This is a genomic window from Sporanaerobium hydrogeniformans, from assembly GCF_002735925.1.
In the GTDB taxonomy this organism is placed as follows: Bacteria; Bacillota; Clostridia; order Lachnospirales; family Cellulosilyticaceae; genus Sporanaerobium; species Sporanaerobium hydrogeniformans.
In genome coordinates this window covers 1-97674 of record NZ_PEDL01000015.1, presented here as the reverse complement: position 1 = coordinate 97674, position 97674 = coordinate 1, and the positions used below count along the sequence as shown (strand labels likewise).

Here is a 97674-nt window from a genome sequence, read left to right as displayed (position 1 = left end):
TCCTGTAGAATATAGGCTCAGTCTCTTGGCAGCATAAAATAATTGCGTAGCAGTTAAAAACTACTACGCAAAAAAGTCTAACTTATTGGGGTCACATCAAATTTTAATCTAGCTACTTTTTATACTTCTTCTAGTCCTCAACTAAGCATTTTGTTTGTTTAAAGCTGCACCTACAAAATCTTTAAACAGTGGATGTGGTCTATTAGGTCTTGATAAAAATTCTGGATGGAATTGAACACCAACAAACCATGGGTGCTCTTCAATCTCTACAATTTCTACCAAGCGATTATCAGGTGAAGTTCCTGCAATTTTAAGACCCTTTGAAGTTAAAAGTTCTCTATATTGATTATTATACTCATAACGATGCCTATGTCTTTCTTGAATTAGGTCTTCCTTATAGGCACTGTAAGCATTACTTGCTTTTTCAAGTTTACAGGGGTATGCACCAAGACGCATAGTTCCCCCCATATCTTCTATATCTTTTTGATCTGGCATAATATCTATAACCGGATATTTGGTTGTTGGTAAAAGTTCTGAACTATGAGCTCCTTCAAGACCTGCTACATGTCTTGCAAATTCAATAACAGCACACTGCATACCTAAGCAAATGCCAAAATAGGGGATTTTGTTTTCTCTTGCATAACGTACAGCTTCAATTTTACCTTCTACCCCTCTATCGCCAAATCCGCCTGGTACTAAGATACCATCTGCACCTTTTAATATTTCATCTACATTTTCATGAGTTACTGTTTCTGCATTAATCCAGTCAATATCAATTTCTGACCCATGATAAATGCCTGCATGATGAAGAGATTCTACAATCGATAGGTAGGCATCATGAAGTTCTACATATTTACCTACAAGAGCAATTTTCGTTACCTTATTCCTATTTCTTTCTTTTTCAATCATGGCTTTCCATTCTGTTAGCTCTGGTTCTGGCGCATCAATATGTAACTTTCTACATACGATTTTTGCAAGACCTTCCTCTTCTAACATAAGAGGCACTTGATAAAGTGTTTCTGCATCTAAATTTTGTACAACACAGTCTTTATCTACATTACAGAATAATGCAATTTTATATTTCATGTCATCAGAAATTGGCTGTTCTGTACGACACACGATAATATCTGGTTGAATCCCTATTGAACGGAGTTCTTTAACAGAATGCTGAGTAGGCTTTGTTTTCATTTCCCCACCTTTACTCAAGTAAGGTATAAGGGTTACATGGATATAAAGTACATTTTCTTTACCTACCTCTGTTGAAACTTGTCTGATTGCTTCTAAAAAAGGTAAACTTTCGATATCCCCTACCGTACCACCTATTTCGGTAATAACGATATCTGAGGTCTCGCCTGTATTTCCTACACGGTAGACACAATCCTTAATCATATTAGTAATATGGGGAATCACTTGTACGGTTGCTCCTAAGTAATCCCCTTTACGTTCTTTATTTAAAACAGACCAGTAAATTTTACCTGTCGTTACATTACTGTATTTATTTAATTTTTCGTCAATGAATCTTTCATAATGTCCTAAGTCTAAGTCAGTCTCTGAGCCATCATGAGTAACGAATACTTCCCCATGTTGGTAAGGACTCATCGTACCTGGGTCAATATTAATATAAGGGTCAAACTTTTGAATTGTAACTTTTTTCCCTCTTGCTTTTAGCAGTCTTCCTAAACAAGCAGCTGTAATGCCTTTACCTAAGCCTGAAACAACTCCTCCTGTAACAAAAATATATTTTGTCGCCATTTTTTTCACCTCAACCAATTTGTTTTATCGTTTCTCATTATCAACCTTTTTATTTTATTATTAAAAGAACCTACTGTCAAGTAAAGACGTTGGATATCCTTTTTTAATAGGTTTTGTCTTTGAAAATCTTTTTATGCCTTATTCTTTCATCTAACAATAAGTGGCAGCTTTATACCTTTTCCAATAAATAAGGAACTGTTACAAATCCCATAGCAATGTCCTTTTAGCTTGCCTTGGTCTGTTTTGAAACAGTCCCTTTTATTGTTCATACTGTTTTATTTTTAGCAATTTTCCTTTATCACTTGTAGCACCTTGTCAATACTCTTTACTTTTGTAGCTTGTTCCATGGCTGTAATATAGTTTTTACGTTCACTGTAAAGTTTTTCAATTTCCTGAACAAGCTTACTAGATGTTAGTTCTTCTTCTTCAAGACAAGCTGCATATCCTTTCTTTTTCATAGAATACGCATTAAGAATTTGGTCACCCCTGCTGGCTTTTTGCGATAAAGGAATAAGTAAGCTTGGGATGTGAAGAGCTACAATCTCTGCAAGGCTATTAGCCCCTGCCCTAGAAAGCATTACATCTGCTAAGGCAAAAAGATGAGGAAGTTCTTTATCTACATACTCAAATTGCTTATACCCCTCTCGACCTTCAAGCTTTGTATCATAGTTTCCCCTACCGCAAATATGCACAATATTATAGTGAGGAAGTAACTCTCCAAGTGCTTCTCTAAGCACTTTATTTAGCTTTCTCGCGCCTAAACTGCCTCCCATCATAAGTAGGGTAGGCTTCGACTCTTTAAAGCCACAAAGCTTCCTTGCTTCCTCTTTATTTCCTTTAAAAAGTTCTTCTCGAATAGGTGAACCTGTATAAACCCCCTTTCTCCCCACATATTGAAGGGTTTCTTCAAAGTTTACACAAACCTTTTTGGCACCTTTTATGGCAATTTTATTAGCAAGGCCTGGAGTTATATCTGATTCGTGAATAACAACTGGTATACGAAGAGTATTTGCTGCTAGTACAACTGGAACTGTAACATATCCCCCTTTAGAAAAAACAATTTGTGGTTTGAGTCTTTTTAAAATCTTGTACGCATCCAAGTAACCTTTTATTACTTTGAAGGGATCTTTAAAATTTTCTAAAGAAATATAACGTCTAAGTTTCCCTGAAGCTATCCCATAGTAAGGGATATTTTCTTTAGTAATAAGCTGTTTTTCTATTCCTGTGTGACTCCCTACATAACGTATATCCCAACCTTCTTCTTTTAGCTTAGGTAACAAAGCAATATTGGGGGTTACATGGCCTGCTGTGCCGCCTCCTGTTAGTACAATAGTCTTCAAGTTGAACTCCTCCTTTTATTTCATAGAATCTATAACAGCTTTTGCCACCTTATCTGCAATCCCTTTATCAAATGGTTTTGGGAGTATGTTTTCTGGACTTAAGTCCCCTTCTTCTATCATACTGGCAATACCTTCTGCTGCTGCTAATTTCATATTTTCTGTAATTTGTGTAGCTCTAGCCATAAGTGCTCCTTTAAAAATTCCTGGAAAAACAAGGACATTATTCACTTGATTAGGAAAATCTGAACGTCCCGTTCCTACGACTAAAGCCCCTCCCTCTTTTGCAAGTTCTGGCATAATTTCTGGTGTAGGATTTGCCATGGCAAAAACAATTGCTTTTTCATTCATGCTTGCTATCATTTCTTTGGAAACAATATTCGGTGCGGATACACCAATAAAAATATCTGCTTGAAGAAGTGCGTCCTTTAAAGTTCCCTTAAGATGTTCTCTATTGGTCCTTTTGCTGATGTCTTTTTGTGCCCAATTCATCCACTCTTCTGATTCTTCTAGAATACCTAGTTTATCCACTACAATAACTTTTTCAAAACCATAGCTTAATAGAAGCTTTGTAATTGCTAACCCTGCTGATCCTGCCCCATTCACAACAACTTTCACATCCTGTTTTTGTTTACCGACTACCTTAAGCGCATTAATAATCCCTGCAAGTACAACAATAGCCGTACCATGTTGGTCATCATGAAATACTGGGATATTGAGCTCTTCTTTTAGCCTTGCTTCAATTTCAAAGCATCTGGGTGCTGCAATATCTTCAAGATTGATTCCACCAAAGGTCGGTGCAATTTGTTTAACAAATGTAATAATCTCTTCTGTATCTTTTGTATCAATACAAATAGGTATAGCATTAATCCCTGCAAATTCTCTAAATAATACTGCTTTTCCTTCCATAACAGGCATGGCTGCTTCTGGTCCAATATCTCCTAAACCAAGTACAGCTGTTCCGTCAGATATAACTGCTACAGTATTACCTTTCATGGTATATTTATATACATTTTCCCTATTGGCTGCTATTTCTTTACAAGGTTCTGCTACACCAGGTGTATAGGCAATGGATAAATCTTTGCTATTATCTACTTTAGCTTTTGCAACAACTTCTAATTTCCCTTGCCACTCTTCATGTTTACTCAGTGCTTCTTCCCTTAAGTTCATCCTTAATATCTCCTTTGTTTACCAAATTCTATTACACTAATAATACTCTTCCTAACGTTTTTAAGCAATAATCATTGCAGCATCTCCTCCAAATATTTCATCCTATTAAGCTATCTAACTCTTTTTATTTGTATCTATAAGTCCCTTGCAACTAAACATCTTTTATTTAATAGAACCTGTTTATTATCCTTCCATAAGGCAATACTATGACTAGTGTGTATACCCCTATCATTGATTTTGAGACGTAAATGTGTTAAAGTTAGGGCGTATATTTTGAGAAAGGGGCTTACATAATGTGTGGATTTTGTGGCTTTGTAGATACAAGTTTAGATAATAAAGATTTTATTTTAAATAGTATGATGGATCGTATTGCCCATCGTGGTCCAGATAGCTCTGGAAAATACAGCGATACTACCATCAGTATGGGTTTTAGACGCCTTAGTTTTTTAGATTTAGCAGCTGGTGCTCAGCCTCTTTATAATGAGGATGGTCGCTATGTTCTCACCTATAATGGCGAAATTTATAATTTCCAGTCCATTCGAGAAAAACTTATTGCGGCTGGTCATATTTTTAAGACTCACACGGACTCAGAAGTCCTTATTCATGGCTACGAAGAATATGGTACAAAGCTTCTCGATCATTTAAGAGGAATGTTTGCCTTTGTCCTATGGGATAAGGAAACTAAAACTTTATTTGGAGCAAGAGATTTTTTTGGCATCAAACCTTTTTATTATACTCTAACAGATAATAATAACTTTGTTTATGCTTCTGAAATCAAAGCTATTTTAGAACATCCTGCTGTAAAAAGAGAATTAAACGAAGAAGCTCTAGAAACTTATCTCACCTTCCAATACTCTGCTTTACCGGAAACCTTCTTTAAAGGTATATTCAAACTTCCTCCCGCTCATTACTTCCTTTTCAAAGAAGGTAAGCTTACCATCACGCGTTATTGGGAACCTACCTTTAATGAAACAGAAGAGTCTCTCGAACATTATGTTGATGCTATTGATGCCCAAATGAAAGAATCTATTGAAGCACACAAAATCAGTGATGTTGAAGTAGGGAGCTTTTTATCTAGTGGCGTAGACTCAAGTTATGTAGCAAGTTGCTTTAACGGAGACCATACCTTTACTGTAGGCTTTGCCAATGAGCAGTATAATGAGATTAGCTATGCTGAAGAACTTTCAAAAGAAATTAATATCCCCAATAATAATAAAATCATTACTCCTGAAGAATACTGGAGGGTGCTCCCTAAGGTACAGTATTATATGGACGAGCCTTTAGCTGACCCTGCTGCAGTTGCCTTATACTTTGTTTGCGAGTTAGCAAGTAAAACCGTTAAAGGAGTACTTTCAGGTGAAGGTGCTGATGAATTCTTTGGAGGATATAATATTTATAAAGAACCTTTGGATTCAGCAGCTTATCGTAAATTGCCTAAAGGGCTTCGTAAATTTTTAGCTCAAATAGCGCTTTCTCTTCCCTTTAGCTTTAAAGGTAAGAACTTCCTTGTTCGTGCAAGTAAAGATTTAGAAGAACGTTTCGTAGGTAATGCCTATATGTTCTCAGAAGAAGAGCGTAAAAGGCTCCTCAAAGTGCAAACCTCTGCACCTAATCCTTTTGACTTAGTTAAACCCATCTACGATAAGGTTAAACACAAAGAAGATGTTACTAAAATGCAGTATTTAGACATGCATATGTGGCTCTCTGGTGATATTCTTCTTAAAGCAGATAAAATGAGTATGGCAAACTCTCTAGAAGTACGTGTCCCCTTCCTTGATAAAAAGGTATTTGAAGTAGCTTCTCGCATTCCTGTGAAATACAAGGTAAATAAAGAAAACACTAAATATGCTATGAGATTAGCTGCCAAACGCAATTTACCACCTGCAGTAGCCAACAAGAAAAAACTGGGTTTTCCTGTCCCTATTCGAGTTTGGCTTAAGGAAGATAAATATTATAATGTTGTTAAATCTGCCTTTAACAGCCCCTGTGCAAATAAATACTTCCACACTGAGAGTCTTATTGCTCTCCTTGATGAGCATCGTGCAGATAAAGCAGATAATAGCCGTAAAATTTGGACAGTATTTATGTTTCTGGTATGGTATAGCGAATACTTCAATGATTTAAATAGTTTAAGCGCTTAATCTTCTTATACAAAAAACTCGGCTCCTATTAAAGAGTCGAGTTTTTTTATATATCCCTATTTCAATTCATTTTTTACAAAGAAAGTGGCTGTTTGCTGCCTATTATCCCATATTGCTTCAATACCAAACAAAGAGCTGACTTCAGCAATTGGGATATAAGTTCTACCTTCTCTTAACACAGGTGCTGTAAGCATGGTAGACTTAAGTTTACCGTTTACTTTAAGTTCCTTACTCCCAATAGCTACTTCTAGCATCTCCTCTCCTTTATGAAGGATAATTGTACCTTTTTCATATTGAATAGCTTCATCTGAAATAGATAAACTATTAGCCAAATAGCGAAGTGGGATCATGGTACGCCCATCAACTAAATAAGGGGCTCCTTCCATAATTATTTCTTCACCAGCTACCGTATATTTATTAACCCCTATTGTAAAGCAAATCTCTTTTTTATTTGAAGTTTCTTCTTTATCTGACCTCATTTCTTCTTTAATAGGCAACTCTTGCCTTTGAGAAATATCTCTCTGTCCAAAAGCTGCTATTGTTGGATCATACACAATAGAACCGTTGCTGTCTATAAACACACTTGCTTCTCCACCTGTTGTTTTGACATAAAGTGGGATTTTAAATACATCCCCCCTTTGAGCTACTGCTTGGTCTGACTGCAAATCCCCTGAACCATAAAGATTTACTTGTACCTCTTTATTACTATTTTTTTTATAATTTCCTATCATTTTACCTTTACTAGGACCCTGCTCACATGTAATAGGTGTAGAAGTAGTAGGTACTTGCCATTCACTATTCGTAATATGAATAAAAAATATGGCTCCTGAAGTAGGCACTTGATCTTCTAATTCTATTTTTAACCAATTTGGGTTTTCTAAAATTGTATCTTTAGCTGTTGTTACTACTGCATTAGTTAAAGTAATCGTTGCCTTTGCCCATGTACTTGTACTTAAAAATAAAACAAATAAGATAACACTTAGTATTTGTCTCTTCTTCATTCTTTGTCCCCCTAATTACTTATATTTTATCCCCTACTTATCATTTTTTCACATACTCCCTTTAGTTCATCCATTGTTATTTCACTATGAGCTGTCTTATTTAGCGTTACTCCATCTTCTTTATAACGAGGTACTATATGAATATGAAAATGTCCTACACTTTGTCCTGCAGCTTCTCCATTATTTTGTACAATATTTATACCTTCTGCTCCTACAGCCTCTTTAATCTGTATTGCTAGCTTCTTCACTAATGGATAAAGCTTTTGTGCTTCTTCTTCAGGCAAGTCAAAAATATCTTGCGCATGTTTCTTAGGTAATATTAAAGTATGCCCCAAGTTAGCTGGTGCCCTATCTAAAATCGCTTTAAAATATATATCTTCATAAATAGTAAATGAAGGAATCTCTCCTTTAATAATCTTACAAAATATGCAGTTTTCTTCCATTTTTATTCTCCTTTTCTTTTGTTTACTTCACATATAACTTGGTATATGTCCTCCTACCTTCTCTTTACATAGTGGTAAAAATCTGATCAATTTTAGGCAATATTGCAAAATTACCCTTCACTTTTAATTTACCTAACATAAAGGCTTTTTGGTAGGTCATACGTTTTTTCATTAAATCTATTAAGGTCTGCTCTGACATTGTCAAATCCACCGTAGGTGTGAAGTCACCTTCTTCCATATATTGGCAATCTCCATTTTGTATCAGAATAAAACCTTTTTCATTAGAATCTGTAATAGTATAACGAACCACTAAACTAAGGTCTTTATCATATTGAGCAATAAAATAATGGGGAATTTGATGAAGGTATCTAGAAAATGTATTTTGTTGCTGATAGAGATTAGGTCTCTTATATATACCTGTTTGTATAGCTCTAAACTCTTCCTTATCTTCTTTTTCGTCCCTGTTAACTTGCTGCTTTAGTAACGTAGTAATCTCCTTAATAGTCTGTTCTTTCGTTGATAGATTAACTGTGTTACTTTCTCTTTTCAAAATATCTGTTAAGCTTTTTATCTCTTGTTTATCTTCCTTAACAACCTGCTGTTCTTGCTCATTAACGATTTCTTGTATACTTTGTCCACCTTTTAAACTATTTAAGCCTTGTCCATTTTTTAAATACATGTAGAGAAGCCTTTCACTAGAAAGCATGCTTCCTCTTTCTTGCTTCATAGCACGATAAAAATCTTCTCCTACTCTTTCAATACGCTCCTTAATTTCTTCAAAAGCTACACCCTTATTCATACAGAATTTTGTACCTTCATTCCCCCCTAGTACATTCCACATCTTTAAAATACGTTCTGCTGCCTCTACTTCTCCTAACCACTCACTATAGGTTATTGCTAAAATAGGGGCATTAAAATAGCTAGAATCATATAATGTAGCATTATCAAAGAAGGTTTGCATTGCCCCATGCAGCGATAGCATAGGTACACTTGTTAGAGCTATTATCCCTCTGCTCTCTTTAATTTGCTCCATTAACTCATTGGTTTCTTTTGTACGCTCCCCATTAAAATAAGCTAGTTTTGTAAGATCGACCGTATTAACTCGAACCTCTAATTCCCTAAGTACCTTACTAATAATTGTGAGACCTTGATTTAAATGAGCAGAGCCTAGTTGAGCGAGTAATATTGTAACTTGCATGGTCTTATTTCCTTTCTTACCTTATTCTTGAACTATATAATCTTCCACTTGTCCACTAAAAAAACGTGGTTCACTTTTATAATTTTTAATAATTTCCTCCATCAATCCATTGTTAGTAGAGGTTGTGAAAGCTGAGTTCTTATAGTACTGTCTTAGAAGGGTATACCAATCCTCTGTACCAATGGTTTCCTCTACATCAGCTAACATTTGCATTGGCCTTAATACCTCATCTAAATTTTGTTCATCCTCATAGCTTTTACCTGTACTCTCTTCAAGTCTTTTTATATCGTAGCTTACACTACGCTTAATCCCCACTATACTTGTACTAGCTCTATAAGCTAAATATTTTTCTAACCCTTTATTAATCCATCCATTACTTTTTGGATTATTACATAAAATATACGGAATCCACTGCTTACCTATCTGTATGTAGCTTTCATCATAACTTGTTTGGAACTTACTTAAATCACAAATCATAAATGTGGGATAAGAAAATATAGTTTTAAGTTCTGGGATATCTACAATTGTAAATTCTTCGTAAGGATATGTTCCTAAGATATCATTATAGTATCCAAAGATATTTCCTACTTTTGATGCTAAATTTTCTAAAGAAACTGTTGTATATGAATAAATAATTAGCCTTTTATCTCCTGGCAAAAAAAACTCTTGCATAGCTAATGGGTCAGTCATACAAATACCAAAATCCCTTACTTTTTTAGCCATATACGTATAGCTTTGCCCATTATCTTTAGTCTGTGTTGCTATCAGACTTCCTGTTGCAAACACTGACTTACTTGATGTAACCGTCACAGTATAATCTGCTGGCTCTGCATAGGCAAATTGCTCCTGTCCACTAACTGGTAAGCTTATCCATCCTCTTTGTTCTTCAAAAGGTACAAGTTGTGGCAAAAAGCTTTTACTTAAAATAACATCTGATTGTTCTATAGGGTCTTTTGCTACTCTATAAATTGTGCCTTGCAAAGTCAGAACAATCTCTACTTCACTCTTATAGTTAAGCGCATCTTCTAAGTAAAGGGTTACATTTGTTCCTCTTTGAGTAAATTTTACTTCTTTACCTTCTACCATAGCCGTTACAATATTTACTTCATCTATACTACTATAGCCTAATTTATCACGTTCTTCCTTGGAGATTGCTGCATTACTCGGTATCTGTAATACAAGTGTCGTAGTGGGTGTTTGAAACTCATGAACATATTTAATAATTTCCGAGCCCTCAAAGCTTCTTAAATTTTGACTAAACTTAATTTGTGCTTCATAAGTATTATACGTACGTGGTAACTTCACATTTTCCACAACGGCTTCTATCTTTGTATCCGTCTCTATCTCTATAGGAGTCACTTGCTTTTTTATACTAACTCCTCTTATAGCTACTATCAAAATAATGATACTCATAATTACCCATATTATCTGCTGTACTTTTTTCACATTAACAACTCCTAGGCTCATTATACTTGACAGAATATTTATAGAAACATTATACCTAAATCTGTGCATAAAAGAAAGCATATCTTAAAAATATGCTTGAGCTTGATGAGGATAATAGGATTTGATTTCTTCGATTTCCCAATAAACATAAAATAACTTTCTTTTAATAATACCTTGTATAAAGTCACCTTGTTTAAAATATTTGTAGGTTGGATATTCAAGGAGAAGCTTATACTGTTTAGCCTGTCCCCTCTTAGTCAATATGATTTGCCCGCCCTCTTTACACTCTTGTACTTCAAAGATAGCTTGCTCATAAGTTGTAGCTAAGTCAGCTAAAGAATCTTTTTTCTTTTTATACCGATAATTGCTTAAATCAATTACTAAGGGCTGGATAGAGATAATAGGATCTTTCGTAGATTTAAGTAAGTTATTCCTCACTTTATAAAGACGAATATATTCCTCACCATAAAGATTCAGTATGGCTGGCTCATTTGCACTTGTATTTGTATCACTTTCTGGATTATCCTGCTCTACTTCTTGTTTGTACTCCTTAAAATAATTATAAATATCATTAATTGTAAATACTAACTGATAGGCTTGTGTCTCAGTTAAATATCTCTTGTTCCGTGGCACCCAATAAAGTAAAAATTTATCAATAAGAGCTCTATTCAACAAGGAGCTGTCATCATTTAGATTATTAGTCAGGATAAACTGACTAAAGATGTCTATCCCCATTTTTTGCAGAGTATATACATAAGGTGTCTTTTTTATAGTTGCTGTGTAATTAGCAAGGCAATCTAATATGTTCATTCTCTCCTCCATCTATAGAATCATCCATCTACTGTTTGCACTTATATTCTATACAAAAGAATAAGACTTTATACCTATATATGGAAATTATACTTGAGAACATCACTGCATAAAAAAAGCTCTATATAATATAGAGCATAAAGGGATTGATATGTTATTTTATAACACAATTTAAAATATAAGTTAGATTTTATCCACACCTATATCCACATTTATAATAGCATATTTGTTCATAACTGTCAATACGTTTAAGTCTTTATTTACATAGCTTTATCTACCTTTATAAAAATTTTATCCACAAATCCACAGCATAGTCCACACCCTTTATTAACAATGTTATCCCCAATTCTATTTATCACACTAGACTATTTAAAATGTAAAGCAAGGTAACACCTGGAACACCTAATAACCCTCCACATGCTATACTAACAGCATTAATTCCTATGGCATATTGAGGAACAATCTGATTAATGCAATAAATAACTAAGCAACCAACAATAGCTTGCGCAACTACCTTAATACACTTTTCTTCAAATAAAATGAAGCAAAGCACAATAAGACAAATTCCCATACACAATGCAATAAAAGGATGTATTCCATCCATCCTATCTCCCTCCTCGTACTCATTGATTTCGTAAGGCTTGTACTTAATCTATTAGTATGCAGCGAAGAGGCTGTTCATAACCTATTTATTCTTTATGACGGTAATATATTTTCTTTAATTTCTTAAGTAAGTAGCTATGCCTGATTTCATTTGCTTTATAATAGTAAGTATAGTAGTCTACAAGTTCGGGTTCAGTTACATCTGAAAATTGATTTAAAGTAACAGCCATTTCTTCTTGAAGTTTACAAATTTCATATATAAGAGCTTGTTTCTCATGTTCTTGTTTTGATAATTCTTGTCCTTTCATCCTAAAGCCTCCTTTTATAGGAGTATGCCCTAAACCTTTATTTCTTTATACACTCTTTTAAAAAAAGTGCTACAAGATTGAACTTGTAACACTTTTTCTATACCCTATAATGATTTTTTATAGACCTACTGCTGTAATAAAGATAAAATTTGTTGAGGACGCTGATTAGCTTGTGCCAACATAGAAATACCCGCTTGTGAAATAATATTATACTTGGTATACTCTGTCATTTCTTGTGCCATGTCTGCATCTTGAATACGTGAAAGAGCCGCTGTCATGTTTTCTTCACTCACACTTAAATTACTTGTTGTATGTTCTAAGCGGTTTTGATAGGCACCAAGGGTACTTCTTATTTTGGAGTTTGCTTCAATAGCTACATCTAATCTTACAATCGTTGCATCAGATTCTTTTTGATTTCCAAATAGAATCAGGTTTTCATTATATTTACTTCCTTCATTTGTACCAGGAATAAGCATTACTGCATCTTGTTTTCCATCTGAATTAGGTTTCATAATAATCCCATTAGCTGTTAAAGTGATAGGTCCTTTACCTGCTTTATAAACAAGCTTTTCACCTTTTTCTAGCGTCACACTACGTGGTGTACCATCTTCTTCAGCTTGAAGTTTAATTGTGCAGCCTGGGTCTAGCTTGATACTTACTACACTCCCTTCTGATAAAGTGATAGGAAGTTTAGAAGGATCTATTTCTTTGCCATCTACAACAATCATATTATTTGTAAGACCTGTTTCTCCTAATTGTTGGATAACGGGTGCTTTAGGTAGCTCCTCTATGTCTGCATCTATTGGTGCTCCTATTGGAGTTGTCCCATCTGTCGGATCTATCTCTTGCATTTCCCATTTATCATCTGTCCCATTATAAGAAGTTACTGTTTTTTTACTTAATGTTCCAGTAGGTTGTTCTTCTGTATAGGTAATTGTACCTAATGTACGATTAACTGTCGTTGTCATCACTTTCTCTGGTGTGGTGGATGTATCTGTTATTGTTGTAATATCTTCAAATTCACCACTTGCATTCTCTTTATTCACTTCATATTTAGTCGTAACTTCTCCTGTTACATCTGTGGTTGTGTACTCTTTCGCACCTGGAAGCTTATTAGATGTAACCCCTGAAATATTCACAAGAACATTGCTAAGACTCATACCATCTCCACCAATAGATAAGCATTGTTTCTCATTAGCACCTACTTGAAGAGTGATCTTATCTTGACTTCCATTTAATAAGCTCTTCTTATTAAATTCAGTACGCTGTTGAATGGCTGCAATTTCTTCTAAAAGTGAATTTACTTCATCCGATATGGTTTGCCTATCTTTATCATCATTGGTTCCATTAGCTGCTTGTAAGGTCAGTTCACGCGCCCTTTGAAGCATAGCGTGTACTTCATTACAAGCTCCCTCAGCTGTTTGAATCATAGAAATACCATCCATTACGTTGCGATTAGCCTGTTGAAGCCCCTTTACTTGGGCATTCATTTTTTGACTAATAGCCATACCAGCTGCATCATCACCCGCTGAGTTAATCCGAAGTCCTGAGGACAACCTCTCCATCACTTTACTCGCTGAATCATTTGCTTTATTTAAAGAGTTGAGTGTCCTTAGAGCAGGGATATTATAATTAATTTTCATAATCTTTTCTTCCTCCTTTAAAAATTAAGCCTTAAAACCACGATTACTATCTGTTAAGACGATTTCATCTAATTCTGTCCTACCATAAGTTATGCCTGCATAAACTGTTTCTGTATTTTGCATACTTACTTGTGTTTCTGTTTGATGCTTACATACTTCCTGATAGCCTTCGAGCAAACTACGTATAATGAAATAAGCTTCCTCTAGTTCTTTATCTGTTACTTTATAAGTAAGCAATAAGCCCTGTACATAAATATAAAGTCTTAAAATTTCCCCCGCTAACGCATATTCTAAGTTAAGCCCTTCGGCTAACACATGTAATGTTTCTATTGCCTTTTTCAAATATATTTCTCGTGTTTCTTGTTGCTCTATTGCCAATTTAATATTTTCTAAAAGGATTTCGTAGGTAATACACAGTAGTTCTCCTCTTGTTGCATTAGCTACTCTTGACACTGTTACCACTTGCTTCCCCCCTATCCACTTCCTCAAAATAACAAACAAATTGTTTAGCTATATGAAGTATATCGTCTTGTTTTTTTGATTTGTTTAATGCTTTCTCTTCTTTAATGCTATTTTGCCATACTTCATCTAATGTTTTCATCACTCTTCCCCCTATACTATTTCTTCAAAAAGGGTATTTCCTGTTTTTATAATCTGTTTTACAAGATTAGATTCTTCATTTACTTCTTCACTCTTATAATCTGTTCGCCCTACCTTATACCCCACTTCTCCTAGAAGCTTCTCTAGGAAATAGGCATGATTTTGAAGTCTAGAAGTAATCTGTTCGTTCTCACCTTTCATACGATAACTTACAGTATCTTCTTTAAATTCAATATAGGTTGTAATGACACCTAAATTTTTAGTCTCGTAAGTCATAACAGCCTTAGTCGTTGTATCACTTTCCCTATTGGTTTGCTCTTTTTTATTAAAATACATGGTTACCATTTTTTGTTCACCATTTATGTAAAAAGGTATATGATAAAGGCCTTCTTTATCCGAAAACAAACGACTAAGCTCTGTCATCTCTTCAATTTGTTTGTAATTTTTATAACCCGTCATATCTCCATTTTGAAAGGCACCTTCTTTCTGATGAATTGCCTCCTCCTTTTGCTGTTGCAGATTACCTTCTAATTCATCAAAAGATTCCGGAAACTCTTCTTTAGTAATTTTACCTTCTTTGAGAAGTTCTTCATATAGACCTGGTTCTTTCATTAGCTTCTCTGTCCAATAAATATTCGATACTGTAAGGGGAATATCTTTTTCCATCATCTTTTCAATGATCTCTGGTTTTACCTTCTTAACTACCTCTAGTTTCTCCATAAAGCTATCTGGCAAAGTAGAAAGACCATCAAATTTACCCATTTCTTTTTTAAACTGCTCTTTAATAATTGGATAGAGAAGGGCACTTATTCGTTTCAGCTTTTCTGTGCTATCTTCTGTAATAGGAAGTTCCATACTTTCCAGTGTCTTAACAATGTCAATGGACTTTGCAATAACCTCTCTACTTCCTTCTATTTGTTCTTTAGCTGTTTCCCTTACCTTTTGAACTTTTTCTAACTCTCCAAATGTCTCATCAACAGTTACTTCAATTACGGATTTTTTTCCAATATAGTGAACAGCTTCTTGTAGTTTTTCAATAGTAAGAGGTAAATCATTTTTAAATAAATAGCCTACTATTTCTTCTCTATTTTTATTTACACCTTGTAAAATACGATAAAAGCCTAACATCGTTTCTTTTTGCTCTTTATTAATTTGCCCTTTTTCTTCTAAAGCTACAATAGCTTCTGCAATACTTCCTTTTAGGACTTCTACTTGTGAATGAGAAATCCCCTCCAAAATAGAGTCTACTGTCATATGATAAGGATTTAATCCCTCCTTAATAAAAGTAGCTGCCTTATAAGGTGTCATCTCTTCCATAAAGGTATTTACCTTTAAAATAGTGCCTTGTACCCTATTTATATTCTCCATGGTTACTTCTAAACCATTGGCAATAAGTGCCTTAGCTGCTTGTTTATTTACCTTCGTAACTTCTATACCAAGCGTAGTAAGAAGTGCTTCGATTTGTGGTTCTACTCTTTGAATATTTTCTCCAAACCTTTTCTCTACTGGTGTCTCATTTTCTAAATACTTATCCAGAGCAGCCTTAACCTCTCTTATTTCTGCCTGTTCATCAGTAGCAACTTGAAAATGGACTACTTCCTCAGGGTTTTCTAGCATTTGCTCCTTAGCAGTCATCATTTGACTCATAATCACTCTATTTCCATCAGTTGGTTCTATTTGTGCCTGTCTTAAAGCTTCAGTAATCATTTGATCTTCTATCGCTGTTAGCTCAAGGGCTACATCCGCTAATTGACTACTTTCAAGTGGCATTTTTTCACTTAATCTTTGGGCTGCTTCTGTGGTAAGCTTCATGCGAATGGTGTTGATTTGCTCCTTGATTTTTTCGATAGCTGCTTGCCTACCTGGTGAATAAGAAACTTCCTCATCTAGCTGAGTTTGCTCATTGATTGTAGGTGCTTCATGCTTTTTTAGAGCTAATTCTGTATTTTTAAATAAAGTCGCTCTAATATGATCGATAGTCACTTCCTTACCTGAATCAACTAGCTCACCAATTATCTCCTCATCTACCTGAGCTAAATCCTCTTTAATATCTTTCATGTTTTGAGGACTATACATTACCTTATTGTCTTGCATAAGAGGTCTGTTCCCTGCTTCTTTACCAGTTGCCACATCTTCTTTTGCCTTCTGCTCTTCTTCTTGTTTATCTAAAGCCTCTACAGCTGCATGCATATTTTGAAGCTGTAAGATATCTTGTTTATTTACTTCCATGCCATATTCCATAAGCATGCTAGCACTCCATCTATTAGCTTCTATATTTTTAATCCCATTCATTTGAAGTACTTTAGAAACATCCTGTCTAGAAGGTGTTGCATTTACTTTCTTAAAATTTCCTTTATAATTTGCCTCATAAAGACTATTTAAAGTAATGCTTTGATGGGATTGTAAGGCATAAAGGTACATATTAGCTCCAGCTGCCTTCACCGTATCTACCTTTTCACTTACCTTTCTAGCCGCCTGTTCTTGCTTTTTATTCTCTTCCTCTCCTTGTCCTTCATGGATACTCTTAAAAACCGATGTATTATTTTCAGCCATATAAAGTAAATTGAGGTCATATCCATTTTGTTGTAATTTATAAATATCTTCATTGCTAATAGTAAATTTATTTTTCAAACCTTCAACAAGCTTTTCCTCTACACCTTCAAGGCTTTTTTCTGAATAAGCATAGTCTTTCAAGGTACTTAACAAGTGCTGTATATCTATTTGATTCACTGGATTTGTTTTTGCTGTAACAGTTTCCGTATTGTTTTTTATCACTTGATAGGCTTCATAGCCTCCTGCTTTTACCCCTTCAATCATTTTTCCACCTCGTCTCATTTTCCTGTTATATCTATCGGCAGTTACTTTTAAAATCTTTATGTATCATAAAAAATAAGAAGGCCTACCCTTTTTCTATGTAGTGCCTTCTTATTTTTAAATATGCTTTTTTCATTTACTTATTGAGTTGTAAACTACCCACTATATCTAAACCAAAATCTTTAGAGGTAGATGCGCTATAATGAGGAATAGTTCCTAAACGCCAGAGTGAAATACTTTGCACATCCAATAGCTTAGCCAAATCTATTTTTGCCTGTACACTTTGGCTGTTTTCATACCAAATCACATTTTTAACTGCTCCCTCTACATAAGTCGCATATGGATTATGATAGAGTTCAGAGTAAAAGCTTTGAGTACCTTGCTTTTGAAGTCTATTAAAAATTTTATCATAGGTTGGATTATAGGCTTTTTGATTTAAAATCATAGCATCCTGAAGCTGCCACTGGCTGCTTCCAAAAGAAAGCTGTAATATAATCTTACTTTTATCTTCTACACCTGTCTGTTTATCCGTAATCGCTTTAAGTGTCTCGTATACACTACTCAAGGGTGTTACAGGTGTAATGGTAAATCCAGAAAGCATCTCTTCTTGTGTCAAACTCTTAGCTTCATAATCATGGGCCATCAAGATGATATGATCCGCCAATTCTCCTATGGTTTTATAATCATAACCTTTATAGTAGAGATTAGGTGGAACAGCGACATTCATTTTCTTTTGCTTTGCAGTAAGAGCCCCCTTTAATTCTAATAAAAATAGATTAAATCCCTTTTTTAAATCCGCACTTCTAAAATTTTCAAAATCAACGGTTATACCATCAAAAGCTTCTGCTTCTCTTACCATACTGTCTATAATATTCTTGCGCAGTACCGAATCTTCAAAAAGAACTGTACTTAATGTTTTCCCTTTTAAGCTTCCTTGAGAAATCACTTTATCTTCAAGATAAAACATTATGTAACTTTCTACACCATTAGCTTGAGTAAAGTAAAGAGGTTCTTCAAAACCTATAGGCTTGTTAAAACCACTAGGATTATTACTTGTAGCTACCACAATACTTCCTAAAGCAGCATCATAGCGTATCTCTCCCCAACCAAAGCTAACTTGTGTGCAGTTTTTAATAAGTTCCATCTGGCTACTAGACTGAATGGCATAATTGCTATGAATCTCTTTTGTAGGCGCTTCTAATCTTTTATGTAGCCTCTCTATAATGCTCCCTACTTCTTTTTTTGTCATCGCCACTTCAGGACGAAAAGTATTGTCCTCATAACCGGCCATAATCCCTAACTGTTTAACTAATTCAATCTCCCCTTTGTAGTGAATAACATCACTAAATGAACTTACCTTAGCTTGTAACTTGTTTGCTAAATCTTCATAGCGCAAGGCATTCACAATAAGGCGTGCAAAAGCTTCTCTGGTTAGTTCCGTATAGGATTCATTTAAAAGCTGCTCTTCATTAATGGTTTTCCCTAGGGTCGCTTCTATTATATTCTTTGCCTCTAGATAGCTCATCTTACTCTCTAAAGGCTCTTCACTCATCCACGCATTTAACACATTTTGATTGATTGTAATAGCTTTTATATTATTTGCCATCAACAACATGCAACCTAATGTTAAAGTTATATATTTTATTTTTGCCTTATTCATTTTTCACTCCCCATTTTATTATATTTCAATCTATCTCTTTAATTATAACCCTACTCGTTTTCCTATACAAATTAATTTAACATTACAAATATAATCTATTTATTTCTACTCTTCTATCCTAGTCTAACGTTTTTCAATGGGAGGCTCTACAAGTTTCAAGTGATCTAAGCCATGATATTCAAATTCCTCTTCGTATTCCTCTTCAAGCCTATCTTGCATATTACGAAGTTGCTCTTTAGTCATATCTGGTTCAATATCCCCTAAATAATTAAGAGCATCTCTTCTTGCTAGGCGCATCACAAGTTCTTCCCAAAAAACTTGGGTATCATAGGCATCTAAATAATCATTAATGCCACTTTCTTCATAGTCATGAGTTGGCATCCATTCTTTAAATTCTTCATCATATTCAACGACTTCCTCTAACCCAAACTCTTTCGCCATTGCAAAAATAGTTTGTTCCATCTCTGCATAATCTTTTATCTTTTCTTCTTGGCTTCTTAGCCCATTAATGAGAATATTACCTGCATAAACTAGGTCAAAAAGCTTTTGAAATTCTTCTTTTGTACACTCTATTTTCATCATTAACCTCCTATAGTATATCGCTTTTAGTATTATTACCTTATATACCTTTTTCTTAAATGTTTATTGAATGAAATCCTTATAAATCATTTTTTACCTCAAATACATTTTCTCTTTATTAGCATATCTTATTTTGCCTTTTTTTTTCTAGTCTCTTATACTTTTAGTCCTTACTTTACTTAGATGATTAAATTTGGATGTGAAATTCCTTAGAGGTTTCTTAAGTTTTTTAACTAAAACTTTACCTCTATTGATGAGATTTGTCTGATTGATGCTCTTGATGACTTAAGTTTCCTTATTTTATGCCTATTCTACTCATAAAATAAGGGCTATGTAGCTTTTGTAAGTAAAAACTTACAAAAGCTACATAGCCCTTTGCTTTACTCAATCATTATACGGTGCTTAGGTATCTCTGTAATAGTTTGTTTAGGGGCACTAATACGTAAAATACCTTCCTCTAATTTAGCCTCAATGGCCTTTTCATCTATATTTTTAAGGTAAATACTTCTTTGCATAGAAGTAATACGTCTTTCTCTATGGATATAATTATCTTTATCTTCGTTTACCTCTTGTTTACGTTGTACATAAATAATAAGACGTTCCTTATCATAATCAAGCTGGATCTCTTCTTTTTTTATACCAGGAACTTCTGCTTCAATAAGGTATTCTTTGTCTGTTTCTCTAATATCTACCTTAAAAGTATCATTTCTCAGATTTCTAAGCGGAAAAAAGCTGTCATTAAAAAAGTCATCGATAGCATTGTAAAAATCAGTCACATCATTAGTAGTCCTCTGAACTGTGTTACGATTAAAAGGTGTTAATCCAAACATATCAATTCCTCCTTTAAGCTCTTTTTTGTTAGCACTCACTTAAGTTGAGTGCTAACATTTATTACACTTATAATATAGTGCTTTCTTTAAAATTTGTCAAGTACTTTTTAATATTTTTTGTTTAATTCAAAAAAGAGTAACCTTATCAAACTCCTTTAGGCTACTCCTTTCATTTTTTATTAAAATGCTGTATAAACTCACGTAAATCAATAGGTAAAAGCGGCTTACTAAATATATAGCCTTGTACCATGTCACAGCCTTTTTCCTCAATAATAGCTAGCTGCTCTTTTGTCTCTACCCCTTCTGTTACTACTTGTATATTTAAAGAATGCGCCATACTAATAATACTATCTACAATTTCTGCTAGTGGTTGACTTTGTACAATTTCATCAATAAATGATTTATCAATTTTAAGTATATCAAACGGAATTATTCTCAAATAATTAAGGGAAGAATAACCTGTTCCAAAATCATCTAAAGCAATTTTCATTCCCATATCTTTAATTTTCTTAAAAACATTAATATTTTCATCTAAATTTTCAATCAAAACACTCTCTGTAATTTCTAATTTAATGCGATGTGTAGGAACTTGATGTCTATTTATAATCTCCTTAATACGTCCTAAGAAATCTGGCTGTTTAAGTTGAATAGAAGAAACATTAATGGATATCTCCATTTCCTCATAACCTAATTTTCTCATTTTTTCTAATTCTTCTATAGACCTTTCAAACACCCATTCGCCAATTGGAATAATCAAACCAGTTTCTTCAGCTATAGGTATAAACTCATCCGGCGAAACAAAACCTATATTTTCAGCTTTTACTCTTAAAAGAGCTTCTGCTGCTACAATACTTCCTGTCTTTAAATCGATAATAGGTTGATATTGCAGGTACAAATACCTTGCATCAATAGCTTCTCTTAATATACGTTCAATAATAAGCTTACGATCTAATATTTTAGACATATTCTCATCATAGAAATTATATTTGTTCTTACCTGTGGCCTTAGCGCGATGCATAGCTGTATCTGCATTTTTAAGTAATACTTCATAAGAAGAACCATCTGTTGGATAAAGAGCTATTCCCATACTGCAGCTAATATGTACTAGCATTTCATCCATTAAACTACCTTCTGAAATAACACGTAATAAATCACGTGCTAATTCTGTTATCTCTTCTAGATTTTTAAAATTAGTTTTAAATATAACAAATTCATCACCACCAAAGCGACAAATTAAGGTATCCGACGGTAAAAATTGTTTTAATTGTTGAGCTACTAAGGTTAAAAGTTTGTCTCCCTTCTCATGACCGAGAGTGTCATTGATGTTTTTAAAATTATCTAAATCTATAAATATTAAAGCTGCACTATTTGTATCGCTTCCTGGCTTTAACCATTCCTTTAATATTTCCATAAAAATTTGTTTATTGAGTAAGCCCGTTAACGTATCAAAGTAAACAAGATTTCTAACCTTCTCTTCATTATTTTTATGTGGGGTAATATCTGAAATAGCTCCAATAAACTTCTCTATTTTATTACCATTCCTTATAACTCGAGCTCTACAAAATACCCATCTTTTTTCATCTGTATGAGGAATTTTAAAAAGGAGTTCTTGCTCTAATCGATCTTCTATCCCCTTTAGGCAGTCATTAAAAGCTTTTTTAAAGCTTCTAGCATAATCTACTAACAACATATTATCTATAAAGTTCTTATCATCTATACTCTGGATAGTACATCCCATTATTTCACTAAATTTTTTAGAAGCTGTAAAACGCTTATCTTCAATTGAGTATTCCCATATAGCTTCATCAAGCGCATCAAGTGTTAACCTATATTGCTCTTCACTGGTTTTTAGAGCTTCTTGGCTTTGAGATAAAGCTTTAATCATGGCATTATAGCTATCCACCAACTTACCAAATTCATTCTTTGAAGAATAATTACAAAAAGAGTTTAAGTTCCCCTTCTCTACTTCTTCCATGGTTAGTATAAGTTGATCAATAGGTTCACAAATACTTGTTGTAAGGGACATGCTTGCTATGGCTATCATACTAATTAAAACAATCACTACAATTAACATTATAAAGAGTTGCCTATACACCTGAAAATAAATCTCCTCTGTATTTTGAGCAATGCAAAGAATCCAATTACGTTCAGGTATTACTTCAAAACCTAAATATTTATTTTTTCCATTATAGTGATACACCATAATATCATTGGTTACTTCCTTGTTATTCTTTATCTGTTCTATAAGACCTCTTACTTTTTCATTTTCAACTAGCTGACCTTCCTTTTGTGCTATAGGATGAGCAATTAGGTAGCCTTCTCCATCTACAAGATAACCATAACCACTCTCACCAATCTTAATCTTCTCTATAAAATCTCCAAAAACTTTATTACTAATTGTTATACACGCAACTCCTAAAATTTCACCCGTTCCACTTTTTATGGGAGCTGCAACAGCCATACTCTTTGAATTATCTATTTCAGAAACAAGAACATCTGAAAAAACAACCTCACCCTTTAAGGCCTGTTTAAAATAACGCCTTTCCCCAACATTGATACCTAAAACATCCGGCTTCGTACTTATAATAACTTCACCATTTTTATTAACAATCTTAGAAGCATATAGGTCCTTCGAAACCTCTATTGCCCTCTGAACAACTTGCTTTGCATCTTTATAATCTTTAGAATTATAAAAAATATCCTTTCCTAGGACATCTGCTTTTATAGCGGCACTTATAATCTGAGAATCTGTAGCTAGTAATTGCACTTCATATCTTTTCTCCTCTAGTAATGTACTAAAGGCTTTTGCTTCTACCCGCGCTAATTGCTTAATAGCTTGCTTACTATTATATAGTATTAATTTTGACGAATAATGATATATCCCTCCTGCTAAGAATAGTAGGGGAATGCAAATAAACATAACTAACAAAATGGGTATTTTTTTCTTTATCTGCATATACATTCTCCTCCTACTTCTAATCCCAATTATTATATCATACATTAAAAATTAACCAAAATATATTTATTTAATTTTGTCAAAATATAAAATAAAAACAGCTAAAAAGTCATTTCTAACTTTTAGCTGTTCTCACTTTATATTACATTTCTCTTCTTCCTTCGAGTGCTCTTGAAAGAGTAATTTCATCTACGTATTCTAAGTCTCCACCTACAGGCACACCATGGGCAATACGTGTTGTTTTTATTCCTAAAGGCTTTAAAAGCTTACTAATATACATCGCTGTTGCTTCACCTTCTATATTGGGATTGGTTGCAATAATTACTTCATCTACCTCTTCCTTCCCAATACGCTCAAGAAGCTCTTTAATTTTTATATCACTAGGTCCGACCCCCATCATTGGCGAAATAGCACCATGTAAAATATGATAAAGCCCTTTATATTCACGTGTCTTTTCATAAGCAGCCATATCTCTCGGGTCCTCTACCACCATAATCTGACGGTTAGCCCTTTTAGGATCCTTACAAATAGGACAAAATTCATCATCTGTAATTGTACAACACTTAGCACAGTAAGTAATAGTACGCTTAGCTTCTATAAGTGTACTAGCTAGTTTTTCCACTTTTTCTAAAGGTAGGCTAATAATATGAAAGGCTAAACGTTGTGCTGACTTTGAACCTATTCCAGGAAGACGTGATAACTCCTCAATAAGAGCTATCATCTTATCGCCATAATATCCACTCACTAGAATAACCCTCCAGCTCCAAGTCCACCTGTTACTCTACCCATTTCTTTTTGTGAAAGCTCATCTGCTTGGCGAATTGCTTCATTAACAGCAGCCATTACAAGATCTTCAAGTGTTTCAATGTCATCAGGGTCTACTACTTCTGGTTTAATTGTAATCGCTTTAATTTCTTTTTTACCAGTAATAGTTACCTCAATCATCCCTCCACCTGCTGTTGCTGTAAGCTCTTTTGCTTCAAGTGCTGCTTGAGTTTCCTCCATTTGTTTTTGCATCTTTTGTGCTTGTTTCATAAGTTGTTGCATATTAGGCATTCCACCAAAATTCTTCATCTTTATTCCTCCTAGTTTTTTATTTGTATGTTGAAATTAACCTTTGATTCCACGTTTCTCAAAATACTGGCTATATCACTTACAGCTTCTGATTGCTGTGGACTTGTGCCATATACATCAAAGCATTTAGAGGCATAATCCTCTGCAGCAATAGTTCGTATCTGCACTTCTTTACCAGCTATTTCATTAATAGTCTTTTTAAGTATATCAAGATGGGTATTCACCCCTACTTCCATTCCTTTTTTATAGACTACATAAAAAATGTCATCTTCAATAAACCCTGCTTCACAGCTTTCATAAATAGCCCATGCTGCCCGAGGAAGCTTTTCTTTAATAGCTCGCCACTTCTTAATGAGTTCTCTAATATCAGCTGATACAGCCTTTGGTAAGCGCTTAGGAACACTTTCTTTTTGGGGAGAAACTACCACTTGTGGCTGCACTATTGGTGCTACTTTAAGTCCTTCTTGTTCAAGACGTTGTAGCTTTTCTTCAAGAAAGTGCATCCTTGCGAGCATACTTTCTGGTGAGGTGTCCATCTGTACTTCAGTAAGCTTTAAAAGTGTCACTTCCAATACGATACGTGGAGATAGGGTACTTCTTAACTCATACTCTAATTGCCCAAAATTTTTGATATAGCGCATTAGCTCATCGGTACTAATAGTCTTAGCTTGCTCTTGCAAACTTTCAATATATTCACTGCTATAGTCTAACACACCTTGCATGCCGTTTGTAGTCTTTGCAACTAAAAGGTTACGACTATGTTCAAGTAAGTCACTTGCAAACTGTTTAATACTCCTACCTTGACTATTTATTGCTTCACAAAGAGCTAAAACCTTACTGGCATCCTGTGCTATTATAGCATAAATCATATCAAATAATATACTGCTATCAACTGCTCCCACCAAATAAAGGACTTTATCTAAGGTAATCGTCTCTTCATAATAAAAGGATATGCTTTGTTCAAGTAAACTCAGTGCATCACGCATCCCACCATCCGCAAGCCTTGCAATATAGGCCAGTGCATTTTCTTCAACAGCTACTCCTTCTTTTTGCATATAAGTAGCTAAACGCTCCTCCATCTCTTTAGCAGAAATGCGTTTAAAATCAAAACGTTGACATCTTGACAAAATAGTAACAGGAATTTTTTGAGGGTCTGTTGTCGCTAATATGAAAATAACATGAGCTGGTGGCTCCTCTAATGTTTTAAGGAGGGCATTAAACGCTCCTGTAGAAAGCATGTGCACCTCATCAATAATATATACTTTATATTTACCTACAGCAGGTGTATATTTTACCTCATCATTAATCTCCCTAATGTTATCAACACCATTATGAGAAGCTGCATCCATCTCAATAATATTAATCCCTGAACCGTCTTGCACCTTTCTACAGGCTCCACAACTACCACATGCTGAACCATTTATAGGTGTTTCACAATTTACAGCTCTAGCAAAAATTTTAGCAATAGAGGTCTTACCTGTTCCTCTACTTCCGCAAAACAAATAAGCATGAGCCACACGTCCTGAGTGAATTTGGTTTTTGAGTGTTCTTACAATATGCTCTTGTCCGATGACATCATCAAAAGTATGAGGTCTATATTTTCTATATAATGCCAAATAACTCATGCTCTTCTCCTTCCTTAAAATTCACTTCTTTTTTATTTCATTCTTTTTACTTAACCTTTATTATACCACAAAACTTCGTAAGTTAAGCAATCTTCTTCTTTTCATTTTCTATAATAACAGCAATGAGAATAAGTATAATAGAAATCCCTATAGCAATACCTACTCCTCCTAATAGCGCCAAAGGTTCAGCTCCTTCTAATACACCTCTATAAATAACCATTATCCAATGAATGGGTGAAATGTACCCTATTTGATTTAACTTCTCCGAAAGTAGCTCTGCTGGGAAAATACAGCCACTAATCATACATAAGGTTGTAATACAAATACTACAAAATAAACTATAGCTTTCTCTATTAGACGTACTTACTAAGAGCAAAAAACTGATGCTTATTCCTACCAAAATAAGTATCACCCCTACTCCCATAAAGGCTAAATAACTCATTGCAAAAGAAAATCCTAATCCCTTCATCACAAGCCCTTGTATTCCTAATTGCACTAACAAAATTAAAAAAGCCCCAGCTAAATGTCCTACTACATACTGTCCTTTTGTAAGACTTGTCGTCATCATTTTTTCATAAGCCCAAGTTTCTTTTTCTATTAAGATTACTTCTAAACTCTTACTGCAAGTAAACAAAAAGAGCATAACAAAAAGAGAAAAATTCTGCAAAATGACCTCTTTACTTTTTTCATTTTTCTTTACCCGGTCACTCTGCAGCTGTGCAAAAGGCTTGCTAAAGTCTTCTCCTTTGCGAGCAAGTTGTTGAATTCTTTCTAAGGCTATGTCTACTCTTTCTTTAAGTACCTGTGTCTTTTGATTAGGTGCTTTCATCACTAAACTTATTGCTTTTTCTCCACTAAGAATATTCTCGACAAACTGACTACTTTCGATATATAAGATACCATCTATCTCTCCTTTAATCAGCCGCTTTATCGCTACTTCTTCTGTATCAAAATAGGCTTCCTTCTCTAAATCCAGTTGATGAAGCAGAAAATCAATCCCTGATATGTGTCTCTCTCCTACTATACTGACCTTGTATTGGGGCTCATAAATAGTTTCTCTAAAAGCTATGGCAAAAATCAAAGTTACTACAATGGGCAAACAAAAAAATAGAAAAGCAAGTGGTCTATAAAAAAATAATTTAAGATGTTCTTTTGCAATAATCAAGCTAGTCTCCATGTCTATCCCCCCATTTTTTTATCCTCCATGCAACTACATATCCTATACTTATAAAAAATAATCCTATTCCTAAGGTTAGCATTATAAGCCTTCCCATATGTTGTACTTTACCCCATTGACAAATATCTAAAATGCTATCAGTAATTCCTGTATAAAAAGAAAATTTTTTTATTAATTTAAAATCAATAATACCTGGTGTGAGACCACCAGAAGTAAAGGCTCCCAATAAAATAAAAAAGGTAATCAAGCTAGAGCCCACTAGTTCATCTCTAATCATTAAACCTATACCTATTCCTACTGCAATAGCCATCATACTACAGCATAAGATAATGATGAATAATTCACCTTTGTTTCGACTTAAACCTACTTTAAAAAAGAGTTCCATGCAAATACTTATAGCAATTCCTTCAAATAATGCTATCAAAAGACTTGCTAAATACTCACCTATATAAATGCTCATTTTAGAAATAGGTGCTAAACATACCCTTTTCCCCACACATTGATTTAAATAATGGATCTGTTCCATACCATAGGTCGCTTGAAGTAAAATAGCAAAAACAAGCATAGTACTAGCTATTTGAATAGCTGGCTGTGGTAAGGACTCTGACTTATTTTTAGGCTCTAAGTAAGATACAGTGTAAAGCTGATTTTCAAAATGACCTAATTTTTCATATGTTGCCTGCTCTTTAAGGTTGTCCTCCTCTTTTAATGTAGTCATGTTGGAAAAAACTAAAATAAATAACAAACTAAGAAATAGAGGAAAAAAGAGCATAAAACTGATGTAGTTACTAACAGCAAATTTTCTCTTCAAACTATTTTTTACAATAATAAAAGTCTTCATATTTAACCTCTAATCCCTTAATTTACGCCCTGTTAATTCTAAAAATACATTTTCTAAGTTGGTTACTTGTGTATTTACGCCCATAATTACACACTCTCTTTGTGCAAGATAACTTAAGATAGGGTCAAGGCAGCTAATTTCTTTTTTTGAAACAATGTGAATACTATCCTCTTTAAATTGAATACTCTCTACGCCTTTGATATTTTTTAAAATAGCCTCTTCTACCTTCTCTATATAGGCTACTTGGATACAAAAACTATTTTTATCATTAATAATACTCTTCAAATTCTCTTGACTACCTTCAGCAATACATAACCCTTTATCCATAATAGCTATGCGATCACAAAGTGCTTCTGCTTCTTCCATATAATGAGTGGTGTAAATAATCGTTGCCCCTTCTTTATTTAAAAACTTAATGGCCTCTAAAATATGCTTACGAGACTGGGGATCTACTCCCACAGTAGGCTCATCCATGATAATTAATCTAGGCTCATGTGCAATCGCACAAGCTATGTTTAATCTTCGCTTCATTCCACCTGAAAAGCTCTTTACCTTATCCCTTCTTTTTCCCTCAAGCCCAACAAATTCAAGAGCCTTAAGCGTTTTTTCCTCAAGTTTTTTCCCTTTAATGCCATAAAGGCTAACAAAAAAACTTATATTTTCGTAAGCTGTTAGCTCTTCAAAAAGTCCTAATTCCTGAGGTACTAAACCTAAATGGGCTTTAATAGCCTTCATCTGTTTACATGTCTCTTTGCCAAAAACTCGAACATTTCCTCTATCTTGTCTTAAAAGTCCACATATAATATGAAGAGTTGTACTCTTACCCGCCCCATTAGGCCCTAAAAGTCCATAAATTTCTCCTTCCTCAACTTCTAAATTCAAATTAGTAAGAGCTACTTTTTCTCCAAAGTTTTTATAAAGCCCTTGTATCTGTACAATTTTCATCTTTTATCTCCTCTTTACCTTAGATAGGTAATAGCTATTTGTGTACGATGTGTCAGGTTCATCTTTGTCAAAATAGATGTAATGTAATTTTTAACAGTTCCCTCGGAAATATAAAGTTTAGTAGCTATTTCTTTATTTGAAAGCCCTTCTGCTATACTTTCAACAATTTCTAATTCTCTTGCTGTAAGCCCATAGGCTGTCATTTTATTCTGATAAGCTCTTAAATTACTATTTAACTTATGTACAACCTCTTTTTCAAACGCGCCATTCCCTGCAAAAACAGCTTTAATAGCTGCTATTATTTTATCAGGAGTACTATTTTTGAGTAGAAAACCTGCCGCCCCATTACCTATAGCTTCTCTTATTAATTCATCCTCATCAAAGGTTGTTAAAACAAGAACAGGTAATACCTTTTTTCTTTTTTGAAGATATTTTAAAACCTGTATCCCATCCATAATTGGCATCCTTAAATCAAGTAAGAGCACCTCCAAATTTTCCTTTTCAATAAGACTTATAGCTTCTTTACCATTTGAAGCGGTAGCTACCACCTCAATCTCTTCATCTGCCCCTATAATGATTTTTAAACTCTCCCTAATTAATATATCATCATCTACTATAGCTAGCTTCATTTTCCTCCCTCCTTTCAATAATCATAATAATTTCAAATCCATCTTCTGTATTAATAATCAACTTACCATGTAAGGCTTGTAAACGCTCCTCCATGCCTATAAGCCCCATTCCTTTTTTATAGTGCATTATATTTCTGCCATTATCTTTAAACTGGATACGAATAATCTGACTATGTACCTCTATCTTAACCTTAAAGCTATCTGCCTTTGAATATTTAATAAGATTAGTAATAGCTTCTTGCAAATTCTGGCCAATAACATACCAAACTTTTGGACTAATCCCTCCCATATCACCTGCAAATTCTAAACTTGTTTTTATCTTTTGAGTATACTTTAACTCTTCTAATAGTTTCTTAATATGACTTAACCCTAACTCTGCTTGTTCTGGCTTAATACTTCTTAGAGTAAGACGAATATCATCCATTCCCATACGTAAGTTGTGAATACTGCTTTCTAAAAGTTCCTTTCCCTTATTAGGCTCTTTCATCCATACTAATTTAACAGCTTCTAATTGCATAATATTAGCTGATAGTACATGTCCTAACTTGTCATGGAGTTTTTGAGCAAGTATATTACGTTCTTGCACCTTAGTAACTTCTCTAATATGTCCCGCCTCTTCATTTGCTATAATTAGCTTTTGTTGTAAGCAATAAAGCTTCTCTCTTATTTCTTCATTTACCTTTTTAGCCTCTTGTACTTTTCTTTCATAATAATAAACACTACTTAAGGCAAGGATAGTTAATACATAAAAAATAAATTGTTGCCCTAAGAGACTATCTTGTACCCATTCATAGCTTATAATAAACAATAAACAACTCCCTATTGGCCATTTCTTTTCTTTATATAAACTCATTTGAAGGCATGTAGTTACTAAAAGTAACCCAAATTGACTATGAACAAAGAGAACTGCTCCTAGTAAAAAAAGGCAATCTATACTATATAGCCATTGATGCATTTTTTCTCTTTTTATAATAGCATTGGTTAAATAAATAAGGAGGTGGACAATGACTGCTCCCATTACTCCTATACTCCCATAAGTTCCTGTGGCCTTTCCTGTATACAAGGTATATATACTCATTATAAGTTGCCATAAAATCGAGATACAAATCATAGGCTTCTCCTTATTTTTTTATTATTCACAATTTTATATTAACCTAGTTCTTCCCTCAATCCAAGCTAATTCATAATAAAAAATACTCTCTTTATAAACACATTTAAAGTATAGGACTTTTTAGCTTAATAAAAAAAGTCACTCTTATATGAGTGACTTTTAATTATTCATTATGATTTTTATTATAATCCGTGCACTTTGCTTCGACAGTCATCTATAAGCGTTACCTTAGTAGTTAGCTCTAACCAAGCACCCTCGCGGCACATAAGCGGGCTTACTTAGTGCTGCTTCCTTCCGGACCTGACACGGTTCATAAGTGCTTATTGCGCAAGACTCAGTCGTCATCACTACTTGCTAAGGGCAGACCAAACAAATGAAAGCCTCAGACAAAGCATCACCCCTGCTTTAGCGGATTGCAGGTACAAGGCACCGCTGACTCCCCGGCTAGCACGGAAATGTTTTGACACTAATGTGTCATGTAAATTAGTATACATGGTTTCATGCTCTATGTCAATGTCCCATATTTTCTTACCCCTAGCATTTTTTACTTCCTTCATACCAATAGGTTTTTTATACTGCTCTCTATAGTGCACCAATAATATAATTTAATAGGAATAATACAGATACAATATACATAATAGGATGTACTTCCTTGGCCTTACCTTTTACTATCTTAATTATACAATAGAAAATAAAACCTGCAGCAATACCATTAGTGATGCTATAAGCAAAAGCCATCATGGCTATTGTTAAAAATACAGGAATAGCTTCTTCTAGGTCTCCCCACTTAATTTTCCCCATTGATTCAGCCATTAAAATCCCCACAATAATAAGTGCTGGTGCCGTAGCTGCTTCTGGTACAATCCCAATGAAAGGTGCAAGGATAACAGATATTAAGAATAAGGCCCCTACAGTAATAGCTGTAAGCCCTGTCTTACCGCCTTGGCTAATACCTGCTGCGCTTTCTACATAAGTTGTTGTATTACTTGTTCCTAACAAAGCCCCAATAGATGTTGCTGTTGCATCTGCAAACAATGCTCTATCTAATTTAGATGAAAAAGAATTCCCCTCTGCAAAGCTTGCTTCGTCAGCTGCATCAAAAATACCTGATTTCCTACCTGTTCCTAAAAAAGTACCAATAGTGTCAAACGTATCTGAAAGAGAAAAAGCAAAAATAGTTGTAATTACTAAGAAGAGTTTACTAGGGTCTGCAAATAGTCCCACAAAATCTAATTGTAAGAAAGTAGGTGCTAAACTTGGTGGTGCAAAGCTTACTGTGCTCCAGTTTGGAAGTTGTGTCACACCCATAAAAATACCTATAATGGTTGTCACTACAATTCCTATTAAAATAGCACTGTTAATCTTCATAATCATCAGTACAATCGTAATGGCAAGCCCAATTAAAGCCAATATTGCTGCTGGTTCTTGGAAGTTTGCAAGACTTGGAATGATTTGCTTGTAAATATTACTTGCTTCTCCTACTACAAGAGCATCTTTTGCTTCTCCTGTGAATTGTAAAAAGTGTGCTTGCTTTACTCCAATGTAAGCAATAAATAAACCAATACCTGATGAAATGGCATATTGAAGTGAAACAGGGATGGCTTTAATAATCATTTTTCTAATTTTAGTTACAGTAATAATAATATTAATAATTCCACAAATAAACACCATAGCTAATGCCTGCTGCCAGGTAAAGCCTAATGCAAAAACAACGGTAAAAGTAAATAAAGCATTCAGTCCCATACCAGGTGCCTGAGCAAAAGGTACATTGGCTACAAATCCCATTACAAAGGTACCAATGGCTGCTGAGAGCAGGGTTGCCATAAATACTGCTCCTTGATCCATACCTGTAAGTGCTAAAATACTTGGGTTGACAAATAGTATGTAGGACATCGTAAGGAAAGTTGTAAGTCCTGCTAAAAGTTCGGTTTTTACTGTTGTACCGTTTTGTTTAAGTTTGAAAAATTTATCCATTTTTACACCCCTTTTATTTTATAGTGCTATATTATCAAATTTTTCAAATATTATCAATATTATAATTATATTTATCTAACATATTTTCTATTTTTAGAAATATTGTTCATGTTTTATTTGCTCCTATTCTTATTTCTCCTTCGTATCTGTAGAAGAAAGAATAGAAAGTTGCAAGCCTTCTATAAATGCTGTTGCTGCTGAAGATAAAGGTACACTTTTCAAATAACAAGCACCTATATATCTAGTTGGTATTTCCTCCTCTAATCTTAAATGATATAACTCTTTTTTCTCTAAGTATTCTTCTGAAAACTCCTTAATCACACAGGAAACACCTAATTCAATCTTAGCAAATTCAAGAAGCAAGTCATGAGCACCTAATTCAATATCCGGTTTCATCTTTACACCTTTCCTAAGCATAAATTGCTCTACATATCTTCTAGAAACAGAGTTTTGATCCAGCACAATAAGTGGTAAGGTACTTAACTCTTCAAAGCTAAGTGGTTCTTTAGAACGCTGCTTATAGCTCTTGCCACCTACAAAAATATCATGTACTTCCATGCAATTCCTCACTTCAATCTGATTGTCCTCAATAGGTAAGTTACATATGGCTAAGTCGATCGTTCCTGCCTTAATTTTATCACATAGCTTAGTCGTTGTACGATTAATAATTTTTAGCTTTATAGAAGGATATTCTTTATGAAAGCTCTCTAAATAAGGTAAAAGATAATATCTAGATATAGTATCTCCTACACCTATTTGTAATTCACCTGTTAAGAGATTTTGTGTTTCTAGCAACTTTTTTTCTCCTGCAGCTATCAATTGAATAGCCGAATGAGCATATTCGTAAAGTAACTCTCCCTCTCTCGTTAATCTTACCCCCTTAGCTGTTCTCGTAAAAAGCCTCACATTAAGCTGTTCCTCTAATTGCATAATAGCTTGACTTACTGCTGGCTGCGTAATATACAAATTTTTAGAGGCTTTGGAAAAGCTTTGGCACTTAGCTACTTCTATAAATATCTTATATAAACCTAATGGCACAGACATATAATTTCTCCTTATACCTTTTATCACTATCATTTATTTTACTTATATCACAGTTATGGTGTATAGTACAAGAGATGAGTTTTTTAAAATACAGACTTAAGGAGAGATTTCAAAATGGAAAGAATGGTAGGAACTGTTGTTAGAGGGCTTCGTGCACCCATTATTCGTGAAGGAGACGATATCGCTGACATCGTTGTAAAGAGTGTACTGGCCGCTTCTGAAGCTGAAGGCTTTAGTATTGAGGATCAAGATATCGTAACCGTTACAGAAGCAGTTGTAGCTCGTGCTCAAGGGAATTATGCTTCTGTTGACGCCATTGCAAAAGATGTTGCTAACAAATTTGGTGAGCATACAATTGGTGTTATCTTCCCTATCCTTAGTCGCAATCGTTTTGGGATTTGTCTTCGTGGTATTGCAAAAGGTACCCAAAAGGTTGTTCTTATGCTAAGCTATCCTTCTGATGAGGTAGGTAATCATCTTGTAGATCTTGATCTTTTAGATGAAAAAGGTATTAATCCCTGGACAGATGTCTTAACAGAAAAACAATTCCGTGATTTATTTGGTTATAATAAACATACCTTTACAGGTGTTGATTACATAGAATACTATAAAAGCTTAGTAGAATCTTGTGGTGCTGAATGTGAAGTTATTTTCTCTAATCATCCAAAAACCATTTTGGATTACACAAAACATGTCATTACCTGCGATATCCATACAAGAGTTCGTACGAAACGTATTTTAAAAGCAAATGGCGCAGAAACAGTTTGCGGCTTAGATGATATCTTATGTGAGTCTATTGACGGAAGTGGTTATAATGAAGCTTATGGTCTTCTTGGCTCTAATAAAGCTACTGAAGAAACTGTCAAGCTTTTCCCTCGTAACTGCCAAATAGTCGTAGACCGTATCCAAGCACTTCTTAAAGAAAAAACAGGTAAAACTGTAGAAGTCATGGTTTATGGAGATGGGGCTTTCAAAGATCCTGTGGGTAAAATATGGGAACTTGCTGACCCAGTTGTTTCTCCTGCTTATACCAAAGGACTTGATGGTCAACCTAATGAAGTTAAGCTTAAATACTTAGCTGACAACGACTTTGCTCATTTAAGTGGTGATGCTCTTAAAGAAGCTATTTCTGATTATATTCGTAATAAAGAAACTGATCTTGTAGGTAGTATGGCAGCTCAAGGCACTACTCCTAGAAGATTAACAGACCTTATTGGTTCACTTTCAGACTTAACAAGTGGAAGTGGTGATAAAGGTACTCCTATCATTTACATTCAAGGTTACTTTGATAATTATACAAAATAATAAAATCCCCCTAGACTACTCTCTCATTGTTCTAGGGGGATTTTTTAACTTTTCTCTCTTTGAATAGCCATATTAAATATGCCCCATTTTTCGTCCTTATAGTTAAAAACACCTTTGTTATAGGTTTCTGTAACGAATCCTACTTTTTTATAGCAAGCTTCTGCTGCTGGGTTGGTGTCAAATACACCTAAAGTTACTCTTCTTACCTTAAGTATTTCAAAAGCATAGTGAACCCCTAAGCTTACCATTTCTACACCATATCCTTTTCCTCTTAGACTAGGATCTACTATAATAAAACCAAAGTGCACACTCTCCTTCTTATAATCTGCCATTCGCATCAGAAAGTGTCCCACTGGTGTACCTTTCTCATTTAAAGCTGTAAAAATCCATCCAAACTCATCTATCTCATACATTTCTTTATAACCCTTTATCTGCTCTTCTGATAAAGGATACTTCAATTTATTTGCACTCCACATGTTAAAGCTTCTTTCATCTTGTATCCAATTTGCTAAATAAGTTGCATCACTCATCTTAAATGGCCTTAATCTTAACATTTTTATTCCCCTTTTCTTTTTTTATATCTTAACAAATCACTATGGGCTCTTCCCCAAAGAAAGCTTCTTTAGCTTAAGATACTCTATTTAAAACAAACATAAAAAGGAGCCTATGGCTCCTTTAAAGTCTTATACCTCTACTACTAATTTTTTAAGTAGACCATAATGTTCACTTGCAATTTTCTTCAGCATTTCTATCGTTGTCCCCAATACCATATTGGCATTAAACTGAGCTTCAAGTCCTGTAAAGAACATAGAGGCAATGATGCAGTGGTCTTGCGTTAAAACATATTTCATCGTTGGATATTTCAAATTAAACTGATTAAGCATTTCAAGGACAGCCTCCTTTTTCTCTGGGGCTACATCCTTAAAAAGCAAGCTTTGCACGCCTGCATAAGGTGTATCATCTATATTGATTACAACTTGTACACTATCCCCTTCCATAGGATATGCCGTTCTAAAAAAGATGGTGTTTTCTGCTTCATCTTCTTTAAACATGCCTACTACGTTGGTTTCAATCATAAAATCTCTTAACATTCTTGCTTTTTTATGTCTTGGATATGTTGCCATTTGTTTCCCTCCGCCTTTTAGTTTAGTGTCTTTTTCCTCATCTCTCTAAAATAGTTTTTTAGCATTTGGCTTGCTTTCTCTTCGCCTACCCCTTCAACCACTTCACATTGATGATTCAGCTCCTGGAGCTGCAAAATATTAAGGACAGAACCACCAAAGCCAGCCTTTGGGCTTTTTGCGCCGAAGACTACTCTTGGGATACGCGCTTGTACAATAGCACCTGCACACATGGGGCAAGGCTCTAATGTAATATATATTGTACAGCCTTCTAAACGCCAATCACCTATATACTGACATGCCTCATGAATAGCTAAAATTTCTGCATGAGCTAAAGCATTCTTATCTGTATTTCTCCTATTATATCCCCTGCCAATAATTTTCCCTTCATAAACGATAACTGCCCCAATAGGTGTTTCATCTAAAGTATAGGCTTTTTCTGCCTCTAGAAGTGCCTCCTCCATAAACAGTCTGTCCTCATTCATTTTGTCACCTTCATTAGTTAATTTTAACACGTTATCATCAGTATAACATACCCTTTAAGGAAACCCTAGAGGCTTTGTATATTTTTTCTAAATTCGTATACTCTACTAAGTAGTTACAAAAACGCTTAAAACTCTCTTAATTTAAACTCCTGGTGGTGAAAACATGAAAATTACACATGATTTTGAAGATAATCTTTTGAAAATCAAAACAAGTCTTAGAATAGGCGAAAGCTTTGACGTTTTAGAACGTATTATTAACGTTCATCATACAACCTTTTATCTTTACTATTTAGATGGTTTTGTAAAGGATAGCGTGCTCGAATACGTAAGACGTGATATGTATAACCTCAAAGATGAAGACTTTAGAACCATTAAAACGGCTAGGGACTTAGCTGAAAAAGCCATAAGCTCTATCGAGGTTTCTTATGAGACCGATATCGAGCTTATGATTACAGGTATTCTCTCAGGGCAAACCTTACTTCTTGGACCTGGTTTTAATGAAGCTCTTCTTTTAGACTTTCGTACCTATCCAGCTCGCGGCACAGAGGAACCTGCTAAGGAAAAAGTACTTCGTGGCTCTCATGATGGTTTTGTAGAGACGCTTGTTTGCAATACCGCACTTATTCGTAGACGTATTAGAGATCCCCGCCTTACTTTTGAAATGCATAGTGTAGGTGAAACCTCTCGAACGGACGTAGTCATTGGTTATATGCGTGATAAAGTAGATAAAAAAACGTTTAAACACGTAAAAAAGTTAATTACAGACTTACAAGTAGATGCTCTTACTATGGGAGACCAAAGCCTTGTTGAAGCTGTTCATTCCAAATCTTGGTTTAACCCCTTTCCAAAGGTGCGCTATACAGAAAGACCTGATGTGGCAGCTGCTCATCTTATGGAAGGTAAAGTCATTATATTAGTAGATAACACCCCTACCGCTCTTATCTTGCCTACTAATATTTTTGATTTTATGCAATCTGTAGATGATTACTATTTACCTGTTTTTACAGGAAATTATTTACGCTTGGTTCGCTATATTGTATTTCTTAGCAACTTACTTTTAACACCTTTATTTGTACTTTTTACAGATAATCCTCAGTGGTTTTCTAATCATTTTTCTTTTTTACTCCCTACAGACCCCTACCCTATTCCTATTTTTATCCAATTTATCATCTTGGAAATTGCTGTAGATGGTTTGAAATTAGCATCTCTTAATACACCAGATGCTTTAGGAGCTTCTCTTTCCATTATAGGTGGACTTATTTTAGGTGACTTTGCGGTAAAAACAGGGTGGTTTATCCCCCACACCATTCTCTATATGGCAGTGGTAGCTCTCTCAAGTTTTACTCAGCCTAGCCTAGAACTTAGCTATGCTTTTAAATTTGCACGTATAGTTATGATAATACTTACAGGTTTTTGGGGAACCCTTGGTTTTATTCTTTCTGTTATCCTTAACGTTTGCTGTCTTGCCTTTACTAAAACCTTTACAGATGAACCCTACCTCTATCCACTTATACCTTTTAATGCAAATGCCTTACACCATCTTCTCTTTAGAACCAAACTCAATACTAAGCAAAAAGTAAAATAATTTTATTCACAAAAAACCTCTAAAACAGTGAAGTTATTCACAAATTTAGAGGTTTTTACAATTATGTTGTTACCTGTTCAATGTATACTTGTCTCATCAGAAAATAAAATTCAAAAATATAAACCCTAATCGCCATACAAAACTCAAAACAAAGCCAAAGGCTACAAGGATAATGAAAATAATCGCTATAACCTTCATCACTTCACTTCTAGCTTCTACTAATAAAGGGAGTCCAATATAAATAAGATAAATACTATAGAGGCTTGCTAAAAGCCCTACTCCTTGACCTATAAAAGGTACACGATGGAATAAACTAGCAAGCACAGTAAATATGGCTAAATAAGCAGAAAAATTTACCATTCCTATATAATCTATCTTTCCTCCTGCTATAAGGGTAAATAAAAGCAAAATAGCCCCTCCTATAAAAATAGAAAGAGGAATACTTATTACATTCCCTAATCCACCTACACCCGAGGTAATAAGTCCAATAGCTATGCCTAAAATCGTTACAAGAGCAATTTGCACAAAGTCAATCTCACGAATCCTGCCAATCTCTTCTATTGCTTTAAGTGGATTTATTAATAGTATTCTATAAAGCTCACATTTCTTTTGAAATTCTTCACCTGATAACATTTTTTTCCTCCCTTACTACTCTGGTAGATGAATGGTCCCTATCCCAAATAAGTTTTTAATTTCTATTACTTTTTCATCTAATTTCTTAGCAAATTCCTGACGTCTTTGAACAAGCTCTACTAAATCCTTACGATTTTGTTCATAACCAAGTTCTGTTTTCATTGTTTCTACTTCTGTCTCTAATTGCTTAAGTTCTGTATTTAAAACATTTAGTTTATTAACTTTTTCTTGCCTCTCTCCCTGAAGAGCCTCCATATTCATTAATTCCTGATTGGATACTTCTACGTAATAAGGATACTCATTTCCTTTTTTATTACTCTTTGTTCCCTTTAAGTAGACATCTAAATAATAGACACCTTCTTTATAAAATTCTGTATTTGTTAATTTAACAATATACTTTTGACTAGAGGGTTTATAATTTCCAAAGATATTTTTTTTCGGAATAGACGCTTCATACTCTCCATTTCCAAGTCCTGCAGAAGTCTCAATATAGAGGGCCATATAGGCATAGTCAGCTAAACCCTCTAATTTGCTTTCGAGAGTACTTATTTCACCTTTAAGAGCTTCACAGCTTTTTTGCTGCTGTTCTAGTAGTTTAAATTTGTCTCCTAACTGAAGCTCAATAGCTTCCTTTTGATTATTAAGGTCAATTTCCTTTGTCTCTAAATCTTTCAAACCCTGACGTGCAAGTTGGAGTTCTGAATACTTGGTATTAAATTCTACATATTCTTGTGGTCTTAAAACTTGATTCTTATTTAAGAACTCTACCCATTGTTTCAAAGTATCTAATTCTACAGGATGGGTCTTAAGTTTTTTAAAAAATAATTCTCTTGCTTTCTCACTTTCAGACTTACTAAAAAGAATACTCTTCTTATCTGTTAATGTTTCACCTTCTAAAACTAATACCTCATATAAACTAAATTGAAACTTATTCAAAGGGATTTTATTGGGATAACTTCCTAGTAGTGTACTTAGTGTGTCAATGAAAGTAACATCTACCGCTGGCTTAGTGCCATAGTAATAAAAAAGTGCCTCATCCAATGCCTCTGGTGTCATTCGTTGCAGGTAAGTTTTACACGCTAAATGTCCCACATCTTGCATTAAAATATCCATAAATGCATTAGGGTTTTTAAAGCTTAACTGTTTTTTATTATAAAATGCAATAATATCATATTGTCTATCTAAAATAAAGTTTGCTAGGTTTTCTTCTAAAAAACTTAAACCTTCCTCACTTTCTTCTATTAATAAATAATTTACACCTTCTTTATAATACCAATCATCTTGTCTTCTTGTGTTTTTTATATCATCTTTTAAAAGTTCTATAATACGATCTGTGTCTCCTTGCGCCTTATAACTCATAAAGGCAAATACATGTAAGTTTGCACCTATTATGCCTAATATAATAGCCACAACTAAACCTATAATAAAAACCCACTTATAATGCATAAGCTCTTGTTTTAATTTTTCCATGTTCAGCTCCTTTATCAAATAGTTCATTTCACCTATTGCCCCTATTATACTACATGAATACCCAGGGTTTCAAACCATCCCTTATAAAAACTAAAAATATCCCATAACTTTAAAGAACTCTGTCTTATTTTTAGACTTTAAAGGCCCACCACCTTGCAAAGCCTTCTAAAAAATACTATGCTTATTGTGTTCTGTTTTTAATATCCTTTCCCTATATAGCTTAGTATAAATCATCTCATATGATTCGATGGATACTAAGCTTTTTTTAATTTAAGTGTTATTTTTAGTTTTTTTGTTTCACAAAACTTATGTACACTACTTTTATGAATAAATATACATTTTTTCTTGATTTTATTTACATCTATAGGTATAATATGTTTACATAATTTAAAACAAGAAAGGTTCTATTTATGCATACTTCTCATACTCCAACAAAAAATATTAAAAATGTTTTAAAGTTCATTATCCCTTCTTTAATAGGTGTTTTCCTATTTATATGTCCTCTCTCTATCAACGGAGAGGTTACAATACCTATAGCCATTATTTCTAGTAGTCTCCAAAACTTTTTAGAACCCGTTATGCTTTATATTATTGCATTACTAGCTACTATTTCATTTATGGGCTCTATCTATGTCAAGTGTTTTAAACCTCAGAAGCTTTCTACTTATCCTTTTATACAAACTTTATTTAATGTCTCGCCTCTTTGGTTTATTGTTCGATTACTTGCTTTTACCTTTGTGATGATTATTTTAGTTAATCGTTCAACTGATTTATCTCAAGTTCCAGTGGTAGGAGGTTTATTTGCAGCTATTACCTCTATGGATACAGGTGGTTTAGTCCTTTATAACTTACTTCCTATTTTATTTTCTATCTTTTTATTTGCAGGTCTCTTTCTGCCTTTGCTTCTTAACTTTGGGCTTTTAGAGTTTGTTGGCAATCTCCTTATAAAGGTAATGCGACCTGTTTTTAACCTTCCTGGCCGTTCAGCTATAGACTGTATTGCTTCTTGGTTAGGAGATGGAACAATAGGGGTACTCTTAACAAGTAAACAGTACGAAGAAGGCTTTTATACAGAACGTGAAGCTGCTGTTATTGGGACAACCTTCTCTCTTGTATCCATTACTTTTAGTTTAGTTGTGATTGATACAGTAGGCCTTAGCTCGATGTTCCTTCCTTTTTATTTAACCGTCACGGTTGCTAGTCTACTTGCAGCAGTTATTATTCCTAAACTTCCACCTCTTTCTCGCAAAAAAGATATTTTATTTGATGGAAGTAAACCTGCCCTTCAAAAGGATTCAAGCACAACTAGCCATCACTTTAAGCAAGGTTTAAATGAGGCTTTGATTAAAGCAGAAGAGCAGAGCTTCTTTCAAAACATTATTATTGATGGTTTTAAAAATGTACTCGATATGTGGTTAGCTGTTATTCCTGTTGTTATGGCCGTAGGAACTATTGCACTTTTGCTAGCTACCTTTACACCTCTGTTTAAAATACTGGGACTTCCATTTTTACCTCTTTTATCACTTTTAGGCGTACCTGAGGCAGCAGCAGCTTCTCAAACTCTAGTAGCTGGTTTTGCTGATATGCTCCTGCCTTCCATTATGGCAACATCTATTAAAAGTGATATGACACGTTTTATCATAGCAAGTGTCTCTGTATCTCAACTCATCTACCTATCTGAAGTAGGTGCACTTCTTTTAGGTTCTAAGATACCTGTTAAGCTTCATGAGCTTTTCATTATCTTTATCGAAAGAACACTTATTACTCTACCTGTTATTACACTTATCGCACATTTTCTCTTTTAAATCTAAACCAAAAAAAGCTATTGCGTATTCCTTAAGATAAACTTATGGAATATCACAATAGCTTTTTTATTTGTTAATTTGCCACAACTGTTCCTGCTACTGCATCTACTTCTACAATAGCACCGGATTTAAGGATTTGAGTTGCATTATGAGCACCTACAATAACAGGAATATCAAGTGCTAATCCTACAATCGCCGCATGTGAATTCAATCCACTTTGTTCTGTAATCACACCTGCTGCTCTTTTTAAAAGAGGAAGAATTTTATTGCTGGTATAAGGTACTACTAAAATATCACCATCATTGAACTTTTTTTCCACTTCCTCCTCTTCCTCACATACACAAAGAGGACCTGAAACAGTTTTATGTGTAATACCTGTTCCTGAGAGTAGAATATTACCAACTACTTCTACTTTAATCATATTAGTTGTTCCTGATACACCTAATGGTACACCACTTGTAATAACTACAAGATCACCACTTTCAACAAGCTCTGCCTTTTCTGCAGCTTCTACTGCATGTTCAAAGATTGCTTCTGTTTGAGTTTCTTCGTTAATAAGAAGTGGTGTTACACCCCACATAAGATTCATTTGACGATAAACACTTGGACTTGTTGTGCAGCCAAGAATAGGTGGTACTGGTCTAAACTTAGAAATCATACGTGCTGTTCTACCTGATTTTGTAACAGTAATGATTGCTCTTGCTCCTAAATCATGAGCTGTTGTACAAGTTGCATATGAAATAGCACTTGTTACATTAGCTGCTTCATGATCCATTCTATTTTTAAGACGCTTAATATAGTCAATGTCATTTTCTGTATGCAGTGCAATACGTGCCATAGTTTGAAGTGCTTCCACTGGATAAAGTCCTGCAGCTGTTTCACCAGAAAGCATAATAGCACTTGTACCATCATAAATGGCATTGGCTACGTCATTGGTTTCTGCACGAGTTGGACGTGGATTTTTCATCATAGAGTCAAGCATTTGTGTAGCTGTAATAACTTGTTTCCCTGCACTATATACTTTTTTAATAATCATTTTTTGAAGAGCTGGTACTTCTTCTGCTGGTATTTCAACACCCATGTCACCACGAGCCACCATAATCCCATCAGCTACACGAATAATTTCATCAATATTATCTACACCTTCTCTATTTTCAATCTTAGCAATAATTTTAAGTGTATGACAATTGTGTTCTTCAAGGATTGCACGAATATCTAATATATCCTGTGCCGACCTTACAAAAGAAGCCGCAATAAAATCATAGCCTGTTTGAATACCAAAGATAATATCTGATCTATCTTTTTCACTAAGATAAGGCATAGAAAGGCGAGTATTAGGTAAATTAACGCCTTTATTATTAGAAAGGATACCACTATTCATAACCTTACATACAACTTCTTCTTGTCTAATCTCTGAAACAGTAAGTTCAATAAGACCATCATCTAAAAGAATAACTGAATCCTCAGTAATATCTTTTACAAAATCTTTGTAATTAACACTGACACTATCCTTTGTTCCTTCTACTTGTCTTGTTGTTAGAGTAAAAATATCACCTTTTGTAAGTGTAATTTTCCCTTCAGTGAATTGACCAATGCGAATTTCAGGACCTTTTGTATCAAGTAAAGCAGCTATTGGTAAGTTAAGCTCTTCTCTTAATTTAACAAGTCGATCAAAATTTTTCTTATGACTTTCGTGAGTACCGTGTGAAAAGTTAAAACGTGCTACATTCATACCTGAAATCATTAATTGCTTTAATACTTCATCGTTATCGGTAGATGGACCAAGGGTACAGATAATTTTTGTTTTTCTCATGTTGTTCTCTCCAGTACATATATGTTAGATTGCTATTTCATCTATCATGTAAACTTTTGATAGGAATTCTTTTATAAGTATATACTCTTCATATTGAGCAACACTTATGCAATCATTTTAAATCTTAAATTGTAAGCCCTTATTATGTTCACTTACTCTATATTCTATTATATCAAGATTTTATGTAAATTCAATATCGATAGCTGCTTTTTTTCTGACAAATTAAACAAATATTTTAAATTTCAAATAAATATTACGCAATTATAGCAATATCTCAAATTAATGGAGCTATTTCTAATTTTTTTCAGTGGGTTCATTAGGTAAAAATTTAATGAGTGCCGTAATAATAATAAAGATAATTATAATTACTGTGAAAATAGCCAACATTCCTTTTCCCATTAAAATAAGCGCATTTATTTCATTTACTAAATTCATTTGTTTCCCTCCCTAAATAAATGTAGGTACTAGACTTAAGATCACACCACCAGCTATAACGGATGCAATTTGCCCAGATACATTTGCCCCTATGGCTTGCATTAATAAATAGTTTTGTTTGTCTTCTGCTGTAGCCATTTTCTGTACCACGCGTGCTGACATAGGAAATGCTGAAATTCCTGCTGCTCCAATCATAGGATTAATCTTTTCCTTGCTAAAAAGATTAAGTAGTTTAGCAAAAAGAACACCTGCCACTGTATCAAAAACAAAAGCCAGTAAACCAAGTGCCATAATCATTAATGTTTGAATGTTGACAATTTGTTCAGCTTTCATTGTTGCTGCAATAGTTATACCTAGAAGTAAGGTAATAATATTTGCAAATTCATTTTGAGCTGTTTCAGAAAGAGATTTAAGTACCCCTGATTCACGAATGAGATTTCCAAACATCAAGAAACCTACTAAAGCTACAGATGCTGGTGCTACTAAACCTGCAATCAGTGTAACAATAATAGGAAAAAGTATACGTGTCAGCTTAGAAATCTTCTTAGGATTATATGTCATCCTTATTTGCCTTTCCTTTTTTGTTGTTACAAGCTTAATCGCCATTGGTTGGACAATAGGAACAAGTGCCATATAAGAGTAGGCTACTACAGCAATCGTCCCCACGTAATTACTTTTTAAAACCTGAGAAACTAAGATGGAGGTTGGTCCATCTGCTGCTCCTATAATACCAATAGAGGCTGCATCTCTAAAACTAAAGCCTAATAAAGTTGCAAGTACTATAACCACAAAGATACCAAATTGAGCTGCTGCTCCAAATAAGATAAGCTTGGGATTAACAAGAAGTGGTCCAAAATCAATCATAGCTCCTATACCGATAAATAAAAGAAGAGGCATAGCTTCCGCAGCTTCTATACCAACTTCAAATAACCACTGAATAATACCATTCACATTTCCGATACTTGACAAATTCTGATTAAGTACACCAGAAAAAGGAATATTTACCAAGATCGCCCCAAAGCCTATAGGTAACAATAGTGCTGGCTCTAAATTCTTACCTATTGCTAAATAAATCAGTAAACCACCTATCACCCACATCAGTACTTGTTGCCATGTGACCGCCATCACTCCCTCTATTAAAAACCCCATCTTCTACTCCTCCTTATATGCCTTTATTCTAAGGCCTATTCTCCTGAATAGTAATATATATATTTATACTATTCAATACATTGATACATTTATGTTTTAAATCCTATTTATAAATAAAATAAATAACATCCAATCTCTATAATATAACCTTGTTTTTAATCAAATAAAATTTATAAAGTATGTTTTTCCTAGAATGGTTTATACTAACTATAATCGCTTATAAATAGAAAGGAGTTTACTTATGAAAGCAAAAGTTGATCAAGATACTTGCATTAGTTGTGGTCTTTGTCCTTCTCTTTGTCCTGAGGTTTTCCAATTCAATGATGATGGGAAAGCTCATGCAATTGTGCCAGAAGTTCCAACTGATTTAGAAGACACTGCACAGGAAGCTGCTGACTCTTGCCCTGTATCCGCTATTACCGTAGAATAACAAAAGTCCTAATAAATAAAATAAAGCTACATAAATAAAGCTCGTTTTAAAACGTTTGCTTAGTTATGTAGCTTTATTTTCTATTAAATACCCTCTCTCTTTTCATCCATACAACGTAGTAGCCGTCCCTCTATAAAATCCTTTATTGTCTCAAAAGTCCCTACTAAGCTCCCTTGACATAATTCTTGCTGTCCCCCACCTTTTCCACTAAATTCTTTATTTAATTCTCTACATAAAGAACGTACATCTTTTCCTTTTGCCCCTAAAGCATATCTGAGCATTTCCCCTTCCCCACTTAATACAAGACATACTTCATCTGTTTCTTCGCATAAAGCAAGACACATCTTACGAACCTCTTCCCCTACTAGCTCCTCCTCCAGTAAACAGATAGGACCACTCTTTACCTTTGCCACTTCTTTTGCTTTCATTTCTAAAGCTTGTTGCCTGTAGCTAGCTAATTTTTGTTTTGTAGCTCCTAATTCTTCTTGAAGCTTTTTTATATAAGTAGGCAATAAATCTTCTTTTGTTGAAAGAAGACCCATTAGTTCAGCTATGATTTCTTGTTTTTTAGTATACCCCTTAAGTGCCCGCTTCCCACAAAGTATAGTGAAACGCATTCCTCCACGATGGCGCTCTGCTGAGATAATCTTAATCATTCCCACCTCACCAGTGTAAGCTACATGTATCCCACAGCAGGCACAATTATCATAACCTTCTATAGTCACAAGACGAACTTCACCTGGCAATTCTATTTTAGAACGATAGGATAGCTGTTCTATATCTTCTTTTTGATAGAATTGAGTAAGTACTTTAATATTTTTATAGATCCCCTCATTAGCACGTCTTTCTATTTCACTTATTTGTTCCTTAGCTAATTCACCATCAAAGTCAGCGGTCATATACTCCTCACTTAAGTGAAAACCTACATTATTATAGCCATAAAGCTGATTTACAAGGCCTGAGATAATATGCTCTCCCGTGTGTTGTTGCATGTAATCAAAACGTCTATTAAAATCTATGTTACCCTTTATCTTTGTACCAACCTCTAAAGCTTTATCTACTATATGATAAATAATACCCTCTTTTACAAAAACATAATTTACTCTAGCTTCACCTAGTGTACCTGTATCAGAAGGCTGTCCACCTCCTTCTGGATAAAAAGCAGTTTTATCCAATACGACACTATAACCTTCTGAATGTGTCTCACAAGCTATAACCTGTGCTTCAAAAAGCGTTAAATAACCATCTTCATAAAATAACTTCTTTGTCATTTACTTCACCTCTTTATTTATAAGTTATATTATAGCACTTCTTCTTTAACAAAAACACACCACTCAAGAACTATACAAACAATGCTAAAAAGGTCTCCTACACAATTCTCTAAATAACTGTGTATGAGGCCTTTTTAAGATTTTAATAATTTAAAATTTTGTTTTACCTAAAAATACTGACTTTTTCTTAATAGCCCATAAGCTGTGGCAACCACATAGATACACCTGGTATAAATGCTACGAGCATTAATACAGCTATAATAATGGCATAAAAAGGTATAACCATTTTTATAACATTTTCAATCTTCGTCTTGGCAACCTTAACTCCAACAAATAGGATGTTTCCAACAGGTGGTGTAATGGTACCAATACATAAGTTGAAGGTAAGCATAATACCAAACTGAATAGCTGACATACCAAACTGTTGACAAATAGGCAAGAAAATAGGTGTAAAGATAAGTACAGCTGGAGTTGTATCCATGAATGTACCTATAAATAATAATACAATATTAATAATAAGAATAATCATATACTTATTGCTTGTGATATTTAATAGAATTGCAGAAATAGCTTCTGGAATTCTTGTAAAAGCCATAACCCATGACATGATACTAGATACTCCAATAAGAAGAACGATAATACCTGTCATTTTTGCACTTTCTCTAAAAATTTCTGGTAATTCTTTTAATTTTATTGTCTTATAAAAGAATAGAGAAAGAATTAGGCTGTAAACAACGGCTACAACAGAACCTTCTGTTGCTGTAAAAATACCTCCTACAATTCCACCAATAACAATAACAATAAGTAGTAAACTTGGTATGGCTTCCAAGAAAATACGAAATGCTTGATTCATTGTTACACGTGCAGTACTACGATACCCTCTTTTACGTGCCATAAAGTATACAATAACCATACATCCAAGTCCCCATAAGATACCTGGAATATAACCAGCCATGAATAGAGCCCCTACAGAAGTACCACCACTTACAAGAGAATAAGTAATAAGAACGTTACTAGGAGGAATAAGAAGACCTGTTGGTGCAGATGCAATGTTAACTGCTGCTGAAAAATCACGATCATAACCTTCTTTTTCTTGAACCGGTCCAATAATAGACCCCATGGCAGAAGCTGCCGCTACCCCTGAACCAGAAATAGCACCAAATAACATATTCGATACAACATTAGTATGAGCAAGAGCACCTGGAGCTCCACCGGTTAAAACTTTTGCAAAATTAATAAGTCTAATTGCAATCCCACCACGATTCATGATATTACCTGCTAGGATAAAAAATGGAATGGCAATTAATGTGAATACTGAAATACCTGAAAATATACGTTGTGCACCTGTTAACACAGAAGCATCAAAGTTTAAAGTAGGTAAAATGGCTAATAGTGAAGATACCCCTATTGAAATAGCAATAGGTACACCTAAAAGTAATAAAACAACTAATACTACCGCAATAATTAAGCCTGATACTAATGCAATACTCATTTATTTTCTCCCCTCATTTAATTGTCCAACAATATCCATCATATTAAGAACATTGTAAATTAGAATAATAATACCAGCAATTGGTACTACCATGTATACATATCCCATTGGAATACCTAAAGATGCAGTCACTTGTGTTAAGGTAAGGCGTGTAATGTTTATTCCACCATATACAAGCACTACTGCTGAGAAAATAAATACGAGTACTTCTGAAAAAAGAGATAAGTAAATAGCTTTTTTACCTGTAAACTTGTCAGCAAAGAAAGACATTCTCATATGGTCACGTATACCAAATACAAGAGCTGCTGCTAAAATAGCCATCCAAGTAAATGAGTAGGTTAAAAGCTCTTCTGAAACAGTGCTAGGTGAATTAAAAACATATCGTGTGACAATCTGATAAGTCCCTACAACTGTCATAAAGACAAATAAAATTGCGCAAATAGCTCCTAATCCTTTATCAAGAATATTTCTTATAGTTTGCATTGCCTATTTTGCCTCCTGTACTTGATTGTTAATCGCCTGAATGTGATCATAGATAGGTTGAAGTTTTGGATTTGCTGCTAAAAGTTCTTGGTGTAATGGAAGTACCTTTTCTCTAAAAGGTTCAATATCTGTTTCAAAGAATTGTACACCCATTTCTGTAGCTTGCTCTTTAGCAACTGCAACTTGCTCATCCCATTCTTCACGCTCTACTTGTGTTGCAATTTTAGCTGCTTCATCAAATATTTGTCTCTCTTCTGGAGATAAACCTTCTAAGAAACGGAGGTTACCAATCAGTAAGTCTGGTACCATCTGGTGTTGATTGTAAGTATAGTATTTACAAATTTCACCGTGTTTATTGTTTGTTAAGGCAAGCTCATTGTTTTCTGCACCATTAATAACACCTGATTGAATAGCAGTATAAACCTCACCAAAGCTCATAGGAGTTGCTGCTGCACCAAATAACTCCATCATACGTACATTAGCAGGGCTTTGCTGTACACGGATTTTTTTACCTTTTAAATCTTCTACTGTTTTAATAGGTGATGTTGCATAAAAATTTCTTGTTCCTGCTTCAAACCATGCAACTGCTTCAAAACCAGATTCAGCTGTAGAGCTAAAAATACCACTGATTAATTCCTCATTCTCCATTACGGCATGATACGCTTCTACACTGTTAAATAGGTAAGGCATGGTAAAAATTTGATAAATATCATCAAATGTTTCAAGGTTTGATGTACTCGCAATAGCAAAATCAATAGCACCTGTTTGTACAAGCTCAATAGCTTTTACTGATGAACCTAATAACTCGTTAGGGAAAATTTGAACATCATATTTATCTCCGAGTTTAGATTCTACATACTCTTCAAAAGCCAATAACCCTACATGATCTGGATGAGCTTCAGACTGTGAATGTGAAATACGAATAATACGTTTACCATTATTGGCAAGATTACATCCACTTAGGGCAAACACCATAGGTACTGTAAGCAGTAATGCCATTCCTTTTTTAATAAAACTGTTCATTATATACCCCCTAGAAAATGGTTTTCTAATCCTAGCTAATATACTAGTACGTTACAATGTTAACATACTATGTAATGTAAGTCAATTCATTTTTTTACATTTCGTGTCATTTTTAGCTCATTATTGCCATTAGTTTGAAAAATGTGTTGTAAAAAGTCAGTAACCCTTTTTATTTGTTAAACTATTTTTTGTTAACTTTGACCTTAAACGAAAGAATGAAACCTAATGAATTGACTAGTTAAATATTATACAAAGCTTATTTATAAGCTAAGTCTTAAATATAATATGCTTTGTAGATTAGTATTCCCATGTTTTTCAGTAATAAATTGTTAATATCTACCAAACTAATTTTAAACAATTTATTTTTAAAATTATCCTTTATTAAATTAAAAAAGAGATCTTCTTTAACAGAAAACCCCTTTTAACTATTGATTTAATTTTTAGATTTTAACTTTGTTTTTCTTATTATTTTTTCAATATAGTAAGTTGTAATTGTAAATAGTGACATAATTGACATAAAGGTTATTAACGTTTGTAATAAAGTTCCTATGCTTATATCCATACTTTCATTTGATTTTTTTCCTTCATGTTTATTTTGTTCTCCATCAACACTTTCCTTTCTTTGATTTTTTTCTTTTCTCTTTAATTCACTCTGTCCTCTTTCTCCTGATTTACTTTGCCCATTTTGAGTAAAATGCCTTTCTTCTGTTATAGACTGATCTCTATCTGTAAGTGATGTCCTTTCCCCTCTCATTTGGCTCGTGGTAAAGGGCATCATCAACCATCTTGTAAAGTTAGAAGTTACTATACTATAACTCCCTATAACTATACATACTATTACTGTAACCCCACATACTCCTTTTCTTAAAGGTATACTAAACGTATTTTTAAATCTCTTTCCCAATATACTTATAATAAATCTCCAATGCAAGCCAAGATGAATACCTACAAGCGCTAATCCTATCCCAGCTACAGATATATGAATTATTTTCCATGTGCTACCCTGTATAGTAAAATTAGGAAATAAGATTTTAGAAATAAATATGCCACTTAAAGCGATTGCACACATAACTATAAGAAGGAGTATATCTAATAAATAATTTATTTTCACTATTGAGGGTAAGTCTTTACTTGTTATTTTTTTAGTTACTGTTACAATCCATTTCCAATTTAAAAGCTGATGGGCTATAAACATAACACAAACCACTAAACCGCCTATTTCATGAAAAGACATGCCTAGTACTCTTTTATTAAACATAAGAATAAATAGTATAGCCATAATAAAATCTAATCCTATTTTTATAATTATCTTCTTTTTCATCTACATCCCCCTATGTATCTAATTTAAATGTTTAAAATTCTTCAGCTACTCACTAATAACTTTTTCTACTCCTATTTCTTTATTTAATTCACTACTCTTATTCATTTTTTCTTCTTAGATTGTATTTTAATAGCGCTATGTGATAAGTACATGATATTTAGTTGAAGTTTTTTTCACAAAAGTATTCAAATAAAAAAGGATTACTCCAAACTGGGAGTAATCCTTTTTTATTATTTATTAGTCAACAAGTCTTTTGTAGGAAGCAAGTCTTGCTTTTGCATTTTCTTCTGCTATTGTGAAAAGTTCTTCTGCTTGTTCTGGGAATTGTTTTGCAAGAGCAGAGTACCTTACTTGAGCCATGATGAAGTCTCTAAAACTTTCTGTTGGCTCTTTAGAGTCTAAGCTGAATGGGTTTTTACCTTCTTCAGCTAATGCTGGATTGAAACGATATAAGTGCCAGTAACCACATTTAACTGCTTGTTCTTCATTAGCAATTGTACGTCCCATACCTTCTCTTAAACCATGGTTGATACATGGTGCATAAGCAATGATGATAGATGGTCCTTGATGAGCCTCTGCCTCAAGAACAGCTTTCATTAATTGGTTTTTGTCTGCACCAAGGGCAACTTGTGCAACGTATACATTACCGTAAGACATCATCATCATACCAAGGTCTTTTTTACGAGATCTTTTACCAGATGCCGCAAATTTTGCAATAGCAGCTGTTGGTGTAGCTTTTGAAGATTGACCACCTGTATTAGAATATACCTCTGTATCAAATACTAATACGTTCACATCTTCTCCAGATGCCAATACGTGATCAAGACCACCATAACCAATATCGTAAGACCAACCATCTCCACCAAGCATCCATACAGAACGTTTAACGAGGTAGTCTTTCTTATCTTCAATTTCAGCTAATAATTCTTTAGCTTTCTCATCTGTAATTGTATTGTTTTCAAGAATAGCCATTACTTTTGCTGTAGCTACTTTTGAAGCTTCACCAAGATTCATTGTTTCTATCCATTCTGTGAAAGCTTCTTTAGCTGCTTCATCAATATCACAAGCAACTATTTCTGTCATTAATTCTTTTAATTTATTTCTCATTTGTCTAACAGCTACTGCCATACCAAAACCAAACTCTGCATTATCTTCAAATAATGAATTCGCCCATGATGGACCTTGTCCTTTACAGTTTGTAGTATATGGTGTGCTTGGTGCTGAACCACCCCAAATTGAAGAACAGCCTGTTGCATTAGCAATCATCATACGATCTCCAAAAAGTTGAGTAACAAGTTTAATATAAGGTGTTTCACCACAACCAGCACATGCACCTGAGAACTCAATAAGTGGTGTCTTGAATTGGCTACCTTTAACTGTAGTCGCTGGCATTAAATCCTCTTTTGGAGTTACTTTCTTTATCGCATATTCCCAGTTAGGAATTTGTACTTCTGTTTGTGAATCAAGTGGTTTCATAACAAGCGCTTTTGTTTTAGCTGGACAGATATCTGCACAGTTGCCACAACCTGTACAATCCATTGTACTTACTTGCATTCTATATGCTAGACCTTCTAAGCCTTTACCCACAGCTTTCTTTGTTACAAAAGCTTCTGGTGCAGTTTGAAGCTCTTCTTCTGTTAGAAGCATTGGTCTAATTGTTGCATGTGGACAGACATAAGCACATTGATTACATTGAATACAATTTTCTGGAATCCATTCTGGTACATTTACAGCAATACCACGTTTTTCATAAGCAGCTGTACCACATGGGAAGGTCCCATCTTCAATGCCATTAAAAGCACTTACAGGAAGGCTATCTCCTTCTTGAGCATTCATAGGTCTTAAGATGTTTGTAATGAATTCTGGTTCATCTACTGGTGCTTTAGGTGCATCTACTGCTGCTCCCCAACTAGCTGGAACTTCTATTTTTACTGCTGCTTCGATACCTTTATCGATGGCTGCATGGTTCATATTAACAACTTTTTCACCTTTTTTACCATAAGCTTTAACTACAGCATCTTTAAGATACTTAATAGCTTCTTCTTGTGGAATGATGTTAGCAAGATTAAAGAAAGCTGCTTGCATAACCATATTAATACGATTTCCAAGACCAATTTCACCAGCAATCTTAGTTGCATTTACTGTATAGAAGCGAATATCATTTTGAGCAATGTATTGTTTCATTGCAGCTGGAAGATTTGCCTCAAGTTCTGCTTGATCCCAGATACAGTTAAGAACAAATACTCCACCTTTTTTAAGGCCTTTTAATACGTCATACTGATGAACATAAGATTGGTTATGACAAGCAATATAATCTGCCTCATCAATAAGGTAGGTTGAACGAATAGGTGTATCACCAAATCTTAAGTGAGAGATAGTTACTCCACCAGATTTTTTAGAGTCATACGCAAAATAAGCTTGAGCATATTTGTCTGTGTGGTTACCAATGATTTTGATAGCTTGTTTATTAGCACCAACAGTACCATCTGAACCAAGTCCCCAGAATTTACATCTGATTGTACCTGCTGCAGCAATCTTAAGTGTATCTTTTATTTCAAGTGATGTATTCGTTACATCATCTTCAATACCTACTGTAAATTGATCCCTTGGATTTTCACTTGCAAGGTTATCAAATACTGCTTTAATAAGAGTAGGTGTCGTATCTTTTGAACCAAGACCATAACGTCCACCAATGATAAGTGGTGCATTTTCTTTGTTATAGAATGCAGAACGCACATCTAAGTATAATGGTTCACCAATTGAACCTGGCTCTTTTGTTCTATCTAATACACAAATTCTCTTAGTAGTTTTTGGAATAGCAGCCATGAAGTGATCCACTGAAAATGGTCTATATAAGTGTACCTTAACCATACCATATTTTGCACCTTGTGCATTAAGAGTATCAATGGTTTCTTCAATGGTTTCTGTCGCAGATCCCATTGCTATTACAATATTTTCTGCATCTTCAGCACCATAATAATTGAATAAACCATAGTTTCTACCTGTTAAAGCATTTATCTTATTGATATATTCTTCCACTATTGGCACAAGATTGTTATAAAATTTATTACTAGCTTCTCTTGTTTGGAAGTAAATATCTGGGTTTTGAGCTGTACCACGAGTTACTGGATGATTTGGAGAAAGGGCTCTATCTCTAAAGTCTTTGAGTGCTTCTTGATCTACAAGTGCTGCTAAATCTGAATACTCAAGAGCTTCTACTTTTTGAATTTCATGAGATGTTCTAAATCCATCAAAGAAATGTACGAATGGTACTCTACCTTTAATAGCTGCAAGGTGAGCAACAGGAGCAAGATCCATTACTTCTTGTACGGAGCCTGTAGCAAGCATTGCACAACCTGTTTGTCTTGTAGCCATAACGTCTTGGTGATCACCGAAAATACTAAGAGCTTGAGCTGCAAGAGCACGTGCACTTACGTGGAATACACCTGGTAATAATTCGCCAGCTACCTTATACATATTAGGAATCATAAGAAGTAAACCTTGAGAGGCAGTAAAAGTAGTAGTTAACGCACCTGCTTGAAGTGAACCATGGAAAGCACCAGCAGCACCCGCTTCTGATTGCATTTCTACAACATTTACAGTTTGTCCAAAAATATTTTTTCTACCTTGTGCAGCCCATTCATCAACATTTTCTGCCATATTTGAAGAGGGAGTGATTGGATAGATTGCTGCTACTTCTGTAAACGCATAAGCTACATAAGCCGCAGCAGCATTACCATCTACAGTCATCATTTGTTTTGCCATTTTCTTAATCTCCTTTGTATATTTTTTATGTAATTTTTAAAAAATTCAATTTAAAATTATAAATTTATTAGCATTGTTTAATAATTATCAATGTCTTGAAATAATATAATTTTAAATCTTTAATTAACTCTATGTTACACTATTTTATTAAAACTGTAAACTCATGTATACAATATTCACCAAATATTTTTTAACAAGAATTAGGATTTACAGTTTTATGCTTTTTTATCCTCTTTGGTTATGCAAATATTTTATAAAAATAAAATAAGCTCTCTAAAAATTTCTGAGAGCTTATATACTTTCTTAATTATTTTTATTTTTTCATTTTGTTTTAATTTTAACATACTTGTTCTTTTTTGCTATTTATTAGACACTTAGTACACTATAACCTTGCTGAAGGGCATCTGTTAATAAGTCACCTACTGATTTCACTTCCACTCCCAACCAAGTCAATTTATCCGTTACTTGAAGTTGTTGAGCTACACCTTTACAAGCCACTACCTTTACACCATGATGAAGAGCTGCTTCTATTTTATCTTGTATTAAAGGACTTGTAGCTGCTAACTGCGCAGACGCTCCCCATATGATAACAGTTACCTCATCCCACCTATTACCAATTGCACTGTTAATAGCATAAAGCATTACCATTTTTTCAGATGTAATAGGATTATCCGTTGTCCAAAGTATCACTAATTTTTTTCCTGTTTTCATCATAATTCCCCCTTCTCTTTTCTTCAAAGGTCCTTATTATGCAATGACTTAAAGTCCATACTTTGCTCCTCTTTATTATACCTTATTTTTATATACTTATATAGTATTTTTTAATTTTTAAAAATAAATCATTTTTTTAATTCTTATTAATCTTTATAGAAAAGAAATCTTAAGTTTAAAACATCTTTTCGCCTCATTCTAGTCAACAAACCCTAAAACCTTTAAAATATGTTGAGCAATATTTCTTTCTTCCCCTTTATAAGGAAAACAATGAATATGAATGGCTGGATTAAAGTTTAACTCAATAACTGAATAGGGTGTATTTTCATCCCTATAATCTTCTAACATCATATCTACACCACAAATTTTTGCACTTACTGCTTGTGCCGCTTGAACTGCAATTTGTTTAAAGCATTGAGGTATTTTGTCTGTATAGTCCATACTATCTCCACCCGTACTGATATTGGAATTCTCCCTCAAGTAAACTACTTCATCTTTCTGTGGTACACTCTCAAAGGTTAAACCAGCCTGTTTAAGAAATAAACTACTACTTTCATCTAATTGGATTTTCTCTAGTGGTGTCTTATACCCTTTCCCACGTAAGCTATCTTGATTTTTAAGCGCTACTAGCTCCCTAATACTATGAATACCATCTCCTTTTACATTAGCTGGTACACGGTGCAAAATACCTACTACCTGATCGTCTATAACAAGAAAGCGATACTCTTTTCCTTTTGCAAATTCTTCAATTAATACAGTATTGTCATGTTCAAATCCAATATGAAGTGCATCTATTAAATCTCCCTCGCTGGCTCCTTCTGGAAAAATACTAATCCCTGTTCCAAAATTAGTGGATTTAGGTTTTACAACTGCAGGTTTATTGACAAATTCTTTCGTAGCTAAGGATATTTGCACTTTAGAGGTAACTTCTACCCCTTTTGGTACACAGATATTTTGTCTTTCTAAAACTTTTTTAGTTACTACCTTGTTTTCCATCATTAACATAGTCATGTAACTATCTTTTGAAGTCTTGGTAGCTTGTTTTACATATTCGATATGATTTTTTTTAGAAAGAGTTATAAAGTTATCTGCACGGTCTAAAACTTCCACTTTAATCCCTCTTTTAATCGCTTCTTTCATTAGGATTTGAGTAGAAAGTTCCATATCTTCGTAACCTTGTAATTTATAGCGATTGGCATAAGCACTCTTTTTATACTCCTTAGCTAAAGCTAAATGAGTTTGTAAGTAACCTTCTTTTTCTACGCGTTTTAGTAGGCGATAGGCATAGGTTTTTTCTGGTTGCATGACTCTCTCTAGCATTTGCAACACTAAAGCTTCCTTACCTAGACCTAATATCTCATTGAGCACTTGTATTTCATTGAGAAGGGTTTTTGCCCATTCTACACTTTTAATGGTCTCACCCTCTCTTTTTAGTTTCACATTTTGAAGACCTTCTTTAGCAATCTGTCTTTGATTAAACAAGGCTTCTTCTTGCCATTTCTCATAAGCAGTTTCTTCTTTAGTAAGTAAATACAACATAAAAAGATGAAGAAACTCTAAATCTTCTAGTGCAATCCCTGTTTTATCAAAAGGATTAATATCAATGCTGCGAATTTCAATGTAGCGAATTCCTTCTTCCTCTAAGGACTCCAAAAGATTTTCATTATCTTTTGCTTTAGGACGAATTTGAGTATATAGCTCTTTATAGCTTTGAATGGTTTCTTGCTTCACAAAGTCTTCAATACTCTTAACATAAGTTGTAATGCTTGTGTAGTCAGGAAACAAATCCACTTGATTCTGATAACCACATTCTCCATTCCGATAAGAAATAGCTCCTAGATTGGTATAACTATCTTCACCAATTTTCTGAAGTTTCTTTTTACATTCTTTATTATAGGTATCATGAACAATGGGTGCCCCACCAATAAGGTAAATCATAAGCCATCTATAGCGTAAATAGTTACGCACTATTTTAAGATAAAGTTGATTCTTATAAAGCTTATAATCTTTTTCTTCACTTTGTGCATTATAGAGTCTTAAGATAAAACTTTCTTCAAAAGAAAAGTTAAAATGTATACCAGAAATAAGTTGTTTTTTACCTCCATATTTCTTAAATAGCTCTTCGCGGTAAAGACGTGCCTTTTCACACTCTCTACAGTTTTTATACTTTGCAATAGGAATATGCTCATCTTCTGGAATATCACAAGGCATGGATTGAGGCCATAAATATTCATCACCTATCTCAAGAGCAGTAATATCATACAATCCGTTTAAGAAGTCATAAACCTCCTTAGTTGTCTTAAAGGTAGGTGTAATAAGCTCTACCTGGCTTTCTGAAAAATCTGTAGTAATATAGGGATTGGTCAATTTATCACCAAAAACTTCCGGATGATTGGTAAGAGCAAGAGTTCCTTGTGCTGTTGTCCTTAAACTCTCTCTTTCTATTCCAAAATCACCACTTAATAATTCTTCTTTTATAAATAATGTTTTTAATTGTCGAAGCATAGATTCGCTTTCCTCCATTTCCTCCCAAATCAATTATTCTATCTTTTTTATTAGGGGTACTTCTCTTTAGTTATTTAATTGATTTAACTTATAGTATCATATCCTTTCTCCACAATAAACATGTAACTTCTAGTTATATGAAGATAATTGGAACTTTTTACTTATTAACTCCGTCTAATTGTTGAATAAAATCATTTTATGTAAAAGATAAGGAGATGTCCAATGAAAAAACATTTTATTATGTTATTTACAATCCTGAGTATAGGAGGTGTTCTACTAACAGGCTGTGGCTCTGAAAAAACTTCTGATCTCCCTGAGCAAACACCAGCTATTGAAACACCTGCACTTGAACAATCTACCTCCAAACCTCCAACAGAGGAAGTTCCCAATACAGCTCAACCTGAGGCTTCTACTAAACCTCAGACTTCTAAACCTAACACCAGTAAACCTGAAGCATCTAAGCCTATAACTAAACCTGAAAAAACTCAGCCAATCCCTACACCGGAAGCTACACCTGAAACCCCTCTGCCAGAAGTTTCTTCTTTAAGTGCATCAGAAATCTATGATAAAGTCTTATCTGATTTAGAAATACCTAGACAAAATACACTGGATGATACAATGCTTAAAGATTGGTATGGTATTGATGCCTCTATCCTTAAGAGTTATAAAGTAACAATGCCCCTTATGTCTTCTCAAATTAATGAATACGCTGTATTTGAAGTTAAAGATAGTAAAGATGTACAAACTGTTCTTGACGGCATTGAAAAACGTACAGAGGGTATGTTCCTCTATCCTTCTCTTCAAGAAGCCTTTGATGCACGTCAAACTGTAACTAAAGGGAATTACATATTATTTGTTATAGATGGAGAAGCTGTAGATACTATCGTTAAAAATTTTAATGCACTTATAAAGTAAGGTGAAAATATGGTCTTTAGTAGTTTACTTTTTTTATTTATTTTTTTGCCACTCTTTTTAGGTATTTATTTTATAGTACCTAAAAAATTAAGAAATCTTATACTCTTTTTAGCTAGTCTCTTTTTTTATGCATGGGGAGAACCTATTTACGTTCTCATTATGCTTTTTTCCACTGTACTAGACTACAGTTGTGGCTACTTCATTGCTCATTTTAGAGAGCATAAATGGCTTCCTAAGCTAGGTCTTATGGTTTCTATTTTCACCAATCTTTCTCTACTTGGCTTCTTTAAATATTCAGATTTCTTTATTACAACCCTAAATGGTGCTTTAGGTACAAACCTAGGGCTTTTAAAGTTAGCTCTTCCTATTGGAATATCCTTTTATACCTTTCAAACCATGTCCTACACCATTGACCTCTATCGCCAAAAAATTGAAGTTCAAAAAAATATCATTTCTTTTGGTGCTTACGTAGCCATGTTCCCACAGCTTATCGCAGGGCCCATTGTTACCTATGCTACTGTAGAAAAGCAGCTCAACCATCGCATTACAACTTGGGAAAAATTTGGCTTAGGAAGTATACGTTTTATTGAAGGACTTGGAAAAAAGGTACTCATTGCTAATAATATCGGTATGCTTTGGGAGACAATTAAAGCGGCAGCCTTTAGCGAATTGTCTTTAGTTGGGGCATGGCTTGGTATGATTGCCTTTGCCTTGCAGCTTTATTTTGATTTTAGTGGGTATTCAGATATGGCTGTAGGTCTTGGTTATATGATGGGCTTTAACTTCCCCGAAAACTTTAACTATCCCTATATCTCCAAAAGTGTTTCTGAATTTTGGAGAAGGTGGCATATCACCTTAGGAAGCTGGTTTAGAGAGTACGTTTACTTTCCAATGGGTGGAAGTCGTGTAAGTAAACCACGTTTCTACTTTAATCTCTTAGTTGTTTGGTTTTTAACAGGTTTCTGGCATGGAGCAGGTTGGAATTTTATCTTATGGGGGCTCTTTTTTGCCTTCCTTATGATTTTGGAACGTAGTTTCCTTTTAAAAGCTTTAGAAAAACTCCCTAGTTTTTTTTCACATTTTTATCTATTATTAGTGGTTTTAATAAGTTGGGTCTTTTTCTCTCTAGATACTTTAGAACAAGCTTTAGATTATCTCAAAGTGATGTTTGGTATAGGTGTAGATGTCTTTATTAATACCTCTACCCTTTATCAGATAAATAACTATGCTCTTATTCTCCTAGTGTCTATTTTGTTTGCAACACCACTTATGAGTCGTTTAAAGAAACGCTTAAATGCTAGTATTCTCTCTGTTTTTTATCTGGCTGTTTTAGTTTTAAGTACTGCATATCTCGTAGACTCTACCTTTAACCCTTTCTTATATTTTCGATTTTAAGGGAGATACCATCATGAAAAATAAATTATCTTACACAGTAGGCTTTTTATTTCTACTTTATATTTTTAGCTTTTTCGTTTTTCAACTTTTAGGGAAGGATAAAGCCTTCTCTGAATTAGAAAACCGTAACCTTAGTTTATTGCCTAGCTTCTCTCAAGAAAAGTTTTTTAGCGGTGACTTTAGTAAAGATTTCGAAAAATATATCGCTGACCAATTTCCTTTTAGAAATCACTTTATCTCAATGAAGGCCTATTCAGAACGTACTCTTCAAAAGAAAGACAATAATGGTGTTTATATTGGAAAGGATCATTATTTTATTCAGAACTTCATAAAACCAGATATGGAGCTTGCAAAGCGAAATGCAACCTATATTAACGATTTTGCCAAACACTTTAATGTGACTTTACTCCTTGCTCCTACTTCTACCAAAATACTCGAAGATAAGCTTCCTCCCTTTGCTACACCTTATGATGAAGGAAGGTATTTAGAAGACTTTATTACTCTCCTTTCAGGCGATATAAAAGTTATCCCTGTTCTTGAGACTCTTCTTGCTAAGAAAAATGAACCTATTTATTATAAAACAGACCATCACTGGACTACCTTAGGGGCCTATTACAGCTATCGTACCTTAGCCCATGAACTAGGTTTTACCCCTTTAGAATTAAATGATTTTGATATTATCAATGCCAGTAGTTCCTTTTATGGTTCACTCTTTAGTAAGGGAAACTTCACCTTTGCTCAGCCTGATAACCTTCAGCTTTTCCATTTCAAAAATCCCCCACAGCTTGAGGTAACTTATGTAGCAGAAAACAGAGTAACAGATACACTCTATGAATACTCCCATCTTAAATCTAAAGATAAATACAGTGTATTCTTAGATAACAATCATCCTATTATTACAATTAAAAGCTCTATAAATAATGGTAAAAAGCTTATGCTTATTAAAGATTCTTATGCTAACTGCTTGATCCCCTTTCTCACGCATCACTATGAAGAAATCCATGTGCTTGATTTGCGCTTTTTAAATATGCCCCTAAAAAGCTACGCTACTGAAAATGGTTTTGAAGATATTCTCTTCCTCTATAATATTCAAAACTTTAGTGGAGAAGGTAAACTCAGCTTACTTAGAAACTAATAGGTAAGGCGTCTGTCTAGTGATATGAAGGACGCCTTATTATCCTCTAAAATTTAAAGATAACAGTTGCAACCTTTTAGTATTTAGTATATAATGATTAGGCATTCAACTATCGGGGTGTGGCCTAGCTGGTAAGGCGCTAGACTGGGGGTCTAGAGATCGCGTGTTCAAGTCACGTCACTCCGATTATTAGAAGTAGACTGATAAAAGTAGACAAGCCCTTGTATATCAATGACTTGTCTACTTTTTATTTCTTCATTTTGGAAACGGATTGAAATATTTTTTACTGTAAATATCACTATAAAAAACTGCTCTATTATTAAACAAAAAAATAAGACCAGGCATAACCTGGCCCTCCTAAAACTATCTTTTTAATTGCTAGCTTAAGCAGCTATTTATTACAATAAACTGGAATTGATTAGTCAATTTTATTAAAAACGACTGTCTGTTCTTTCATAGATATTTTTCCTACTTGATAACCGTATTCTGCCAATTCTTTCTTATACTTCAAAAAGGAATGGTCTATTGGTATTCCGGCAATATCCTTAATTTCATTAAAAGTTAATTTGAATGACTGATTTCCGTTTTTCTGTACATATTCCCATAAAGAATTGTATTTACTCATTCTTTTTCACTCCTTGTTTAATTAAAATTTATAGACTATTTATACAGTATATCACTTTAGGAGTGTTGCATTTTGTAATTATGTGCGATAAAAATAAGACCAAATACTTGCACCTGGTCCTACTAAAACTATTCATTTATTTATTGTCCTATCTATTTTGCAGCTAAAATCTCTCTGTCTAAAAAGAAGAGCACAACAGGGATGATGAGTAGTAGTCACGTCACTCCGATTATCTAAAATTAAAAAACGTAAGTTTCCATTGGCATTCAAAGGATGCTTACGCTTTTTTATTTTATTAGCTGCTACGCTCACTCTTACTTATCTCCCTTTGGTTTTTGCAAGAATACTCTCTTGCCTATTGTTTGGTTAATAATAGATAGTCCATCAATAACTGATCCGTCATAAGTTATTTTTTCAACTGCAAATTTATCATTACATATTTTTTTGCCTTTATACTCTTTAATATTACAATCTACTGCACTAATCCATATAAAAGGTGCTGTATATAGCTCTCTTCCTATACCCCAGTTAAAACAAGCTCTCTTAAAACTATCACTTGCTTGCCCCTTTTCTTTCGCTGTATTGCTTTCGGAGCCTACATCTTGTTTCCAAACCCATTCTCCCAAACCATCCTTACGCTCAAAACGTATACCTACATTACAAAAAAGGTTTCCGTTTACTAGCTCATGGCGCCGTTGCCAATTATCTGCTCCTACCGTTTCATCAAGTATATTCATATCACATCTTGCATCTTTATAGAGTAATAAAACGAGTCCATTGTCTTTAACTAATTGCACCCTACACTCAATCTCTTTAGGTTCTAACTTTCTAAATTGCATCAAAATATCCCCTTTTTTAATTTATTTCTTAGTACATAAATCCATTTCTGATAGATATAATTCTCTTTACATTTACTATCTTTTCAAACCTTTTTGAACGCTTATCCTCAAAAAGTCAAAGTATGTGTTAGCATCTTTTTCTTTTAGTATGAGTATAGGTTAAACAATCTATGTACTTATAACTCCGCTTGTCAATATCTACCTTTAGATGGACACATTACCTTAGCTTGTCATTCTTATAGTACCCTTATCAATATTATGTTTTTTCTTCTTTATACTGCATTGCTTTTTGATTAAATAATATTGATAGATGGATTAAAACAGTATATTATTGTTGAGGGAAGATTAAAATCATCTATGAGGAGGAATAGCGAAATGTTAAAAGAATTCAAGAAATTTGCGTTAAAAGGAAATATGATTGATCTTGCAATAGGTATTATTATTGGAGGTGCTTTTAGCGGAATAGTTAATTCACTTGTAAAGGATATTATCATGCCGGTATTAAGTATCCTAACAAATAAAATTGATTTTACAAACTTGTTTATAGCACTTGATGGAAAAAAATATGCAACATTAGAAGCAGCTAAAAGTGCAGAAACTGCAACAATAAATTATGGCTTATTTATAACAGGTGTTATTGATTTTATTATTATGGCATTTGTTGTATTCTTATTAGTGCAATGGATGAATAAACTTAGAAAATCTGAAAATACAATAGTAGTTCCAACAACGAAAAAATGCCCTCATTGCATTTCAGATATTCATATTGATGCTACTAAGTGTCCTTATTGTACAGGTGATATAGTTTAATAGAGATAACTTTAATAGCGGTATGTAAAAAGACAGCCTTTACGATAAAAGGATGTCTTTTTTGCTACTCTCTAAAATACCTAAAGAGGTTAAAGATTTGCCCTATCAATAGGTTCATTTAAAAGAAGAGTTAGTGCCCTTTCATATATCTCAGTCATTTTAAATAAACTGTCGATGCTCAAATATTCATTCGCTTCATGTGCTAACTCCTCTTCATAGGGTTGTAAGGGACCAAAAGCTACGGCGTTTGGAATGGCTCTTGCATAGGTTGCACCCCCTATAGATAAAGGTTCACTGATTTCATCCCCTGTAATCATTCGATAAGCTTTTAAGAGGCAGGTCATAAGTGGTGCATCCTTTTCCATACAAATAGCAGCTAGATGATCTATTTGATTATACTCAAAGCCTGCTTTTAAGGATGTTTGCTCTACAGCTTCTTTAACTACTTCATAAGGGGTAGAAACAGGATAACGTAGATTAGCTTCCATAATAAGGCTATCTTTATCTAAATAAATCTTACCAATATTAAAAGTTAATTTACCTGATAAAGCATCTTCAAAACCACACCCATACGACTGCCCATTATATTCTTTGCCAATATAGTGCTTAAAGCTCTTTACCATTTCATGGTGAGAAAAAAGAGGACCTAGTTCATATAAAGCATGCATCAATAAAGCAATGGCATTACGCCCTTTTTCAGGTGTCATACAATGCGTACTTTTACCTGATGTCTCAATGGTTAGTAATCCTTGTTCATAGCTTATCTGAGTATGTTTCAATGCTTCTAAACGTTCTTCAATGCGTTCTTTTAAAAAAACTTCAGAACTTACTTTAAGCTGACACATACATTTACCTGGAACAACATTCCTACCATTGCCCCCCTCTATAGAAATGAGCTGAATAGGTAAACGAGCGTCACTTGGGTGTTTAGAGATTAAATTAAAATCAAGTAGTCCTTTTTCATAACAGATTGCTGGAAAATTACCATCTGGAACAATAGAGACATGAGGAAGAATAGGAGCATGGGCAACATAATATTGAATCCCCTCCCAATTCTCTTCTTCATTGGTACCGATAATCATTCGTAAAGAAGTTGAAGGTGGAATAAGTTGGTGGTCATTTAAATATTTCATGACATATAAACAACTGATAAGTGGCCCTTTATCATCTATAGCGCCTCGTCCATAAATTTTTTCATCCTTTATAGTTGCCTTAAAGGGAGGGGTTTCCCATCCTTCTCCAGCATCTACAACATCTATATGACAAAGGATACCCACCCTGTAGTCTCCTGTTCCTATAGTAATTTCGCCTGCATACCCCTCATAATTTTTAACCTGCATCCCCCATTTTTCTGCTAAACTTAGTATATAGTCTAATCCTTGTGCTATATTTCTTCCAAAGGGAGCCTTCTCTTCCTTTGCCCCCATAACAGTTGGAATATTAATAAGCTGCATTAAGTTTTCAATCATTTCTTGTGTATGGTTACCTATAAAATTGTTAAACATGCTATACCTCCTTATTTTATGCTTATTATAACTTGATAGCTCCTAGGTTTTGCTTATAAATATTATTAAAATAACTCCTAAAATTTGTTACTAATACAAAATATATCAGTTGTACCTCTGATATACTTAAAGCTAGTTAACTTAAAAAATAAGGAGAATAACGATATGTTACATTATGAATTACAACATGCAGCAGATAAATTAATTAAAGAGATGTTCGCAGTTAAATCAGGAGAAACTGTCATCATTACTGCTGATACTTGCTCTAACGAGCAAGTTGTTGAGGCAGTTGCTTCTAGTGCCTATGCAGCAGGGGCTATTCCCATGGTCATTACTATCCCAACACCTTCTGGAGTAGGAAAAGCTGCTGACCCTAACTTACCGATTGATGCATTAGCTGGAGCACTTGTTCATGCTGATGTATGGATAGAATTTAATCATCAGTGGTTATTATATTCAACGCCTTTTGAAAGGGCAGAGGCAGAAAATAAGAAATTACGCTATATGTGTTTAGTAGATTTCACTCCAGAGCTTCTTATTCGTACAGTAGGAAAAGTAGAAACCTCTCAATTAAAAATTTTTATGCAAAAAGTGACGGAAATGACTAAAGCAGCTCATACAATGCGTGTCACTACTCCAGCAGGCTGTGATGTAAGCTTTGAAATTGACCCCAATCATTTTGTAGCATGTGACTGTGGAGATGCATCTTATCCAGCTATTCATATGCTTACAGGGCAAATTAATGTTGTGCCCAAGTTTGGTAGTATCCAAGGAACGATCGTTTTTGATGGTTGTGTGACACCACCTTTTGGTCACGTACCTCATACACCTATTGCATTAAAGGTAGAAAACAGTATCATTACCCAGATTTCAGGAGGTACAGAAGCTACTGAGTTTGAACGTTTCTTAAAATCTTTTGATGATGAAGGTATGTTTAAAATGGCACATATTGCTTATGGTTTTAATCCAGGAGCTATTTTAACAGGAAATATTGTAGAAGATGAGCGTGTATGGGGATGTACAGAATGGGGAATTGGTTATGTAAGTCCTTTTGATGCACCTCCAATAGGTCAAGATGCAAAATCTCACTGTGATGGTATTTGTTTAAATTCTTCTGTTTGGCTAGACAATAAGCTGATCATGAAGGAAGGTAAAATCGTAGATGAAACATTATTAGCCCTTTCTCCTGTTAAATAGCTTAAGCTACTAAAAAGGCACCCTCCTAGGATGCCTTTTTATGTTTCTTACTTTTCTTTTCTCCGAATCATCGCACTCATTCCAGAAGATCCTTCACTATTTACGTTTTGATTTGCTTCCTCTAATGCCTTGAGTAATTGACCGTTTGCCATATCTTCCGAAGTTACATTATCTATCATCACTAATGCTTCTTGGGTGTCAGAAAACAATCCATAATTTTTAAATTCATACCCCTCTCTCTTTAAAAGAGAATGGGATTCTTTTAATATATTTTCTAGATTTCGAGGAGTTATATCCTTTAATTCTGCTCTAATACTAATAAGCATACTAGAAGTTACTTCTTTATTAAAGGGCATGTCTAATACAATATTTTTTTCTAATGCTTCCCTCTCACTCTCCTCTAATCTCTCAGGATCTACAAAGTTTACCATAGCCGTATTGTTCTCTAACTGAGGTATTTTTGATAAAAGTGAAATGACTTCTTTAGTACAAGCTTCTTCTAACCTACGTCTTGTATTAAACTTGCCTTGTACATAGCTTTCATACTCATCATATTTTATTCTTCCTTTTTTATACTCTATGGTAAAGTGAGTATCTATACTCGTTTTTGAACTTACACTCACCCCATAGGTCTTAAATTTAAAATTATAACTGGCCTTCCCAACCTCTAAATCCAGCTCTGGATATTTCTCAGCTACATACGCTTTAACTTTATGAGTAGCCAAAGTAGCTGTGATAGGATTACCCAGTAAATCATTGGCTCCCCATAAAACTACCCACATAAGTAAAATCCCCAATATCCCTGCAATACCTTTTTTTATCCATGACATTGTCTGCTTAGTCTCCCTTCCAAAAGCATATCCAAATAACGCACCAATAGCTGTACCTATTCCTACTAAAATCGTATAAATAATACTTAGAAATAGAGGCATAATAAGTACTTCTGGTATGCGTCCCAACCACTCTATATCCTCTAAGACGCTTTGAATGATAATACCTAAATAAGCCCCTCCTCTCTCTTTAATAAGTCACATTTTTTAAGATTTGTTATATACAGAATTATCACTTATTATAATAGCATTATATCCTAATAAAGACCATGTAAAACTAGAAAAATCCTTTCTAGTCCTACATGGCCTTTATTATCTGTGGTTATTTTATTAAAAATAAGAACAACTACTTATTTTGTAAGGGCTTCGTAGGTCTTTGTACCCACTGTCTTGCTCATAACAATGAAAACTATAAAAGCAACTGCAATCCCTTGAATAAAAGGAATACCTACAGGAATACACTTAATGGTTAATACCCCACAAATCCAAGCTACTAAACCATTTCCATTCCAATTCCAGTTTGTTCTAACATTATAGCTTGCAGCTTTTCCTTTTGCTAAAACCCAATAATCTGCTAAAAAAATCCCCATAATAGGTAAGAGAATATCTCCTAAAATATATAAAAACGCTTCAAAATGGGTAGCCATGCCAATAACGGCTGCCAATGTACCAATAACACCTGCTAACATAGTAGCCAGCGCCCTTTTATTTTCTTTTAAATTAAAAATAGAAACAGCATCTAAACCCGCTGAATAAGCATTGGTAGTGTTCGTAGTCCAAGTAGCAATAATAAGAACTAACATACCCATAATAGGAATACCTATTTGGCAGAAAACTAAAGTAATATCATACTCACTGGCAATACGTGTCATAACTGCTCCCATAATGAGCATAAGAATCCCTGCTGGCATCACACCAATAGAAGAAGAAAGAATAGTATCCTTACGTGTTTTTTGATACCTTGTAAAATCTGGCGCACAAAGTGCTCCTGCTGCCATAAAGCTAACAGTAAGAACAATACCATCTATAAAGCTCATTGTTTCCTCTGCTGGATTTACAAAAAGATTAGCTGTACCATAACTCTTAAGCGCCATAAAACAGCCAATAATCGTCACTACAAACAAAGCAGGAACGGCTAACTTATTTAATTTTTCCAAAGCATTAATACCATATACTGCCGTTATAAGCATAATAAGTCCCCAAATAAGCATTGAAAATTCCTGTGAAAAGTTGATGCCGGTAAACTCTTTTAGTAAGTTAGAAAAGGCACTTCCACAGACACTAGTCTGAACAGCAAACCACCCAATCATAGAAAGCATTAATAGCGTACTAACAATAAAACGTGCCCCCTTCTTCCCAAAGGCAGAACAAGCAACAATGCAAGTAGGAACTCCTAAATCACTTCCAATGATTCCAATTAAACAAAAAAGAATAGTGACAAGTGTATAACCCACTATACCTGCCCAAATCGCTTTACTTATAGACATCCCTTCTGCTAAAATCCCCCCCAACATCAGGCTTGGAACACAAATCATAATCCCAGCTTGAATATACGCTACATTAATCCAACTCTTCCTTTCAGATAAAGGAACCGCTTCTAATGTAGTCGTTTCAAATGTATTTTTATTTGCTTCACTCATTACTCAAAATCCTCCCTATTGTTTGATAAAAATAGTATATTACAGCTTTAGAAGGATATGTTTGTAGATTTTTTAAAAATTAGAGTGTATTTTTATACATTTTTCATCTTTGCTTTAACAATTTTTGAGCTTGTACTGCTAAAGCGATTATTTGATGAAATTCAATTGTATCATGCTCTAGATTAAGATAGGCCTTCACTTTATTTATCCGATAACGAATAGTATTTTCATGTTGTCGTATTTGTTCTGCCGCCCGTTTATAATCTCCTCCCCTATCCACATAGACTTCAACCGTATGTAATAGCTCCTCAAGATTATTGTCAGATGCCTGTATCCTAAGGGTTTCCACATAACTATTATAAAAAGCAAGTAGTTCATGGGAGTCTCTTAAGGTTACTAATAAAGGTAGAGTGGATAAAGGTGAATAACGAATAAATGGCTTCTCAAATAACTTACTTAACATAAGGGCATTTTGTGCTTCTTGCAAAGCATAGTTGATTTCCCGTTTATCATAAATTTGACTAATTCCTAAATGGATCTCTCTAAAGTTTTGAGTAATGGTTTCTGTTAATAGCCTTTCTTTTAGCTCTAGCTGCTTACTATCTGTACTGCTAATAACAAGTAGCCTATAAGCCTGCCCTTCAATAAAGAGATCATCCTCTTTATTCATAAAACTCTTTTTAACATGTGCTAATGAAATAGCAGAATTCATAGGACCTGTTAAAAGTAAAATACAAACATAAGACTTAATATGAGGATTTATGTTATAAAGCAGCTGTAATTTCTCCTTCCCATCTCCTGAACGAAGAAGCTGCTCTAATTTATACTCATTAATCAGATTAAGTTGTTGGTGGATAATTTGCTTATTAATAACATCTAAAAGAACAGCATAAGGAATATTGTTAGTAAAAGCAATAACAGGAAAGTTATGGGCTTCACAAACTTGTTTTTCTTCTTCTGAAAGGAGAGGCTTCTCACTATTAGTAACAATACAAAGCCCACTACTTCCTCTGTTAATAAGTTGCTGTAAGAATTCTATAATCTGCCCCTTATTATTATCAAATTGTTCAAGGCAAGAAAGGAAAAAGTCTCCCTCTTCTATAAGTGAGTCGTAGCTTTCTTCTTTAGAAAATGGACAGTCAAATACAGAAACTCTTTTGAGGTGCCGATTCATTCCCTGACTTCCGGCTAAACAACGAGCAGATTCAAAAATAGGATGTTTTAAAATACTCTCTAGTGAAATATTCATAATGTCCCCTTCTCCTGTATATTTTTTAATCTCTACTATTATCGGATAATAGGGATACTAAATACAATCTATTTTTGCAAATTCTCTTTTAAAACCCTATCCTTTTATTAAAGCAGTTGTCTTTTTGAGCTTTTAAACAAATTCCTCTGTTGTAGAAATTTCTTTAATACTATCCTTTGGCATAACCTTATATAATAGCATAGATGAAAATACTATCATAATAATATCAGTTATAGGTTGTGCATAAACAAATCCTGAAAAGCTGAATAGTTTGTTCAGTAGAATTAAAAGAGGCATATAAAGTATTCCTTGTCTTGATATAGATAAGATAAAGGCCACCATAGCCTTACCCATTGACTGAGCTGATGTTGTAGATATCATCTGACCACCAACAAAAGGAAGTGAAACGATTAAGGCTCTAAGTATGGTAGCTCCTTTATCTATAACTTCAATATCACTTGTAAATAATCCTATTAAAGAACTAGCAAATACACCAAAGATTAAAGCTAAGCTCAGGCCAATGATAGAGGTTATGATTATTCCTTTTTTGATAATCTCCTTAACCCTAGAAATGTTACCGCATCCATAGTTATATCCAACTAAAGGCTGACATCCCGCAGAGAAACCCATAAATACAAAGGTACCTATAGTCATTATTTTCATCGCAACTCCCATACCAGCAACAGTTAGATTACCATAGCCAACAGCTATGTTATTAGCAACAACAGTAGCTACTCCCATTAACATTTGATTGAATGAGGCTGGAACACCAATTATAAATATTTCTTTAAATATCTTTTGATCATATTTAAATTGTCTTAGACTTATTTTTAAGGTAGTCTTACCTTTAAAATAAGCATAAGCAAAATAGAATAGTGTTGAGGCTTGCCCAATTACAGTAGCTATGGCCGCACCAGCTATCTCCATATTTAACCCAAAGATAAGAATAGGATCAAGTACTATATTAACAACAGTACCTAGTGCAAGCCCTATAACTGACTGCATTATATTCCCCTCTGAGCGAAGGAGCTGCCCTAGTGCATAGCTGCACATAACAGGTATTGAACCTATAAACATTATAACTATATAGCTATAAGTATCATCAAATGTAGCTTCATTTGCTCCTAAACCTTTTGCAAGATTCGGAGACATTAATCCTCCCCCTATCATAACAAGCATACTTATTATAATTAAAATACCGGTTGCTATTGAAATAGTCTTATTCGCTTCCTCATAATCCTTATTACCAAGACATCTTGATATATATGAAGCTGCACCTGAACCCACAATCCCCGCTATAGCCATAAGCATCATGAACACAGGAAGTGCTATATTAGCTGCTGCTAATTGATTTGAATCGTTTAGCATGCCTATAAAGTACGTATCTACTAAATTATATAAAACTTGAACCATCATCCCCATAACCATAGGTATAGATAACTTTAATATAGCTTTTGAAACACTTTCATCTTTTAAAATAAATATCTTTTTATCTTCCATTTGACCCTCCTATTTAATGCTTTTTTTTATTGTTTATACAAAATCTTGATAATAATTCTACTGCATTATTTATTTCTTCTTTCTCTTTTCCCTGTGTCGTATCAAACATGTCATTTATATTTTTGTATAAATTATCTTTTAACTTATCTGCTACTTCTACGCCTTTTTCTGTTAACTCTAAGTTCATAGATCTTTTATCCTTTTCATCCTTGATTTTTAACATATATCCCTTCTCAATTAAAGTATCAACAGATGTTGTAAAAGCTCCTTTTTGAAGTCCTATATACTCATTAATTTTACTCATTTGTCTTTGGCTGTGCTTATATACAAATAGTAAAATCTTGGCGTGTGTTTCATTTAGATTGGGCTCTATTTCTTTTATGGAGGAATATTTAAATAACCCCTTTGTAAAATGATGTATAACCATTAACTTCTCTATAAAATCTAAGTTTTTCATACCTTCACCTCAATTAGTTCTAATTAAAACTATTTTTTGTCTATATAATAAACCTATTTTCATAAAATGTAAACAAAAAAGTTTGATTTAAAACTATTTAATGACATAAAAATAAAAGAGGCAGAGCCTTAGCTCTACCTCTTTTATTCGTTATAGATTATGCTTTTGTTACATTTTCTGCCTGTGCGCCACGAGGACCTTGTGTAATCTCGAAGTTTACTCTTTGTCCTTCATCAAGAGATTTAAATCCATCTCCTTGAATCGCTGAGAAATGTACGAATACATCATCTCCATCTGCTCTTTCAATAAATCCAAATCCTTTTTCTGCGTTAAACCATTTAACTGTACCTGTCATGTGCGGTACCTCCTATTTAATATAAATTTCTGTAATGGTCGCAAACAAAAAAATTCACATACTATTACAGATTACACCTCGTACTGCATATAATCTCTAATAACATGTGAATTTCACTATCTTTTAAAGCTATAAACAACTACTTGATACACTCTTAGTATACATGGCTTTCCATAACTTGTCAACATAATTTTAATAAATATATTGATGTATCTATAAAGCTCCCCTCTTTAAGCTTAATTTGTATTACACCACTAATGGCATATCTAGTGGTGTAATAGCTCTATTTAAAATAAACTACTTATTTTATCCTCCTCGTCCTTACTAAAATGTTGAACGATTAATGCACCTAACCAAGTTATAATAGGACTATAACCAACTCCTATAGCGGCTAAAAGGATAATCGCTATTTTTTGTAGTGCCTGTTTGCTTCTTCGCCATTTATTGAATCCAATAACGGATAAAGGCATAAATATTCCAAAGAGCAATACAGTCCATACAAGAGGTGGAAAGGCTAGTAGCTTAATAGGACTACCAAATAAACTTACAAGGATACATGCCCCACCTAATAAAAAAGTTGCTCCTCTCATGGGGCGTTGTATCATAAAAAGTGGAATAAGAAAACTTCGCCACAAAGAGCCTGTCTGCGCCCCTCCCAAACTTCCTGCTAGCATATTTCTTACAGCCACTACCATAAAAGATTTATTTAAGTCTATTTCTTCTGGATTTTCTTCTTCGCTACTTTGTTCTTCCAATAAGGTTGTAATAGCAACTGTATCCATCCCCCAAAGTAGCATCACAAAAAAAGCAAAAGGTAAGGTTTTTAAAATTGTAACGAAGTTAAGTCCAAAACCAATCCCCCATACTTCCTCCCACCAATAGATTGGATTCAGAACTAAAGGATTCATAGGTTCCATAAGGTTTAACTTTATTCCCCCTAAAAAAGCTATTAAAAGCGAGACAACAGCTGAAATGGGAATCATCATCCAAACTTTATCCATTTTTATTAAGTAAACATAACAAAGCGTTAAAAGTATGAGAAGTAAAGCTAAAATAAGATACTTTTCATTAAAGAAGCTAAATAGCTTTTGAACACATAGTAATACACCTGATACTCCAAAAACAAGAGTAAGACTTGTTTTGCTTACATGCTTAGACAAAAGAATAAGTTTGGATAGTAATTCCATTCTAATAAAAATAAGACCAATAACCCCTACCAGTATACTCAAAACAAAAGGATGTACACCAAACTTTACCATCGAAGGAATCAATATAACAAGTGGCGCCAGGGTTCCTGCAGGAGCTATTTTAGGTGAGATGCATGCGACTACTAAAGCAATGATACCTCCTATTAATAATTCCAATCGTATGTTGTCAAATACAAAATGTGGATTCGTTATCCTTAATTCCTGTGCCCAAACAACTGCAAAAGAAGATACCAGTGATATTTTCCCAATCAAACCTGATAAAGCAGGTATAAAATCACCCATCTTCAAACAATGCTTTACTTTTTCCATAGCGCCTCCTTATTGAATGTTTCTAAATATCATTTATAAAAATATAAAAAGCCGATATCCTAGAAATAATTCTTGGATATCGGCTTACTTACAATTTAGCTAAGCTACCTTGCATTGTCTTCCGTATATATTATTTATTTTTTTGTAACTAATTCTTCTAAATTAGAATCTGTTGTAATGACAATAATTTTTTCTCCAGTTCTCGTACTAATATCCGAGTGAGTGCTAATCACGGCTACATCAATAATATTCTTGATCAATGTTTCCAAGTATTCTCTCCCACCTTCAAAAAGCAGAGTGCGCATTTTTTTAAACAACTCAATGCCTTGAGGATTATCAGTAAGTTTTTGCTCTGAAGGGTTAAGAAAGCCCAAAAGCCTAATAATAATTATCTCGTTAATAACATAAGTCCGAATGGATTTAGGACCTCTTCCCATATACTCCACTTCAAACTTACTAACTGCTTCACTAATCTTAGCTTCTAACTGTCCCTTTGTCACGTCATCACCACCCACTAATTATTCATAATATATCAATATATACCAAGAATGTCAATATATAATATAGGAGTGGTACAACTTTATCGCTAGCAAGAGTAATATATAACTAACATTTGATGGCCTTCTATTTTAGGAACAGTACATTTTACATAGCCTTCTTCGATTACAAAGTCTATAGGCATTCCTTGAGGTTCGCATACTACTTTTTCAACTGCTTTCTCTACTTTTACTTTAATAGAGATGTTATAAAGCGGAATGACATCTTCTATGATATCAATAGATTCAGAGCGTCGCTCTGGGATATAGTGTAATAAATGTACTACTCTGCGATTCTCTCTTAACTGATCATTGATAGTAGTAAGCATAGTGCTTGGTCCTTCATGTTCTAGTAGTTTATCTTCCATTAAGAGCCTAATCCCATTAATCAACATTGTCTTACACCATTTAGGTGCATTATAGTTGTATTGCTTAAATATAGGATGTGAAAAATAAAGTATATTTTTATCTTTATTTATTACAATACCATCTGAAATTTTATTACCAGAAGAAGGTGATTGTCTATGAGAACAGAAGTGACGATAATCTCTATCAAATACTGAACTAATTACATCTACCAATACAGTGCTTTCTGTACTTGCCTCTACATTAAGTCCTTTTGTATACATAATGTGCTCTGTCTCAGGTAACCCTGCTCCAATAACTCCTTTGGGAATCAAATACTCTCCATAATTTCCTCTATCATAAATCTCTCCAGCTACTAAATGACCATATATATCTTTTCCTTGCTCTTTTTTCATGACTACTCCTATATCCTGAAGAGCAAACTGAGTTTTTTCTTCATTAAGCCCTGACTCAAAAGTGCAAATCACTTTCCCCCCTTTCGCCATATACTGTTCTAATTTTTTGTTAAGGCTAGAGGATACAGGAATCACATCTGGCAAAATAATAAGTCTGTATCTATCAAATTCACTGTATGTATCTAGAACATCAAACTGATAACTACTTTCTTGAAGTATACGAATAACCCCTCGTAAAGAATCAGGCAACACACCTACTGTCGCACCAATAAATTCTTCTGGTGTTAATACACCAATTTCTGATGACGGTGTCTGAGTGCACCATGCTTCTTTTTGTTCTACTTGTTCATAGACTGAACCAATGAGCTCATATACTGGCTTTGACAAGCTCCCCTTAGGCTCAAGTTGATCCCCTATCATACATTTTGCATTAAGTGCTAGCATGTTAAAACATTCAAATTCTAAAGCTGCTTTATTTTTAAAAGAATGAAAATCTCCCCACATAGTATGGAATTTACCAGTTTGTGCAAGGCAATCTTTACCTAATGTTCTAGCATAACGTATAGTTGCTGGGAAATGTAAATACCCCCATGCACCACTTGGTAAAGTTTCTAGCTCAAAATGTGTATAGGCATCTTTTACAGACCTATGTGGTGTGCCTACATGTCCACGATTATAAAAAATTGTACATGTTTTATTAAATTGCCTAATAAAAGCTGTCATATCTTTTTTAAAGTTATCAATACTTTGTTGCGCAAAGAACTGTCTATCTTTTTTATCATGTGGATTAAATCCTTCTGAAAGCATCTTATTTATACAGTTACTACAGCAACATTCTACTGGGAATACAATATCTAAAAAGAGTCCATCTGCACCTTCAAAGGTTTCTAAAATTTCTTTTACATGGGCTTTCAAAAAATCTCTATAAGGTGTATTTATACAAAGTGTTTCATAAAAACCTGGTTCAAGTGGATTTTGAGGACCTAATCCTGCTTCCCCTATTGCCCTTCCTTCTGTATCAATACATACCCAGTCACGGTGTGCTTTAGACGTATAATAATCCCATTGTACCGTTGTATAAATAGGTACCCTTATTCCAACCTCATGGCAAGCTTCTATCTGTTCTTTTAACAGCTCTTTATTTACAAGATGAGGATGGACTCTCTCTGGATTAAGCTTAGAATCATAATAAAGCATCCCATGATGACATCTTGCAAAACAAGTAATAGAATTTACCTTGGCATCCACTAATGTTTTTGCAAATTCTTTAGGATCAAATTCACTTCCAATACCTAGTATTTCACTATTTGTATGAAAATCTAAATGCACTTGTCTGAAATTTAATTCTTTCATCTTATACACTCCTTATTTTTTCTTTTACTTTTTAAATTTATTGATGTATATTTCTCTTTACCCCTTTACTGATCCAGCTGTCATTCCCTTGATAATATTTTCTTGGAACATAAAATAAATTATCATAGTAGGTAATACACCTACAATAACAGCTGCACACATACCAGGATAATTAGAGAATCTTTCCCCAGCAAATAATGTCAAGGCAAGTGATACTGTCTTTGTTGCATTGTTTTTAAGTAAAACGAGGGCAAGAATTAACTCATTCCATGCACCTATAAAAGATAGCATTCCCATTGTTGCAAGTACTGGTTTACTAAGTGGCAATACAATCTTCCAAAAAGCTTGATTAGCATTACAGCCATCTACAATAGCTGCCTCTACAAGTTCTTTAGGAATGGATCTCATAAAACCTGTTACCACAAATATAAGGTAAGGTAAACCTGTAGCTACATAGATTGCAATAATGAACCAGAAACTATTATAACCATTCACAGCTTTTGCAATAATAGAAATAGGTATGATAATGGCATGTACAGGTATGAGCATACCGATAATAAAATAGAGCATTATTTTATTGTTTATTTTCATACTAAAGTTCGCAATAATATAAGAGGCCATTGCACCAAAAATAAGTTGCAGAGTAACTGTCATTATTGCTAAAAATAAGCTATTCATTATATTGCGCATCAGATTCATTTCAGTAAATAAATGTGAGTAGTTAGAAAAAATATACTCCTTAGGTAGTCCAAAAAGATTTGAAAACATATCTGTCTCTGTTTTAAAAGAAGAAATAAAGGTATAAATCAAAGGATAAATTGTTATAATCCCCCATAAAATCAATATGATATAGCAGATGACATTGCCAAGTGATAATTTTTTTTCTCTCATATCCGCTTCCCCCTTATTCCTCTTGGAAGGACTTAAAGTAAAGCATAGAAGAAAGAAGTCCACCCATTATCATAATAAATACTGCTATTACACTACCATTTCCGAAATTCTCTCCTATAAAGGAAGTAATATACATAAGCCCTGTTGGTACCTGATTAATATCTCCAGGACCAAAAGAACCATTTGTAAGTACATAGATAAGATCAAAGCTTTTCATTGTATTAGTCACAATAAGTATGGCGCAAATACCTATAATATCCTTAGTCATCGGTATAATAATTCTAAATATCTTATCAAATCGAGTAGCACCATCAATCTCTGCTGCTTCAAACATTTCTTCTGAAATATTTAATATCCCTGCAAGTAGTATAACAAATGTTACACCTACTTGTAGCCACGTATTAATAAGACATATTACTGTAAAGCATATCTTAGGGTCTGTAAGCCATGAACGTGTCCAACTCTCTAAACCTATAACCTCTAAAAATGTATTTACAAGTCCATAATTACCTGATAAAATCATTCGCCACATTAATGAAATAGCCGTAACAGACAAAACGGCCGGAAGGAAAAAAGAAAGTTTAAAAAACTTATGCCCTTTAAGCTGAAGACTAATAATATAAGCCAGTATAAATCCTAAAGGCAGTTGTGTACTCATACTTATAATCAGAAACTTAACTAGGTTGCTTACGGAAAGCCAAAATGTTTTGTCCGAAAAAACTTGTATATAATTTTTGAAACCATAAAATTTAAAGACTGTTCCTCCTACCCCTTTCCATTTAAAGAAAGATAAAACAACAGTTTGACAAGCAGGCAAAATGAGAAAGGCTGTATAAAATAATAATGCTGGAAGTAAAAAACAAATAACTGTCTTTTTATAGTTTTTATAATTAAGCATATATTTCCCCCTTAATACTGAACCGGAGACTGTTTTAGCATTCTCCGGTTCAATAAAGATTTAATTACTCCTCATTCTTTCTAATTTCATCATCTAATTCTTTACCAGCTTGCTCTGGTGTAAGCTGTCCGTTGATAACTGCTGTTGCAACACTTCTAATTTTATTTAACATCGCACTTACTGGATCTGGATTAGTTACATCTGTTTCACACTCTTTTGCTACCTCTAGATAGGTAGAGAATTCTATCATCAGTGGATTTACTTTATTCGGATCCAATTCTAAATCTTTTCTTGTCATTAAAAGTGCATTAGAATTTAAATAAATACTTTGTCCCTCTTTCCCTGTAAGAGCCTTTACAAGCTTATAAGAAGCTTCTAGCTCTTCAGGACTTTGATTTGCAGCTACATTAAGTGCACAATCTCCACCTGCAAATATAGAACCTGTAAATTCTGGTTTGTCTGCAAATGTAGGTGCTGCGAAAAAGCCTACTACATCTTTAATTTCTGAATCTGCCCCACTAAAAGTCTCTACAAAAGCTGATAAACTAAAGTTCATAGCTGCTTTACCTGTCTTAAATAAGTTTTGCTCCATACCAAAATCTACAGAAGCTGGATCCGGTCCAAACCCTCCCATATCTTTAATCTTGAGTAAAACTTCCCAAGGTTTAGTTGCCCCTTCATCTGTGTATTTCATCGTACGATTTGCTAAATCCTTAGATTTTCCAACGCCATTCCAGCTGTAAAAAATTTGACTATAGAGATGCTCCACACGCCAACCATCCTTTCCACCAAGCGAAATAGGTATGGTATCAATAGCTTTTAATTTTTCAATAACTGTATACATTTCTTCCCATGTTGTAGGGGGTTCTACACCAGCTTTTTCAAATAAATCCTTATTATAGTAAAAACCTGCTGCAACGTTGGAAAGAGGCATACCCCATAACCCTGGAATATCTTCATAAGTTACATTGGTAGCTGTTAAAGCTGATGAAAGAAAACCATCCTTAAACTCTGGGTCTGCTTCTAACATTTCTGTCAAATCCATCACTTTTCCAGATTTAACAGCTTCTACAAGCTCACTGCCACCCCAGCTTACAAAAACATTAGCAAGCGTATCTGAGGCAATTTCAGTTTTTAACTTATCGTGATATTGGGTTGCTGTCTGCACTTCTAGTTCTACTTTGATATTAGGATTATCTTCCATAAATTGATTGACGATTTCTTGAGTAGGTTTATTAGCAGGCTCTTGTGAACTAAATGGTATATATAACCTAATTGTTACATCTTTAGCTTTTTCATCTTGTTTAGATGTACTTGTTTGATTGCTATTAGTTCCTGATAACTCTTTACTGTTACTTCCACATCCTACTAAGGCCGAACTTGCCATAACAATACCAAGACCTAAAGCTAAATATTTTTTTAGTTGTTTCATATAATTACCCCTCTCATTTTTTCACTTTACCATCCAATATGCATATGAATTTTATAATTAAATTTTACTTTTTAAGTCATTTTAAATAAAGTGTGTAAATTCTCTTTTATGTGGTAAAATTATCTTCTTTTAAAATTTATTTATTCTCCTTTATATATTTCTATATTCTGAGGGGGTAAGTCCTACCTTTTTCTTAAAAAGCTGATTAAAATAACTTACATCTTCTAAACCTACTTTAAGGCATACTTCATAGTTCTTATTAGCTGAATCCTTTAATAAATCTTTGGCCCTTTCAATCCGATAATCATTTAAGTAATTCTTAAAATTAGTTCCTGTTTCTTCTCTAAAAATCTTACAAAAATAACTTTTGCTTACAAATAACTGCTCTACCATTTCATCTAATGTAAAACGTTCAGCATAATGTTCTTCTACGAATTGCTTTGCCATTATAATGATACTGCGCGAAGAGTTCCCTTTGCATTTAATAATTGTTTTATTAATCCCTACTAGCTCTTTACGTAGGTGTTCTCTCATTCTCTCTATACTTTCTTCTTCATTCACCCTGTCAATTAACTCCTTATAGTCTGTACCTTCTTCACTCTTATAACCAATAAAATAGCGCTTTATAGCAATGATAAGTTCTATTAACACTGCTTTTATTTCATTTATTGTTAATATTTTTTCTCGAAATAACTGCTCCAAAAAACCATTAATTGCTTCCTCAATACTAGTTGCATTACCACTTGCTACTTCTGTTAATATCTTCTTTTCTGCCTCTAAAGGATACGTATATTTTAGTTTTGTAATATGTAAGATACGTTCAAAACAAATAACTACATTATTTTTGTAGTTTATAACATAACTTAAAGCTTCCATTGCTTCTTGATAAGACCTCTCGATTTGCTTAATTCCTTCGTAAATGCCACCTACTCCAAAGTAGCAGCACACATTATTTTCATCCTCTATTTTTCTTAAAAGCTCATTAAGTATATTCTCTGGTTCAAAATAATCATCTGTATAACCTAAAATAATACAAAACTTATACGGCTCTAAAAAAAACACTTCTCCGCTGTAGTTGTTAGCTAGAAAAACCTTTATAGTATTTATAATAGCTTGCTCATTATTTATATTGTGTTCGTTATCTTTCCTGAGCAGGCCCACAGCTACACAAAAATGACTTTCCATTAAAGCAAGATTCCATACTCTTATTTGCTCTAGTACATCTACCTCTTTGCTTAGCTTTCCTTGTACAAATTTTTTTAAAAAGGCTTGTTTTCGTTCTTTCTCAAAAGTATACAGCTTTAATGTATCCTCTATCTGCTCTTTTGCCTTTAATATAGCTTCATTGATTTCTTCTTCATCTACAGGTTTAAGTACATAATAACTAGCACCATACTGTAAGGCTGCTTTTGCATAAACAAAATCATCATAACCACTTACAATGATCACCTTAGTACTTTTATTTTTAATATTTATATTCTCTATTAACTCAAGTCCATTCATTACAGGCATACGAATATCTGTAATAACTAAATCTACTTGATTTTTTTCCAAAAAATCTAAAGCTTCTAATCCATTAGCTGCCTCACCAACTAGTTCACACTCAAGTTCCTCCCAATGAATAAGTGCATGTAGCCCTCTTCTCAGTAATACCTCATCATCTACAATAAGTACTCTAATCATACTAGACCACCTCCATCATTTTAGGAATCATCACTTTTATTGTTGTACCTATCTCCTGCTCACTTTCAAAACTAAGGCCATAATCTTCTCCATAATACAACTTTATCTTGCTATTCACATTATAAAGTCCTACACTATCACAATTGCCTAATAAAATATCTTCCTTTAAGCGTTGCCTTATCTCATTAACCTTTTCTCTATTCACACCTATCCCATTGTCTAGAATTTCAAGATAAATGCTTCCTTCATTTTCATACCCCCTAATCGTAATTATTCCATGAGTTGGTTTTAACTCTATTCCATGATATATTGCATTCTCTACTAAGGGTTGTAAGATTAGTTTTACTACTTTATAGTTTAAAATAGAAGGCTGTATATCAAATATAACTTCAAACTTATCCGCATACCTAATTTTTTGGATTTTAAGATAACATTTTACATGTTCAATTTCCTCAGCTATGCTTACAAATTCTCTTTTTGTATTAATGCTTAAACGTAATAGCCTTGCGAGGGCTACTGTCATTTGCATAATATCTTTTTCACCTCTCAACGCTGCCATCGCATTAATAGAGTCTAACGTGTTGTATAAAAAGTGAGGGTTGATTTGGGTTTGAAGAGCATAGAGCTCTGCCTTTCTTTTGAGTTTATTTTTCTCATGAATATCCTTCATTAGTTCTCTTAAATCTAAAATCATTTCATTAAATTTCTCATATAGGATTTTCATTTCAATAGCCTTTTGTTTTACATCAATAGTCTTAAGATTCCCTGTGCTAATTTTAGACATATGGTGTACAAGCTGTGATATAGGTTTCATAAATTTAGAAGTGATATATAATGTTAATGCAGAAGCTACTAAAATCCCTAATATTACAATGAATATTGAAAACCTACCTATATTTTCAGAAGTCTTTGTAAGGTTATTGAGTGGATTATAAACTACTATACGAAAACCTGATTGGTTAAGTGGATTAACTGAAACAAGATATTTTTTACCTAGAATAGTATCTATCTCATTAATCGACTTAGAACTTTTATGTAGCTTAACTTGTTCAAGAATACTTTGCTCTACTTCCTTATTATGACCTTTTATGTTTCCACTCTTTCCTTGTGCATCTACTATAAAGGCACCTGCCCCTTCCCCTAAGTAAATGCTATTTAAAATAGAATTGATATTATTGATATCTAAACTCACTATAATAAAGTATTTACTACCTTGCATCTCATCTGGGCGATAAATACTTCGTGCTATAGACAAAGTAGGCTTACCATATTTGTTTGTTGTAATAATTGGAATTATTCTAGCATTTAAATACATATCCTTGACCCCATAATAATTACAGAGTGTACCAAGAGTTTCCTCATCATATAATCCAAACATAGATACAAGATTGTTATCATTATGGACAATATTAATATCATCTATATCACTCCGTTCTACTACTGTTTGAAAGAGTACTTTCTTAATATCATCTTTTGTTTCTTTAGATGGAACTGTATTAAAATAATCCCCATAATATTTTATACTGGACTGATTGGCTAGTGAATCTGTTTGTCTCATCACCTCATCACAGTACAGTTCAATATTTTTGCAAATTTGTTCAACAAGCTGTTGATTATAAGAAGTGCTTACCTCCAATATTCCTTTATGGGCAATACAATAATTAGTTACTCCTAAAAGTGAAAGTAACGTAATAATAATAATAATCATTGCAGCTAATAATTGTATCTTTAAAGACCTACTACTTTGTAAAAAAAAACCTTTCATCTACCTTCACTCCTAGTACTTATAGTCATTCTATCCATTACCTACGTTATAATTATATATAATTATAATCAATATCACAAATTTTCTTTTTTACTAATGTCCCAATTAGTAATATTCTCAAAAATAAAAAAGCCACAATTTTATATTGTGACTTTAATTTCTATATACATACTTAATTAAGACTTAATTTTTTTAATAGTATTAGCTTTAAACTATTTAGATGTCTGTCTAGTATATTACAACTGAAAAAAGTTTTTCTACCAGCTTCGTTTGATACAATCTTCTTTTATTTCTAGTACACCTTCCTTCATAAGTCTACCTGTGGCTCTTTTGAAGGCAGCTTTACTTATATGAAGGATTGCTTTGATTTCCTCTGGTGAGCTCTTATCATGGATTCGTAGTACACCATTGTGTTTATCTAGCTCTTCCATAATTTTTTTAGCATCCTCTTCTATCTGTAAATAAGCCTGTTTACGAAAGCTCAGCTCTAGTTTACCATCCGACTGCACTCTACTTACCCTAAGCGTTATATGATCTCCTACTTTAACTTTACCATAAATCTCTTTGCTAGGGATAAGCCCATGGTATTTGTAATCGACTGCTATAAAGATACCTATCTCTTCTTTAATGGCATAGACTATCCCCTTTACTTCGTCATTTACTTTATAAGGAGAATCTGTTTGTAATAAATCATAAACCTTCATTGTTGCACATAATCGGTCACTTTTATCTACATACATACCAACTAAATGAACTTCTCCTTTGTGGATCATCCCTACTTGTTCTTTATAAGGTAGAAATAAATCCCTTTCAAGCCCCCAATCTAGAAAAGCTCCTATATGGTTAATACTTACCACCTCTAACGAAGCGAGTTCACCTATCTCTAATTTAGGCTTGTTCAGTGTTGCAATCTTCCTATCTTGAGAATCCCTGTACACAAATACATTTAATTCATCACCTACTTGAGCAGTCTCTCCTATTTGTGACTGAGGAAGTAAAACCTCCTCTTTTTTATTTCCTAAATAAAGACCCTGTACTGTCTTTTTAACTACTTTTAACTGATGCCATTTACCTATTTGTATCACATTATTCTACCTTCTTTCATAAATTTAGCTTTATTTTTATATATGGACAAAAAATTTTATCCATTTTTTCTACTTAATATATTTAAAATCTTAACTATAATAAATATATGCTTAATTAAAATTCAATTATTTGTAAGGGAGTCAATTAAAAATGAAATTAAAATTAAGAGGTCGTATTTACTTAGCCGTCATTCCCATGTTTTTTGTTCTCACGTTAACACTCATGTCTTTATCCGTCTATTCCACCCGTATTGCTACAGATAAAACCATTTATACAGAACTTAACACCAACATGTATTACTATGAGGATATCACTGAAATGGCCTTACCGGGGCCTTATTTCACGGATGGTACTACCCTTCTAAAAGGAGAAATTGATTTATCTACACTTCCTCTTTTAGATGAGTTAAAATCAAGGACCACCTTTGATTATACTTTATTTTTAGGTGATACACGTCTACTCACTACATTAGATGCTTCACTCCTTGGAACGAAGGCTGACCCAAATGTTGTAGAAAAGGTTTTAGAAAATGGTGAAACCTTTACTACCGAACTCCAATTAGAAGCCAAGCCTTACCTTGCTCAGTATAAACCACTTAAAGATAAAAACGGTGAAGCTATTGGTATGATTTTTATCGGCCTTGACCTCACACCTTACAACAAAGAATTTAACGCACTCATTACGCTTAATCTCAGTATCGGTATTATTTTATCTCTCATTACACTCATCGTAGTAACCTTTGCTGTAGGCTCTATCAGCACAAAAATCAATAAAGTAGTTAACCATTTAGCCCTTCTAACTACCAAAGATTTTACAAAACATATGGATGCGCGTATTAGTAAACGTACAGATGAAATTGGCGAATTGGCTCGTGGCCTAGAAACAATGCAAGCAAGTATTGTTTCTATTTTATCGGATGTACATAAGCTCACCATGGGAGTAAGACAGGAAGCTAAAGCCCTTGCTCATACTTCTCAAAAATTAGCTGAACACTCTGAAAAGGTTGTGGCTGCTACAGAAGAAATTACTGTTAGCGTAACAGATGAAGCACATGATTTACTTGGTATCAATGACCATATGGGGAACCTCTCACATAACATCGGTACTTTAGCACATTCCATGGGAAATATTGATACACATTCTTCCCAAATTGGTGAACACTCTACTTCTAGTAAAGCTCATATGGAAAGCACTCTTTCTTCTATTTATTTGTTTAGCGATAATTTTACCAATTACATGCAGGAAATGAAATCTTTTGAAGAAAAAATTAATAAGGTAAGTGAAATCACTCAAACGATTGACAGCATTGCAGATCAAACTAACTTGCTTGCTTTAAATGCTGCTATCGAAGCTGCTCGTGCAGGTGAATCAGGTAAAGGCTTCTCTGTAGTTGCTGAAGAAATCAGAAAACTAGCTGAAGAAAGTCAAAATTCCGTTCAAGGCATTGCCAACATTATTACTTCACTTTTAAAAACCGCTCAAGCGTTAGCCGCAAGCACAACGAGCATGAATGAAAATCTTATTAATCAAGTCAATAATATAGAAAAAAATGCAGAAGTCTTCCAAGAAATTGCAACCTCTATTGCTACCATTATTCCTGAAATTCAAACTATCAATCATGAAACAAAAGAAATAGACCATAAAAAAGCCACCATTGTAGAACGTATCCATCATACCTCCTCTATCAGTCAAGCTATTGCAGCTGCTTGTGAAGAGGTTGCTTCTTCCACTGAAGAGGTTAATGCTGTCGTAGAAGAAGTAACGAGTCTCTCTACTGAGCTTGATGCACTTACCCATCATCTGAGTAAAGAACTTAAACTTTTTAAATTACCTCCACTCTAGGGGTTTAAATTTTTAATAGACCTTAAAATTATCCTAAAAAGAGAGAATGCCCCTAATTCTTAAGTAAGTTATTGGCATTCTCTCTTTTATGCTCTCTCTATTTTTCCTATACTTATCAAAAATTTCTCTGACCTTTTCCTACTATAAATCTTTATGAACTTGTAAGATATAGAGATATGCATTTTCTTTCTTAGAAATAGGATACATTTCCCGAATGCTATATGCTTTTCGTTTCATTACTTCCTCTTCTACAAACTCCTTATTACGCGTATAAAGAACTATTATTGCTTCTTGTTTTAAGAACTCTAAAGCCTTACTAAAGAAGCTTTTATAAAGTCCTTTTATTTCTTCTTCTGTTTTACGCCCTGTAACTGTTGGCATATTCGTAAAGATTTCATCAACTAGATATTTATGAGTAAAATCAAAGAAATTTTTGTTAATAAAGTGTATATTACATCCTGCTAAAGCACTATTTTGAGCCGCCTTAAGGATGGCTTCTCCAAAACTATCAATGCCATACATGTTTTCAGCTTCAACTAGCTTCTGACGCTCAATGAGCATCGTGCCTACCCCACAGAAAGGATCTAAAACAGTTGCCTTTTCTTTGAGGTAGGGCTTAGCTAAGCGAGTAATAAGAGCTGCATGGACGGGCTGAATACTTGCTGCAATAGCTTCTTTTCTATAGCTGAAGCGCTCATCTATTAGGGTATAAAGCTTTAAGAGTACATTCCAATCTTCATCTTTACTTTCAATTAGCCTAATTTCTATTTCATAGTTAGAAGTTGAATTAATTAGCTCCCTATTTGAGAGTCTTTCTAACTCCTCTGCCATTTTCTTAGCAAAAATACTTTTTTTATCAAGTGAGCGTTGCGTTTTAAGCTCTAGTCTAAAATAAAAGGGTGCTGGTTCCTTATGTCTTTCTTTTAAGAAAGCTACAAGCCCGCCCTTGATTAACGCTTGTGCAGCTAAAGCAGGATCATCATCTACTTTCGCAACTTCTTTTAATCTAAAAAGCAAATCAGAATAAGTACGAATTTCAAAAATTTCATTTAAATCTTTCGTCCTAACCACTACCCCTGCATTAAAAACCTTAGCCTGTCCCTTTTTGATTTGTTCTAAAGTTATCTCTCTATGGTCACGGTTCGTGAGAAGCAATAAATCAGAAAGGATCTCGTTTCCTGTAAAGGTATGTTTATCTGGTTGTTCTAAATCTAAAATCATTTTAGTTAAAGCTCGTTTTTCTTCATTAATATGCTTTAAGCTTGCTTCTTCCCACTTGTTTTCTGTCAAAAAAGTTAATCGCTCTTTTAAGTTTCCCACCAAAGAGCTATAATTAAAACCACTTAATGCACTTAAATAATCTGCCTTTACAAAAAGCTTTTCTTCCTTTTGATAAGCCTTCCATAAATACTCTCTCAGCTCTGGAGATCTTAATTCTCCCATAATGAGTGCCACATTTTTACGCACCTTAGCATCCTCATGCTCTAACAAACTACTTAATAGCTGGTAGTTACCTCCTAAATAATACAGCAAAGGGGCTACTCCTTCTACTTTTAACTCTTGCCTAAGTTGTATTAAGTTTTTACGTATATCTTCTTGCCTTACTATCTTTTCATAAGTCTCTCGAATCATTCTTTTTCCTCATCTTTTATGGCTTCTTAGCTTTAATCTGTTATCTACACTATCATTTTTACTAGCTAGGTGCAACTCTTTCTTTATTAAAATCCTTCAAAATTCCTTTAATATGTCTTAACTTAAAAGAAGCCAAGTTAGCGCTCACTTTTAAACGCCCTTGGCTTTTCTTTAAACTTCTATTTATTTTCACTATAAAAGTATCTGCTTTATGGTTTTAATGCAGTGGTGGAAGGCTCTTTAAACAAACCAATAGTTGGAGGACTCCAGGTAAAAAGAATCATACACCCCATTAAAATAACTAATCCTATCCATGCATACTGCCTGGCACTAAGGGAAGTGAAATACGAAGTCCCTAAAAGGCTATAGCTTAATCCATACGCTACAATCACTCCTAATATAAAGGTTGCTATATCTGCCCATAAATAATGGTTCCCCACAATGCCTACATACGTATAAAAGCTTACTACAATTGTTAGCATACCTGCTACTATACTTAACAGCTTTACTGGAACAAAATTTATAATCTCTTTTCCCCCTAATATGTACTCCCCTATAGCAAACAAAAGAATAGGTGTAATGAGAAGCTTTAAATGCTCCCATGTGCTTTCATTCACGGGTGCAAAAAAACTAACGAATATATTTTGTCCTGTCCATTTATAAACAAAATGTAAAAGCGTACCTGCAATAATAGTAAATAGTGCTCCTATAACTTGACACATCTTTAATTCCATATTTTATCCTCCCCCTTTACCTTCATTATTATGTAAGGGAAAGCCTATTTATGTCTATTCTTTACTTAAAAACAATAAACGCTTTATTTTATAATAAGATCTTCTAGTTGCCTTTTAGGTACATGATGTACCTTGTTCTCATCTCTCCAATATTTAAATTCCCCATCTTGCTCAAGCTTATCAATTACAACTTCTTCAATAGGTTTACCAAGAGCTATTACCATAGCTACTTCATATTTTTCTTCTAAATCCAGTTGTTTTTTTAGCTCTCCTCGATTAATACTCCCAAACATACAGCCTCCTAGCCCTTTTTCTGTAGCACCTAATAAAATAGTTTGAGCCACAATTCCTTCATCTTGCATGGCATAAGCACCTAACGAAGTATCCTTGAGCATGACGATATATGCACTTGGTTTTTCTCCTTCCTCTGGTCCATCCCACTGTGTAAGATAACCTGCCCATTTGAGGGTAGGAAATATTTTTTCATTGTTTTCTTTTGTATAAGAGAGCATATATCTTAGTGGCTGCTTATTCATTCCTGAAGGTGTAAGCCTTGCTAAGTCTACAAGTTCACGAAGATCCTCTTCTTTTACTTCTACTGATTGATCAAATCTTCTATAAGACCTACTTTTTAAAACCAAATCTTTAAGCATCTGTCATCCTCCTTGTATATTTTTCATTTTTACTCCTTTTATTGTACTACTTTTTAAACAGTTCTGTCATCTCCAAATCTCTTATAACGTGATAAATAACCTCATAAATAGCATGTTCGTCACAACTTACTGTTACTAAGTCAGCCACCTCTTTTACCCTAGGATTCGCATTACTAGGTGCAATGCCAATAGTAGCTACTTGTAGCATTTCCCTATCATTGTCAAAATCTCCTATAGCCACACTTATTTTATCTTCTACTCTTAAAAGATGCATTAGCTCTTTAAGTGCACTTCCTTTATTGGCACCATAAGGCAAGATTTCTAAGTATGTTGGCACTGAAAAAACAGTATGAATCTCTTTAGCCTCTACTAAAGGCCGAAGTAGCCTTTCATAAATTAAGAGTTGTTTATGAGAGGCATTGATGATCATCTTTATACAAGGCTTCATTAATACTTCCTTTGCACTACCAAACTTAAACTGATGACTTTCTTTTAGCATTACCGGATCTACATATCTATTTTCATTTATGACATAAGTTATTTCTGTATCAAAGGCTTGTACACAAACCTCTTCCTTTGCCTTACATATTTCTTCAATAAAAGGCTTAAGTATCTTTGTATTTAAGAAGTGGCATGCTAAAAATGTATGCGTATGTATATCATAAACACCTCCACCATTGTAAAGAATACAAGGACTATTAATAGTTAGTCCTTGTAAATAAGGGAGAACATTTTGTGCTGTCCTCCCTGTAGCTACTGCAAATTGACCCCCACCTTGTACAAAATCGGCAATGGCCCTTTTATTCTTTTCTGAAATAATTTTATCACTTCCAATTAAAGTATTATCTAAATCACTTACTAGTATATAATTTGTATACTTACCCATAATCTCCTCCAATCACTTCTCTTTTATTTTACTGCCTTTTGAATAATAAAGCTTTTATTCTTTGCAAACTCCGTAGGAGCCATACCTGTATATTTTTTAAAAATAGCACAAAAGTTTTTATACTCACTAAAACCTGTCATATCAGAGACTTCATAGACTCTATAAGAGCCTTGGCCAAGGAGCTCTATCGCCTTTTGAAGACGGTATTTATGGAGCATTTCCAAAAAGGTTTGAGCTGTTTCTTCCTTAAACTTACGACTTAGATAACTACTACTTACTCCTAGTGTGTCTGCTACTGCTTCTATACTAAGTTTCGTACTATAATTTTCTTTAATAGCTGTAATAGCTTTTTCTACATAAGGATTACTTGCTTCCTTCTGCTGAATATAAATATCTAGATCCACAAGTTGCATCTTACTTTTGTCCTTCGTCTTTTCTAAAAGCTCACTATAAGTACGTTTTTCATTAATTTCTTTTCTAATTTTTTCTACTACTTTTAGTAGCTCCTCTTCATCAATAGGTTTCAATAAATAGTCTGATACCTTTAGATTAATAGCTTTTTGTGCATAACCAAATTCTGAGTAGCTAGTCAAAATGACACTTTTAAAATCCACAAACCCTTTAGCTAATTCTAACATCTCAATACCTGTCATTTTAGGCATGATAATATCTGTAAATACAATATCTGGCATAAGTTCCTTGATTCTCTCTAGCCCCTCTTGCCCATTTCCTGCCTCGCCTACAACTGTACACTCCATATTTGTCCAATCCATCGTATGTATAAGCCCTTTTCGAATCATATCCTCATCTTCTACAATTAACACCTTTAGCATCTCATTTCCCCCTCTTGTTGATTGGTAATATGATTTTAACAACCGTGCCTTCACCTATCTCACTTTTAAGCTCTACCCCATAAGCTTCTCCATACATTAATTGTATGCGCCTGTGAACATTATACAGTCCAATATGATTAGAAGTATTATTGCCTTGCTTTAGTAAATGCTGTAATTCTTCAAGAATTTCCTGTTGCATTCCTACTCCGTCGTCATAGATTACAATGACCAAATCATCTGCTAAAAAACTAACCTTTATTCTAACTGTTAAATCTTCTTTATCCCCAAACCCATATTTAATAGCGTTTTCTATAATGGGTTGCAGTATGAGCTTAGGTACAATACACTCCTCTGTCCCCCTTTCCATATAAGTTGTATAATGAAAGCGTTCAGAAAAACGATATTGTTGAATGTGTAAATAACTTTTTGTGTATTCTAAATCCTCTGCAATGGTCACATCAGAAAGATTGTTATTGATGCTATAGCGAAGCAAGGTAGAAAGGCTGACAATCATCTTACTAGCTGCATGAGGATCTAGCTTTGCCATATAGCGAATATGCTCTAAGGTATTAAACAAAAAATGAGGATTAAATTGAGATTCTAATTGTTTAATTTCTGATAAAATAGTCTGTCTTACTCTCTCTTCGTTAATAAGAAGCAAATTCTTGATGCTAGCTAGCATCAGATTATAAGACTCGCCTATGATTTCAAACTCGTCATAGGATTTAATGTCTAAGGTAACATCTAAATTACCTTCTTGTACTTCTTTAAAGGCATCCACCATCCTATCGATGATATGTGTCTTTTCTTTTGCAATTTTTTCAGCAATTACCAACATTGCTATACTTAAAGTAAGAATGACTAGTATAAAAAAAAGACCCGCCCATATAAATACCTTCATGAGCCTACCAACAGAAGTAAAGGTGTAAATTCTTAGCTTCCCCTCTACAATGCTACTTTTTTCTTTATAATACTTATCACCATCTATGGTAACATAGTTATCCTCTTCCTTAAATTCTCCTTTAATTTTATCTAGGGTATTACTAAAGCCTGGTGTTGTAGCCAAAAAAAGATTATCATACTGATCTGTTACTAGAATCTGAGTAGTAGGACTCCCTGAGGTCTTAATAAATTCATCCCCATATAAAATAAATAAAATATATCCTTTAATTTGGTTATCTTGTAAAATAGTATGTCCTATAAGTAATTTGGTACGTTGCAAATTATCTTTATAAGTTTTATTACATTCTAGAATAATATCTGTGGGATTATCCTTCATCCTTTTTGTAATTCCCCAAGAAATGTGACTATCTTTAGGAATAAAATTCGGTATTTCTTTTGTGCTACCAGCAAGCATTTCTAACTTTTCATCAAAAATATAAAAATCTACTTGTTCTTCAATGCTATTGGAAAAAGTATAAAGTTTTTGATAGATAGCACTTTTTTGCCTAGGCTGTTGAAGCTTCTCATAAAAATCAGCATCCTCTGCAAACTCCACTGTTTTTTTCATAAAGCTTGTTACCACCTGTTCAAGCTTCTGCTGCATCCTTCTATTTTTATCTCGTGTTTGGGAAATAATCATTCGATTCCAAATAAAGAAGGCAGAACAATACGTAATCAGTGTAATCATACTAATAGGAATGAGAGCATAAATCAAAAAGGTTCGTCGAATATCTTCTTTAAAATATTTGCGCCCTTGTTCTTTCATACCCTCACTCCTTCATAAATAAACCCTTTTGTCTTTATTATATATAATTTACTAACTAGTTGCCATCTTTTAAATATGAACATCCTTGCTACCTGATAATTTAAAGAATATTAATAAGGAGATAACCGTTGTAACAGTTAATATCGTAGAAAGTGCTGCTGCTGTACCATAACTTGCCCTAATAACCTCCGTGTAAATAGCCACTGACATAGTACGGGTATTACCTGTGTAAAGAATAATAGAAGCACTTAATTCATTAATCACAGTAATCCAACTTAAGATAGCTCCTGCTAGAACCCCCGGTAACATCATCACTGCTGTTACCTTAAAGAAGGTGCGAACAGGTGAATACCCTAAACTAATCGAAGCCTCTTCCATACTTGGACTAATCTGATAAAGGATGGCTGCACTAGAACGAAGTGTATAAGGAAGCCTTCTAATAACAAAAGCAATAATTAAGATAGTCGCTGTACCACTTAAAAGTAGGGGTCTTTCATTAAAGGCTAAAAGTAAGGTTATTCCTAATACCGAACCTGGGATAATATAAGGGAACATGGTAATGGAATCAATCGTATTGGTTAAGATGTTTTTTCTGCGAGTAGAAATATAGGCAATAAACATACCTAACAAAATAATAATAATGATGGCAATGATGCCATAAAGGTAACTATTTACAATAGCTCTACCTGCATTTTTAAAAACTGTTTGGTAACTTTTTAGAGAAAAACCAGAGGTAAACATAGAACCTTTTGTTTTAAGGAAGGAGGTATAGATAACAGTAAGTTGAGGAATGATGGATAAAAACACTGCACTATAGATAAAGGCATGCATTAAGAAACCTCCTACTCCTTTAGCTTCCTTAGGCTGAATAGGACGTAAGGAACTCATAGTAAAGGATTTCTTGTTAACTACATATTTTTGTGCAATAAAGAGTATGGCTGTAATAAGTACCATAATTCCTGCCATAGCTGCTGCAAAATTAGCTTGCCCACCTACCTCACTGATAAACTCTGAATAAATGATAACCGGCATGACACTAAATCCTTCACCTATGAGCATAGGAGTACCAAAATCTGCCAAAGCATTCATAAAGACTAAAAGAGCTCCAGCCAATACTGTTGGTAAGATAAGTGGAATGATAATGGTAACCACCTTTTTTACAGAACTACATCCTAGGCTTTCTGCTGCTTCACTTAAGGATACATCTATTTTCTTTAAGGCACCCGATACATAAAGGTAAATAAAAGGATACAGCTTTAAGGTAAAAACGAGCAGTATTCCCCCGAACCCGTATACTGATGGCATCTGTATACCTAATAAATTTGAAAAAAACTTTGTTAACACTCCACTTCTTCCACCTAATAAAATCCAAGAATAAGCTCCGATAAAGGGTGGAGAAAGCATAGAAATAATAACAAGTACCTCAATTAATCCCTTTCCTTTAATTTTGTAACAGGTCATAAAATAAGCAATAGGCGCTCCAATTAAAATTGAAAGAATCGTTACGCTAACAGTTACTTTAAAACTATTAAGCATAGATTGATAGTAATATTTCTTTTCAAAAAACTTAGCAAAGTTTGCAAAGGTAAACTCACCTGTTTGAGGATCTTGAAATCCACTTACAAAAAGAGAAAAAAGCGGGTAGACTAAAAATAGCGCAAAAATTGCCATAATAATAACAGTTATTGTACTCCAAAAGTCCCATTTTATTTTTGCTTTACTCATATGTCCTCACATCCTTCATTAAACTTTCTGTGCCTTCATCTGTGAAAATATTAATTTTATCTTTATTAGGTATTAAGGTTATTTTTTCACCCACTTCGTAGGTTTTTTCTGCATGCCCTATATCCTGTGAGTACTCAATGGAGGGCTGACCTGATACAAGCATCTCCTCAGCAAAATCTAATTCATAATTTACATATTTTCCTAAGAAAGTTTTATTTTTAATAGTGGCTGTAATCCCTTGTTTAGCAATAGCAAATTCTTCTGGCCTTACTGCTATCGTTACATTTACTTTGTCCCTTGTATGCTCTATAAGATTGCTCATTTGTATCTTATAGCCATTTTTAAAGGTTACAAAAGTTCCCTCATCCGTTGTAGTGAGAACTCCCTTAAATAAATTGGAATGTCCAATAAAAGTAGCTACAAATACATTGGCAGGACGTGTATAAATCTTATGAGGTGTGCCTACTTGTTCAATCACTCCCTCCTTCATAACAGCAATACGATCCGAAATAGCTAAAGCTTCTTCTTGATCATGCGTAACATAGACTGTAGTAATACCGACTTCCTTTTGCACATCCCGAATAGCTCCACGCATTTCTACTCTTAATTTGGCATCTAAGTTCGAGAGAGGCTCATCCATTAAAAGTACACTTGGGTGGATAACAATAGCCCTGGCTAGTGCTACACGTTGCTGCTGACCTCCTGATAGGCGCTCTGGCAAGCGGTCTTGATACTCTTCTATTTTTACTATTTTTAAAATCTGATCCACTTTCTCCTTCATTTCCTGCTTATTGAATTTACGCAATTTAAGTCCATACTCTACATTCTGTCTTACCGTTAAATGTGGAAAAATAGCATAGCTTTGGAAGACCATACCAATATTACGCTTATGAGCAGGTATCTCATTAATGATTTGCTCTCCAAACCTAATACATCCTCCCTCTATACTGTTGAAACCTGCAATCATACGAAGTAAAGTGGTTTTACCACAACCAGACGGTCCTAACAAAGTGAAAAACTCTCCATTCTTAATTTGAATTGATAAATGAGGTATAACTGTAATATCACCATATTTTTTTACTATATCTTCTGCACTAATTGAAACGCTCATTTTAAGTCCCTCCTCTTAAATATTTAATTTATTCCTTCTTTTTATAATTCAAGGTCTATATCTAAAGGTTACAAAATGAGCCCACATAGGCAAGACCAACGTGGGCTACATATGAACTCCTATTTAGCTTAATTATTGTGCACTTGTAAAAATATCTTTAAACTTATCAAGCCATTCTTGCTTCTTCTCCACTACAAGATTTTGGTCATCATAAATTAAATTAATATTTTCAAGTTTTTCAAGTCCATTTGGTGCAGGTACATCCGTTCTTACCGAACGACGATTAAGCTGTTCAATAATGATGGTTTGCGCATCTTTACCTGTTACGAAATCAATAAATTTCTTTGCATTACCCATATTTTTAGCACCTTTAATAATATAGACACCATCTGGCTTAGAAATAACGCCCTCTTTCATGTAAACTAATTTAACCGGTGCACCATCTGCTACATATTTTGCACCACCTTCTTCAAAGGTAAGTCCTACTGTATATTCGCCATCTGCTACCCCTTTATAAACAGCAGAGGAACCACTTAATAACTTACCATCTAAGTTTTCACATAATTTTTGTACGTAGTCCCAGCCTTGTTCTGGGTCTCCTTTACCCATTGCATACAACATATTGATAAGGTGCTCATAAGAAGATGATGATTTAGAAGGGTCACAGTGTGCAATCTTTCCCTTTAATGCTGGATTAAGTAGATCTTCGTAACCCTCTACTTTAATGTCTCCAATGAGATCTGTATTCACCATAATAACACTTGGAATGTTGGTAAAGCGTGTAAGTGGACCTTCTATATTTCTCATCGTATCATAGACAAACGCTTCATTCACAGATTGATAATTTTCAAAGAGATCCTTTTTAGGTTCCATAGTAGAAAGTGAACCCCCCCAAAAAATATCACCCAAAGGATTACCTTGCTCAGATTCTACCCTCTTTAAAAGTTCTCCTGTACCAGCTGCTACAACTTCAACAGAAATACCTGTTTGTGTCTCAAATTCACTTACTAATGGATTAATAAATTCAAGTGGATGTGGACAGTAAATGACAAGTTCCTTCGTCTCCGGATCAGCTACCTCAGTTGCTGGTGCCTCTTCTTTCTTTGTATCTGTTGTAGCCTCTACTTTCTTTTCTGGTTCACTACTAGCTGGCACCTCCGTACTCTTACTTCCTCCACAGCCTACTAAAGATGTAGCCATCATTACCCCAGCTATTAATACAGCAAATCGTCTCTTCATTTTGTTTTCCCCCTCATTTAATGTTTTCTTGCTTAATTAAATAGTAAAACTTTTATAGATTTCTCTCAATCCTAAAAAACAGTTAAAATATCCTCAAAACTGAACCCAATATTTTAAAATGCCCAAGTTAGTTATCTCACCTTAAAATCGATAAATTTCAGTTTATCGAGGTGTTTTACATATTAGACTACTAAAAGGAAAGAGATAGGGGGTGTTCTCAGGGGCCGCAAGTAAGGGAGCTCTTCGCAAGCTTCTCGGTCCTCGGATGGGTAAAATCTAAGTTCAGTCCAATAGGCTAACGGTCCTACCTATCACAAGAAAAGCACTTGTGATAACGTCCCTAAAAACAGCCTATAGGACTTCTCTAAGATTTTACATCCATCCTGTGGAGGAAGCTTGCGAAGAGCTCCCTTACTTGCTAGCC

General features: G+C 34.0%; 82 protein-coding genes, 1 tRNA gene and 1 other RNA gene. 12 read left to right on the top strand and 72 right to left on the bottom strand.

From position 1 onward, the window contains the following. Positions 1-141: 141 nt before the first annotated feature. The 3 genes from CS063_RS12940 to CS063_RS12930 form a co-directional block, all read right to left on the bottom strand. Positions 142-1752: a CTP synthase gene (locus CS063_RS12940; protein WP_099450127.1), complete on the bottom strand. Its 1611-nt coding sequence runs from the start codon at positions 1750-1752 to the stop codon at positions 142-144. Positions 1753-2033: 281 nt separating this feature from the next. Next, positions 2034-3092 carry an undecaprenyldiphospho-muramoylpentapeptide beta-N-acetylglucosaminyltransferase gene (locus tag CS063_RS12935; protein WP_099450126.1) on the bottom strand — a complete coding sequence of 353 codons (1059 nt, stop codon included), beginning with the start codon at positions 3090-3092 and terminating at the stop codon, positions 2034-2036. A 15-nt stretch (positions 3093-3107) separates the two neighbouring features. Beyond that, positions 3108-4259 carry an NAD(P)-dependent malic enzyme gene (locus CS063_RS12930; protein WP_099450125.1) on the bottom strand — a complete coding sequence of 384 codons (1152 nt, stop codon included), beginning with the start codon at positions 4257-4259 and terminating at the stop codon, positions 3108-3110. A 293-nt stretch (positions 4260-4552) separates the two neighbouring features. On the opposite strand from CS063_RS12930, the gene asnB reads away from it, so the two are divergent. Continuing rightward, positions 4553-6400 (top strand): asparagine synthase (glutamine-hydrolyzing), encoded by a 1848-nt coding sequence (gene asnB, locus CS063_RS12925; protein ID WP_099450124.1) that lies wholly within the window; start codon positions 4553-4555, stop codon positions 6398-6400. 56 nt (positions 6401-6456) lie between these two features. Here the strand turns inward: asnB and CS063_RS12920 are convergent, their stop codons facing one another. From CS063_RS12920 to CS063_RS12800, 26 genes are all read right to left on the bottom strand, one after another. Continuing rightward, complete coding sequence (locus tag CS063_RS12920; RefSeq protein WP_099450123.1) at positions 6457-7401, bottom strand: stalk domain-containing protein; 945 nt, start codon at positions 7399-7401, stop codon at positions 6457-6459. A gap of 26 nt (positions 7402-7427) precedes the next feature. Then, positions 7428-7844, bottom strand: coding sequence for an HIT family protein (locus tag CS063_RS12915; RefSeq protein ID WP_099450122.1), 417 nt, complete (start codon positions 7842-7844; stop codon positions 7428-7430). Between the two features lie 64 nt (positions 7845-7908). Continuing rightward, positions 7909-9042 carry an SCP2 sterol-binding domain-containing protein gene (locus tag CS063_RS12910; RefSeq protein WP_099450121.1) on the bottom strand — a complete coding sequence of 378 codons (1134 nt, stop codon included), beginning with the start codon at positions 9040-9042 and terminating at the stop codon, positions 7909-7911. 21 nt (positions 9043-9063) lie between these two features. Then, positions 9064-10488, bottom strand: coding sequence for a gluzincin family metallopeptidase (locus CS063_RS12905; protein ID WP_099450120.1), 1425 nt, complete (start codon positions 10486-10488; stop codon positions 9064-9066). Between the two features lie 84 nt (positions 10489-10572). Further along, positions 10573-11298, bottom strand: coding sequence for a hypothetical protein (locus tag CS063_RS12900; RefSeq protein WP_099450119.1), 726 nt, complete (start codon positions 11296-11298; stop codon positions 10573-10575). A gap of 355 nt (positions 11299-11653) precedes the next feature. Next, the gene (locus CS063_RS12895; protein ID WP_308415505.1) at positions 11654-11902 is read right to left on the bottom strand and encodes a pro-sigmaK processing inhibitor BofA family protein; all 249 of its coding nucleotides are present in this window, start codon (positions 11900-11902) and stop codon (positions 11654-11656) included. 85 nt (positions 11903-11987) lie between these two features. Further along, entirely contained in the window at positions 11988-12209 is a 222-nt protein-coding gene (locus tag CS063_RS12890) for a DUF2508 family protein (RefSeq protein WP_099450118.1), read from the bottom strand. Positions 12210-12334: 125 nt separating this feature from the next. Then, positions 12335-13852, bottom strand: a complete 1518-nt coding sequence (locus tag CS063_RS12885; RefSeq protein ID WP_099450117.1) for a flagellin N-terminal helical domain-containing protein — start codon at positions 13850-13852, stop codon at positions 12335-12337. 24 nt (positions 13853-13876) lie between these two features. Next, positions 13877-14314, bottom strand: a complete 438-nt coding sequence (locus CS063_RS12880; protein WP_180270791.1) for a flagellar protein FliS — start codon at positions 14312-14314, stop codon at positions 13877-13879. Further along, the gene (locus tag CS063_RS17680) at positions 14289-14453 is read right to left on the bottom strand and encodes a hypothetical protein (protein ID WP_180270790.1); all 165 of its coding nucleotides are present in this window, start codon (positions 14451-14453) and stop codon (positions 14289-14291) included. Before CS063_RS17680 ends, CS063_RS12880 begins: the two co-directional genes overlap by 26 nt. Positions 14454-14464: 11 nt before the next feature. Continuing rightward, the gene (locus CS063_RS12875; RefSeq protein WP_099450115.1) at positions 14465-17269 is read right to left on the bottom strand and encodes a DUF6240 domain-containing protein; all 2805 of its coding nucleotides are present in this window, start codon (positions 17267-17269) and stop codon (positions 14465-14467) included. A 133-nt stretch (positions 17270-17402) separates the two neighbouring features. Further along, positions 17403-18926: a glycosyl hydrolase family 18 protein gene (locus CS063_RS12870; protein WP_099450114.1), complete on the bottom strand. Its 1524-nt coding sequence runs from the start codon at positions 18924-18926 to the stop codon at positions 17403-17405. A gap of 123 nt (positions 18927-19049) precedes the next feature. Continuing rightward, positions 19050-19505, bottom strand: a complete 456-nt coding sequence (locus CS063_RS12865) for a hypothetical protein (RefSeq protein WP_099450113.1) — start codon at positions 19503-19505, stop codon at positions 19050-19052. A 380-nt stretch (positions 19506-19885) separates the two neighbouring features. Further along, a complete protein-coding gene (locus CS063_RS12860) occupies positions 19886-20335 on the bottom strand; it encodes an Hsp20/alpha crystallin family protein (RefSeq protein ID WP_099450112.1) in 450 nt (149 codons plus the stop codon). 169 nt (positions 20336-20504) lie between these two features. Continuing rightward, entirely contained in the window at positions 20505-23291 is a 2787-nt protein-coding gene (locus CS063_RS12855; protein WP_180270789.1) for an EAL domain-containing protein, read from the bottom strand. A 142-nt stretch (positions 23292-23433) separates the two neighbouring features. Beyond that, positions 23434-24012 carry a recombination mediator RecR gene (recR, locus tag CS063_RS12850; protein WP_099450130.1) on the bottom strand — a complete coding sequence of 193 codons (579 nt, stop codon included), beginning with the start codon at positions 24010-24012 and terminating at the stop codon, positions 23434-23436. 23 nt (positions 24013-24035) lie between these two features. Beyond that, positions 24036-24365 (bottom strand): YbaB/EbfC family nucleoid-associated protein, encoded by a 330-nt coding sequence (locus tag CS063_RS12845; RefSeq protein ID WP_099450110.1) that lies wholly within the window; start codon positions 24363-24365, stop codon positions 24036-24038. 11 nt (positions 24366-24376) lie between these two features. Beyond that, entirely contained in the window at positions 24377-25990 is a 1614-nt protein-coding gene (dnaX, locus tag CS063_RS12840) for a DNA polymerase III subunit gamma/tau (protein WP_099450109.1), read from the bottom strand. 82 nt (positions 25991-26072) lie between these two features. After that, positions 26073-27167 (bottom strand): ABC transporter permease, encoded by a 1095-nt coding sequence (locus CS063_RS12835; protein ID WP_099450108.1) that lies wholly within the window; start codon positions 27165-27167, stop codon positions 26073-26075. Beyond that, entirely contained in the window at positions 27157-28008 is an 852-nt protein-coding gene (locus CS063_RS12830) for an ABC transporter permease (RefSeq protein WP_099450107.1), read from the bottom strand. Before CS063_RS12830 ends, CS063_RS12835 begins: the two co-directional genes overlap by 11 nt. A 9-nt stretch (positions 28009-28017) precedes the next feature. Continuing rightward, positions 28018-28953: an ABC transporter ATP-binding protein gene (locus tag CS063_RS12825; protein ID WP_099450106.1), complete on the bottom strand. Its 936-nt coding sequence runs from the start codon at positions 28951-28953 to the stop codon at positions 28018-28020. Between the two features lie 14 nt (positions 28954-28967). Beyond that, positions 28968-29582 (bottom strand): response regulator, encoded by a 615-nt coding sequence (locus CS063_RS12820; protein ID WP_099450105.1) that lies wholly within the window; start codon positions 29580-29582, stop codon positions 28968-28970. Continuing rightward, on the bottom strand, positions 29560-30693 hold the full coding sequence (locus CS063_RS12815; RefSeq protein ID WP_099450104.1) for a sensor histidine kinase: 1134 nt from the start codon (positions 30691-30693) through the stop codon (positions 29560-29562). Before CS063_RS12815 ends, CS063_RS12820 begins: the two co-directional genes overlap by 23 nt. A gap of 189 nt (positions 30694-30882) precedes the next feature. Then, positions 30883-31146: signal recognition particle sRNA large type (ffs, locus tag CS063_RS12810), an RNA gene on the bottom strand. Between the two features lie 129 nt (positions 31147-31275). Beyond that, the gene (locus tag CS063_RS12805; protein WP_099450103.1) at positions 31276-32667 is read right to left on the bottom strand and encodes an NCS2 family permease; all 1392 of its coding nucleotides are present in this window, start codon (positions 32665-32667) and stop codon (positions 31276-31278) included. 129 nt (positions 32668-32796) lie between these two features. Further along, the gene (locus tag CS063_RS12800; protein ID WP_099450102.1) at positions 32797-33711 is read right to left on the bottom strand and encodes a LysR family transcriptional regulator; all 915 of its coding nucleotides are present in this window, start codon (positions 33709-33711) and stop codon (positions 32797-32799) included. A 114-nt stretch (positions 33712-33825) separates the two neighbouring features. On the opposite strand from CS063_RS12800, the gene CS063_RS12795 reads away from it, so the two are divergent. Continuing rightward, on the top strand, positions 33826-35016 hold the full coding sequence (locus CS063_RS12795) for a coenzyme F420-0:L-glutamate ligase (RefSeq protein ID WP_099450101.1): 1191 nt from the start codon (positions 33826-33828) through the stop codon (positions 35014-35016). Positions 35017-35060: 44 nt separating this feature from the next. Here CS063_RS12795 and CS063_RS12790 read toward each other — a convergent pair whose 3' ends face one another. The 3 genes from CS063_RS12790 to tadA form a co-directional block, all read right to left on the bottom strand. Next, complete coding sequence (locus CS063_RS12790) at positions 35061-35570, bottom strand: GNAT family N-acetyltransferase (RefSeq protein WP_099450100.1); 510 nt, start codon at positions 35568-35570, stop codon at positions 35061-35063. A gap of 129 nt (positions 35571-35699) precedes the next feature. After that, positions 35700-36140 carry a hypothetical protein gene (locus tag CS063_RS12785; RefSeq protein WP_099450099.1) on the bottom strand — a complete coding sequence of 147 codons (441 nt, stop codon included), beginning with the start codon at positions 36138-36140 and terminating at the stop codon, positions 35700-35702. Between the two features lie 17 nt (positions 36141-36157). Continuing rightward, positions 36158-36622, bottom strand: coding sequence for a tRNA adenosine(34) deaminase TadA (tadA, locus tag CS063_RS12780; protein ID WP_099450098.1), 465 nt, complete (start codon positions 36620-36622; stop codon positions 36158-36160). A gap of 163 nt (positions 36623-36785) precedes the next feature. Here tadA and CS063_RS12775 point away from each other — a divergent pair, with 163 nt between their 5' ends. After that, on the top strand, positions 36786-38207 hold the full coding sequence (locus CS063_RS12775; protein ID WP_099450097.1) for a spore germination protein: 1422 nt from the start codon (positions 36786-36788) through the stop codon (positions 38205-38207). A gap of 96 nt (positions 38208-38303) precedes the next feature. On the opposite strand, the gene CS063_RS12770 is transcribed toward CS063_RS12775, so the two are convergent. Next, complete coding sequence (locus CS063_RS12770) at positions 38304-38840, bottom strand: Yip1 family protein (protein ID WP_099450096.1); 537 nt, start codon at positions 38838-38840, stop codon at positions 38304-38306. Between the two features lie 15 nt (positions 38841-38855). Next, positions 38856-40310: a hypothetical protein gene (locus CS063_RS12765; protein WP_099450095.1), complete on the bottom strand. Its 1455-nt coding sequence runs from the start codon at positions 40308-40310 to the stop codon at positions 38856-38858. A 410-nt stretch (positions 40311-40720) separates the two neighbouring features. Between CS063_RS12765 and CS063_RS12760 the strand changes: the two genes are divergently transcribed. Then, positions 40721-42115: a YjiH family protein gene (locus tag CS063_RS12760; RefSeq protein WP_099450094.1), complete on the top strand. Its 1395-nt coding sequence runs from the start codon at positions 40721-40723 to the stop codon at positions 42113-42115. Positions 42116-42188: 73 nt separating this feature from the next. Here the strand turns inward: CS063_RS12760 and pyk are convergent, their stop codons facing one another. From pyk to CS063_RS12750, 3 genes are all read right to left on the bottom strand, one after another. Then, positions 42189-43928 (bottom strand): pyruvate kinase, encoded by a 1740-nt coding sequence (gene pyk, locus CS063_RS12755; RefSeq protein ID WP_099450093.1) that lies wholly within the window; start codon positions 43926-43928, stop codon positions 42189-42191. Positions 43929-44222: 294 nt separating this feature from the next. After that, entirely contained in the window at positions 44223-44363 is a 141-nt protein-coding gene (locus tag CS063_RS17675) for an OadG-related small transporter subunit (RefSeq protein ID WP_180270788.1), read from the bottom strand. A gap of 12 nt (positions 44364-44375) precedes the next feature. Continuing rightward, positions 44376-45512 (bottom strand): sodium ion-translocating decarboxylase subunit beta, encoded by a 1137-nt coding sequence (locus CS063_RS12750; RefSeq protein ID WP_099450092.1) that lies wholly within the window; start codon positions 45510-45512, stop codon positions 44376-44378. A 241-nt stretch (positions 45513-45753) separates the two neighbouring features. Here CS063_RS12750 and CS063_RS12745 point away from each other — a divergent pair, with 241 nt between their 5' ends. Further along, entirely contained in the window at positions 45754-45942 is a 189-nt protein-coding gene (locus CS063_RS12745; RefSeq protein ID WP_099450091.1) for a ferredoxin, read from the top strand. Positions 45943-46025: 83 nt separating this feature from the next. Here the strand turns inward: CS063_RS12745 and CS063_RS12740 are convergent, their stop codons facing one another. The 8 genes from CS063_RS12740 to gshAB form a co-directional block, all read right to left on the bottom strand. Continuing rightward, entirely contained in the window at positions 46026-47213 is a 1188-nt protein-coding gene (locus tag CS063_RS12740) for an alanyl-tRNA editing protein (RefSeq protein ID WP_099450090.1), read from the bottom strand. 187 nt (positions 47214-47400) lie between these two features. Beyond that, positions 47401-48705 carry a TRAP transporter large permease gene (locus tag CS063_RS12735; RefSeq protein WP_099450089.1) on the bottom strand — a complete coding sequence of 435 codons (1305 nt, stop codon included), beginning with the start codon at positions 48703-48705 and terminating at the stop codon, positions 47401-47403. Next, positions 48706-49188: a TRAP transporter small permease gene (locus CS063_RS12730; protein WP_099450088.1), complete on the bottom strand. Its 483-nt coding sequence runs from the start codon at positions 49186-49188 to the stop codon at positions 48706-48708. A gap of 3 nt (positions 49189-49191) precedes the next feature. After that, positions 49192-50211: a TRAP transporter substrate-binding protein gene (locus CS063_RS12725; RefSeq protein WP_099450087.1), complete on the bottom strand. Its 1020-nt coding sequence runs from the start codon at positions 50209-50211 to the stop codon at positions 49192-49194. 433 nt (positions 50212-50644) lie between these two features. Continuing rightward, a complete protein-coding gene (locus tag CS063_RS12720; RefSeq protein WP_099450086.1) occupies positions 50645-51532 on the bottom strand; it encodes a DUF4405 domain-containing protein in 888 nt (295 codons plus the stop codon). A gap of 237 nt (positions 51533-51769) precedes the next feature. Beyond that, entirely contained in the window at positions 51770-55297 is a 3528-nt protein-coding gene (gene nifJ / locus CS063_RS12715; RefSeq protein ID WP_099450085.1) for a pyruvate:ferredoxin (flavodoxin) oxidoreductase, read from the bottom strand. Positions 55298-55663: 366 nt separating this feature from the next. Next, a complete protein-coding gene (locus CS063_RS12710) occupies positions 55664-56008 on the bottom strand; it encodes a DsrE family protein (protein ID WP_099450084.1) in 345 nt (114 codons plus the stop codon). 198 nt (positions 56009-56206) lie between these two features. After that, a complete protein-coding gene (gshAB, locus tag CS063_RS12705; RefSeq protein ID WP_330401017.1) occupies positions 56207-58531 on the bottom strand; it encodes a bifunctional glutamate--cysteine ligase GshA/glutathione synthetase GshB in 2325 nt (774 codons plus the stop codon). A 204-nt stretch (positions 58532-58735) separates the two neighbouring features. On the opposite strand from gshAB, the gene CS063_RS12700 reads away from it, so the two are divergent. The 4 genes from CS063_RS12700 (at position 58736) to CS063_RS12685 (ending at position 62144) form a co-directional block, all read left to right on the top strand. After that, entirely contained in the window at positions 58736-59428 is a 693-nt protein-coding gene (locus tag CS063_RS12700) for a DUF4358 domain-containing protein (protein WP_099450083.1), read from the top strand. Between the two features lie 9 nt (positions 59429-59437). Further along, positions 59438-60823 (top strand): MBOAT family O-acyltransferase, encoded by a 1386-nt coding sequence (locus tag CS063_RS12695; protein WP_099450082.1) that lies wholly within the window; start codon positions 59438-59440, stop codon positions 60821-60823. A gap of 13 nt (positions 60824-60836) precedes the next feature. Then, entirely contained in the window at positions 60837-61958 is a 1122-nt protein-coding gene (locus tag CS063_RS12690) for a DHHW family protein (RefSeq protein WP_099450081.1), read from the top strand. A 113-nt stretch (positions 61959-62071) separates the two neighbouring features. Further along, positions 62072-62144, top strand: a tRNA-Pro gene (locus tag CS063_RS12685). A 232-nt stretch (positions 62145-62376) separates the two neighbouring features. Here the strand turns inward: CS063_RS12685 and CS063_RS12680 are convergent. Together CS063_RS12680 and CS063_RS12670 are read right to left on the bottom strand one after the other, a co-directional pair. Further along, positions 62377-62583 carry a hypothetical protein gene (locus tag CS063_RS12680; RefSeq protein WP_099450080.1) on the bottom strand — a complete coding sequence of 69 codons (207 nt, stop codon included), beginning with the start codon at positions 62581-62583 and terminating at the stop codon, positions 62377-62379. Positions 62584-62897: 314 nt separating this feature from the next. Further along, positions 62898-63422: a Rad52/Rad22 family DNA repair protein gene (locus CS063_RS12670; RefSeq protein WP_099450078.1), complete on the bottom strand. Its 525-nt coding sequence runs from the start codon at positions 63420-63422 to the stop codon at positions 62898-62900. A 375-nt stretch (positions 63423-63797) separates the two neighbouring features. Here CS063_RS12670 and mscL point away from each other — a divergent pair, with 375 nt between their 5' ends. After that, the gene (mscL, locus tag CS063_RS12665) at positions 63798-64232 is read left to right on the top strand and encodes a large conductance mechanosensitive channel protein MscL (protein ID WP_099450077.1); all 435 of its coding nucleotides are present in this window, start codon (positions 63798-63800) and stop codon (positions 64230-64232) included. An 89-nt stretch (positions 64233-64321) separates the two neighbouring features. Here mscL and CS063_RS12660 read toward each other — a convergent pair whose 3' ends face one another. Continuing rightward, positions 64322-65737, bottom strand: coding sequence for a Sapep family Mn(2+)-dependent dipeptidase (locus CS063_RS12660; protein WP_099450076.1), 1416 nt, complete (start codon positions 65735-65737; stop codon positions 64322-64324). A gap of 165 nt (positions 65738-65902) precedes the next feature. Here CS063_RS12660 and CS063_RS12655 point away from each other — a divergent pair, with 165 nt between their 5' ends. Continuing rightward, positions 65903-66934, top strand: a complete 1032-nt coding sequence (locus tag CS063_RS12655; RefSeq protein WP_099450075.1) for a M29 family metallopeptidase — start codon at positions 65903-65905, stop codon at positions 66932-66934. A 47-nt stretch (positions 66935-66981) separates the two neighbouring features. Here the strand turns inward: CS063_RS12655 and CS063_RS12650 are convergent, their stop codons facing one another. The 15 genes from CS063_RS12650 to CS063_RS12580 form a co-directional block, all read right to left on the bottom strand. Next, positions 66982-67893: a YfjL-like protein gene (locus CS063_RS12650; RefSeq protein ID WP_099450074.1), complete on the bottom strand. Its 912-nt coding sequence runs from the start codon at positions 67891-67893 to the stop codon at positions 66982-66984. A 221-nt stretch (positions 67894-68114) separates the two neighbouring features. Then, positions 68115-69404, bottom strand: coding sequence for a cytosine permease (locus CS063_RS12645; RefSeq protein ID WP_099450073.1), 1290 nt, complete (start codon positions 69402-69404; stop codon positions 68115-68117). Between the two features lie 103 nt (positions 69405-69507). Then, entirely contained in the window at positions 69508-70653 is a 1146-nt protein-coding gene (locus CS063_RS12640) for a PucR family transcriptional regulator (RefSeq protein ID WP_099450072.1), read from the bottom strand. Positions 70654-70785: 132 nt separating this feature from the next. Next, positions 70786-72153, bottom strand: coding sequence for an MATE family efflux transporter (locus CS063_RS12635; RefSeq protein WP_099450071.1), 1368 nt, complete (start codon positions 72151-72153; stop codon positions 70786-70788). A 13-nt stretch (positions 72154-72166) separates the two neighbouring features. Next, positions 72167-72610: a MarR family winged helix-turn-helix transcriptional regulator gene (locus CS063_RS12630; RefSeq protein ID WP_099450070.1), complete on the bottom strand. Its 444-nt coding sequence runs from the start codon at positions 72608-72610 to the stop codon at positions 72167-72169. Positions 72611-72767: 157 nt separating this feature from the next. Next, entirely contained in the window at positions 72768-72965 is a 198-nt protein-coding gene (locus CS063_RS12625) for a cold shock domain-containing protein (protein ID WP_099450069.1), read from the bottom strand. A 287-nt stretch (positions 72966-73252) separates the two neighbouring features. Continuing rightward, the gene (locus CS063_RS12620) at positions 73253-74482 is read right to left on the bottom strand and encodes a DUF3360 family protein (RefSeq protein WP_099450068.1); all 1230 of its coding nucleotides are present in this window, start codon (positions 74480-74482) and stop codon (positions 73253-73255) included. 134 nt (positions 74483-74616) lie between these two features. Continuing rightward, a complete protein-coding gene (locus CS063_RS12615) occupies positions 74617-74982 on the bottom strand; it encodes a DUF2294 domain-containing protein (RefSeq protein WP_099450067.1) in 366 nt (121 codons plus the stop codon). An 86-nt stretch (positions 74983-75068) separates the two neighbouring features. Next, complete coding sequence (locus CS063_RS12610; protein WP_099450066.1) at positions 75069-77132, bottom strand: alpha-amylase family protein; 2064 nt, start codon at positions 77130-77132, stop codon at positions 75069-75071. 57 nt (positions 77133-77189) lie between these two features. Next, positions 77190-78023, bottom strand: a complete 834-nt coding sequence (locus CS063_RS12605; protein ID WP_099450065.1) for a carbohydrate ABC transporter permease — start codon at positions 78021-78023, stop codon at positions 77190-77192. Between the two features lie 13 nt (positions 78024-78036). After that, positions 78037-78921 carry a carbohydrate ABC transporter permease gene (locus CS063_RS12600; RefSeq protein WP_099450064.1) on the bottom strand — a complete coding sequence of 295 codons (885 nt, stop codon included), beginning with the start codon at positions 78919-78921 and terminating at the stop codon, positions 78037-78039. 64 nt (positions 78922-78985) lie between these two features. Continuing rightward, entirely contained in the window at positions 78986-80353 is a 1368-nt protein-coding gene (locus CS063_RS12595) for an ABC transporter substrate-binding protein (protein ID WP_099450063.1), read from the bottom strand. Positions 80354-80503: 150 nt separating this feature from the next. Then, the gene (locus tag CS063_RS12590) at positions 80504-82036 is read right to left on the bottom strand and encodes a response regulator (RefSeq protein WP_099450062.1); all 1533 of its coding nucleotides are present in this window, start codon (positions 82034-82036) and stop codon (positions 80504-80506) included. A 1-nt stretch (position 82037) separates the two neighbouring features. Further along, positions 82038-83801 (bottom strand): sensor histidine kinase, encoded by a 1764-nt coding sequence (locus tag CS063_RS12585; protein ID WP_099450061.1) that lies wholly within the window; start codon positions 83799-83801, stop codon positions 82038-82040. A 257-nt stretch (positions 83802-84058) separates the two neighbouring features. Further along, positions 84059-84886 carry a CvfB family protein gene (locus CS063_RS12580; RefSeq protein WP_099450060.1) on the bottom strand — a complete coding sequence of 276 codons (828 nt, stop codon included), beginning with the start codon at positions 84884-84886 and terminating at the stop codon, positions 84059-84061. 151 nt (positions 84887-85037) lie between these two features. Here CS063_RS12580 and CS063_RS12575 point away from each other — a divergent pair, with 151 nt between their 5' ends. Beyond that, a complete protein-coding gene (locus tag CS063_RS12575; protein ID WP_099450059.1) occupies positions 85038-86729 on the top strand; it encodes a methyl-accepting chemotaxis protein in 1692 nt (563 codons plus the stop codon). Positions 86730-86870: 141 nt separating this feature from the next. Here CS063_RS12575 and CS063_RS12570 read toward each other — a convergent pair whose 3' ends face one another. From CS063_RS12570 to CS063_RS12530, 9 genes are all read right to left on the bottom strand, one after another. Further along, positions 86871-88361 (bottom strand): methyltransferase domain-containing protein, encoded by a 1491-nt coding sequence (locus CS063_RS12570; RefSeq protein WP_099450058.1) that lies wholly within the window; start codon positions 88359-88361, stop codon positions 86871-86873. Positions 88362-88570: 209 nt separating this feature from the next. Next, positions 88571-89095 carry a DUF6512 family protein gene (locus CS063_RS12565; RefSeq protein WP_099450057.1) on the bottom strand — a complete coding sequence of 175 codons (525 nt, stop codon included), beginning with the start codon at positions 89093-89095 and terminating at the stop codon, positions 88571-88573. An 83-nt stretch (positions 89096-89178) separates the two neighbouring features. Next, positions 89179-89748 carry a nitroreductase family protein gene (locus CS063_RS12560; protein ID WP_099450056.1) on the bottom strand — a complete coding sequence of 190 codons (570 nt, stop codon included), beginning with the start codon at positions 89746-89748 and terminating at the stop codon, positions 89179-89181. A gap of 46 nt (positions 89749-89794) precedes the next feature. Beyond that, on the bottom strand, positions 89795-90634 hold the full coding sequence (locus CS063_RS12555) for a Cof-type HAD-IIB family hydrolase (protein WP_099450055.1): 840 nt from the start codon (positions 90632-90634) through the stop codon (positions 89795-89797). Positions 90635-90657: 23 nt separating this feature from the next. Further along, positions 90658-91467 carry a response regulator transcription factor gene (locus CS063_RS12550; protein ID WP_099450054.1) on the bottom strand — a complete coding sequence of 270 codons (810 nt, stop codon included), beginning with the start codon at positions 91465-91467 and terminating at the stop codon, positions 90658-90660. A gap of 1 nt (position 91468) precedes the next feature. Further along, on the bottom strand, positions 91469-93175 hold the full coding sequence (locus CS063_RS12545; protein ID WP_099450053.1) for a sensor histidine kinase: 1707 nt from the start codon (positions 93173-93175) through the stop codon (positions 91469-91471). Between the two features lie 69 nt (positions 93176-93244). Beyond that, positions 93245-94900 carry an ABC transporter permease gene (locus CS063_RS12540; protein ID WP_099450052.1) on the bottom strand — a complete coding sequence of 552 codons (1656 nt, stop codon included), beginning with the start codon at positions 94898-94900 and terminating at the stop codon, positions 93245-93247. After that, positions 94893-96011, bottom strand: coding sequence for an ABC transporter ATP-binding protein (locus CS063_RS12535; RefSeq protein ID WP_099450051.1), 1119 nt, complete (start codon positions 96009-96011; stop codon positions 94893-94895). Before CS063_RS12535 ends, CS063_RS12540 begins: the two co-directional genes overlap by 8 nt. A gap of 132 nt (positions 96012-96143) precedes the next feature. Continuing rightward, positions 96144-97250 carry an ABC transporter substrate-binding protein gene (locus CS063_RS12530; protein ID WP_180270787.1) on the bottom strand — a complete coding sequence of 369 codons (1107 nt, stop codon included), beginning with the start codon at positions 97248-97250 and terminating at the stop codon, positions 96144-96146. Positions 97251-97674 lie beyond the last annotated feature (424 nt).

Excerpts from the sequence above, each read along its gene's own strand:
- CS063_RS12720 (WP_099450086.1), bottom strand. The coding sequence starts at position 51,532 with ATGAAAAAGAAGATAATTATAAAAATAGGATTAGATTTTATTATGGCT.
- CS063_RS12545 (WP_099450053.1), bottom strand. The coding sequence starts at position 93,175 with ATGAAAGAACAAGGGCGCAAATATTTTAAAGAAGATATTCGACGAACC.
- CS063_RS12845 (WP_099450110.1), bottom strand. The coding sequence starts at position 24,365 with ATGAAGAATTTTGGTGGAATGCCTAATATGCAACAACTTATGAAACAA.
- CS063_RS12770 (WP_099450096.1), bottom strand. The coding sequence starts at position 38,840 with ATGTTATCAGGTGAAGAATTTCAAAAGAAATGTGAGCTTTATAGAATA.
- CS063_RS12760 (WP_099450094.1), top strand. The coding sequence starts at position 40,721 with ATGCATACTTCTCATACTCCAACAAAAAATATTAAAAATGTTTTAAAG.
- CS063_RS12785 (WP_099450099.1), bottom strand. The coding sequence starts at position 36,140 with ATGGCAACATATCCAAGACATAAAAAAGCAAGAATGTTAAGAGATTTT.
- CS063_RS12555 (WP_099450055.1), bottom strand. The coding sequence starts at position 90,634 with ATGGGTAAGTATACAAATTATATACTAGTAAGTGATTTAGATAATACT.
- CS063_RS12900 (WP_099450119.1), bottom strand. The coding sequence starts at position 11,298 with ATGAACATATTAGATTGCCTTGCTAATTACACAGCAACTATAAAAAAG.
- CS063_RS12640 (WP_099450072.1), bottom strand. The coding sequence starts at position 70,653 with ATGAATATTTCACTAGAGAGTATTTTAAAACATCCTATTTTTGAATCT.
- CS063_RS12600 (WP_099450064.1), bottom strand. The coding sequence starts at position 78,921 with ATGCTTAATTATAAAAACTATAAAAAGACAGTTATTTGTTTTTTACTT.
- pyk (WP_099450093.1), bottom strand. The coding sequence starts at position 43,928 with ATGAGAAAAACAAAAATTATCTGTACCCTTGGTCCATCTACCGATAAC.
- CS063_RS12855 (WP_180270789.1), bottom strand. The coding sequence starts at position 23,291 with ATGCAGATAAAGAAAAAAATACCCATTTTGTTAGTTATGTTTATTTGC.
- CS063_RS12835 (WP_099450108.1), bottom strand. The coding sequence starts at position 27,167 with ATGGAGACTAGCTTGATTATTGCAAAAGAACATCTTAAATTATTTTTT.
- mscL (WP_099450077.1), top strand. The coding sequence starts at position 63,798 with ATGTTAAAAGAATTCAAGAAATTTGCGTTAAAAGGAAATATGATTGAT.
- CS063_RS12740 (WP_099450090.1), bottom strand. The coding sequence starts at position 47,213 with ATGACAAAGAAGTTATTTTATGAAGATGGTTATTTAACGCTTTTTGAA.
- CS063_RS12910 (WP_099450121.1), bottom strand. The coding sequence starts at position 9,042 with ATGCAAGTTACAATATTACTCGCTCAACTAGGCTCTGCTCATTTAAAT.
- CS063_RS12915 (WP_099450122.1), bottom strand. The coding sequence starts at position 7,844 with ATGGAAGAAAACTGCATATTTTGTAAGATTATTAAAGGAGAGATTCCT.
- CS063_RS12655 (WP_099450075.1), top strand. The coding sequence starts at position 65,903 with ATGTTACATTATGAATTACAACATGCAGCAGATAAATTAATTAAAGAG.
- CS063_RS17675 (WP_180270788.1), bottom strand. The coding sequence starts at position 44,363 with ATGAATTTAGTAAATGAAATAAATGCGCTTATTTTAATGGGAAAAGGA.
- CS063_RS12710 (WP_099450084.1), bottom strand. The coding sequence starts at position 56,008 with ATGAAAACAGGAAAAAAATTAGTGATACTTTGGACAACGGATAATCCT.
- CS063_RS12795 (WP_099450101.1), top strand. The coding sequence starts at position 33,826 with ATGGAAAGAATGGTAGGAACTGTTGTTAGAGGGCTTCGTGCACCCATT.
- CS063_RS17680 (WP_180270790.1), bottom strand. The coding sequence starts at position 14,453 with ATGAAAACATTAGATGAAGTATGGCAAAATAGCATTAAAGAAGAGAAA.
- CS063_RS12625 (WP_099450069.1), bottom strand. The coding sequence starts at position 72,965 with ATGACAGGTACAGTTAAATGGTTTAACGCAGAAAAAGGATTTGGATTT.
- CS063_RS12660 (WP_099450076.1), bottom strand. The coding sequence starts at position 65,737 with ATGTTTAACAATTTTATAGGTAACCATACACAAGAAATGATTGAAAAC.
- nifJ (WP_099450085.1), bottom strand. The coding sequence starts at position 55,297 with ATGGCAAAACAAATGATGACTGTAGATGGTAATGCTGCTGCGGCTTAT.
- CS063_RS12610 (WP_099450066.1), bottom strand. The coding sequence starts at position 77,132 with ATGAAAGAATTAAATTTCAGACAAGTGCATTTAGATTTTCATACAAAT.
- CS063_RS12940 (WP_099450127.1), bottom strand. The coding sequence starts at position 1,752 with ATGGCGACAAAATATATTTTTGTTACAGGAGGAGTTGTTTCAGGCTTA.
- CS063_RS12885 (WP_099450117.1), bottom strand. The coding sequence starts at position 13,852 with ATGAAAATTAATTATAATATCCCTGCTCTAAGGACACTCAACTCTTTA.
- CS063_RS12865 (WP_099450113.1), bottom strand. The coding sequence starts at position 19,505 with ATGAAAATAGAGTGTACAAAAGAAGAATTTCAAAAGCTTTTTGACCTA.
- CS063_RS12860 (WP_099450112.1), bottom strand. The coding sequence starts at position 20,335 with ATGTTTGGATTAACACCTTTTAATCGTAACACAGTTCAGAGGACTACT.
- CS063_RS12725 (WP_099450087.1), bottom strand. The coding sequence starts at position 50,211 with ATGAACAGTTTTATTAAAAAAGGAATGGCATTACTGCTTACAGTACCT.
- CS063_RS12825 (WP_099450106.1), bottom strand. The coding sequence starts at position 28,953 with ATGAAAATTGTACAGATACAAGGGCTTTATAAAAACTTTGGAGAAAAA.
- CS063_RS12870 (WP_099450114.1), bottom strand. The coding sequence starts at position 18,926 with ATGAATAAGGCAAAAATAAAATATATAACTTTAACATTAGGTTGCATG.
- CS063_RS12565 (WP_099450057.1), bottom strand. The coding sequence starts at position 89,095 with ATGGAATTAAAGATGTGTCAAGTTATAGGAGCACTATTTACTATTATT.
- CS063_RS12700 (WP_099450083.1), top strand. The coding sequence starts at position 58,736 with ATGAAAAAACATTTTATTATGTTATTTACAATCCTGAGTATAGGAGGT.
- CS063_RS12895 (WP_308415505.1), bottom strand. The coding sequence starts at position 11,902 with ATGGATGGAATACATCCTTTTATTGCATTGTGTATGGGAATTTGTCTT.
- CS063_RS12765 (WP_099450095.1), bottom strand. The coding sequence starts at position 40,310 with ATGGAAAAATTAAAACAAGAGCTTATGCATTATAAGTGGGTTTTTATT.
- CS063_RS12575 (WP_099450059.1), top strand. The coding sequence starts at position 85,038 with ATGAAATTAAAATTAAGAGGTCGTATTTACTTAGCCGTCATTCCCATG.
- CS063_RS12570 (WP_099450058.1), bottom strand. The coding sequence starts at position 88,361 with ATGATTCGAGAGACTTATGAAAAGATAGTAAGGCAAGAAGATATACGT.
- CS063_RS12805 (WP_099450103.1), bottom strand. The coding sequence starts at position 32,667 with ATGGATAAATTTTTCAAACTTAAACAAAACGGTACAACAGTAAAAACC.
- CS063_RS12790 (WP_099450100.1), bottom strand. The coding sequence starts at position 35,570 with ATGTTAAGATTAAGGCCATTTAAGATGAGTGATGCAACTTATTTAGCA.
- CS063_RS12620 (WP_099450068.1), bottom strand. The coding sequence starts at position 74,482 with ATGGAAAAAGTAAAGCATTGTTTGAAGATGGGTGATTTTATACCTGCT.
- CS063_RS12735 (WP_099450089.1), bottom strand. The coding sequence starts at position 48,705 with ATGAGTATTGCATTAGTATCAGGCTTAATTATTGCGGTAGTATTAGTT.
- CS063_RS12630 (WP_099450070.1), bottom strand. The coding sequence starts at position 72,610 with ATGAAAAACTTAGATTTTATAGAGAAGTTAATGGTTATACATCATTTT.
- CS063_RS12745 (WP_099450091.1), top strand. The coding sequence starts at position 45,754 with ATGAAAGCAAAAGTTGATCAAGATACTTGCATTAGTTGTGGTCTTTGT.
- CS063_RS12695 (WP_099450082.1), top strand. The coding sequence starts at position 59,438 with ATGGTCTTTAGTAGTTTACTTTTTTTATTTATTTTTTTGCCACTCTTT.
- CS063_RS12815 (WP_099450104.1), bottom strand. The coding sequence starts at position 30,693 with ATGATTTGTATCTCGATTTTATGGCAACTTATAATGAGTATATATACC.
- CS063_RS12690 (WP_099450081.1), top strand. The coding sequence starts at position 60,837 with ATGAAAAATAAATTATCTTACACAGTAGGCTTTTTATTTCTACTTTAT.
- CS063_RS12800 (WP_099450102.1), bottom strand. The coding sequence starts at position 33,711 with ATGTCTGTGCCATTAGGTTTATATAAGATATTTATAGAAGTAGCTAAG.
- CS063_RS12585 (WP_099450061.1), bottom strand. The coding sequence starts at position 83,801 with ATGAAAGGTTTTTTTTTACAAAGTAGTAGGTCTTTAAAGATACAATTA.
- CS063_RS12550 (WP_099450054.1), bottom strand. The coding sequence starts at position 91,467 with ATGCTAAAGGTGTTAATTGTAGAAGATGAGGATATGATTCGAAAAGGG.
- CS063_RS12730 (WP_099450088.1), bottom strand. The coding sequence starts at position 49,188 with ATGCAAACTATAAGAAATATTCTTGATAAAGGATTAGGAGCTATTTGC.
- asnB (WP_099450124.1), top strand. The coding sequence starts at position 4,553 with ATGTGTGGATTTTGTGGCTTTGTAGATACAAGTTTAGATAATAAAGAT.
- CS063_RS12670 (WP_099450078.1), bottom strand. The coding sequence starts at position 63,422 with ATGCAATTTAGAAAGTTAGAACCTAAAGAGATTGAGTGTAGGGTGCAA.
- CS063_RS12775 (WP_099450097.1), top strand. The coding sequence starts at position 36,786 with ATGAAAATTACACATGATTTTGAAGATAATCTTTTGAAAATCAAAACA.
- CS063_RS12930 (WP_099450125.1), bottom strand. The coding sequence starts at position 4,259 with ATGAACTTAAGGGAAGAAGCACTGAGTAAACATGAAGAGTGGCAAGGG.
- CS063_RS12820 (WP_099450105.1), bottom strand. The coding sequence starts at position 29,582 with ATGAAGCTAGCTATAGTAGATGATGATATATTAATTAGGGAGAGTTTA.
- CS063_RS12605 (WP_099450065.1), bottom strand. The coding sequence starts at position 78,023 with ATGAGAGAAAAAAAATTATCACTTGGCAATGTCATCTGCTATATCATA.
- CS063_RS12635 (WP_099450071.1), bottom strand. The coding sequence starts at position 72,153 with ATGGAAGATAAAAAGATATTTATTTTAAAAGATGAAAGTGTTTCAAAA.
- CS063_RS12890 (WP_099450118.1), bottom strand. The coding sequence starts at position 12,209 with ATGAAAGGACAAGAATTATCAAAACAAGAACATGAGAAACAAGCTCTT.
- CS063_RS12920 (WP_099450123.1), bottom strand. The coding sequence starts at position 7,401 with ATGAAGAAGAGACAAATACTAAGTGTTATCTTATTTGTTTTATTTTTA.
- CS063_RS12750 (WP_099450092.1), bottom strand. The coding sequence starts at position 45,512 with ATGGGGTTTTTAATAGAGGGAGTGATGGCGGTCACATGGCAACAAGTA.
- CS063_RS12680 (WP_099450080.1), bottom strand. The coding sequence starts at position 62,583 with ATGAGTAAATACAATTCTTTATGGGAATATGTACAGAAAAACGGAAAT.
- CS063_RS12830 (WP_099450107.1), bottom strand. The coding sequence starts at position 28,008 with ATGAAGACTTTTATTATTGTAAAAAATAGTTTGAAGAGAAAATTTGCT.
- CS063_RS12560 (WP_099450056.1), bottom strand. The coding sequence starts at position 89,748 with ATGCTTAAAGATTTGGTTTTAAAAAGTAGGTCTTATAGAAGATTTGAT.
- CS063_RS12595 (WP_099450063.1), bottom strand. The coding sequence starts at position 80,353 with ATGAAACAACTAAAAAAATATTTAGCTTTAGGTCTTGGTATTGTTATG.
- CS063_RS12590 (WP_099450062.1), bottom strand. The coding sequence starts at position 82,036 with ATGATTAGAGTACTTATTGTAGATGATGAGGTATTACTGAGAAGAGGG.
- tadA (WP_099450098.1), bottom strand. The coding sequence starts at position 36,622 with ATGAATGAGGACAGACTGTTTATGGAGGAGGCACTTCTAGAGGCAGAA.
- CS063_RS12645 (WP_099450073.1), bottom strand. The coding sequence starts at position 69,404 with ATGAGTGAAGCAAATAAAAATACATTTGAAACGACTACATTAGAAGCG.
- dnaX (WP_099450109.1), bottom strand. The coding sequence starts at position 25,990 with ATGAGTTATTTGGCATTATATAGAAAATATAGACCTCATACTTTTGAT.
- CS063_RS12875 (WP_099450115.1), bottom strand. The coding sequence starts at position 17,269 with ATGATTGAAGGGGTAAAAGCAGGAGGCTATGAAGCCTATCAAGTGATA.
- recR (WP_099450130.1), bottom strand. The coding sequence starts at position 24,012 with ATGATAGCTCTTATTGAGGAGTTATCACGTCTTCCTGGAATAGGTTCA.
- CS063_RS12530 (WP_180270787.1), bottom strand. The coding sequence starts at position 97,250 with ATGAAGAGACGATTTGCTGTATTAATAGCTGGGGTAATGATGGCTACA.
- gshAB (WP_330401017.1), bottom strand. The coding sequence starts at position 58,531 with ATGGAGGAAAGCGAATCTATGCTTCGACAATTAAAAACATTATTTATA.
- CS063_RS12535 (WP_099450051.1), bottom strand. The coding sequence starts at position 96,011 with ATGAGCGTTTCAATTAGTGCAGAAGATATAGTAAAAAAATATGGTGAT.
- CS063_RS12540 (WP_099450052.1), bottom strand. The coding sequence starts at position 94,900 with ATGAGTAAAGCAAAAATAAAATGGGACTTTTGGAGTACAATAACTGTT.